The organism is Nosocomiicoccus sp. HMSC09A07 (assembly GCF_001808485.1).
Taxonomy (GTDB): Bacteria; Bacillota; Bacilli; order Staphylococcales; family Salinicoccaceae; genus Nosocomiicoccus; species Nosocomiicoccus ampullae_A.
Map to the genome: position 1 here is coordinate 1 of NZ_KV793632.1, position 113,126 is coordinate 113,126.

Genomic DNA, 113,126 nt, shown 5'->3' on the forward strand with positions numbered 1-113,126 from the left:
GACATATTGTCATTCAGTTTTCAATGTTCATTTGGCGCACTTTTGAAAAGCGCAATATCTACTATAGCACGTTCAAAAAATTAAAGCAAGTTATTTTTTGATATTATAAAATTTATTTTTCGTGTGTCTGTCGTTTCTTGATTTTGACGACTTTTATATAATACCAAGTAAACAAAAGATGGTCAAGCGTAAAAATATATCTTTTTTTAAAAAACTTTAGAGCGCTGGTGTAGCGCTCTAAAGTTATAGACTTTTATTTGTCTTTGTTAACGATACCGCGTGCGATTTTATCTTCTTTAGATGCTTCAATATATTTTGGCAATCTAAGTAATTGGTACGCATTTAATATGAGTACAGTAAATATCGAACGGTATATCCAAGTCGTATCTTCTACTGATATAAATGGTAGTAGTGTTAACGACGTCATAAATATCATAAAGAATAACGACGGTATAAAGATATTCTTTTCGACTTGTTTATTTTTAACATATGCGACTACGAATCCAACAATTACGACAATAATTGGTATCCATATAAACTCAAGCGTTGAGCCGTGGTCTTTTCCAACCTTGAAAAATCTTAAGTAGAAAAGATCGAATATCGCATACATAATAAGAAGTATTTGTACGTATGGCCAAATGCCTCTAAATATCCCGAGCCCAAGTGGGTTAATGAATAAGTAAATATAGAAAACGACTTGTGCGACAGTCGCGATAATAAGTCCGTATCCTATAATCCATATTAAACCGATGAAAAACTCAGAGAAGTCCCCTTTAAACAAATGACTCGTGACATTTTCATATTCTGTAAACAGACTGATAAATGTAGACGCAATCACACCGATAATTAACGTCGTAAAGTAAAACTTAACAACATATTTTGAACTCATTCTTCTTCCTCGATAATGCGTTTTGCGATTTTCTCATAATGATCGCTAATTTCACCTTCAAGGTAAACGGACGGTGCAAAGTCTTCTTTGTCAAAGTTTGGTTGGCCAAGTGGAATCTGCCCGAGTAACGGCACGTTTAACTCTTCCGCGAGTTTTTGTCCGCCACCTTTACCGAATATATATTCCTTATTGCCTGTTTCTTTACTTTCAAAATAAGACATATTCTCTACAACACCTAAAATTTCGTGTTCCGTATGAATCGCCATCGCTCCTGCACGCGCAGCAACGAATGCCGCTGTTGGATGTGGTGTCGTTACGATAATTTCTTTACTTTCCGGTAACATTTGATGCACGTCGAGCGCCACATCTCCTGTTCCAGGTGGTAAATCGAGTAGAAGATAGTCTAGGTCGCCCCATTCTACTTCTTTAAAGAAGCTCGTTAACATTTTACCGAGCATCGGCCCTCTCCAAATGACAGGCGTATTCTCTTCAACAAAGAATCCCATAGAAATAACTTGAACCCCGAAGCGTTCAACCGGAATAATTTTTTTATCTTTAATTTCGGGTTGCTCTGAAATCCCCATCATATCTGGCACACTAAACCCGTATATATCTGCGTCGATGATTCCAACTTTTTTACCAAGCTTTTGTAATTTAACCGCAAGGTTTACCGTAACCGTTGATTTACCAACGCCACCTTTACCAGATGCTACAGAGATGAACTTCGTTTTCTCCATATCAAACTGACTTTCGTATTGGTTACCCATCGTCGCTTTATGTTTATTAATTTCTTCTTCTGGTAATTCGTCAAAACGAAGACCGACACTGTTAGCGCCCGCTTCTTTTAATAAATTAACGATTTTAATTTGTAAGTCTAACTGTTCTTGTCCCCCTAAACGTCCAATTAAAATCTTTAAGCTGACGTGTCCTTTATCTTCTATTATTTTGACTGATTCGATACCATTCGTTTCAGAAATCGGTACGTTTAAAATCGGATCGTTTACACTCTCCACTATTTGACGTACTTCTGACTCTGTTATCATTTAAAATCCCCTCTCGATAATCGCTATTTGAACTTATATTATCATAATAAGCGATTGCTTCATGCAATAAAATGCGTATGAAGTCTGATTTTATGTTAAATCATGTAGAACACGATACCGATATAATGAGCGACACTCGCGATAATTATAAAGAAGTGCCATATCATATGGAAGTATCGCTTATCTTTTTGCGCATAGAACCATGCGCCAATTGTATATAATACGCCACCTATAAAAAGCATGACTAAAAACATAATATTTGTACCAAATAATACGGCAGGTAAAAACGGTACGATCATCCATCCCATCACAAGATAAAATGCTAAGCTAATTTTTGGACTGACTTTTGGGCTTAACGTCTTATATAGTACACCTAAAATGGCTGCACTCCACTGGAGTATGAGAATCGTATATCCAGAAAATCCACCGATAACGCTAAGCGCGACTGGTGTATACGTACCGGCAATCGCAATGTATATACAACTATGGTCAATTAAACGCATGACATACTTGTGATGTGTGCCTGGTGCCATAATATGGTAAATCGTCGACGATAAAAACATCGTAATGATTGAAATGACATACACGCTACCGCCAAACGCATGCATCGTCCCACCTTCTACATACATATATATCGCAGTAAAAGGGAGTAAAAATATAAATAGAAATGTCGCGACACCGTGACTGACGCTATTTCCTACTTCTTCACCAAACGATAAAGGAATAATGTGTTTTAAAGTTTTTTCAACTGAGATATTATTTTCTTTCATCTATATCAGTTCGTATCTCTCAAGATCACGACGCGCTGTTTCCACACTATCTTGACCCTCTTTGTTTTTAAGTGGTGAAAATTCTCCTGCACGGTCCACTTGAAGCGTTTTATGTTTATTTGCAACGATAAATGCGTCGAAATAGAACTTTTCAAATTTTAACGCTTCTTCTTTTACTAGCTTTAAATCATCATCTAAAAATTCCAAGTTTTTAAGCGCGAGGTGATATGGCATATCCGCTTCTGCCGCTTTTTCAATAAACGGAATACTAAATACGTGAATCCCGATGTTTCCATTTGTAAATGACGCGTCTTCTCCGTCAGGAATTTCAGTGTATTCAACGACTGTTTTCTTACCGTCAAGTAACGCGAGTCGACCGACACTTTCATTTAGTTTAGGCGTGATCGATTTTGACGTCACTTCATTTTCTTCATCTAAATGAAGACCGACAAGTACTTCGTCGAGTACTTTTACGACGACATTGTCAACGTTATTCATAAACACCGCTTCAACGCCACGCGATTTCATATCTTCTAGCATACCGCTCGCTTTAAGCGCACTAAATATTCCACCGTTTCCGTTCGGTGTAATCATTATTTCTTCTTCTTTAGTTAATAGTAACTCTCCAGATTTTGATAGAGACGGAAAATGCTCTTGCTTAAAGAAGTGAACATTTTCTTTTGGTAATCCGAAGTAGTTTTTTTCTTCGAAAAATTGAACTGTTTCATCGTGATTAATGTCGCTCGTCATAATGTACCAATGAACGTTTAACACGTCTTCTTTTTTATATTTTAAGATTTGACGCGCTTGAAGTTCAAAAAGCGATACGTCGTCAAACGTAAAGGTACCTTTCGGACCGTCGTACCCGAGGCGTGTCCCTTGTCCACCAGCCATTAAAAGTACCGCGACTTTTCCGTTTTCAATCGATGTATGTGCTAAACGTTCTAATGCTTCTACGTCTAACTCTTCTTTTGTCACGTACGGGACTTCTTCAACGTTTGACGTATCAAACGTCGTCTGATTTACATATACGTCTTCATAGACAGATTTAACTCTTTCTAAATCTAGCTCGTTTAACTGTGCATCTACTTTTTCTTTTGATGTTTCTCTAAGCTTGTCATATTGCGGAATCCATCGTTTCAATATATACACCTCTATTCTGTAATCACTTTTTTAATGAGTGTTGGATGAACTTCTTCTTCACCAAACGTATAACAATCTTTAACGCGTGAAATGACGTCATCCACATTTTCTTTGTTAGAGTGAATCACTGCTAGTGTGTCTCCAACTTCTACTTTATCTCCAACTTTTTTCTCTAGAACGATACCGACCGCTAAGTCAATCTCACTTTCTTTCGTTTCACGTCCAGCACCTAAAATCGATGCTGCTACTCCCATATTTTCAGACTCAATTTGCGTGACGTATCCTGCTTTGTCTGATTTTACTTCAATCGTATATTCAGCAGTAGGTAATAGACTGTAGTCATCAATCACGTCACCGTTACCACCTTGACTAACGATAAGTTGTCTAAATTTTTCAAGTGCCGAACCATCTTCGATTGCTTTCTCTAATAGTCCACGTGCTTCTTCTAAACTGTTTGCACCGCCACCAAGAACAACCATTTGACTACCGAGGACAAGCGATAATTCCGTAAGATCTTCTGGACCTTTCCCTTTTAACGTTTCAATTGCTTCAATCACTTCTAGCGCGTTACCAATCGCATAACCGAGTGGCTCTTCCATGCTTGAAATAACTGCCATCGTATTTCGTCCGACATTATTACCAATTTGTACCATCGTATGTGCGAGTGCCTCTGCGTCTTTTTCGTTTTTCATAAATGCGCCGTCACCAACTTTTACATCGAGAACGATACCATCTGCACCTGCTGCGATTTTTTTAGACATAATCGAACTTGCGATTAGTGGGATCGAGTTTACTGTTCCTGTAACGTCACGTAAAGCGTAAATCAGCTTATCTGCCGGAGTTAAGTTACCTGATTGTCCGACTAGTGCAAGTTTTTGTTTGTTTACGAGATCGATAAATTCTTCTTGAGATAATTCAACATGGAATCCTTCCATCGCTTCAAGCTTATCAACCGTTCCACCTGTATGCCCTAGCCCTCTTCCACTCATTTTAGGCACTGGAACGCCAACTGCTGCAACGAGTGGTGCTAATACTAACGTCGTAGTATCACCAACTCCACCTGTCGAGTGTTTATCTACTTTAAACCCTTCGATTCCAGATAAGTCGATTTGGTCTCCAGACTCAACCATTTCCATCGTTAACGTTGCAACTTCATCTTCTGTCATACCGTTTAAAAAGATTGCCATCAGTAGACTCGATGCTTGATAATCTGGGATATCTCCATTTGTATATCCTTGAACAAACGATTTAATCTCTTCTTTTGATAATTCGATATTGTCCCGTTTTTTTGTAATGATGTCTATCATTCTTGTCATATTCATACACTTCCTTAACTTTTTTCGAACATATTTTTCTATTCTTACATTATAACGTATCCTATTTAAATGATAAAATAAACGAATGTTGCACGAGATTCATATTCATTGCATAATTAAGTTACATAACGAAGGGTGGTTTATACATGAGTCCGACGAGAGAAGATTACTTAAAAATCATATATGAACTCGGTGGCGAGTTTTCTAGAGTATCTAATAAATCGATATCTCAAAAACTCAATATTTCACCACCAACTGTTACTGAGATGATGAACAGCCTAGTTAAAATCGGCTGGATCGATTTAAAGCCGTATCACGGAAGTATGCTTACCGCTGAAGGCGCAGAAGAAGCAAAACGACTCGTCCATAAACATCGTCTATGGGAAGTGTTTCTCGTTGAAAAACTTGGTTTTTCTATCGATGAGGTTCACGACGAAGCTGAACTATTAGAGCACTCGACTTCAGATAAACTCGCTGAAAGAATATACGAATATCTAGGACGTCCAAAATATTGTCCACATGGCGGAGCAATTTTACCTGAAGATATGGAAATCGCAGATCGCCACGCGAAGATCTTACCGGACATAAACATCGACGACTCTGTCGTCATCCAGCGTTTCGTAAACGAAGACCGACTCGTACATTACTTTAAAAACCAAAACTTAAATATAAACGACGTCGTCACGGTAAAAAACTTCGATGATATGCTTGACTCATACGAACTATACAATGAAACAAACGGAGAAATCGTATATATATCCTCAACAATCGCACAATTTATATTCGTTCGACCATTATAAAAGCCGCGTCCGTTTATACGGACACGGCTTGTTTTATTTAAATGAGTTTATAATGTTTTAACGCATGATATAATCCGTCGTCATCGACGTGACTCGTGACATATTCGGCGACTGATTTCGTTTCATCGACACCGTTACCCATCGCAACAGAGTGCTTAACGAGCTTTAACATGTCATAATCGTTCGGTCCGTCTCCAAATGCATAGACGTCATCTTCATTAAATCCGAGCTTTTCGATCACTTTTTTAACTGTTTCTGCTTTAGATCCGCCTTTTGGCATTACGTCTAACGACACTCGATGCCATCTTAAAAAGTCTAACTCACTATATCTTTCTTTATAATAGTCTTCTTCATCTTCTGTACAAAAGAGTAATCCTTGGTACACTTCGTTTTCAAGATGAAAGTTTTCGTTATGTCCAGGTGATTCATCGAACTTTAAAGAGCCTAGCCCTTCGTCGATTCGGCTATGACTTTTTATATTTGACACCATATGTGTATCGTTTAAATAGACGACTGGATGGTTATGTTTTTTAGCGTCCTTAGATATTTCTTCTAACAAGTCACTCGGAATCGGATTTTTGTAAATCACTTCTCCATCAACGACTGCGTATTGTCCGTTTAATGCGATATATGAGTCGATTCCTAACTCTTCTCTTAAGTTTTTAAATAAAAACGGTGCGCGACCTGTCGCAATGACTAACGTATGTCCATCTTTTTTAAGAGACTCAATCGCACGTTTTGTAGATTCTGGTATTTTGACCGATGTATTATAAAGTGTTCCGTCAATGTCAAAAAACAATAATTTTTTCACCATTTAGTCCTCCATAATCGATTGTTTTGCAAGATCATCTGCGCGCTCGTTATAAAAATCTCCAGTGTGTGCTTTTACTTTTATAAAGTCGACTTTGATTTGTTGCATCAGTTGCTCCATTTGCTTCTGATATTCTTTTGTTGTCGGTTTATTGGCGCGCCACTCTTTCGTTGCCCATTTTTCTAAACCTGCATAGTCATAATGGACGTGAATTTTATCGTACTGATGTGAAATCGCGTAGTTAACTGCATATAGCACACCACCAATTTCAGCGCTGACGTTCCATAAATTGTCGTCTTTATTAATGGCGATTTCTTTTGACGCTTCGTGTATTACTTTACCATCTTCAATTAGAATTGCACCAAATCCTGCGCGTTCTGATCGCTTATCGTAACTCCCGTCAACGTACGCGATAAGCCCATCTAACTTTATATCTTCTTTTTTGTTTAAATTCATAAACTTAAGTGCTTCATCTTCAGTTTTAAATGATTTATATTCTGCACCGCTAAAACCCATCACTTCGCGCTTTGCAGTGTCCCAATCTCTATAAATACCAGGGCTTCTCCCTTTACGTACTGCATAATATTTACTCATATGTCTCCTCCACGGTTCATTGTACCAAAAAAGGCAGACCGGAGTCTGCCTTCGTGATATTACATTTCATCAGATTTATCTTCTTTTTCCCCTGGGGGAATGCCGATTTCTTCATCCGCTTCAATATGCGTGACAAATGGCGCTTCTTTTAAACTTTCGTATTGTGACTCATCGAGATCGATCGTTTTCATGTTCATGTTGTCCATCTCATTAATCACATCTGATTCTTCTACACCATATTCTTTTAAGTCTTCTAATGTAACGTCACGATTAAACGAGACGATGTAACGTGTTTTTGTCATATCTTTATCTACATCTTTCTCTTCAATATTTTCTTTTGGTTCTTCGACGTTTTCGGACGGCTCTTTTGTATCTGTATTCGTTGAACATGCAACTAAAAGTAGCGACATTGACATCAACATAATATAGCGTTTCATCATCATCAGCTCCGATCCATTATTTTGCGCGTTTTTTATCAGTAAATATGCTGATGAAAAACACAAAAAAGATACTTAAAATGAGTTTAATAATATGTTTCATACGTATATTATAACTCATTGCTTGCTGGTTTCGCTTGTTCTGAACCGTAAATATCTTCTAAGAACTCTTCTTTTTCGCTGTCAGTAATATATTTAACCCCAATACCTGTCGCAGCTAAAATGAGTGCAATAATTGGTACAGAGAAGTTTAAAATCGCGTATGGGCCGTAATCCCAAGCGTACACTCCTAACGTTCCATATATAAATACCCCACACGTATTCCACGGGATGAATACTGACGTTAACGTACCACCATCTTCTAAGCTTCGTGATAAGTTTTTCGGATGTAGTTTATTGTCTATATATGATTTTAAGTACATTCTTGACGGTACAACGATTGAAATATATTGTTCAGAACACGTTGCGTTTGTGAAAAACGCTGAAGCAAGCGTAGCTGAAATTAAACCAAATGTACCTTTTGCGATTTTTAAAATTTGGTTCATAATCGATTGAAGCATGCCTGAGTACTCCATAATCCCTGCGAAAGTCATCGCAACGATTGTCATCGAAACAGTATACATCATGTCGAGTAATCCACCGCGGTTAAACAGTGTATCTACACTTTCGTTACCACTTTCTAAAGCGTATCCGTTTGTTAAGACGTCAATTGACGTGCTGAGTGATCCACCTTGAACAAATACTTGAGCAAGTACCCCGAGCATCGCACCGATGAATAGTGCAGGTGCAGCACTCATTTTTAATACGATTAAAACGATAACAATTACTGGCACTAAAAATAGCCACGGTGAAATGACAAAGTTATCTTGCATCGCATTGAGCATGCTATTCACCTCTTCATCATTTAACGTTTCGTTACCAATTACTTTAAGTCCAATAATTAAAAATACGATTAATGAAATAATAAGCCCTGGAATCGTCGTGTAAAACATATGTTTAATGTGATCGAATAACGGTACGTGTGTTAAACCAGCAGCTAAGTTTGTCGTGTCTGATAGCGGTGACATTTTATCTCCAAAATAAGCTCCAGATATAACAGCTCCGGCAATCATCGCAGGTTCAATCCCCATCGACATACCGATACCCATACCAGCAACACCAATCGTTGCCATCGTTGACCATGAGCTTCCAATCGCAAGTGCAACTAATGCACAGATAAGCATGATCGTGACTAAGAAATATTTAGGATTTAATAAAATTAAACCGTAGTAAATCATCGTCGCAACAATACCTCCACCGATCCAAGAACCGATGACGAGACCAACTAAAATAATAATAACGACAGCCGGTAGTGCGAGTTTGATTCCTTTATACATAAATTCTTCAAGTGAATCCCACTTATAACCACAAATAAGAGCGACAATCGCAGCAGTTGCCGTACCGAGAATTAACGGCACGTGCGGATCAATTTCAAATTTAACCACCGCAACATACATCGAAAAGATCATAACAATGAACGGTATAATTGCTAAAAAGACGTTAATCTGTCTTGGTGATTCTAGTTTACTTTCCTTCATTGAAAATCCCCCTAATAATAATCTCTTTTTAATTATAGCGATTAAAACAAAAAATGGTAGCGATTTCTTAAATATTTTCAAAAAATCGCTGACATTTTCATCAACAATTTGACTGATTTTAATCGTCATATATTACAATACACCAAGAAAATGATACGATATAATTGATAATTTTATAGGAGAGAACGTAATGAATATACTAGTATTAGTTGGAGCGAATGTCGGTTCAAAAACGGCAACTGCTTTACAATACGTCACAGATTATTTTGAAACACATTATAATACTCATAATATCGAGATGATCGATTTAAAAGATAAAACACTCAACTTAGCAGATGGTCGTCATTATGAAGACTGGTCGGGTGACACAAAAGAAGTTATTTCTAAAATGTTAGCCGCTGACGTCATCGTTATCGGATTCCCAGTGTTCCAAGCATCAATCCCTGCAGTTCTAAAAAACTTATTCGACCTATTACCAATCAATGGCTTAAAAGGAAAAACAGTATCCATCGTCTCAACAGCAGGATCCAATAGACATTTCTTAGTTGCAGAAATGATGCTGAAGCCAATATTAAACTACATGAAAGCACACGTACTATCATCATATGTATTCATCACACCAGAAGCATACGAAGGAAAGCGACTCACAGACGTTAACATCTTGCACCGACTCGATAATTTAGCAGATGAAACAATCGACATCGCCGAGGCACATCAATCATTTAGTAAACGTAAGAACAAATAAAATAACGCCGAGTACAACTGTACTCGGCGTTTATTCATAATGAGACCAGCATGAGTAAATATAGACGATTTTCTCATCTTCATTTACTGTATAAACCACTCTGTGTTGATGGTTAATTCTTCTAGAATATCTTCCCTCACTTTTTGGTACGAGCTTTTTAAATGATTGTGTCGATTTAAAGGGATCATTTTTTAATGTCTCTATAATCTTCATAAAGTTATACTTTAAGTTTGATTGCTTAATCTTTTTCAAATCGGTCTTTGCACTATTTTTAATAATAACTTTATACTGTGTTACGCTCATAGCTCATCCCAATTGATATCGTCAATATCTGTCCAACCACTATTATCTTCCATTCGTTCTCTAACTACATTTAATACACCGTTATTTTCTAAATATAGCGTTTCATTAATACTATCCCAATCTTCTTTACTAATAAGGACTGCTTCAGAGTTTGATTTGCTACCACTAATAACTATTGGACTATGACTTTCATTAACTTCTTTTAAAATATTATAAAAATTTTCCCTAGCCTTTGTGGGTGTAATAATTTCCATATCCTTCACTCCAAACGTACGTTTATATGTACGTTTATTATAAGCTATTATTCATCAAGAATACAAATGTTTAATCTCTATACGCTAATAATCTTAAACCATTTAATATAACTAGAATTGTTGATCCTTCGTGGCCAATGACTCCTAGTGGTAAGTTTATTGCTTGGAAAAGGTTCGCAATGATGAGTAACGCGATGACCGCAATTGCAAATAAAACGTTCGCAATGACGATTCGTTTCATCTTTTTAGATAATCCTATAGAGTACGGTATCATCGTTAAGTCGTCTTTAATAAGTACGACGTCTGCTGTTTCCATTGCGATATCTGTTCCTGAACCCATCGCAAATCCAACTGAAGATTTCGCTAACGCCGGTGCATCGTTTACACCATCTCCAACCATTCCGATGTTACCATATTTTTCTTTTAATTCATCTAATATAGAAGATTTTTCATCTGGCATTTTATTTGCATGAACTTCTTTAATACCAACTTGTTTTGCGATATGCTTTCCGGTATTTTCATTATCACCCGTAACCATAATCGTTTGAATACCCATGTTATTAAGTTTTTCAATCGCAATTTTCGCATTTTCTTTCACGACGTCTTCTAGCGCATAAAACGCTTGTAACTCGTTATCACGACTCACGAAAATTACCGTGTTTCCTGTCGATTCTTTTTCAATTACGACACGCTTCACTTCTTCAGATAGCTGAATATTAGATTCATCTAACACATAACTATGCTTTCCGACTTTCCATTCGCTACCTTTGTTTTGAATTAAGAATCCTTTACCTGTAATATCCTCAACGTGATCGAGTTCAATGAGTGGCGTGTCTTCTAAGTAATCTAAAATCGCTACTGCAATTGGATGCATAGATCCTGATTCCGCACTTTTAATAACCTCATCGACATGTGCGTGGTCGACACCATCTACGTAATAAACATCTGTAACAGCAGGCTCACCGACTGTTAACGTACCTGTTTTGTCAAATATAATCGCATTTAACGCATTCGTGTTGTCAATCGTTTGACCGCCTTTAAACACCATTCCGTTACGTGCAGCGTTTGAAATTGCTGAAAGTGTTGCAGGTGTTGCACTTGCGACTAATGCACATGGTGACGCAACTGTTAAAAGTACCATCCCACGGTAAAACGACTCTGTCCAACCCCAGTCGAGTACAAAGTACGCTAAAGCGATAAATAACGGAACCCCGACTAATACAACTTTTACATAAGTATCTTCAATTGACTCAATAAAACTCGCTGTTTTACTTGGTGAAGACTGCGCTTCATCGACAAGTCGAATAATTTTAGCAAATAACGTGTTACTGTCTTCAACTGTGACTTCCATATCGATTCTGTTACCTTCGTTAATCGTCCCCCCGACGACCTCGTCTCCTGTTACTTTTTCAACAGGAACGGATTCACCTGTAACAGATGCTTCGTTAACAACCGTGTCAGTTGAAAGTAGTTTTCCGTCAATTGGAATTGTTTCACCGCGTGGCACTTGAACTTGATCTCCAACTTTTAGCTCAGCAGTTGGAACGACTTCAATTTCGCCGTTTTCATTGTAACGACGTGCTTCGTCTGGCGTTAAGTTCATTAACTCAGAAATCGCGTTTCGGCTTTTTTCGTTTGCCATCGATTCCATTGCTTCAGCAAGACTGAAAATGAAAATTAACAGTGCACCTTCCATCCAATAACCGATGATCGATGCACCAACGGCAGCTAAAATCATCAGTACGTCTACGTTTAAATGTTTGTCGTGAATCAGTTCTTCGATTCCGTTTTTTGCGCTATAATATCCCCCGATTAAAAAAGCAGCAATAAATACTGGAATCGCAACATTTTCAAGGCCTTGGTACTGAAGTACAATCCCTATAATAATAAGGAATGCACAAATAACCGTATTTCGAAAGCCTTTATTTTGTAGCCATTTTTTCAAAGTTGTTCACCTACTAATTTAGAAAATTATCATTTAATTTAATGCTCTATCTACACTTAATTATAATAATTTTAAATAAGAAATACAATAGATTAGACTAGATATTATTACTTTATTTTCAAATACCCTTTTATTATGAGTATCAATATGTTAGTCTATATACTTGTGTATAAAAAAGGAGTGTTAAAATGACCGAGAAAAGTAAGCAAAAAATATCACCAGTGTTTAAATACGCGTCAATTTTAGTACTAATTCTTGTTTTATTTGGTATGTTTATGCCAGCAAGATTCGGTGAAATGACTGGAGCATTAAGTAACTATATTACAGTTACTTTTGGTTGGTATTACATGATACTTGTTACGGTAATTATTTTATTTTCAGTATTTTTAATATTTAGTCCGATTGGAAAATTAAAACTTGGTAAACCGAATGACGAACCTGAATTCAGGACAATTTCTTGGTTAGCGATGTTATTCAGTGCCGGTATGGGGATCGGCCTTGTGTTCTACGGGGCATCAGAACCTATTTCCCATTATCTAGCACCACCATCAACTGACAGAGAAACTAAAGAAGCATTCATGGAGTCAATGCGTTCAACGATATTCCACTACGGATTCCATCCGTGGGCGGTATATGGAATCGTTGCGTTATCTCTCGCATACTTCCAGTTTAGAAAGAACGAAGATGGTTTACTGTCTAAAACGTTAAGACCTATTTTTGGAGATCGAGTAGATGGTCCATTAGGTACAGTCGTCGACGTACTTGCGGTATTCGCAACTGTTATTGGGGTTGCGGTATCTTTAGGTGTAGGTACGTTACAAATTAACGCAGGTCTGAATTATTTATTTAATGTGCCTCAAAATATTTTAGTACAGTTTATAATTATTTTTGTTGTTACAATTCTATTCTTAGCGAGTGCTTGGAGTGGATTATCTAAAGGGATTCAATATTTAAGTAACATTAATATGTCACTTGCAGTACTATTATTAGTTGCTCTATTTTTCATAGGGCCAACGATCCTTATTTTAAATATGATGACAACAACTGCAGGATCTTACCTCGGAACATTTTTACAAAACAGTTTCGACGTAGCCCCTCTCTATGAGCAAAAATCTGAATGGCTGAAAAGCTGGACCATTTACTACTGGGGTTGGTGGATCAGTTGGAGTCCTTTCGTTGGTATATTTATTGCACGTGTATCAAAAGGACGTTCAATTAGACAGTTTGTTATTGCAGTATTACTCGTTCCAACAATCGTAAGCTTAATTTGGTTTAGTGTATTTGGAACGACAGGAATTACTGTCGCTCAAAATTCAGACAGCATATTAGCGTTACCACCAGAAACACAGTTATTTGCGATATTTAATGAATTACCACTAAGTGTCGTACTTTCAACAATCGCAATACTATTAGTATCGATATTCTTTATTACATCAGCGGACTCAGCGACATTCGTTTTAGGTATGCAAACGTCATACGGAACGTTACAACCACCTAAAGGAATTAAAGTCATTTGGGGAGTATTACTGTCACTCATCGCATTTGTACTATTGCTCACGGGCGGTGACGAAGGTCTAGGCGCGTTACAATCAGCAGCGATTATATCTGCTTTCCCATTTAGTATCGTAATTATCCTAATGACAATCAGTTTCTATAAAGACGCAGATTTAGAAAGACGAAACTTAGGACTTACTATAACGCCAGACCAAGATAAGTTAGAAGAGTATCATGAACATGTAGAAGAACATCCAAATACAGATATGGAAAGAGAAAATCCAGACAACGTATTCTAAAATAATCCTTACCGATTTTTATATCGGTAAGGTTTTTTATTTTTATTTAATAATCAAAATTTTATTCAACCTTTCAAAATACATATTGTTTATTCACCATATAAGGGATATGATTATGAAAAATACATATTACGGAGTGATTCTTTCGTATGAAAATGTCTAAAAAGGATTTCTTTTTTAATATATTAAATGGGATGGCGATTGGTATCGTCGTTGCATTAATTTCTAGTGCATTACTCGGAGAAGTACTAAAGTTTTTTGGACGTTATTCTGATATCTTTATAACGATCGGTAATGCAGTCAGTTCGTTTCAGTTAATTACGTCAGTGATTATTGGTGTATTAGCGGGGATGAACTTAAAGTTTGACGGAATTCGTAGCGTTATTTTAGGTGGAGCAGCGTTAATTGGTTCTGGAGCGTTAGTGTTTGAAGAAACGGGTGTCCGTTTACAAGGAATGGGAGATCTAATTAACGTTTTAATTACGCTCATTATTGCAGCGGCTATTATCGTATTCATTGGCGATAAACTCGGATCTCTGAACATCGTATTTTTACCGTTTCTCGGTGGTGTCGTTCCCGGTTTAATCGGATTAATGATCTTACCGTACTCAAAACTTGTGACGACAAGTTTAGGTGAATTAATTGCGCACTTTACAGATTTAAATCCGCTTCTCATGACGATTTTAATTTGTGTATTTTACTCTGCATTTCTCGCAACACCAATTTCACTCGTTGCGATTGCGACTGTTGTAAGTCTTTCTGGACTTGCGAGTGGTGCAGCAAACTTAGGAATTTTAACAGCATGTATGACGTTTTTATTCGGTTCAATTGGAATTAACAACAAAGGTACGATTATCGCTCTCATCATCGGTACAGGTAAAATGATGATGCCTGTGTACTTCAAAAACCCAATTATCGCAGTGCCGTTAGTCATTAACGGAATTATCGTCGGTGCGACAGGATACTTTATGAACGTTCAAGGTACACCGATGTCAGCAGGTTTTGGTCACACAGGATTAGTTGGTCCAATTAACTCGTTAGCGTTAATGGACGGTAGTACGAGTATGAATATCGCTAAACTTACAGTGGCGTATCTCATCGTTCCTGTCATCGCTGCATTTATCGTCGACAAACTATGCTTAAAGTTTCTACCAAAATATACGAGAGAAATGTTCTTATTTAAACCATAAAAAGGGACTGGGACATAAGTCTATCCTAAATTAAAAAGCGCACACTACTCCTTGGGGGAGTAGTGTGCGCTTTTTTATGTTGAATTCAACACATTATTAGTACAAAAAAATAAGACCCTCAGATACAATGTAAGTAACTACACAAACACGAAAAGAGGAATCTTATGTATAAGAATTATAACATGAATCAAATCACACTGCCAATGGATTTAGAAGTACTTATCCCCGAAAATGACATCTCAATAACGATACATAACTTGGTAGAAAGTATCCCAAATACTGTGTTTGAAAACTTTCGTACGAATCAAGGGGCTTCTTCTTATCATCCCAAAATGATGTTAAAAATCTTACTCTGTGCATATAGTCAGTCTATATTTTCTGGACGAAAAATCGAAGCCCTGCTCCACGATAGTATTCGAATGAAATGGTTAGCACAAGATCACACACCTTCTTACCGAACAATCAATCGTTTTCGTGTACATCCTCAAATGGCTGCATTACTTCAATCTGCTTTTATTCAGTTTAGAGTTCAACTTGAGTCAAATGGTCTCATTGATTCAGACGCAATATTTATAGATGGAACAAAGATTGAAGCCAATGCAAACAAGTATACATTTGTGTTTAGAAAAAATATTGATCGTTATGAATCGCAACTCCTCGAAAAATCAAAAAAGAAATATCATGAACTCGTAGATACAAATATTATTCCTGAAATTGAACGAGAGTCAGACACTCCGCTTACTGCAGAAGAAATCGCAGTTATCCATGCCGAACTGACAGAAGTTGAAACATCCCATACGCAAGACATAAAACGAACAACGGATGTTGTAGCACGAAGAGAAATTCGAAAAAAACGTTCAGAAATTCGACGTTCTAAAAAAGCATTTAAAGATTATCTCGAACGACGATTAGTTTATCAGAAACAGCGCACATTGATCGGTGAACGGAATAGTTATTCGAAGACAGATACAGATGCGACGTTTATGCGTATGAAAGAGGATCACATGCAGAATGGACAACTCAAGGCAGGGTACAATTTACAGATCGCAACAAATCAGCAGTATGTCCTAGGTTACGATATTTTTTGGAACCCAACAGATACGCGAACACTTGATCCGTTTCTTTATACAATGGCACATACATTTGAACATTTACCCCAATACATTGTCGCAGATGCGGGATATGGGAGTGAATCAAACTATGAATGCATCGCTGATAAATATGAGAGACAGGCTTTGATTCCGTACAATACATATCACAGAGAACAAAAACGGAAGTTTAAATCAGATGAGATGCATCCAAATCATTGGCCATACGATGAACTTGATGATTATTATATATGTCCAAATAATCGTCGCTTATATTTAAATCATCATACAACTCAAACAGATAAATATGGTCACCAGAGAGTCTATAAAATTTATGAATCTGAATCATGTGAAGACTGTCCATTAATGACACTGTGTAAAAGTTCTACATCTTCTCGTCCAAAGCAGATTCGAAAAAATATGAACCTAGAGTATTTCAAAGCTCAGGCAAACAAGTTGCTTTCAAGTCCGGAAGGTCGTCGTCGATATGCGCAACGCAAAATCGATGTCGAGACAACTTTTGGAAACTTGAAGGCTAATTTAGGTTTCACACGGATGTCTGTCCGTGGCAAAGACGCTGTGAGAAATGAGTTAGGTATCGCCTTAATGGCGGTAAACTTAAGAAAGCTTACCTGTCAGTCGGCAAATTTTAAAATCAAAACTAAAAAAACAGCCTAGAAATCTTAAACAGAAGATTTCTAGGCTGTTTTACCTAAGGAGTGGAATCATTTGTCCCAGCCCCTTTTTTAATTAAACGGATATGGTAACGGCCCACGCTGAGTACTCATCCATTTTAAATCTGTAAAATCTTCTAACACATATGGATTCCCGTAACGTCCCATACCACTATTTTTAACGCCACCAAACGGTATATTCGGAAAATCAAGAACCGTTTGTTCATTGACGTGTACCATACCACTTTCTATTTGTTCCGCATACATTTGACCTTTTTCAACATCTTCAGTAAATATCGCAGCCGATAATCCGTAATCTGTATCGTTTGCAAAACGAATCGCCTCATCGTTAGAACGTGCTTTTATAATTAACGCTATCGGACTAAATAATTCAGTTTGTGCGATCTCACTGTCATTTTTAATATCTTTAAAGATAAATGGTGTGACAAAATTACCACTCACTTCACCTTCTAACACCATTTCTCCAGACTCTTTTGCCATTTCGATAAATTTCTTAGTTTTTTCAAGCTGTGTTTTATTAATAATCGGACCGATGATTCCAACTTTATTGTGTTCGACACTCATTTTTAAATTTTCAGTTGCCGCTTTAAATTTATCGATAAACTCTTCATATACTGATTCATGAACGATGATTCGATTTACACTCATACATATTTGACCGGAATGTAAAAATTTCCCAGGAATTAACGCACGTACTGCATGATCTAAATTCGCATCATCCATAACGATAAAAGGACTATTCCCGCCAAGTTCTAGCGCTGTCGATATAAATCTATCGTTTGTTACTTTACGAATGTGTTTACCAACTGCAGTCGATCCTGTAAAACTAATCGCATTAATTTTCTCATGCGTAAAAAATACCTCACCAACAAGTTTCGGTTCAGTTAACACCATCTGAAAAACGTTACTCGGTACTCCCGCTTCTCTTAATAATACTGCCGGTATCGACCCACTCACGATTCCTGTTTGAACGTCTGGTTTATGGACGACCGCATTGCCTAACGCTAGTGCTGGCGCAATTGTACGCATCGATAAATGTAACGGGAAGTTAAATGGCGCAACGGACGACACTACTCCTTTTGGTGAGCGGTAAATTAAATTTTTCTTACCTGGTATAAGAGATGAACGATTTCCAACGTGTCCAATCTTTTCTACTAATTTTAAAGACTCTCTTAAAATATTAATCGTCGCAACGTATTCAGCATTCGCTTTAACAAACGTACTTCCACTCTCTTTAATTAAGACGTCTACGATATTTTTTCTATGCTGTATAAATAGTTTGATAAGGTTTTTAAGTACTTTCTTACGTTGTTTCGGATTGTGTTTCCATTCACTGTTATCCGCAACTTCAAATGCCTTGTTCGTTTGCTCTAAACTCGCGAGCGGAATTTCTGCAACCAACGAGTCGTCAAACGGGTTTAACGACTGAAATACTTCTCCACTGTCGCCTTCAACAAATTTTCCATCTATATAACTTTTATTTAAAGTTAAAAATATATTCATATCATCACTCCATTTTTATACTATACCCAAAAAATATTTTATTAATTCAAAACATATCTATTTACTAGGAATTAAAAATGTCCTATAATCGATTTATCAAAATTTTAAGAAGGATGTTATTCATGGACGCTACATTTATTATTATAAATCTAGTTGTATTTTTTGCGCTCCTTGTTGGAGTTTTTTTCATGCAAAAAAAGCATATTAAATTTTCATACCGCGTATTAATCGCACTCGGTATTGGTTTAGTATTCGGAGGAATTCTTCAGCTTCTATATGGTGCTGATTCATACGTTACGACTCAAACGACAGGTTGGATGGGCCTCATCGGAAATGGCTTCATTCGATTACTACGTATGATCGTTATTCCACTGATCTTCGTATCAATCTTAAGTGCATTTGCGAAATTAGAAGTTAGAGAGAAATTTTTAAAGTCTGCAGTTAAGGCGATTTCGATTTTACTCATTACCGTTGCAATTTCTGCGGTAATTGGTATTACGACAGCTATCGCATTTAACTTAGACGCTTCAAGTATTAATTTAGGGGAAGCTGAAAACGCACGTAGTTTAGATATTGAATCTACAGCTTCAGAAATTGAAGGGTTAACGTTACCAGAACAAATTACGCAACTGATCCCAGCAAATCCATTTTTAGACTTTACAGGTCAGCGTGGTGCTTCGACAATTGCGGTCGTAATTTTCACAGCATTACTCGGATATAGTTTATTAAAGTTTAAAAAACACGATGAAGTACGTGCAAACAAATTATCAGAGGGGATTTTAATCCTCAACGATTTCGTCATGGAACTCGTTAAAATCATTTTACGCTTAACGCCATACGGAATTTTAGCAATTATGGCAAATACTGTTGCAACAAGTGACTTTAGAGCTTTAGTGGATTTAAGCTTATTCGTCGTCGCGTCTTACGTTGCACTCATTGCGATGTTTATCGTTCATTTAATTATTATTGCATTAACGGGGTTAAACCCATTCACTTACGTTAAAAAGACGGCTGAAGTGTTACTATTCGCATTTACGTCACGTTCAAGTGCAGGTGCGTTACCGTTAAATATTCAAACTCAAACGACACGTCTCGGTGTTCCGTCAAGTGTTGCAAACTTCTCTGCAAGTTTCGGATTATCGATTGGACAAAATGGATGTGCAGGAATTTACCCATCAATGCTTGCGATAATGGTTGCACCAGTTGCTGGAGTGAATGTTGACTTACAGTTTATACTCACGTTAATCGTCGTTATCGTAGTTACAAGCCTTGGTATCGCTGGTGTAGGAGGCGGTGCGACGTTTGCTGCCATTATCGTTTTAAGTACGATGAACTTACCAGTCGCACTCGCTGCAGTATTAATTTCTGTTGAGCCGTTAATCGATATGGGACGTACAGCATTAAACGTTAGTGACTCTATGGTCGCAGGTACTGTAACAGCAAAAACTGACGGTACATTAGATAAAGACACTTACGATAATATGTCTTACGATGAACTTACAACTTCAAATATCTAACTTTTTTACGGTTCGATGTTTTAAAACATATAGACCGGGTATATATCTAGTACTTCAAAAATGAAAGGTATGATATGAATGAGTAAATTTGAAGGTAAAGTAGATCAATTAAAAGGTAAAGCAAAAGAAACAGCTGGTAAAGCGTTAAACGATAAGAGTAAAGAATTCGAAGGTAAAGCAGATCAAGCTGCTGGTAAAGCGAAAGATGCAGTAGACAATGCATCTAAAAAAACAAAAGACCAAATCGGTAAATTAGGCGAATAATCGCACGACAAAAGGAGTTCCATTCGGAACTCCCTTTTTTATTTTTCGATAATTTCAATACTATTTTTCACCTCTGCCCAGTGGTTAACGGGACCATGTCCGTGACCAACTTCGATACCTTCTTCAATCGCGCTTTGGATAAAACTCTTCGCCGTAATAATTGACGTTTTTAGATCATTTCCTTTAGCAAGTTCAGATGCGATACACGCTGCGAACGTATCCCCTGTACCGTGTGTACGATTTGTATCGATACGTGTGCCGCGCATCCAAAACTCTTTATCTTTTAAACTGACGAAGTCTTCAGCATATGAATCATCACGGTGTCCGCCTTTAATAATGACGTTTTCTGCCCCTAGTGCTTTTAAGTAATTCGCCGCTTCAACCATATCTTCTCCAGATTGAATCGTTAAGCCTGTTAACACTTCCGCTTCTGGAATGTTCGGTGTAATGACCGTTGCAAGTGGTACTAATTCTGACTTTATTGAGTCGATTGCGCCGTCTTCGAGTAATTTATGACCACCTTTTGCTATCATCACGGGATCTAATATGTACGGTCCAAAATCGACTCTTTTTAAGTTTTCTACAACACATTTTACATGTGCCTCACTTGCGAGCATACCTGTTTTACACGCACCGATTTTAAAATCATCTGCGAGAGAATCAAATTGTGCATCAATAAACTCTGTCGGTACATAATACGCGTCTTGTACGCCTTTTGTGTTTTGTGCAGTGAGTGCGACGACAATGCTCATTCCAAATACGTTACGCGCTTGAAATGTTTTTAAATCTGCTTGAATACCTGCGCCACCTCCAGAGTCTGAACCTGCGATTGTAACTGCTTGTGGTGTTGAGTTAATCATCTAATTGTCCTCCAAAATATAATCTATTTTTTGTTTTAAACAACTTACTTTTTCTGCAACGTTTTCTGCTAACATAATTTCAGATACAATAGCTGCACCTTTTACTCCTGTGTCTTTTAATACGTCTATGTTTTCTTCTTTAAGACCACCGATCCCAACAGATGGCACGTTCGTATGTTGAATGACCTCGACTAACGCTTCTTTCGACTGAACAATCGTTTCTTTTGTGTTTGTATCAAAGAATGCCCCTACGCCGAAATAATCTGCGCCACCTCTCTCTGCTTCTATCGCTCGAGTAGTTGTTTTTACAGTGACACCGAGTATTTTATCGTCACCTATAATTTGTCGAGTAATATGTACAGGTAGCTCGTCATCCCCGATATGAACCCCCGCAGCGTCAACTGCTAAAGCAATATCTACACGGTCATTAATAATAAGTGGCACGTTATATTTGTCCGTCACTTCTTTTACTTTAACGGCGAGATTATAAAACGCGTTTGTCGTTAACTCTTTTTCTCGTAGTTGTACGATTGTGACCCTATTTTTGCACGCTTCTTCAATGATCGATAAAAACTCATCATCGCTATAATCATAGCGCCCTGTCACTAAATATAAACTTAAATCGAATGTCATATGTATTCTCCTTTAACTTCTTTCGTCCAATCTGTATCTTTTAATAGAGATAACTCGTTTAATAAATGAAATCTAAATTCGTTAAGACCACGACTTTTCTCTGCTGCGACTTCACCGCAAATGTTAAAATAACTGACTCCGTTAATACATGCGTCTACAGGATGAAGACCACTACCTAAATTCGCAGCTATAAGCGCACCGACCGTGTCTCCAGTTCCAGTAAATTGACCGTTATATTCAACGCCATTCGATAGTTTCACTACATGATTTTTACTGACGATAATATCGACTGGACCTGTCGCTAAGAAGACCGTGTTTTCGTACGTACGTGTTTTATCCTTTAACGCATCAATTAACTCTTCTAAACGATCAGATTTCATATCCTCTTCGCCAGCGTCTACTCCTCGGCCGTGACTTTTCAGGTTACAAAAAGCACGCATTTCAGACATATTACCTTTTACTACTGTCAGATCAAGGTCAACAAGTGCGTCACCAATACTATTTCTAAACTGACTGACGCCATATCCGACTAAATCAACAACGACTGGCTTTTTATGAGAATTCGCACGCTTCGCTGCATGTACTAAATGTGTCGCTTCATTGTGTGGTAAACGCGCTAAGTTAATAAATAATGCGTCTACGGCTTGAATTACTTCATCTTGTTCTTCGATATGAGCGGCCATAATCGGTTTTGCACCGACATAGAGTAAACTGTTTGCAATCATTTCGATAGAAATCTGATTCGTAATACAGTTCACGAGCGGGCTCGATTGAAGCGGAAACCCCGGTTTAAAATCAAACAAAAAAAGCACTCCTTAATTATTTGCATAATTTCGGAGTGCTCAAAGAAGCCCTAAACATTTGTTACCTACGCCAGCATTATCTGTACAGGTTCAATGGGTATAATCTCAGCCACAAAAGTAGCACCCCGAAATGTCTATATTATTTTCTTAAGTATAACACATCAGTCGTCATTCATTGGATAATTTTGTCAATCGAATGCGGTATTTTCTTTAATATTAAGTTCACACCAGAGTTATTGATGTGTGTTGTAGATACTAAGTTCCCATATAATTTCATAGTATCTAACACACCAGCTTTAGAGATTACCGAAAACTCGGGGTATGTAATCTTTATACCGCCAAGCTCGTCGACTTGTAGAATTCCCTTTTCAATAAGCGTCTTCACTAAAGGTGAAGCGTTGTTTTCATCGGCTAAATTTTCGCCACTTAAGTTTGGACCGACCGCACTCACCATAACGTCTGCTGAATAACTACCATCTTCAGAGTTGATAACAAACTCGTCATCATAACTAATATCTTTTACTCCCGATACGTAAGTTAATTGTCCTGCTTCAATTAGTTCTACGATTTTTTCAGCGGTCATTTTTGGGAATGGTCCTGTTAATTGACCGTGTATGCCTTTTAGATGCTTCATATAATATTTTTTATCTTCTAACGATAAGTCATTCCACACTTCTCGAAGTACTTCTGACATTGCTTCAGCGATTTGTTGAACTACACCGAGCGTATCTAAATGTTCGAGTTGATATGTGAGAGAATCGAGGACTGGCATGTCATTGAGCTCTGTTAAAAGATGAAAATCTATACCTTGCTTCTTCGTTTCTTCTTTAAATATATCGACGATTGTTTGAATCGTGATGTCTCTATTTTGTTTTAGCGCTTCTACGTCGATATCGACTTCCGCTTCATTTCCTCTAATGAAGGGCACTGTGCCACTTCGTGACGTCACTAATATATCGTTTTTATAGTTATTGTGATGTAAATACATAATAATATCGAGTGACGTTAAGTTTGTCCCAATCACCCCGACAGATTTCGCGTTTAATAACACGTCACTATTGCGTTCTATCGGAAACGGTGTACTAATATATTTTTCAATTTCTTTTAAATCATAAATATCCGTTTGAGGTAACTGACCGATACATAAGTGTACGATATCGACTTCGTATGTTTCATCTGCATGGATGATAAAACTCTTTTCTTTCACATCGATATCATCGACGACTGACGGTACAAACGTCACTCGGTTATCTTTTATGTAATCTAAAAATACGTCTTTAGAATACTCACCAAATTCTGGTCGAGTAATAAATTCATGCTGTAATAAGTCCGGATCATGTTTCTTTAAATATTTGACGTATTCTTTTTTATCGTCCCACGGTGCGAGTGTCATCTTTTTTAGTCGCTGATTGAGTAGCAGTGCGTCATCATCTGGACCGAATGGATATCCAGTCCCTGCGGTATTTAAATCATCGAACATATAAATTTCCATATCTGGATTATCGATATGGTCAATATAGTAGCGAAGTGTTCCGATGCCGGCCATGCCTGCACCGACAATTGCGATTTTCATATAGAACCTCTTTTCTAACTGTTTCATTACTCATACCCGTTTCGCATAATAAAAACTCCTGTCTAGAATGATGTGCTACCCAAAAGTTGGACAATAAACTCCAACTTTAGGGGTGTTTTTGTATGAAGTATAAAAAGCATAGCTTTGAATTTAAGGTAAAAGTAGTTAATGAACTACAAAAACCCACCTGAAATTCGTTGGTATAAGTCGCATGGCGAGCAGTATCATGCAAAATTTATGCTTCATAACAATAATGGTGAGGAATCCACATTAATTCTAGGCTCATCTAACTTTACAAGACGTAACTTGAAAGACTTAAACTTAGAAACAGACCTTATTGTGAAGTCAAATTCGGACAGCGAAGAAATGATTGCTATGAACGAATACTACAATAGACTTTGGAACAACGAAGATGGTATTTACACGCTCGATTATGAAGAAGAAAGAGAAGATAGTGTTATGAAAACAATTCTCTACAGAATTCAAGAAGGGCTAGGTCTTTCCACATTTTAGGGATAGTTATCTTACATAGTTCTTTTTATTAATATGCTCATGCTAAATAGATATAGAATCACTAGACGATCTAAGTTCATTAAAAATAACACTTGTAAATACAGATACACGTAGTAATCACGAGAGTATACTAAAAACAAACACGTATATCGCAAAATAGGAATAAACTTCCTATGTTTATCCCTATTTTTATTTGGCAATATTAATAGTTTTCGATATAATTACACTGAATCAATTAGATTAAGGAGAAAATGCTAATGAGATTTCTATTGATGTTATGTTTACTAACATTAACTCTTTCTGCTTGTAGCCAATCACAAGAAAATCCTGAAGAGATTGTCGTTGAGCGAAAGAATAGTTCAGAACAAGACAAACAAGTAATAGACAAAAAGAAAGATAAAGATAATGAGAGCAATAAAAAAGCAGATATGAAAAAAGATACTAAGGATAAGTCAAAAGAGAAACAGTCTTATGAAAATCTAACTGTTAATGACATCGTTGCAATGGCGCTTAAAGAAGATTCAATCAGCGACATTAGTATAACTGCTGATGATTTGTTATCTGGCTCTTTTGAACATAGCGCACCTAGTTTTACTTCAGTTGAACAAATAGACCGTTTACTATTAAGTCCCATGGATTATCATATTTCCCCTGGCTTGACTAAAAATCAAAAAATTTATTCAGTATCTCCACCAAAAACAAACGCACAATCTATAATAATTATAGATGAAGAAACAAATGAAATTGTCATAACAGGAACTCAACAAACTTTGTCTTATGCAGAATTCAGAGAAATAGGATATGTGTTTAATATTAAAGATCTTTTTGAAAAATACTACGATGATGATTTAGAAAAGATATCACAAAAAATTGTTTTAACTAATGAAATGACTTACGAAGATTACTCAAAAGAAGATATCATCGCTCTAGCGTGGCTGACATATTTTTACAATGATGAAACAATAGATTCGATTCCAGTAGATCCGACAACGCCTTACCTCACATATAGTGATATGAGTAATGAGCCACTAAATCCCTATAATATAGATAGTACTGTGCCTCTACCGGAAGGAACGACACATATTCATGCTGAAGTGCTCGCTGATGGACAAGTGACTTTTATCGATAACAAAGATGGTACATTTACGTATTATTTCGTGCCTTCACATTTTCAAGATCGAAGATGGCTAGATGATGATAATTACTCACTCAACGAATCTAAGAGAATTATTAATGAGGCAAAAGTTTTACCTATCCTTGAAGTTCCTTACGATATCTTGAAATCCTACAGCATTATCGTACAACCATCAGAGTATTGATTTTTACATTTTCTATAATTATGTAAATAAAAAAATACGGTAAATGATTCAAGAATCATTTACCGTATTTTTGTTTTATTCGTCCTCTGTTATGAGTAAAATATCTCTCCTTATAAGAATCCGATTTGGATAATGAATAATACCGCAAACACATATATTAAAGGATGAACTTCTTTACCTCTACCTGCAACGAGTTTGAGTAACGGATATGTGATAAATCCGAGCGCGATTCCCGTTGCGATACTTGCCGTAAATGGCATCGTTAAAACGATAATAAACGTTGGGAATGCGTCATCAAAACGCGACCAATTGACTTTCGCTAATCCCGTCATCATAAAGCTACCAACGATTATAAGTGCTGGTGCTGTAATTGCAGATAACGCTGAAATAGATTCAATAATCGGTGAAAAGAATAACGTTAACATAAATAGTACCGCTACGACTAACGTCGTAAGCCCAGTACGTCCACCGACTTGAACACCTGATGATGATTCAATATACGCACTTGACGGTGTCGAACCAAACGTCGCACCAACTGTCGTTGCGACCGCATCTGCCATTAACGCCTTTTTAGCACCTGGTAGTTCGCCGTTTTTCATCAGCCCTGCTTGTTCAGCAACACCGATCATCGTACCTGTCGTGTCGAATAGTGTTACAAGTAAAAATGCGAATACGACTGAGTATAGCGATTGACTAAATACTCCGCCTAAGTCGATATCAAAAAATACTGGTGACGGAGGCGTAGATACGACACCATTATCGATGTGAAGAAGTCCAGTCACGTAACCGATAATTGCCGTCACGAGCATCCCGATAAATAATGCCCCTTTAACGTTACGCGCAACAAGAATTAACGTCAGCAATAAACCAACGACTGTTAGTATCGTTACCGGTGACTTAATATCACCAAACGCAACGAGCGTTCCTTCATCTGCCACGACAATACCTGACATTTTTAAACCGAGTGACGCGATAAATAAACCAATACCACTTGCGACTCCAACTTTTAACGGTGCCGGAATCGAGCGGATCAGTGTTTCACGAAGTGACGTAAATGTTAGCAGTAAAAATATTACCCCTGCAAAAAACACTGTTCCGAATACTGCTTGATACGTCACACCTTCGGTGAATACGACCGACACAAAATATGCGTTCATACCCATACCAGGCGCAATTGCGATTGGATAATTCGCCCATAACGCCATAATGAGCGTACCGATAACTGCAGAAATCACCGTCGCAATAAATACTTGGTTAAACGGTACCCCAGCCGCAGATAAAATCGCTGGGTTTACGATGACGATATACGCCATCGTAAGAAACGTTGTCAGACCCGCAATTAACTCCGTACGGACGTCTGTCCCACGTTCATGTAACTTAAAGAATTCATTCATAATTATATTCTCCCTAATGATTAAACTAACATACTAATTTTACGCTTCATTCGCTTAGTCGTCTAGAGGTTCTCACTACTTCACGATCACAACTGGTATTTTTGATTTCTTCGTGACTTGATGACTCACGCTTCCGAGCATCATCTCTTGGAATGCGTTTAACCCTCTTGAACCGATAACGACAACGTCATAAGTACCTTCGTTTGCGATTGCTACTACTTTTCGGATCGGATTCCCCGATTCTAAACGGAGTTGATAATTTACATTGTTTGAATCATATAATTCAGTAATTGGCTGAAGCACTTTAATATGTTTCTCTTTTATATCTTTCTCGCCAGGTTCGTCTTGTAAAAAGTCGTATTTCACCGCTTCAGTTTCTAATACACTTAACACTGTTATGACGCTTTCTTCACTTCTAAAATTTAACGCTTCTTTTGCAGCGCGGAAACTATAATCCGAGCCGTCTGAAGCGAGTAGTATTGATTTATACATCATCGTGCACTCCTTTTTGTATGAGATGAGACTCTTCTATCGTAGTTCGTGTTATAAACTTATCATAACTGTTTTTAGATAAATGTGTCACGTACACTTGATTGTGTGTTTTTAGTTGATGAACAATCTGTTCAATCGCCTCTAATCCAGCGTCATCGTATATTCTTGAGTCGTCGAAATTTAAGTATATTGTCTGGCCTTTATCGTTTAAATCGATATGGTCTATCATCGATTCAATCGACGCGTAAAATATATTACCCGCCACTTTATACGTAACGACGTCACTTACTTCTTTTGTCACTGATACGTTCGATATTTTTCTTAAGAAAAATAACGCACTTAAAAGCACTCCGAGAATCACCCCGACCGCTAAGTTGTTCGTTAAAACGACTGCTACAACTGTAATGAGCATGACGAAAATATCGCTCTTTTCAGCGTACTTCACGTATTTAAACGTGCCCCAGTCAAATGTCTTTAACGCGACCATTACCATAATCGCTGCGAGTACAGACATCGGAATCTGAACCATAATATCGCCTAAAACGAGTATCATAAACATTAAAAAGGCACCTGCAGTAAACGTCGAAAGACGTGTTGTACCACCGTACTCAACACTTACGACTGATTGTCCGATCATCGCACAACCACCCATTCCACCGAAGAAACCTGTAATAATATTTGAAATCCCTTGTCCGCGAGATTCCTTATTTTTGTTACTCATCGTACCTGTCGCATCATCGACGATTTTAGCTGTCAATAAACTCTCAACGAGTCCGACAATCGCCATAGAAATCGAGTAAGGTAAAACGATCAGTAGTGTTTCTAACGTATACGGTACATTCGGAATAATTAATTCTGGTAATGTACGTTTAATTTCCCCTAGGTCACCGACTGTTTTAATATCTGCACCAAAGATAATATATACACTCGTTAAAATGACAATCGCAAATAGTGGTGCTGGAATCGTCTTAACAAAACGCGGTGTAATATACACGATCAGTAACGTGACAGTGACATATATGTATGTCGCAAATGATATATTAAAAATATGCTCAAGTTGTGCCATAAAGATTAAAATCCCTAGAGCATTCACAAAACCAATCATGACGGAATTCGGTATAAACTTCAGTAAAGAACCGACTTTTAGCAACCCAAAAATGACTTGGATAATCCCCATCACAATCGTTGCGAAGATTAAATAATCAACACCATACTCCTTAACAAGTGGGCTCACTAAAAGCGCAATCGCACCGGCAGCTGCAGAAATCATCGCTGGTCGACCACCTAAAAACGAAATAGAAATCGCCATAACAACCGACGCATATAGCCCAACCATCGGTTCGACACCTGCAATAAAAGAAAAAGCAATCACTTCTGGAATTAACGCAAGTGAGACGACAATCCCTGCCAATATATTTTGAAGCGGCTGATTTAGCCACTCGGCTTTTATTTTTTCTACCATAGTAACCTCCAGTTTACAAACATCTATTATAATGGAAATAACAGTATAGTTGCATGTAAAATCTACTATATTATAATTTAAGAAGAAAAAACACAACGTATAATGTGAGGTGGTAATTTTTGAAAAAAGTATTATACACATTCGCTTCACTTTCACTCATACTCGCTGCGTGTAGTAAAAAAGACGTGGTAGACACTGAGAAGCCTGAAAACGAAGTCGAACGTTCGCATCAAGAAGCGAAATCTGATACAGAAAAAGACAAAGAAGAAACTGAAACAAAAGAAGACACACCCCTAATCGCATTTGAAGACTTAACGACAGAACATCTATTAGCAATGACGATTTACGAACAACAAGTAATCGACGAATTTAACGAATACGTATTACCAACAGCAGACGAGATATTCGCTGGGGAGTATTCGCGTCCTCTTTACCCTGGTGGTGAAAGCGCTGACGTAACAAATAAAATACCAGAAGTCAGTATAATAAGTGTAGACGTCACTGACGTACTCGTAGATACACCACAAGATCCACTCACATTCTACGTCGTCAACCCACCAAGCATGGGTGGAATGTCCGTATTTGCAGTCGGAGAAACATACACGTTACTTTATTCATCACTCGGCGAACTTACATATCAAGAAGCTTTAAACTATGGCCATCAATATAACATTAAGGAATTATACGAAAAACATAAAAACAACGAAAACATATTAAACCTCATGGAACGAATGAACAGCTATGAAAATATGGAAGCGTATTACGAAAAAATAGATTCTATGTATGGAGAATAAAAAATACATTTTAAAATTACTACATTCTAACTGAAGGAGTTTCAATCATGCGTTCAAACGTTAACTTTAACACGAAGATTATTCATAACTGTCAGACAGAAAAAGAAGCGGGCGCAATCGTTCAACCGATTGTTCCAGCTGTTGCATACTCATTTGACTGTACGACTGATGCTCAGCATGCGACAAAATGTGCATCTGAAATTCATTACGGTCGTTACGGTAATGATACGACTAAGCAATTAGAACAAAAAATCGCGAGTCTAGAAGAAGCAGACGATGCACTTGCAGTAAGTAGCGGTATGGCAGCAATTAGTATCGCACTACTCTCACAACTAAAATCCGGTGATCACGTACTCGTTACAAAAGACTTATACGGCGGTACGTACAGTTTCTTAACAAAAATCGCAAGCCGATATAACATCGAATACGACTATATCGACTGCACTAATACAAATACGATAGAACAACATATTAAAGACAATACAAAAGTGATTTTTATCGAAACACCATCCAACCCGACGTTAACAATATTAGACATAGAAGCAATATCACACGTCGCAAAGAAACATCACTTACAAGTCATTATCGATAACACGTTTATGTCACCATACTTACAGCGCCCACTCACACTCGGCGCAGATATCGTCGTACATAGTGCAACAAAATACTTAAACGGTCACGGCGACGTCGTTGCAGGTCTCATTTGTGGATCAAACAAAGACATCGCATTTATGCGTCAAAACATCATGGGAGAACTCGGACAAAACTTAAACGCGTGGGATGCGTTCTTAATCCTCCGTGGGATTAAAACATTATCCGTACGAATGGATAGACACTGTGAAAATGCAAAAGCAGTATTTCACTACCTAAACACACATCCATTCGTCAAAAACGTCTATTTCCCGGGTGATGAAAACCATCCACAAAAAGAAATTATAGAGAAACAAATGGCAGACAGTGGCGCAGTCGTATCATTTGAAATCGATGGAGATTCAACGATGGCAGAAGCACTATTAAACCATTTAAAACTCATCATCATATCATTCAGTTTAGGTGACCCAGAAACACTCATCCAACACCCAGCATCCATGACACACTCAGCAATACCAGTGGACGAGTTACATAAATTCAATCTAACAGAAAGCCTCATACGTCTGTCCGTTGGACTTGAAGCGGCAGAAGACATTATCAACGACTTAGATCAAGCGTTTGATAAGGTAAAAGAAGAGTTTCAGAAGTAAATAACATTAAAAAACTCCGTTAAAATTGGATTTAAATTCCATTTAACGGAGTTTTATATTATAAGTATTATAGTAATACTGTTTTAATTCTATGCTTGATGTAATTTGGTACATTATCTTCATTAATTAACCCCGTAAGCACTTAATTTTTTCTCTGTCAGTACAAATATCAGTATAAATCCAACAACAATATTTGCACTTTGGAAAATTATAGACCATGTAAATATGGAGTCACTTAATAGACATATTAACGATAGAATATCGATTATGATAAAAGGTACAAATATAGTTGAAACTATAAAGAATATTTTATACATCAATTCAAAAGCTGTCTTTTGTGCGAGATTCCAGTTATGATCATTAGTCAAAGCCTTCTTAGTTCTATAACCTACAAAGTTATTTGCTTTTTTAATAGGTTCATCTTTTAAAAATTTACCGATTAGACATAAAATAATAGTTGCATTAATTAACATAATATCTTTCCCTTTCTTCAATAACTTGCGACATCAGGATTACGATTGCAAATTATCAAGTTGATAGTTGTTTACCTGATAAGCAATTATCGAGAGTACAAAAATATATAACACTTTATGCAACAAATATATCATTTAACAAAATTATTTATACACACCAATACACCAAACACGTTGAAAATTTAAATATCTTTTTCTAATCTCGACAACGCATATTTTTCTATATACTCATCTACTTGTTCCCTAGAAACAAAACCATCTGATTCATCTTCTACAATCGCAAATTCACGATATTTTTCTTTAACTAGTTCGGGATACTCGATTTCTGTTACTTTTGATTTTGTAGCTAATTTTTTTAATTTTTCGATCTCATTTGACATTGATATATCACCTTTTTATATAATAATTATTTTTAATCTACTTTAAAACCTAATGTATTAATTGTAATTTGTCAAAAATTTAATTTATTTAATTAAATAATTACTCCTGTACGACCCTATTGTACCTAGTTCTTTTTTGACGTGTACTTTTTCTCACTTGTTTTTTAACTTCTTCATTAACTTGCGATGTAAGGTTTCCTATCGGAAAGCACCACGTAATCATTTTCTATTGATAAGCAATTATCGAGAGTGAAAAAATTCATAACAATAATTTGAGGTTAAGAGTTACACTTGCAATACCAATATCCAATCCAATACTGTACATAACATCACCTCAGATAGTTTAATATTACTCATAATTATACCAATTAAATACAAAGAAACCAGTATTCAAAATAGAATACTGGTTCCTATTTCCACCTATTCCCCAAACAAATCTCCAAAGTTTTCACCACCGAGACTTTCTACAACTTTAGATAGCTCGTTTAACTTTTCTCTGAATGCTTCTGATGATTTCAGCTGTTCAGGCAGTTCGTTTACACGTACAAATTTTAGCTCGTCCGCAGCTTTTTTATACACTTCGATTTCTAGTTTACTTGACGGATATTCAGCCTCTACTTCTAGCTTATAGTGCACATTTTCATCCGTTAGTGAAATGACGATTTCTAGCTCGTCTTCTCCTCCTGAAACTCCATCGTTAAAGAGTTTCGACTCTAACTCGCTTTCTATGATTAGAAAGTTGTTATTGTCCGCTTCCTTTACAGAAATATCAAAAAGAATGTCTTCTAACTCTCGTAATAACTCTCTGACTTTGCGTCTATTCGTTAATTGTTCACTCATAATGATGCCTCCTTTTTATATTCCCCTCTCTTATTATTATATCAAATTTTACACATTGATTATATTTTTTAATGTATAGTTTATTCACTCTGATATAATATATTTAAAACCATTTAGAGGTGCATTATGAAGAAAATAATCTATGTAATGATGTTATTTTCACTTGTTTTAGTCGCATGTAGCAAAACTCCTGTTCCCACTCAAGACAACATGGTTGAACGAAAGGATAATTCGAATGTTGAAGAATTCGATGAATCGACTAAAGATGACTCAAACAAAGATGATTCTGTAGAGGATTCTAAACAAGAAGAAAAGAAAGACGAACCGTTAATTAAAAGAGAAGAACTTACTAGAAACCAGATTCTCGCAATGACTTGGTTTGACCAAATCCCTATTGAAGATGACAATTATATATTGCCCGATGCAAATGATGTAATTCAAAATAAATATATATATAAGCTGTATATGCCAGATAGAAGTATTGAATATAAAGAATTAACAGGGGTTAAAAAGATTGGACTCATTCCATATGTTAATTGTGGATTTGATTTAGCCTATCCTTATGAGGTCGATATATATTTAGTTCTTCCTAAGTCAAATTCGCATGGTGATGCTTACTTTTCCATTGGAGAAGAATATGTAGTATTAGTAACAGCTCAGGAAGCTCCTAGATATGAATATACGAAACCTAATGAACATGGTCTTACTCTAGCTTCAGAATATCGTATCGATGATTTATATGAAAAGTATAAAGATGATGAACGAATCTTACAGCTTGCAAATATGTTTGAAGAGTATCATGATCATGATGAGTATTTCAAAAATAACCCTGAAGCTAACCCACATAATAAGAATTAAAACAAGCCCTACACCTAAAATATAGGTGTAGGACTTAATTTTATGCAATCTGCCATGGATATGGATCTTCTAATGTGTTCCAGTCTTGTTCCATTTCTTTTGTGTTGATTAAGCATTCATCTAATTGTTTTGTGATTGCTTCTTTGTCTAAGTCGATTCCAATGAATACGAGTTCGTTTCTTCTGTCTCCGTATTCTGGATCCCACGTTTGTGCCATTTCTCTATTTTCTGCTAATATTTGACGGCGTGTTTCTGTAGGCATCGCTGCTACCCAGTAGCTCACTGGTTCGATTCCAACACTTCTTCCTGCTTGTGATACCATGATTGCAAAGTCATTTCTTGACGCGAGCCATGCGAGTCCTTTTGCACGGACGATGTTTTCTGGCATTTCTTGTAAGAAGTCATCAAAGCGTTTTGCGTTGAATGGTAATGTGCGTTTATATACGAAACTTGAAATACCGTATTCTTCTGTTTCTGGTGTATGGTTTTCATGTCCCATTTCGAGCTCTCTTAACCATCCTGCAGATGATGCAGCTTTTTCGTAGTCAAAACGTCCTGTGTTTAACACTTTTTCGAGTGGTAATTCTGCGTTCACTGTTTCAATAATTTCCGCTTCAGGTTGTAACGTACGAATTGTACGTTTTAATTGTGATAACTCATCTTCAGATACTAAGTCTGTTTTATTTAATACGATGACGTCACAAAACTCGATTTGGTCGATGAGTAAGTCACTCACTTCACGCTCGTCGACTTCGCTCATTCCTTCTTGGCGATCGAGTAGTGTTTCACCTGAGTTATAGTCATTCCAGAATCGATATGCGTCTACTACTGTGACCATCGTATCGATGTAAGTCGTTTTTGTTAAGTCGATACCGAGTGATTCATCGACATATGAAAACGTCTGTGCAACTGGGACTGGCTCACTGATACCTGTTGATTCGATTAAAATGTAGTCGATATCTTGTTTAGATAACTTTTCAATTTCTACGAGTAAGTCCTCGCGTAATGTACAGCAAATACATCCGTTAGAAAGTTCTACAAACTTTTCATCTGTACGACTTAAGCTACTTCCATTCGCAATTAAGTCTGCGTCGATATTAATTTCACTCATATCGTTTACAAGTACTGCTACTTTTAAGCCTTCTGTATTGTTTAAAATGTGGTTCATTAGCGTCGTTTTACCCGCTCCGAGGTAACCGCTAAGTATAGTTACTGGTATTCTTTTCATTTATAAATCTCCTAAATCGTAATTGTTACGTTCTATATAATAACATGTTTGAAATTTTTAAGTCAATGATTCGCTCATAATAAAAGAGCCTTACACTACTTCGTAGTATAAGACTCTATCTCTTTTAATTATGCGTTTGTTTTAAGTAATTGTTCATGAGTTCGACTAACTCCGTTGCATCGTAACCGACTGCGATATTTGCGTTTACGTTAATGCCCGGTAATCCCATGTTTTCGTTTGCTTTCGCCATCTTTTTAGCAAAGTCTGACAGATTGCGTAGCGTCTCATCTGGATTCTTTAATTGAACATTCACAAATTGCTGTCCGCTCATTTCAGCATGTTGAATTTGACTGACTTCACTCCATTCAATTAACTGATCATTTGTCGCCATGAGTGATGAATAATCGTAAAATCCTTTGTCGTTAATAACGAGTAACGTATCTCCTGAACGGTACATTTTAATCGTAGCAATTAGACCCGCGAGAGAAAAACCGATCCCTGCTCCACCTATGATTGATAGTAATAAGCTTTCTTTATTTAAACCATAGAGCAGTATAAATACGCTTAGACCGATAAAGGCAATCGAGAATAAGATTAGCATCGTTACTTTCTTTTTGCTCTTTTTAATGACAATTTCTCCCATAAGATTCACTCCTTTTAGCTGATAAAAAATATTTACCCAAAGAGTGTTGAAAAATAACATTAATAAAAAAGACTGTAGATTAAATCTACAGTCTAATAACTTACTATTTAAAAGTTTTTATTTGATTTATCTATCAAATCTATCTTGGTCTTTTTCTACATTAACATTACCATCCGTTTGAACGTCTAGTTCTTCACGTCTAACGTTGTCTTCAAAGTGTTCAGTATCTGTAACACGACGTTTACCTACTTCTACTTCTTCAGTGACTACTGATTTTTTATCAACGTCTACTTGTTCTTCTGTTAATGGAATAGAGTAATCTTCGTCATGGAAGTCTCCATCTTTAGCTTCTCTACCGTCTTCAACTTTATGGCGTTCAATTACAACTTCGTCATGTTCAACTGGAACGTCAATTGACTCTCTGTCTTCAACTACGTTTTTAGAAACGTTTACTTGACCACTTTCAACTTCACGTTTATTAACGTCAAGTTGCTCTTCTTTTAATTCTACATTTTGTGTGTCAGCGTCTGCTACGCGGCTACGGTCATTCACGTCTCTATCTTCATAAGCACCACCAACTGGTGCTGCGCCATCTACTGCGTTAGCCTCTGAAACATTTCCACGTTCACCGTCTACTACAACGAGCACCTTACCTGCATCAATATCTGAACGGTAATCTGCTAACACATCGCCGTCTTGTCCAACACGATGTTCATAGTCATCTTCAACTGTAAATGCATTTACAATTTTGTCCCAGAATGACTCGTCTTCATGGTTTACACCATTTGCTCCTTCTGCTGAAGTAACGTCTACACCTGAATTATTTACAAATGTATCACGTGTTGATTCGTTTGCTACTAATCTAATTTGGTCTTCTCTGTAACCTTCTGCTTTTAACCCTTTAACTGCTTCTAATGCTTCTTCTGATGAATTATAACTTCCTTGTACAAAACTCATTATAATCTTCCTCCTATGTTTACCTTGATGGTAATCATTATTTTAATTGTTAAGATTATATGCCTATCGTATGTTGTTAATTAAAGTATGCCCGTTTAAATTTTTCTTAAACATCTTTTTTAATTTTTCAAATTATTCTCCCTCAACAAGTAGTTCTTCTGCTAGCTCTACAATGTAACGAAGTTTGTTCCACTGTTCTTCTTCAGTGAGTAAATTACCATGGTGCGTTGAAGCGAAACCGCATTGCGGTGATAAGCAAATTTGTGATTTCGGTATAAATTGACTCGCTTCTTCGATTCTTTCTTTTATTGTTTCTTTGTCTTCAAGTTCACCGTGTTTAGAGGTAAATAATCCAAGCACTACTTTTGGACCGTTGTTTGGAATATAATCTAGTGGTTTAAAGTCTCCGGATCTGTCATCATCATACTCTAAGAAGAATCCATCGACTTTCTCTTTTTTAAATAATGTCGGTGCGATTTTTGCATAACTGCCTTCGAATGCGTGTTTTGAACGGTAGTTACCACGGCATAGATGCGTTGTGATGACGAGATCATCTGGTTTTACTTCTAAAATAGAGTTCACGACATATAGCGCTAGATCAATTGCTTCTTGTCGACTTAATTCAGTATCTCCCCATAAGTAATCTTCTGCATTAAGTCCTGCGATGTACACATCGTCAAATTGTAAGTAACGACAACCCGCTTCATAAAATGCCTCGACTGCATCTTGATATGTTTTTATAATATCGTCTGCATAGTCTTTAATATTTGGATAGATAGACTTATCGCGAATACCTTCGTTAAATAGTTGGTTCGGGCTTGGGATCGTTTGTTTTGCGACTGCACGTCCGTTTACTATTTTCTTAAACAATTTAAACTCTTCGACGTGAGGGTGGTTTTTGTTAAACGAAATTTTACCGTTATTTCGAATGTTCCACGCTTCTGTAACTTCACCGACGAACGTGTATCCTTGTTCTGGCTCGTACCCTTCAACACCATTTAATTGTTCTAAAAAGTCTGTGTGCCAAAATCGTCTTCTGAATTCTCCATCTGTGACTGCTTTTAACCCTACTTCGATTTGTTTATCGACAACTTTTTCAATTTCTTCTGTTTCTATTTTAAATAATTCTTCTTTAGAAATATTGCCTGCTTTAAAATCTTTTCGTGCGTTATGAATACGTTCTGGTCTAAGTAAACTTCCTACGTGATCTGCTTTGAATGGTCCTTTTGTCATATTAAACATCTCCTAATTTTTAATTTAATTTTTCTTCAACTCGTTTTTCATCATGTCACTTTCGATTTTAATCGCCCCATTTTAAATAGCTGCCAATAAAAAAACGCCCTTTGAATTATACAATTCAAAGGACGCTATATACGTGTTACCACCTTACTTTATGCATTTCTTGCGAAATACACCTCACAGGTACGGCGTAAATATACGCTTATACCCTGGCTTTGTAACGGAAGCAACCGATTAACTCTTACTTTAAAGAAAGTTCGAATCAATGCTTTAGAGGCCATTTTCAAAATAATTCCAACCGTCTTTTCTCACCAACCAAAGACTCTCTGTAACGTCTTCGTTACTTTTACTTTCCTCATCAACAGCTTTAATTTATTGTTGTGAATAACTATAGCACATACTAGAAATTAAAATCAATACAATTTTTAAAATTATCTGAAAAATTAAATACTGTTCAATATTAGAGCGCGTACTAGTTCATCGTCAGTCCACCATCTACTGTAATGTTTTGCCCTGTCACACTTTTCGCTTCATCTGAAGAAAGGAATGCGACCATATTTGCAACATCATTTGGTGTTGTCACTTGTCTAAGTGGTGTATTATTCGCTATTAAATCAAACACCTCATCTGTCGTAACACTCGAAGCATCCGTTGTTTTTAATAACCCACCAGACACCATGTTTGCACGAATTCCATGTTGACCGAGTTCACTTGCGATATTTCTAGTCATACCGAGTAAACCAGCTTTTGCGCTCGTGTATTCATGATATGGTACGACCGGGTTTTGGAAGAGGTTCGTACCGATATTAACAATCGAACCGCTTTTTTGTTCAATGAAATGTTCAATCACACTTTGACTTACGTTAAATGCTGCTTTCATCGTACCTTCTAATTGCTGTTCGTAATCTTCCCAATCTAAATCTTTAAATGCTTTTTGTGCGACTGGATCGAACTTAAATCCAATTAAAGCATTATTAACAATGCCGTCGATACGACCAAATTTTTCAATCGCCGCTTCAACCATTTGGTCAACTTCTTCACGGTTTCTAACATCTGCTTTATATGCGATTGCTTTGTCCTCTCCTAATTCTTGTACCTTTTTCTCTGCTAATTCCTTACTCTCGTTATAATTAATAACGACGTTGTAACCTTTAGCGCTTAACGCATCAACAATTGCTGCACCTAATCCACGTGCGCCACCTGTGACTAAAATTGTCTTCATACCAATACTCCTTTAATATTTTTCATATAAAAAATACACCTTCCAATTAGGAAGGTGCACAAAGAAGAATTGCACGCAGCAATCCGTTATGTATATGCACACTTTCCTACGCTAGTTTAAACTAGATCAGGTTCAAAGGGTCTGAGTAAACTCATCTCAATTTATTTCTAAATTCCCCTAGTGTATCTCTTATATTAACTTTAATATACAAAACGCTTTCAACTACGTCAATTGTTTATAACATTTCTAAATCATCATTCTGTCACGGCATACGTCGGCTTGTAATGTGATATATCTTCTTCTAACGGTATCTCGTCTCTACGCGCGCGTTTTGCTGCAATAAAGAACGCTGCTGTTAATACAACTGTTACAACAGTCGCACCGATATACGACACGTTCATTGGTAAGTTAAATCCGATTTTGGCGTTTAAAATATAAGTCGTCGTCGCCATTAACATAAATATACCTGGAATGAGTGCAATCCAGTAGTTTTTCTTACTGACAAATAAGTACATCGCTCCAACAAATAGTGCGATGACTGCTGTCGATTGGTTCGCCCATGAGAAGTAGCGCCATAATATATTAAAGTCCATTTGTGTTAAAGCGATTGAAATGACGAACATCGGTAAAGCAATCATTAGACGTTTACTAATTTTAGATTGCCCAATGTTAAAGTAGTCTGCAATGATCATACGTGCACCACGGAATGCAGTGTCTCCTGACGTGATTGGTAAAATGATTACCCCTAAAATTGCGAGTGTTCCACCAACTGCCCCTAACATCGTCGTTGCGATTTCACTTACGACAACTGCCGGTCCACCTGAAGCGAGTAATTCGTTTAAGTTTTCACCTGAGAATAAGCTCATACCTGCTGCTGCCCAGATCATTGCGATAATTCCTTCTGCGATCATCATACCATAGAAAATTTTACGACCTTGGCCTTCTTTTTCAGTCGTACGCGAAATAATTGGTGACTGAGTTGCGTGGAATCCAGATAACGCACCACATGAAATCGTTAAGAATAATAACGGGAAAATCGGAAGGTTTTCCGGATGTAAATTTTGTAGTGTGATTTCTGGGATCGGGGCACCTTTTATAATTAATCCGCCACCAATACCAATCGCACTGATGAGAAGTAATAGACCGAAAATCGGATAAAATCGACCGATGATTTTATCGATTGGTAACAGTGTCGCTAAAATATAGTACGCAAATATCAGTACTAAAATAACTGTTAACGCAATCTTTCCATTCATTAAATTGTATAGTAAGTCTGCAGGTGCGGATACAAACACTGTTCCAACGAGCACTAATAGCAATAACGAGAACGCGTTTACGACGTGCTTCATCACTTTTCCTAAAAATTTACCTGCAAGCTCTGGTAAATGTGCACCACGGTTACGAATAGAGATCATCCCTGTTAAGTAGTCGTGTACACCACCAGCAAAGATAGCACCGATGACGATCCAAAGGAATGCAACCGGCCCGTAAAGCGCGCCCATAATCGGACCAAAAATAGGTCCGACTCCTGCGATATTTAATAACTGTATAAGAGAGTTTTTTCTCGTATTCATCGGCACATAGTCAACACCGTCACTATGCGTATACGCAGGTGTCGGACGTTCTTTTGGCATAAACACGCGTTCAACGTATTTACCATAAGTAAAGTAACCGATAATTAATAAAACTATACTAACTAAAAATGTAATCATATTTTGTCTCCCTTTCTGAAGTTTTATAAATCTAGTATATCGAATATACAATAATAAAGATAGCGTTTTCAAGAAAACGTTTTTATAGATTCATATTAAAAATCACCTCTATTTTCATAGAGGTGATTCCATATTATTATCCGTTAATTTTGATTTTAAAAATAAATGCTTTGTCTGTCGTTTCAACTTTATATTGCTTATTGTAATTATCTAATAAACTACTCACGATATATAACCCGAGCCCATTACTCGTCTTCTTGTTGATATCAAATTTCACATCAAATATCCCGTCAGTATTTAGCGCTTTAACATTTTTATACGTATTTTCGATAAAGAACCATTCATTACCGACACCGATATTAATCTCACCGTGATCGTCGGTATATTTGACTGCGTTACTCACTAAGTTTGACATAATCATTGTTAACGCCTGATGGTTAATATATATCGTCTCGTCTTCTACTCGATTACTAATTGTAATATTTTTTTGCTTTGAAATAACACGATATTTATCTAAAACGTTTTGTAAGACGTCGTTAATTAGAATTTCCGCTTCATCTTCCTTTAAATGATCGACAGATGACAACGATAAAATTTGCGTGATGTTTTGTGAAAGTTCATCTGTAATTTCAATACAATTTGCGATATATTTATCTCTATCTTTGTATTTCCCGATGTTATACTGCATGTTCTCGAGTATAATTTTTAGACTTGCAAGTGGTGTTTTTAACTCATGAGATGCGCCTCTATAAAAGTCATACTTTAACGCTTCTAATTTTAAAATTTCTTTGTTTTTAACTTCTAAATCGTCAATCGACTGTAATAATGTAAAATACAATTCGTTAATTTGTCTTTTTAAATCTCCGATTTCATCGTTTGACGTAACTGCTAACGATGCACTTTTATCGAGCAACATCATATCGTCTGTGACAGATTTTATTTCTTCGATATTATTTTTAATAAACTTTGCATAAACGAGCGCAACGATAATAGATACGATTAATGATAACAATAGTGAATACGGCAGAAACTTAAAGCTTAAATCTCTCGCATCCTTTTGCATATCTGCTGTTGATATAAACTGAACGTCTAGATTTTCACCACTATTTAAAGTAATTGTACGCTCTTCGATGATAAGTGAGTTATTACTACTCGTCGGATCGATGCCAACGTCTTTGTTAATCTCTACAGCATTATTATTGTGGTTGCCTTTTATAATGACTTTAATTTCACTATTCTCCGAATAGAAATTTAATGATTCTTGGACATAGTAGAGTGACTGGCCATTTAAATTCTCTGATATTTCGTCTGCTTTACGATAAATTTCATCTTTTCTACTTTCTAAATACGGCTTTGGGAAAACTAAAAATACAAATAGATGAATGAGTAGCGTAACGACTAATAGAACTGAAAAGATTTGTATAAACATTTTAGGAAATATTTTCATAAAGTTATTGTCTCTCCAGTCTATAGCCGACATTACGTATCGTTTTAATACAGTCGAGCTGTAGTTTCTTTCGCAACTCTTTAATGTACACATCAATCACGCGGTCATAGGGGGCGTCGTCGGTATCTTTCCATACGTTATCTAATATTTGCGACCGCGTTAATGCATTACCTTCATTGATGAGTAAACACTTTAATATCTCTAATTCTTTCGGATTCACGTCAACTGGCTCACCGTTCACTGTCGCTGTGTAACTTGTGAAGTTCACTTCTGTATCACGATACTCAAAACTTTCTACGTTACTATAATATTTTTTAATGAGCGCATCGACTCTTACTTTTAATACAGGTAAGGAGAATGGTTTTTCGATATAGCCATCTGCAAAGTGTGTAAACGCATCGATTTTATACGCTTCATCGTTAAAAGCTGTTAACATCAAGACCGGAAGCGTGCTCTTTTTTCTAATTTCTTTTAATACGTCTAAACCGTTCATGACTGGAAGTTGTATGTCTAGTATAACGAGCTTTATATCACGGTTAAATAATTGTAGAGCTACTCCACCATCTTCAGCTTCTATCACAGTGTAGCCAAATTCAGATAAATACTCCGCGATGCCTTCTCTTATTATTTTGTCATCTTCAACAATGAGTACTTTCATATGATCTCCTTACCTAATACTTGTATTCTCTTATTTCGTATCTATAAGCAACTCTTTCGGATTCTTTTTAAGAATATTTATAGAAGCAATGATGACTGATACGAGTAAAACGATAGACATAAAGATTACGACGTAAACGATTGATTCAGTTAATATATTAACATCTAAATGCGTTAAAGTTCTATTAAATCCATCTACTTCCGCACCGCCACCTAACTGACTAGATGATGATTGTGACTCGATTTGTTTTTGGATATCGCCAGATACTTTTCTTAAGATTTTTTCACCGAATATTTGAGCTGTGTATTTTGCGATAATCGTTGAGGCAATAAATGCAGGGATTGATATAAATATCACTTCAAAAATAAGTTGCATTAGTATTTGACCTTTAGAAATTCCTAACGATAATAATATCGCAACTTCTTTTCTTCTGGCGTTCATCCATAAGAATAATAGTAATGACACGATGACACCAGCAAATATAAGTGAACCGATAAACAACGTGTTCGCAATGCTGCTAATATTTGAGATTGACTCTTCTAACGCTGGGAAGTTTGACGTACTCTTAACTAAACTATACATACTCCAGTTGATGTCGAGTTTTTCAAGGTCTTTAACGACCGTTTCTAAACTCGTATCTCCTTTAACGAAGAATGTCGCATCTTGATATACTGCAGTGTCTTCAGTATTTCCATACACTTTAGCTGCTGTATTTAAATCTGTCATTATCGTATTTTGATATAATTCTTGGGGTGCTGTTACTGGTCCATTGTTCTCTCCATCAAACAATCCGATGATTTCCGCTTCTACAGTTTCATCAGCGCCTTTTTCGTTATCCGCATCATACACGTTAGATTTAATTTTAATTGTATCTCCGACTTTTAGATTATTCTTTTCAGCGAGTTCTTTATGGAGAATGACTTTACTCACGTCTCCGTCTTTTAAATGTTCACCTTCAACGAGTTTATAACTTTCAGATACAAATTTAGTTTCTTTAGATGAATCATTGACCCCTGTTAACATAACAGTACGCTTAAAATATTTTGCACGGTCACTTGACGGATTGACTTTTGTTTCAGGCGTTTCGATAATATCATGGTCTACTAAGTCTGCGACACTATTAATTCTTTTAACGTAGTGATCGATACTTTTCACTTCAGATATCTTCTTAATATCTTCACCTTTAATATTACCCCCACCTCTAGGTGTACCCGGGTTCACTTGTCGATTTATTTCCATAATGAAACTATTCATGACGTTTCCAAATGTTTCTTCTGATGCTTTTTCAGTAGAATCTTTAATAGATAAACCAATTAAAGATAGTGTCGTCATTATTAAAATGACACTCATGATAATTAAACTTTTTAATTTCTTTCTCGTCACATAGTGAAAGGCGTTTTTTATCATTTTCTTACCTCCCTATCGACACGTTGAAGTGTTTTTTGTTTCAGTTCTAATACGACGTCTGCTGCTTTTGCGACCTCTCTACTATGTGTAACAACGATGACACACTTATCTCTTTTGATTGCGAGTTCTTTTAGTACTTCGATAATATCTAACGCTGTATTGTCATCTAAGTTCCCAGTTGGTTCATCTGCTAATATAACCGGAGCTTTTGATACTAGCGCACGTGCAATCGCTACACGTTGTTGCTGACCACCTGAAAGTTTCAATACGTTTCTTTTTACTTCATTTGGACTAAGTCCTAGTTCTAATAATATGTCTGATGACGCTTCTTTGTTCACTAAACGAATGTTTTCAAGTGGGGATAAATAATCGATTAAATTATAATTTTGAAACACTAACGATATATGGTCTTTTCTATGCTTTGTGTACCCGGCATTTTTAATATCTTCACCGTCAAATAATATTTGTCCACTCGTCGGTTCATCGAGCCCAGCAAGTAACGACAGTAACGTCGACTTACCTGATCCAGATTTACCGACAATTGCGTAAAATTTACCTTTTTCAAATGTCTCACTAACATTCGATAATACTTTTCCTTTACCGCTTTTATATTGATACGATACGTTTTTTATCTCTAATATGCTCATAATAATCTCCTAACTAATTTTTGATAATAGCTCTTTTGGCGTTTTAACGAGAATCATTAACGATGCGATAACTATAGATATCACGATAATGACAACGAGTAATCCATAACTCATTACAAATGTAGATAACTGATACGTCATTTCTATTTGTAGTTCACTCTGTACTAACTGATTCTCAATAATTTTCCCTACAACAAAATAGCTAAAGATAAACGACAACACGAGTGCCGGTATAGATATAATAAAAAGTTCTGCTAAAAACTGCATAATAACTTTAAACTTACTCACACCAATCGAAAGTAAAATCGCAATTTCGTATATGCGTTCTCTGATAAAGAATGTGAGTACGAGTGATAACACTAAAACTCCACCGACTAATATCGAATACGCCATAAGCTTAATCATGTCATTTATACTTCCGTAAGATTCAATCACATCTTTAAATGGATCGTTTTTTTCTTCAAAGTAAAACTCTGCACTAAGCACACTCGACTTTTCTAACGTTTCTTTTAACTTTGCTGGTTCTTTTGTGAACATCTCTAATTCGTTCACTATATGATCATCCTCTTGGCCAAGTGCACGCTGACTTGTTTTGTAATTCATAAACACTGTGTTTTCACTAAAATCAGATGTTAAACCTGTATATTGTTCTTGTTTTTTACCAGAGAAAATCCCTTTAATTTTGAACGTATATGGTTCATGTGCTTTCTCACTGTTCGTTTCAAACATTTCTAACTGAATCTCATCATTCACTTTTAAGTTGTTTTCTTTCGCAAGAGCTTCGTGGATTAAAATACCATTCTCATCGTTCTCTTTTAAATTTTCACCCGCTTCAATAGTAAACGCACCACTTTGGAATAACTCATGACGTTTCACATCCTGAACCGCTTCAAAAGCGAGCACCTTTCTAAACTCACTCGGTAAATCCTCTCGCATCACCGTCTGAGCCCCTTCAATCACTTTTAAACCTTTAGGTTTCGCAAGCCCTTTATATTTAGAAACAATCTTTTGATCACCCTCAACAGAGTCAAACTCCGAACGTAAAAAGTCACCGCCGTCTTTTTTCATCACCACTAGAGAAGAGCGAGATGACTTCTCAAGAGATGACTTCAATTGATTTGTCGTATATAAAAAGTTCAAACAAGAATATAAACAAGATAGAACGACCGCTAAAATTAAAAGCAAAATCACCGTCCGTCTCATCTTTCTCGTAACATACACCCATGCATTCCTTAACATCACAAACCTCCTTCAAACTTTTACAAGTTTATAATACAACCCATTTATAAAACGTATATGAAATGAAGAAATAAAATTGAGAAATAAAAAAAGCACTCTCCTAAAATGGAAAGTGCTTGATTAAGCTTTATAAATGTATATCTTTGTGTATTTAATTTCTTATATTTATCGACAATATTATTTATAAAATTTTTTGTTTTAGCATTAATCAATGTTCCCTTTATACGAATTATTCATGAAGAAACAGAAGATTATATGAAAGGTAGAGTTTTCTCAGGATTAGGAGTAATAAGTAGTGCGATTATTCCAATTGCATTCATATTATACGGATTTATATATGATTTGGGATTCTACTTTTTACCAAATATAATTAGCGCAGTCATTATAATACTTCTCTCTATAATTTATTTTAATCCAAAAAAATCATCTAAATTAATAACTATCTTACTTTTAAATGGTCAAGTCCATATACAAGTCATAGCCAACACGCTCTACTCTAGCTTTTACCATTTCCACATTTTGATTAACTCTTGATTTTAAGTGCATTTGAATTCCTTCTTTCTCTTTTTTCTACTACACTCACTGTAATGAAGCAGTAGATATTTTGTTTTGTGACACGTATTTAAGCTATTTTAAGTGTGATGCAAGGGCTAGTTATCCTTATGAGTGTGCGAGTTAGGATCAACTGCATGTTTACCCTTGCATTGCTAACGCAAAATAGATTAGTGTCAGAATCAAAACAAATAACTACTTAGCGAAATGGAGTGTGAGAAAACGAAACGCTTTGCGTTTCACTCGACTGAATCTGATCTTGTTCAATGCTGCTTTGTAGTCATTGATGTCAGATGATGGAGCATAATAAAAGCACTCCTAACGGAGTGCTACCATCGATGTATTAAGTTAAAGAACTATAATTTTTTGACATAGGTTATTTAACTTTTAAAATTATTAATAATTTCCTTATTTATCTTATTGAATCTTTTACAGGATTCTCTAAAAAATTAGAATTTTCTATATTCTTGGTATAGATACTGAGTTCTTTTTGCATTTTTATAATAAGTAATAATCGTAGAATGGTGAATTCCCAGTGAATCTTTGCATTCTCTCGTTTGAATAGTTACATACGTATTTTGCGACTTAGGAATTTTAATAAATGCACTCTGTATACTAGAAAACCCTATTGCTCTAGCTAGAGATGTTGTAATTTTATAAACACCACCAACAAATCCAGCATTTACTATCTGAGTTATAATTTTCTGCTCCCAGTTATTGTAAGTCACATTATCAGCATAAGAAGTTTTAATAATTTTACATAAATTTGTACCTCCAGGTACACTAAAAACGTTATTGTCAAAATTTTCTTCGCTTTGCACATTATAATTCGTATAATTAATTTGTGATGCGCTAGAAACCATAGGGTTAAAAACTGTCACTATTAATACAGTTGTTAAAAATACACTAATAATTTTCTTCATATTATTCATCTCCTTTTTTTATGTTTATGTTCTATTAAACCAACTATAGTAACGACAATAATTGAAGTAATAATACCCCAAAATTTATTAAAATCCATTATTAGAGTGATTATAGACATTAATAAGAATAATAAAGCATAAACTCTTATTTTTTTCATAATATTCCTCCTAGTAAAATACTTATACCGTTTAAATATACAGATATTTAAATATTATATTAATAATATTGTAATCGCTAACAATAAGAAAGTAAAGAAAATTTAATTTTTAATTATCTTATGAGTGGTGATTATTATGTAGTAATAAGTTTATTTTTTTATTTAAATAAAGAGTTTATTAAACGACTTTTCTTACCTAGAAAAAGATTATACAATTAGAGCTTTAGAATTACAGTTATCAAGATGAGTAAAATGAAAAAAAATAGAGATTAGAAATGTAGTATTAAAACAGACTTTAAATACTATATTATAAATTCTTAATATTTGAATTACAAAAATTTTCAATAGTTGTGACTATATAAAATAATGATTGTTAATCGATAAAGTTTTATGTACATAAAACGACCATTATATGTACTGTTTTGGAGTTGATTATAATCCCTTTTTATTTACATAATAAGTAAATTTACTCATTGCATTTATCTAAGTGCATATATTAAAAATAATATGAGTTTATTTACTTTTCAATGATGATTTAAAGGCCTTTTTAAATAAATGGATGGAGTTCCCTCTATTTATCATCTCGGAACTCTTTACAACTTAGTACATAAGGATACGGAAACAGCGGTAAAATATTATAATATCGCAATTAATAAAGGCGTAAAACATCAATCACCATACCCAACTGCAAGAGCAATGATAGATTTAGGAAATATCAATTCTAATGAGGACTTAAAAACTAAAGGTAATACAATATTGTCTGTATTCCATCCTGAAATGCTAGATATGTTATAACATAAAAACAAGCACTCCTCGATTTCTCGAGAAGTGCTTGTAATTTTTATATGAACACAAATTGCTGACGCAATTTGCCTACTGGACTTGTAAGCAAACAAGTTTGCAACAATTCAAGCATATTAACGTTTAGAGAATTGTGGTGCTTTACGAGCTTTCTTAAGACCTGGTTTCATACGCTCTTTCATACGTGGGTCACGTGTTAAGAGACCAGCACGTTTTAATTCAGCGCGGTGTTCAGGGTTTGCTTCTAATAATGCACGCGCAATTCCGTGACGGATTGCTTGAGCTTGTCCTGTGAATCCACCACCGTGTACGTTTACTAATACATCGTAGTTACCTTCTGTTTCAGTAACAGCGAATGGTTGGTTTAAGTCTAAGATTAAGCTTTCAAATGGAAGGTATTCTCTCATGTCACGATTGTTGATCGTTACGTTACCTTCACCTGGTACAAGACGTACACGTGCGATTGACTTTTTACGACGTCCAGTTCCTCTATATTCTACTTTAGCCAATGTGTTTACCTCCTAATCCTTAACCACGTAACTCGTAGTTTTCAGGTTGTTGTGCCGCATGTGGATGCGTGTCTGCTTCATATACGAATAATTTGCTAAGTTGTTTGTCGCCTAAAGAGTTTTTAGGTAGCATACCTTTTACAGATTTTTCGATTAAACGAACTGGGTAAGTTTCTCTTAACTCTCCAGCTGTTACTTCTTTAATTCCACCTGGGTGACCAGTGTGTCTGTAGTATACTTTTTGACTTAATTTGTTTCCTGTTAATTCAACTTTACCAGCGTTGATGATGATCACGTAGTCACCAGTGTCAACGTGTGGCGTGTATGTTGGTTTATGTTTACCACGTAAGATTGATGCAACTTCTGTTGAAAGACGACCTAATGTTTGTCCTTCAGCATCAATTACGTACCATTTACGCTCAATGTTTGACTCGTTAGCCATAAATGTTTGACGCATTGTTTTGCCCTCCAAAATAAAAAAAGTTTCTAATTTTCTAATTTAATTGTTCATGTTATATCTTACAAAAGATAAGTTCCGGGGCTTATCAGTGTGTGATATAAATTTATACCGTTAGTAATTATAACGCACCTTTACGTTAAAAGTCAACGGTATCACGTGTTTTCTTTTAAATAATCGCCTTGTTCTTCTTCTGTTAAAAATATACGCTCTAAATATAACCCACCTGCTGGTGCAACTTTTGGATTTTGCGTTCGGTCTTTGTTTTCAATGTTTTCTTTTGTAGATTCCGGATTTCTATTACCTTTACCAACTTCAAGTAAATAAGATACGATAATTCGCACCATGTTATATAAAAAACCTGACCCCATAATGACGATTTCTAACCCATTTGTTGTCTCGATTATATCGAGTTTGTATATATGTCTCACTTTGTTTTCAATGACAGTTTTTGCACTCGAGAAACTTGTAAAGTCATGTGTGCCGATAAAGGACTCGGCCGCTTCACGCATTCTGTCGATGTTTAATTCATCTTTCACATGTGTTTCTAACCCGTATTTAAAAGGAGATGGTTCTCCGAAGTACATTTTGTACCGGTATACTTTTCCTTTCGAATGATACCTTACGTGATACTCCGGGTCGATCTCTTTTGACTCTATAATACGGATGTCTCCTGAAAGTTTGTTGTTTAATATAAACGACCACTTCTCAGGATCGATATCGAGTGTCGTGTCAAAGTGTGCGTATTGTTCAAGTGCATGAACGTGCTTATCTGTACGTGACGCTGGGTGAATTCTTATAAATTCACGGTGTACAGATTTTAATGCACGTTCAATTTCACCTTGAACAGTACGACGGTTTTGCTGATACTGCCACCCATCAAACTCTTTACCGTTATACGTTATTTTTAATAATATACGTGTCATGTTCTTAACACCCACAGTAGTACTCCAAATAGTACTAATATAATAAGCGCAATCGTGTCTCTTTTATGCCATATAAGGAGCCGGTAGTGCGTACGTCCTTCGTCTCCCTTATAGCCTCTTACTTCCATTGCAACTGCCATATCTTCTGCTCTTTGAAACGCAGATATAAATAGCGGTATGACGATAGGAATGAGTGCTTTTATACGGTCTTTTACTGGACCTGTCATAAATGTCGATCCTCTAGATGATTGTGCTTTTATTATTTTATCTGTCTCATCCATTAACGTCGGTATAAATCTTAAACTAATCGACGTCATCATCGCGATTTCATGGACAGGTACTTTAAACATTTTTAACGGTGATGCGAGTTTTTCTAAGCCGTCCGTTAACGAAATCGGACTTGTCGTCAGTGTCATAATCGTCGTTACGATGACGAGCATAATGAGACGCGTCGATATATATAAACCTCTTATGAGACCTTCTAACTCAATCGTAAATATTTTAGCATCGAGGAGTACCGGACCACCTTTTGTTAAGAATAGGTGCATTAAAAACGTAAATATGAGTAGTACGAGTATAATCTTAAGTCCGTTTAATACGAACATAATACCGAGTTTTGCGAGCTTTAAAACGATGAGTACAAAGGCAATTAAAAGTAAGTACGTCACTAAGTTATTCGCAAAAAAAACGATAATCATAAATAGTGCCGTCGCGATTAATTTCGCGCGTGCATCGAGTTTATGAATGACACTATCTCCAGGAATATAACGACCAAGTAGCATCGAATCAAACATCGAATACCCCCTTATACATACGTATGAATGACTGTATGTTTTGAGGCATTTCATCTAACGTATATCCTTTTTTACGTAAATCATGAACGAGGCGTACGACGTTTGGAACTTCTAGTTGATACTCTTTTAAGAGTGCTTCATCTTGTAAGAGTTTATGCGTATTCCCTTCAGCGACGAGATGTCCTTTAGAGAGTACTTTCACCTCATCAGTATAGTTAAACACGTCGTTCATATCGTGCGTGACGAGTATGACTGTATTCCCGAGCGTTTCGTGTAACGATTTAAATAACTCCATCGTTTTAATATGGCTGAGTGGGTCTAGTCCTGCCGTTGGTTCGTCTAATATAAGTACGTCTGGTTCCATCGATAGTATACCTGCGAGCGCAATTTTACGCATTTGCCCACCAGATAAATCAAACGGTGACTGATCAAATAATGATTCATCAACGTTTAGCAGTTCTAAATATTTTTTAGATATCGCTTCTGCTTCTTCTTTAGACTTTCCCATATTCATCGGTCCAAATGAGACGTCTTTAAGGACGGTTTCATCGAACAGCTGGTGTTCAGGGAACTGAAAGACGATCCCCACACGTTTTTTAACGTCGTGAATGATTTTATATTTCGCTTTTCTAGTTAATACATGGTCACCGACATTGACTTCTCCTTCTGTTGGTAAAATAAGTCCGTTTAACATTTGTACGAGCGTTGACTTCCCACTACCTGTATGTCCGATGACACCGTAAAATTTACCTTGTTCAAATTGTGTCGTGATGTTATTTAACGCTTTAAATTCAAATGGTGTTTTCCTTTGGTAGACTAATGTCACGTTCTCTAGACTTATATTCATAGACGTTCCACCAACTCTTCGTATGACATATATTCTCCGTTCATTAACGCTTCGGACAACTCAATATTAAATGGAAGCACTAAATTACTCTCTTTTAACACATCCGTGTCTTGATAGATTTCATACACTTGACCTTCGCTACGAATTTTACCATCACGCATCACATATGCGTAATCACTGTCTTCAATTTCAGTTAAGTCATGCGTAATGTAAATGATCGTCGTCTCTCTCGTTTTATGTATGTTTTTAAGTAAAGATAAAATATCCCTTCTACCAGTCGGGTCTAACATCGACGTCGATTCATCCATAATTAACACGTCTGGGTCCGTCACAAGCGCTCCAGCAATCGCAACACGTTGCTTTTGACCACCAGAAAGACGATGGGGTTCATGTGTTCTAAACTCCCACATACCGACTTCCCTTAAAGCAGATTCAACTTTATCTTTCATTGTTTCATGTGGAACACCACGATTTTCTAACCCAAACGCAACATCATCTTCGACTGTTGCTCCGACAAACTGGTTATCCGGATTTTGAAACACAATCGCAAATTTTTCGCGAATGTCTTGGAAGTTGTCTTCTGTCACTTTTTCTCCATCGATATACACATCCCCTTCAGTTGGAGTGAGTATACCCATTATGATTTTTACTAACGTACTTTTACCAGAACCGTTATGTCCGATAATCGACACAAATTCTGATTTTTTAAAGTCGATAGAAATATGATTTAATGCGTATCGACTGCTGTGGCTATATTTGTATGAAACATTTTTAAGTGAAATCATATTTCCACCTTCTTTAAAATAGTTAAATAAAAAAGCGCGTACCCTGCAAAAGAGTCGCGCAATTCATAGTTTTGCAGGATACTTAAGAGCTAGACAGAAGTAAATCTATCGTAACACTCATACTGCTTTAATAAGAGGTTTAAGCACCCTCAACAAATTCAATAATCACTTGTTCTGCACCGTCTCCACGACGCTCACCAAGTTTTTTAATGCTTGTGTATCCACCTTGACGTTCTTCAAAACGAGGTGCGATATCATCAAATAATTTTTGTAATGCAGTTGTTGTTGAACCATCTTCGTTTACTAACGTAACGTTTTGTACCGTTTCAGCAGCACGACGTCTAGATGCTACGTCTCCACGCTTACCTAAAGTTACAAGACGATCTACAACTTTACGTAGCTCTTTAGCACGCTTTTCTGTTGTAACAATGCGTTCTTCAACGATTAATGATGTCGCAAGGTTTCTAAGCATAGATTTTCTGTGTGCTGAGTCGCGACCGAGTCTTCTGTAAGCCATTCTTATACCTCCTCTTTAATTAATCTTCTTGGCGTAATTCTAATCCAAGGTCATCTAATTTATTTTTAACTTCGTCTAAAGACTTACGTCCTAGATTACGTACTTTCATCATGTCTGCTTCTGTTTTCTCTGTTAACTCTTGAACTGAGTTAATGCCTGCACGTTTTAAGCAGTTGTAAGAACGTACAGATAAGTCGAGTTCTTCGATAGACATTTCAAGTACTTTTTCTTTTTGGTCTTCTTCTTTTTCCACCATAATTTCAGCATTTTGCGCTTCGTCTGTTAAGTCGACAAAGATGTTTAAATGTTCAGTTAAGATTTTTGCACCAAGTGAAATAGATTCAAGCGGTGTAATTGATCCGTCTGTCCATACATCTAATGTTAACTTATCGAAGTTCGCATTTTGACCGACACGTGTGCTTTCTACTGTGTAGTTGACACGTTTTACTGGTGTGTAAATAGAGTCTACTGGAATTACTCCGATTGGTAGGTCGCTTTTGTTGTTCGCTTCAGATAAAGCATAACCTCGTCCGCGTCCAGCAATCATGCGTACTCTTAGGACTCCACCTTTTGCTACGGTTGCGATTTTTAACTCTGGGTTTAAAATCTCAACGTCACTGTCGTGGATAATATCTCCTGCAGTTACAACACCTTCGTCTGTAACATCAATTTCTAACGTTTTATCTTCTTCTGAATAGATTTTTAACGCTAAACTTTTAATGTTTGTGATGATCGTTGTAACATCTTCGATGACGTTCTCAATTGTTGAGAATTCATGTAGTACGTTTTCGAATTCGACTGTCTTTACTGCCGCACCAGGTAAAGATGATAAAAGAATGCGACGTAAGGAGTTCCCAAGCGTTGTTCCATATCCTCTTTCTAGAGGCTCTACAACAAACTTACCAAACTTAGAATCTTCCGTTAGTTCTACTGTTTCAATTCTAGGTTTTTCGATTTCAATCATTGTTTACTTTTTCCTCCCTATTACCGCCGTTTAATTGCGCAATGTGTTTTATCATCGTTAATTATACACGACGACGTTTTGGTGGACGACAACCGTTGTGTGGAACTGGAGTTACGTCTTTAATAGATGTAATCTCTAATCCAGCTGATTGTAATGCACGAATTGCAGATTCACGTCCTGCACCAGGTCCTTTTACTGTTACTTCTACAGTTTTAAGACCGTGTTCCATTGCCGCTTTAGAAGCAGTTTCAGAAGCCATTTGTGCTGCGAATGGAGTAGATTTCTTAGAACCTTTAAATCCTAATGCACCAGCAGATGACCATGATAGTGCGTTTCCGAAATCATCCGTGATCGTTACAATTGTATTGTTGAATGTTGAACGAATGTGTGCAATTCCTGATTCAACATTTTTCTTCACTCTACGTTTACGTGATGTACGTGATTGATTACGAGCCATTTATAATACTCCTCCCTTACTTGTTAATTACTTCTTCTTGTTCGCGATTGTTTTCTTAGGACCTTTACGCGTTCTCGCGTTGTTCTTAGTCTTTTGACCACGAACTGGTAAGCCACGACGGTGACGGATACCTCTGTATGATGCGATTTCTAAAAGACGTTTAACGTCTAAGTTTTCATCACGGCGTAAGTCACCTTCAAGTTTGTAGTTGTCTACAACTTCACGAATTTTGTTTAACTCATCTTCTGTTAAGTCTTGTACACGCGTGTCTTCGTTAACGCCTGCTTCTTTAAGAATTTCAGAAGATCTCGATTTACCGATACCGTAAATATAAGTTAATGAGATTACTACACGTTTATTACGTGGAATGTCAACTCCTGCTATACGAGCCATTATTTACACCTCCGTTATTTATTATCCTTGTCTTTGTTTATGCTTAGGATTCTCACAAATTACCATTACTTTTCCTTTACGACGAATGACTTTACATTTTTCGCAAATTGGTTTTACTGATGGTCTAACTTTCATTTTGTTACCTCCTTAATAATTGGAGTCCTTATTTAAAACGATAAGTGATTCTTCCTTTAGTTAAGTCATACGGTGACATTTCAACTGTTACTTTATCTCCAGGAAGGATTCGAATATAGTTCATACGAATTTTACCAGACACATGAGCTGTAATCTCATGGCCGTTTTCAAGTTCTACTTTGAACTGTGCGTTTGGTAATGTCTCTTTGACAAGACCTTCTAATTCAATAACGCCCTCTTTACTCACTTTATATTCCTCCTTTACAGTTTAAACTCTTTGTTTTGCTTGTCTTCAGGTGAAACCACTTATATTTAAGGACTGATGAGATATTCACCTAAAGACTCAAGGTGAATATTAAAGTGTTTCGAGTATCTTTTCGACATCAGCAAACACTTCATCGATATCTCTCGCACCATCTACTTTAGATAAAACACCTTGTTTTTCATAGAAATCAAGTAGTGGTTTCGTTTGCTTGATGTTTACACTTAATCTTTTTTGAACCGTTTCTGGGTTGTCATCTTCACGTTGGTATAATTTACCACCTTCATGATCACATACACCGTCTTTTTTCGGCGGGTTAAACACTAAGTGATATACTGTACCGCATACCTCACAGATACGACGTCCTGTTAGGCGGTTCATGAGTTCCTCTTCAGGAACATCGATATATAATGTGCTATCAATCTGAGTACCAAGTTCAGCCATAATTTCATTTAAAGCTTCTGCTTGTGAGACAGTTCTTGGGAAACCATCTAATAAGAAGCCTTCTTTAGCGTCACTTTCAGATAATCTTTCTCTGACAATTCCAATCGTTACTTCATCGGGAACGAGTTCTCCACGATCCATGTAAGATTTTGCCTCTTTACCGAGTTCAGTTTCGTTTTTAATTGCTAAACGGAACATATCACCAGTAGAAATATGTGGAATTGGGTATTTTTTAATGATTTCAGTAGCCTGTGTACCTTTACCTGCTCCAGGCAATCCCATAATTACGATATTCATGAATATCCTCCTACTAATCTATACGTGTTTACCTATTGCGTCTAAACCCTCTGTACTCTCTTTGTCCTGCTTGAGCTTCGAGTTGTTTCATAGTTTCTAGCGCAACCCCGATAACGATGAGTAGGCTTGTACCACCGATCTGAATCGTTTGTGGTAAATCCATTAATCGAGTTAGCAGTATTGGTAACACTGCAATAAACGCTAAGAATATTGAACCTACAAATACGAGTCTATATAAAACATTTGTAATGTAAGTCTGCGTGTTTTTCCCTGGACGAATACCAGGAATGTAACTGCCTTGGTTTTTTAAGTTATCTGCCATCTTCTCAGGGTTTACTTGTACAAACGCATAGAAGTACGCAAACAAGATGATGAGAATGATGTAAATCACTAATCCGATATTAGACGCTGGATTCGCAGCTTCAGCGAATTTAATTGCCCAATCTTTATCTTGGAAAAATAGTGATATAGATTGCGGTAACATTAAGAATGCCATCGCAAAGATAACTGGGATAACTCCTGCAGGGTTAACTTTTAGCGGTAAGAAAGTCGCTTGTGGTGCAAGCATTGCTTGACGACCTTTACCTCTTGCATATTGAATCGGAATTTTACGAATCGCTTGTAAAACATAAACCGCAAATGCAGTAAGAAGTAATAAACCAACAACCATACCAACTACTGTTAACACAGCCATCGTATTGTCTTGTGCGCCAACAAATTGTTGTTCATAAAATTGAATTAATGCACTTGGTAATGATCCTAAAATACCAGCGAAGATAATGATAGAAATACCGTTACCTACACCTTTTTCAGTGATTTGTTCACCAAGCCATAATAGAAACGCAGTACCTGTTGTAAGTACGATAGCGATAATTAGGTATGAACCAACTGAGTTATCACTAATTAACGTACCACCAAACATTTGGTTGAATGCAAATGACATACCAATTGACTGAATAAATGCTAAAACGATTGTAAAGTAACGCGTAAACTGAGCGATTTTACGTCGCCCGACTTCACCTTGTCGCGCCCATTCAGCAAACTTTGGTACAACGTCCATTTGCAGTAACTGCGTAACGATTGACGCAGTGATGTAAGGCATAATCCCCATTGCAAAAATAGAGAAGTTTTTAAGTGCCCCACCACCGAATGTGTTCATGACGTCTAGTACGCCACCTTGAGCTTGTGTGTCAAACACACTCGGATCTACGCCAGGAACTGGTATATACGTACCAATTTTAAATATTACAAGCATTGCAAGTGTAAATACAATCTTCTGCCTGATTTCTTTGATCTTAAAGAAATTGACAACGTTGCTGATCATTAGATCACCTCTACAGTGCCGCCTTGAGCCTCAATCGCTTCTTTAGCCGTAGCAGAAAACTTGTGTGCTTGAACAGTTAACTTAACATTGAGTTCTCCGTTACCAAGAATTTTAATTGCTACATTCTTTTTAACTAATCCTGACTCAACGAGTAATTCAGGTGTAACTACAGTTCCAGCATCAAATTTATTTAAATCGCTAATGTTAACGACTGAATAACTTTTACGGTTAATATTTGTGAAACCACGTTTAGGAATCGCACGGAATAGTGGTAATTGACCACCTTCGAATACTAATCCTACGCCACCACCTGTACGAGCGTTTTGTCCTTTATGTCCACGGCCAGAAGTTTTACCATGACCTGATGACATACCACGTCCAACACGTTTACGTGATTTACGTGCGCCCTCAACTGGTTTAAGTTCGTGTAATTTCATTGTTGCACCTCCTATTTTATATTACTTATTAAATATTCTCTACTTTAACTAAGTGTTTAACTTTTTCTACTTGTCCTCTTAATTGAGCAGTATCTTCAAGCTCGATTGAAGAATTAATTTTCTTTAGACCGAGTGAAGCGACTGTCTTCTTTTGTGTTTCCGGTCTACCGATAACACTTCTTACGAGGGTAACTTTAACTTTAGCCATCTTGAATACTCCCCCTTAATTTAAGATTTCTTCTACAGTTTTTCCACGCAGTCTAGCTACGTCTTCAACGTTTTTAAGTTCTTCTAAACCTGTCATCGTCGCACGTACTACGTTTACTGGAGTACTTGTTCCGATCGATTTACTTAATACGTCTGTAACACCTGCTAACTCTAACACCGCACGTACCGGTCCACCTGCGATAACCCCAGTACCTGGAGCAGCTGGTTTCATGAATACGTGACCAGAGCTGAAGCGTCCGTTGATTTCGTGTGGAATAGTTCCGTCTACGATTGGTACTTCAACAAGGTTTTTCTTAGCAGCTTCAATTGCTTTTTTGATTGCTTCTGGCACCTCTTGTGCTTTACCTTGACCGAATCCTACGCGACCTTTTCTGTCCCCTACTACTACTAAAGCAGAGAAACGGAAACGTCTACCACCTTTAACTACTTTCGCGATACGGTTGATCGTTACTACGCGTTCTTCAAATTCTTGTTTTTCTTCTCTACGATTACGAGCCATTTTATTGTTTCGCCTCCTTCAATTAAAACTTAAGTCCGTTTTCACGTGCAGATTCTGCTAATGCAGCTACACGTCCGTGATATAAATAACCTCCGCGGTCGAATACAACTGTTTCGACGCCCGCTGCTTTACCACGTTCAGCAATTAATTTACCAACTTCTGCAGCTGCTTCTTTGTTAGAACCATTTTTACCGCTGAAGTCTTTATCTTGTGTTGAAGCACTTGCTAATGTTTTATAGTTCACATCATCGATAAGTTGTGCATAGATGTTTTTATTAGAACGGTATACGTTTAGACGTGGTCTTTCAGGAGTTCCTGAAATGTTTTTACGTACACGTAAATGTCTTTTACGACGTACCGCATTTTTATCGATTTTAGAAATCATTTATGTTCCTCCTCACTTGTTTAATTATTTACCAGTTTTACCTTCTTTACGACGTACGTACTCATCTTTGTAACGAATACCTTTACCTTTGTATGGCTCAGGTGGACGTACCTTACGAATGTTTGAAGCTAATGCTCCAACTTCTTCTTTGTCGATACCTTCAATTTTAAGTTTAGTGTTTCCATCAACTGAAATTGTAAGTGTATCTGTTGATTCGAATTCAACTGGGTGAGAAAGTCCAACGTTTAATACAAGTTTCTTACCTTGCATTTGTGCACGGTAACCAACACCGATTAATTCTAATTCTTTAACAAAACCTTGTGATACACCTTCGACCATGTTGTTTAGTAAAGAACGTGTTGTTCCGTGAATCGAACGCATCGCGATTGAATCGTTTGGACGCTCAACGACGATTGTGTTGTCTTCCATTTTATAATTTAAGTCATCATTTAAAGTTCTTTTAAGTTCACCTTTCGGTCCTTTAACTGTAAATGTAGATCCATCAACGTCTACTGTAACGCCAGATGGAATTTCAATAATACGGTTACCAATTCGGCTCATTTTTGCACCTCCTAATTGTTATTACCAAACGTAAGCGAGTACTTCTCCACCAACGTTTTTGTTACGAGCTTCTTTATCTGTAATTACACCTTCAGATGTTGAAATTAAAGCAACACCTAAACCGTTAAGTACTTTTGGTAGTTCATCTTTTTTAGCGTATACGCGAAGACCTGGTTTAGAAATTCTCTTAAGACCAGTGATTACTCTTTCGCCATTTTCACTATATTTTAAGAACACACGGATGATATTTTGTTTGTCATCCTCCACATATTCTACGTTTTTGATGAAACCTTCATTTTTAAGGATTTCAGCGATATCTCTTTTGATGTTTGACGCTGGAATCTCTAATGATTCATGTTTAACAATGTTCGCATTTCTAATGCGTGTTAGCATATCTGCAATTGGATCTGATATAGTCATCTAAAATATGCCTCCCTTCAATTTATATAGAATTACCAGCTCGCCTTTTTGACGCCTGGAAGTTGACCTTTATATGCGAGTTCACGGAAACAGATACGGCAAAGTTTAAATTTGCGAAGTACTGAGTGTGGACGTCCACATCTTTCACAACGTGTATATTCTCTTACTTTGAATTTTTGCGGTTTTTGTTGTTTCGCAATCATTGATTTTTTAGCCATGAATATGCCTCCTTTTTACTTTTTGAATGGCATACCAAATTGTGTTAACAGTTCACGAGCCTCTTCGTCTGTGTTAGCTGTTGTAACAATAACGATATCCATACCTCTTACTTTTGTTACTTTATCGTAATCGATCTCTGGGAAGATGATTTGTTCTTTAACACCTAAAGTGTAGTTCCCACGACCATCGAATGCTTTTTTAGATACACCTCTGAAGTCTCTTACACGTGGTAATGATACTGAGATAAGTTTATCTAAGAAATCGTACATTCTGTCACCACGTAAAGTTACTTTTGCACCGATTGGCATACCTTCACGTAAACGGAATGTAGCTACTGATTTTTTAGCTTTTGTAATTTGTGGTTTTTGACCAGCAATTGCTGTTAATTCTTCTACAGCAGTGTCTAATACTTTAGCGTTTTGTACAGCTTCACCAACACCCATGTTGATTACGATTTTATCGATTTTAGGTGCTTGCATTACAGAGCTGTATTCAAACTTTTTAACGAGTTCATCTTTGATTGTCTCGTTGTATTTATCTTTTAAACGAATCACGAAATGTGTCCTCCTTCCGAGTTACCTTATTTAATTTCTTTACCTGATTTAACTGCTACTCTAATTTTCTTTCCGTCTTTTTCTTCATAACGGATTCTAGTGCGTTCACCTGAATCAGGATCAACGTGCATAACGTTAGAAACGTGAATTGCTGCTTCTGTTTCTAAAATCCCTCCGTCTGGATTTAATTGAGAAGGTTTTTGGTGTTTCTTAACCATATTTACTCCTTCAACTACCACACGTTCTTCTCTAGGGATAGCTTTTAAAACAGTTCCCTGTTTACCTTTATCTTTACCGCTAATGACAATAACTTTGTCGCCTGTTTTTACGTGCATCGTCTTATCGCACCTCCTTAGTTAATATTAAAATTATAATACTTCTGGTGCCAATGAGATAATTCTCATAAAGTTGCCGTCACGTAATTCACGTGCTACTGGACCAAATATACGAGTTCCTCTTGGACTTTTATCGTCACGAATAATGACACATGCGTTTTCATCAAATTTAATATATGAACCATCTTCACGACGGATACCTGTTTTAGTACGAACGATGACTGCTTTAACTACGTCACCTTTCTTGACAACACCACCCGGTGTTGCATGTTTTACTGTTGCAACAACAACATCACCAATGTTCGCTGTTTTACGTCCAGTACCACCTAGTACTTTGATCGTTAAAACTTCACGAGCTCCAGAGTTGTCGGCAACTTTCATACGAGATTCTTGTTGAATCATGCGTGGTTACCTCCCTTTATATATCTACACTATTAGATAATTACTGATTCCTCTACGATTTCCACTAAGCGGAAACGTTTAGTAGCTGATAATGGGCGAGTTGCTTCAATTTTTACGATATCGCCTAATTTAGCTTGGTTGTGCTCGTCATGAGCTTTGTACTTTTTAGAGTATTTTACGCGTTTACCAATAATTGGGTGTCTTTTGTGTGTTTCAATAAGAACAGTAATTGTTTTGTCCATCTTATCAGAAACGACACGGCCTTGATAAACTTTACGTTCATTTTTCTCTGCCATTATATAAACCTCCTATAAATTATTGATTCGCTTTTGCTTCTTCAATTTCTCTTTCACGGATTGTCGTTTTCATACGCGCAATCGTTTTTCTAACTTCCTTGATACGAGCAGTGTTTTCTAGCTGACCAGTAGCTAGTTGAAAGCGTAGGTTGAAGAGTTCTTCTTTAAGTTCTTTAATGTTATTTACGATTTCTTCGTTTGTAAGTTCACGGATTTCCTTAGCCTTCATTCGTATCACCACCTAATTCTTCTCTCACAACGAATTTTGTTTTTACTGGAAGTTTGTGACTTGCAAGACGTAGTGCTTCACGAGCTACCTCTTCATCTACACCTGCAACTTCAAACATAATGCGTCCTGGTTTAACGTTTGCGATCCAGTGCTCTACTGCACCTTTACCAGAACCCATTCGAACTTCTAATGGCTTTTTAGTAATTGGCGTGTGCGGGAAAATGTTGATCCATACTTTACCGCCACGTTTCATGTAACGTGTCATAGCGATACGTGCTGCTTCGATTTGACGTGCAGTAATCCATGCAGACGTCGTAGCTTGTAAGCCGTAATCGCCGAAGTTTACTTCATTACCGCCTTTTGAACGCCCTTTAGAATTTGGACGGTGTTGACGACGGTATTTTACTCTCTTTGGTAATAACATTCTTCTTGTACTCCTCTCTTAGTTATTCTCGTTCTTTACTGCTGGTAAAACTTCACCGCGGTAAATCCACACTTTAACACCTAACTTACCGTAAGTAGTGTCTGCCTCTTCGTGTGCGTAGTCAATGTCTGCACGAAGTGTGTGTAGTGGTACTGTTCCTTCACTGTATCCTTCTGCACGTGCGATGTCCGCTCCGCCTAAACGACCTGCAACAGAAGTTTTAATACCTTTAGCTCCTGCTCTCATCGTTCTTTGAATCGCTTGTTTTTGAGCTCTACGGAATGATACACGGTTTTCAAGTTGACGTGCGATGTTTTCTGCTACTAATTTAGCATCTAAATCGATATTTTTAACTTCGATAACGTTAATGTGCACACGTTTACCTGTTAATTTCACAAGTGCTTCACGTAGTTTTTCGATTTCACTACCGCCTTTACCGATAACCATACCTGGTTTACCAGTGTGTAGTGCAATGTTTACTCTATTTGCAGCACGTTCAATGATAACTTGTGATACTGCTGCATCTTTAAGGTTTTCATCAATGTATTTACGGATTTTTAAGTCTTCGTGTAATAAGTCAGCAAAGTCGTTCTCTGCGTACCATTTTGCTTCCCAATCTTTGATTACACCAATACGTAATCCCGTTGGATTAATCTTTTGACCCAAAGTAATTCCCTCCTCTTATTAGTTCGCTTCTTCAGCCTGTTCTTCTACTGCTTCTTCTTTTTCAGTAAGTACAACAGTGATGTGGCTCGTACGTTTGTTGATTCCAGTTGCACGTCCTTGTGCACGTGGGCGGAAACGTTTAAGCGTTGGACCTTCGTTTGCATAAATTTCAGAAACGATTAGGTTATCAACATCCATGTCGTAGTTATGTTCAGCGTTTGCCGCTGCTGATAAAATGAGCTTCTCTACTACTTCAGCAGCTCTTTTATTAGTAAGCTTTAATAGTGCGACTGCTTCGCCAACTTCTTTACCTCTTACGAGATCAACCACTAAACGTACTTTACGTGGAGCGATACGCACTGTTCTAGCTGTTGCTTTCGCTTGCATGTATATTTCCTCCTTTAGGTGTTATCGAGTTACAGCGTCTTTACCGCCGTGTCCTTTGAAAGTTCTTGTTGGAGCAAACTCTCCGAGTTTGTGACCAACCATATCTTCAGTAATATAAACTGGTACGTGTTTACGGCCGTCATATACAGCAATCGTGTGCCCGATGAATTGTGGGAAGATTGTTGAACGACGTGACCAAGTTTTAATTACAGTCTTTTTATTTGATTCGTTAAGGTTTTCTACCTTTTTCATTAAATGATCATCTACAAAAGGTCCTTTTTTAATACTACGTGCCATTTTGGCGCCTCCCTTCAAGAAATCAGTGCGGTGAGAACCGCACACGATTTAATGATGTTGATTATTTTTTACGTTTTCTAATGATTAACTTAGTAGACTTTTTCTTGTTTCTACGAGTTTTCTTACCAAGAGTCTTTTTACCCCATGGAGAAAGTGGAGACGGCATACCGATTCCAGTTCTACCTTCACCACCACCGTGTGGGTGATCGTTAGGGTTCATCGCAGAACCACGTACTGTAGGTCTCTTACCAGCCCATCTAGAACGACCAGCTTTACCTACGTTTACAAGTTCGTGTTGTTCGTTTCCTACAGAACCGACTGTTGCACGGCATGTAAGTAAGATCATGCGCATTTCGCCTGAGCTTAAACGAACGATTGCGTATTTACCTTCTTTACCAAGTAATTGTGCTGATGTACCAGCAGAACGAGCGATTTGCCCACCTTTACCTGGTTTAAGTTCAATATTGTGGATTGTAGTACCAACAGGCATGTCGCCTAATTCTAATGCGTTACCTAATTTGATATCCGCATCTTTACCACTCATGATTTCTTGTCCAACTTCAATTCCTTTAGGTGCAAGGATATATCTCTTTTCACCATCTAAGTATTGAACAAGTGCAATGTTTGCTGAACGGTTTGGATCGTATTCGATTGTTTTGATACGTCCTGGTACTCCATCTTTGTTACGTTTAAAGTCAATGACTCTGTATTGACGTTTATGTCCGCCACCTTTATGACGTACAGTAATTTTTCCTTGTGCGTTACGGCCAGCTTTTTTCGGAAGTGGCTCTAATAATGAACGTTCTGGTTTAGTTTTAGTTAAATCTTTATAATCCAGACTCGTCATATTACGACGACCATTTGTTGTTGGTTTATAATGTTTAATCGCCATTTAACTGTTTACCTCCTTATTGGTAACTTTCGAATATTTTTAGAAGAATTCAATAGAACCTTCACTTAATTTTACAATCGCTTTTCTTCTTCTGTTCGTATAGCCTTGATAACGTCCCATACGCTTTTTCTTAGGCTTTACGTTCATAATGTTAACTTTCTCAACTTTTACATCAAAGATTTCTTCAACAGCACGTTTAACTTGTGTTTTAGTTGCTCTAACATCTACGTCAAACGTGTATTTGTTCTCTGACATTAAATCTGCTGAACGCTCAGTGATTACTGGGCGTTTAATAACGTCTCTAGCTTCCATTACAGAAGTACCTCCCCTGCTTTAGTAATTGCATCTTCCGTGAAAATTACACGATCTGCAGAAAGGATATCTAATACGTTTAGGCCTGAAGCAGTGATAACTGTAACTCCAGGGACGTTACGTCCTGATTTTAGAACGTTGTCATCTTGTTCACCTAATACGATGAGTGTCTTTCTACCTGCATCTAAGTTATCTAAAGCTTTAACTAATTCTTTTGTTTTAGGTGCATCGAATGTGAATGCATCTACAACTGTTAATGCTTCTTCGTTTACTTTTACTGATAATGCAGAACGTAACGCTAAGCGTCTAACTTTTCTTGGCATTTTGAATCCGTGATTTCTAGGAGTTGGACCGAATACTACGCCCCCGCCTCTCATGTGTGGTTCACGAATCGAACCTTGACGTGCGTTACCTGTTCCTTTTTGTCTGAATGGTTTTCTACCACCACCGCGAACTTCTCCACGATTTTTAACTTTGTGATTACCTTGTCTTAATGATGCACGTTGAAGCGTTACTGCTTCGAATAATGCATGTTGGTTTGGTTCAATTCCGAAAACTTCTTCGTTTAATTCGATTGTTTTTACTTTTGAACCATCAATAGATAATACATCTACGTTTGCCATTGTATATCCTCCTTTCTATATTAGTTGTCACCTTTAATTGCTGATGAAATTTGTACGTAACCTTTTTTAGGTCCAGGTACGTTACCTTTTACTAAAATTACGCCGCGCTCGTTGTCAACCATAACTACTTCTAAGTTTTGAAGCGTTACTCTTTCGCCACCCATTTGTCCTGGTAAGTTTTTACCTTTAAGAACGTGAGATGGGTCAACCATACCCATTGAACCTGGGCGTCTGTGGTAACGCGAACCGTGACTTGATGGTCCTTTAGCTTGGTTGTGTCGTTTAATGTTACCTTGGAAACCTTTACCTTTAGAAGTTCCTGTAACATCTACGATGTCTCCAGCTTCAAATGTATCTACGTTGACTTCTTGACCTACGTCGAATTCATCTACGTTTAGGTTGCGGAATTCGCGTACGAAGCGCTTAGGGTTTGCACCTGAAGCTTTAACGTGGCCCATTTCAGGCTTAGTTGCGTATTTGTTAGTACGTCTAGTTGGTTTATAGTCTTGCTTGTCATCAAAACCAATTTGTACTGCATTATATCCGTCTACTTCTTCTGTTTTCTTTTGAAGGACAACGTTACCTGCCGCTTCAATAACTGTTACTGGAATTAGCTCTCCGTTCTCTCCGAAGATTTGAGTCATTCCTACTTTTTTACCTAAGATTCCTTTGGTCATCGAAAGTCGCACCTCCTGATATTAATTTATAGTTTAATTTCGATGTCCACACCAGATGGTAAGTTTAAGCTCATTAAAGCATCTACCGTTTTTGGTGTAGGGTTTAAAATGTCGATAAGACGTTTGTGCGTACGTTGTTCAAACTGCTCACGTGAATCTTTGTACTTATGAACCGCACGTAAGATTGTGTAAACAGTTTTCTCTGTTGGAAGTGGGATTGGCCCAGAAACTTCCGCGCCAGAGCGTTTTGCTGCTTCAACGATTTTCTCCGCTGATTGATCAAGCACTCTGTGCTCATACGCTTTTAAACGAATACGAATTTTTTGTTTTGCCATTATTTTAACCTCCTCGGTCGTCATCATTATTGATAGACTTCTCCACGAAAATTTTCTCACGCACCCGCCATGACAATGGGGCCGGGTGTGTCAGTAACCTCTCGCTTCATCGATTTAACAAGAAAACCCTTATTTATCAAGGGTTTCGCAATGTTCTTGACAGTTTTTCTGTCACTTTTTGAGTCCAACGCTATATATAATACATTAAAAGAGTGAAGAAATCAAGGGTTATCCGAGATTTTTTCACTCTTTTTATCAAGCATATCTTATCTTAATATAAATATAAAATAGAGAATAAATATAACTGCTAATACATACATGATCGGGTGGATATCTTTCTTTCTTCCAGCAACTAACATTGTAATAGGATAAAAGATAAAACCAATCGCGATTCCTGTTGCGACACTATAAGTGAGTGGCATCATTATTACTGTTAGAAACGCTGGTACTGCCACTTCGAAACGCGTCCACTCTACTTTGCTTAAGTTCGATGCCATTAATGCGCCTACTATTATAAGTGCAGGTGCAGTCACTTCAGATGTGAACACGACAATTAATGGACTAAAGAATATCGCGAGTAAAAATAGTAGTGACGATACGATACTTGCAAATCCAGTTCTCGCACCAGCTGCAACTCCTGCTGTCGATTCGACATAAGACGTCGTCGTTGACGTACCTAGAATCGCTCCTGAAATTGTTGCGAATGAGTCTGCAGCAAGTGCACGACTTGCACGTGGTATTTTATTATCTTTAATTAAATTCGCTTGTGACGCGATTCCAACTAATGTACCCGCCGTGTCAAAGAAATCAACAAATAAAAATGTTAATACGACGACTAAAAACTGTACATTAAAAAGCTCAGACGGATTTAAAAATCCTTCAAATGCTGCACCGAACGTTGGTGCAATGCTCGGCACTTTACTCACGACCGCTTCAGGCATCGGTAATAAGTTAAAGACAAGTCCGACGATCGCGGTAATAATCATTCCTATAAAAATCGCACCTGGGACTTTACGCGCCATTAATATGACTGAAAGCACTAATCCAAATATTGTAAGGATAACGTGTGCATCATGAATGTTACCAATATGTACGAGCGTGTTTTCATCTGCAACGATGAACCCGGCACCTTTAAATCCAACGAACGCGATGAAAAAACCAATTCCGGCACTAACGGCCATCTTCATTTCCATCGGTATCGCATTGATCACATACTCTCTAACACCAGATGCTGTCAGTATTAAAAATAGTACACCGGATACGAGTACACCAGATAATGCTGTTTGCCATGGAATTCCCATTCCAAGTACGACAGAGAACGCGAAAAATGCGTTTAACCCCATCCCAGGAGCTAAAGCGATTGGATACCTCGCCCAAACACCCATAATAAACGTTCCGATAAATGCCGCGAGACACGTCGCAACAAATACTGCGTTAATATCCATACGCATATCATCTGGAATACCCTCAACTCCTGCAAGACTAAGCATTGCAGGGTTAACTGCTAAAACATATGCCATCGAAAGAAATGTTGTGATTCCTCCAATAGCTTCACGACGATAATTTGTACCTAACTCATCAAATTGAAAATATCGTTTCATCTTATACTCTCTCTATTCTATTTATAGTAGAAATTAATTTATCTATAAATTTTATCGTTAAAAGGCACACATTGCAATAAGTTTAAAACGAATTATGTTTATATGTTCAATACTGTGGCAATAGTTAGTCATAGGAGGAATGCCTAATGAACACTAAATTTAAAATCACATCATTATTAATCGCAGCGTCACTAACACTTGCAGCATGTGGCAACGATAATAATGAAGAAACAACTAACCAAAGCGAATCAAAACAAACTGAAACAACAGAGTCAACAAGCGATAACAAATCTGAAAACGACAACTCATCAAATGAAAATTCAAATAATGCTTCATCAAACGAAGGCGATGAACTTGATATGGCGAGCTTTAGTAAGTCCATTGAAGATGCGATCGATGAAGCAAAATCTCGTTTTGACGGACAATTAACTGATATCGGCGTATCGAAAGAAAATAACCAATATGTATATAAAATCGAACTAGAGAGTGACACTGAAGAGTATGAAGTCAGCTTAGACGTCAATGATTTATCAGTAGTAAAAGAAGAAACTGAAGCAGAAGATGATGACGACGACAATAAGTATTTTAATTATAGCGACTTAGTGAAAGTTGAAGATGCGATTCAAACTGCAAAAGATAATGTGAACGGTAAAGTAAAAGAATGGTCTACCGACTTTGACGACGGTAATTTATATTATGAAATCGAAATCGTTCAAGACAACGGTAATGACGTCGATGTTAAAGTCGATGCTTATACAGGAGATTTCGTAGAAAGTGATGACTAATTTATAAACATTTCGTTGCAGGGAGTGATTCCCTGCTTTTTTACATAGAGCTGTAAAGCGCTTTTGTGCTATCATTAGCTATAACTACATATTATTTAGAGGTGAGATCATGGATTTAAAACAACATTTAGAAACTTTAAAATATGATTACATCCGAATCCAAGGCGATTTAGAAAAAATCGAATCTACTGGACAAGCTCCAGATAAAATGCTGAAACAGTTAGAGTCTCTTGAACGTGAGATCAAAGAGACGAAAGATAAAATTAAAAAAGGCAGTTGATGTTAACGATGACAGAGAATTTAAAAGAGAAGATTTTATTTATTATGCTCATCCAGTTTTTAATTTATTTTGGGTTTAGTATGATTATTCCTGTTATGCCGGAGTTAGTCGTCGTATTTGGTGTGAGCACTCTGCACTTAGGTTTCATTATCGCAATTTATTCGATTGCAAGTTTTATATCTGCACCATTTTTTGGAACGTTATCTGACCGTATCGGTAGAAAACCGTTATTAATCGGCGGACTATTTGTATTTATGTTAAGTTTTTTAGTATTTGCAATTTTCTCAAATAGTCTTGCGGTTCTTTACATCAGCCGTTTCATTGCAGGTATGGCGTCAGGTGCACTATATGTCGCGACAACTTCAATGGTCGCAGATATTACATCTATTGAAACACGTACTAAATACATGGGTCTTATCGGTATGGCAATGGGTATCGGATTCGTATTCGGTCCAGGTATCGGTGGTCTACTCGCGTCTGTATCTGTCTCAGCACCATTTTTTATGACGGCAATCATCATTTTCGTTGCGCTTATCTTTTCTGTGTTGAAAATACAAGAAACATATCGTTCGAATACAGAGATTGAACGTGGAATCACTGTCCAAAAGGAATATTTTATTCAACCTGTTGGTATACTTCTCGTTACGACGTTTGTCGTCATGTTTATGATGAGTGGTATGGAGAGTACATTCCAACTACTCGGTAAAGAAAAAATTGATATCACACCAGGAGAGATGGGTGTCCTGTTCTTTATCGGTGGAATTTTTAACGCGATCATTCAAGGTGGCGTGATTCGTAAGTTAAAAGATGGCCAAGAATATGGTGCGATGATCATCGGTCAAGCGATGGCATTAATTGCATTTATTATGTTGCCGTTTATGACGGGGTTATTTTACGCGGGAATTTGTATCGTCTTATTAATGTCAGGTAATGCACTCGTTCGTACGTTAATGACATCTCAAATTACGAAAGAAGCAAGACATCATGAAGTTGGTAAAATGACAGCTACAACGTATTCTCTCGATAGTCTCGGGCGTATTGTCGGACCGATATTTTTCAACATACTATTCTTAATTCACTACGGTGTACCGTTTGTGTTTGGTGCACTTCTCGTGTTATTATCGACGTTCTTCATTTACCAGTATTATAGAAAAAGAGGTCAAGTTGCATGACATTTTTAACAATAATGATGTTAATTAGTTATTTACTCGTGGCGTTTGTCACAATATATGGATTACGTGCGAAATTTTTAATTGTCATAAGACTGTTGTCTGGACTCGGATTTTTAAGTATGTTGGTTTCTAACATATTACCTGTCCAAGGCATTGATGATTATATGATGTTATTACTCGCAATCTCTATTATTTTTTCTGTAGAAATTACAGCATTTAAAGTGAGACATGATAACCGACACTTATATTTAATACACGCCTTTACAGTAGCGATGGCGATCGCTTTAGTCGTGTATTTATTCGTAGTTTAAGAGGACCTCTATTATGACTCGAGTTATATTGATGTTACTTACTATGATTCAAGCGATATTTTTTGTGAACATCATTTTAAATGAAGGTGTTATTTTCTTCACTATATATTCTTGGTCTATAGTCGCGTTACTTTCTCTCTATATAAGCGTAAAAGCATTTAATACGAGTTCAAGTAATTCTGACGACGAGTTAAATAACTATTTCTCTCTAACGTTAATGACAATTTCTCTCGTCTCTATTGGATTTATAGCATATTTAGCAATATTTAAGCCGTTCTACCTATAAAGTAGAACGGCTTATTTTTATGCTTCAATATATTCAATTTCATCGTCTAAGTTTAATCTTGCGCGGTTTTCTTTATAAAACGTGACATAACTTCCGTAAATGAGATAAGTACCAAGCAAGCCGATAACGATCGAAACTATGATGATAATCGGTACTATAAAGAACATCGCGATATCATTATTTAGTGCCATGCCAATTGCCACACCACTAATGATTATTACACCGATGACAATCGTTAGTAGCAGGCCGATTAAGAAAACTGAAAACACTAGTTTTAAAAACTGCTTAAAGTTTTTAAATACGACGTTAATTCCAGTCGCAACTTTATCGCCAAGCGTTGACATCGGTGCTTCTAAATGTCTAAACCACATGCTGAGTGTTATACCTTCAATGAGAAATGACACAAGCATCGAGATAATGTCTCCGATGATAGCGAAAACGATGATTGCTGGTGTAAAGTTTATTGAATAATCTCCATTAGTTAAAGTGTTCGGATCGACCATTAAATTTAATGGCGCACCAACAAAAATAAGTGCAAAGTTCGCTGCAAAAGCAATAATCGAAATGATGATGACAAGTCCTAATGACTTTAAGTAACGTCCTTTTTTAAAAGCGAATAATCCATGATTAAATTTCGAATCTTTTTCTTCATATGCTAAGAAGAAGTAATTGTAATATCCGTATCCGAGTAGTAATAAGACAAATACTATAAATGCAATTATATATAGTACCGCTAATAGGATTCCTATAATACCGAGTGCTCCTGGCCCACTTTGTGCACTTGTCCAGCTAAATATAGTACCCCCGATTACAGCGAATCCTAATCCAATTCCAATTATTGAAACGATACTTGAGAAAATGACGTAAAGTACGATGTTTAACACGACTTTAAGGTGTTCGCCGCGTAAATGATTCCAATATAAACGTTGATATTCAAACACAGTTGATCCCCCTTTAAGAATACTTGTATTTAATATACCCTTATTTTCTAATTTTATTTAAAAACATTTTAGATTTTTGATACAGCGGTACGGCTGTATTGAGTAAGTGATACAATGGTCGGTTTAATACGTAATCAAATTCACCGATCTTATTAGATACTTCTGTCCCCCACTGACTTTTAAATTGCCATAGCCCAAAATACTCTGAGTCTTCTGGCGGTGAAACACTCGTCCCTCCAAAGTCATAACTTTTTGCGCCGTGTGCTCTTGCATATTGCATCATATGAAACTGCATATGATGGTTCGGTAAAAAGTCACGGTAATCGTTAGATGACGCGCCGTATAAGTAATATGATTTTTCACCACATTGCGCGTATAATGCACCAGATAATACTTCTGTCGATTTAATCTCTTTTATTTCTTCAAGTTGCGTATTTAATTTGCTTAAACGGTTGTTTAAATTATCTAACTGGTTTTGTTTTTTCGTCTCGTCGGCGATTTTATCCGCTTTTTTAATATCTTTATTAACTTTTAAAATGTCTTTTTCAATATTTTCTTTTACGTTTTTAGGATTTAGTTCGACTAAAAACAGTTCCATATGCCCGTTGTCGTGGAGTGCATCGTACATCGATTCAAAATACGTAATGTCGCGTGTTAAAAAGCCGTCTCGTTCGCCGGTGATTTTCATCAGTTCGTGAAACGTTTTTAAATCTTCACGAGATGCACGTTTTACCACTGTCCCCATGCGTAACGCACGTCGGACTCTCGTACGGTTATTTCTATCGAAACTTTGAAGTAGTGCTTTGTCGTCGACCGAAACGTCTGTCACCATCGTTTGACGTGGTTGAATCGCGTCTTTACTCATACCATCTAAAAATCCGTGGTGTCTAAATCCGAGGGACTTTAAGAGTTTTAATGTATCCTTTTCATCTTCAGGAATGTCTGGATCGATTTTAATGACGTAACTATTTTCTTTTAATGCGACGTCTATCGTTTCGGATAATAACGTCTTTACAGCCGCTTCATCGGTATAATCGACGACAAATCCCCTCGATATGTAGCAGAGCGTAAACTTTGTTTTTGGAATTTTTTTAAATTGTAACGTCGCTGCACCTACAATTTTTTCATCGTTTCCAATAGCGATACGCTTATAGTACCAACCTGTTAACTTTTTAGATTCCGCCCAATCGGTTAACTGAAGTAAGTCGCCATTTTTATGTGTCTCAATAAACGTGTTATAGTCGTTTTCGTTCACATTTAATTTTTTATACATAATATGTGCTCCAATCATTCGTTTAAAAATTTTGCTATAATTTCTAATGAAGGTGATGAAATTATGAAACAATTACTACTTTTAATTTTTATATTATTTAATGCATGGAGTGCATTCGATATATACGCAAACTACTCAGCTGATGAATTAATCGACTGGTTAAGTATCCGAATTATTTTACTCGTCGTTTCCGGCGCGTTAAGTGTTATTTATATACTCCTCGGCAGTAAAAAACTGACGAATATACTTGCTGTAATTAACATTGTACTCGCACTGACTCACTTTTATCGAATTCTTTTAATTTACTTTACTTAAATAGTGTCTGAGTTGTTTTTTATCGACATATAGTAGCTGATAAATAACCCAAGTACAAACGCTATAAGTGAAATTACCCACTCTGTTGGACGACTCGGGAGACCATTAAATATCGGGAAGACTGAGCCAGCTAACAATCCGATTATAAGTGCGTACATTAAATACGGATAAACGCGTAGTAAATAATGTAGCACTCGGCTCGTTAGTAATACTCCCGCGATAATACCGAGCCCAACAGCTACTAATACCGGTGTTACTGTAAAGTTAAATGATAAAAATTCAGATATCGAATACATGAGTATCGGATACGCACCGAGCATAAGTAGTATCACTGACCCAGATAACCCAGGTAATATTAAAGCACTCGCTCCTAAAAAACCACATATAAACAGCCACATTAACATCGTCGTGCTCATTTCAACTGACGTTACATCTGACTTTTCTAATACAAAATAATCCATTAAAAATAGTAATGCTGTCACTACTACGATAATAGAATAATGTACTGTTTTAAACTCCACTTTATAATTACCTAATTTAAACATCATTGGTATGACACCAATTACTAGTCCTAAAAAGAAAAAGTGGGTAATTATAGGGTGCGTATTTAACATGTAGTTTATCAGTGATGACATCGTCACGATCGCAATTCCCATCCCAATGAAAAGTGGGATTAAAAACATTAATGACTTCTTATATCGTTTTGTAAATAATTCGTTTATTGCTACGAGTGTTTGATCATATATTCCGAGTAATAACATTAACGTACCACTACTAATACCTGGCAACATTTCTGTAATACCCATAAAGAACCCTCGAATAACGTTACTCCATCTCATAATTTAACCTCTTGCTTTTTATTGATAATATATTTTACCATATGTTCATAAAATTTTATTATTTTACAATGAAAAATGGTATTATAATACTTATATACATAATTTAAGGGCTATAAATCTTAATGACTTATCGGAGGATTAATTATGGATGCTACTCCAATGCAAATTATCTTCTCGTTCCTCGGGGGACTCGGGATATTTTTATATGGGATAAAATCAATGGGAGACGGTTTACAAGCAGCTGCTGGTGACCGTTTACGTGAAATATTAAACCGTATGACAGCAACACCAATACGTGGAATTTTAGCAGGGATGCTCGTTACGATACTCATACAGAGTAGTTCGGGGACGACTGTAATTACAATCGGTCTCGTATCTGCAGGCTTTATGACATTAAAACAAGCAATTGGTGTCATAATGGGTGCAAACATCGGTACGACCGTCACAGCGTTTATTATCGGTTTAGATATTGGTGAGTACGCACTACCAGTACTTGCTGTCGGAAGCTTTCTACTATTTTTCTTTAACAAAACATCAATTAATAATCTTGGACGTATATTATTTGGTTTCGGTGCGTTATTCTTCGGACTTGAACTCATGGGAGAGGGTGTGAAACCTCTCGCAGACTTAGAGGCATTTCGTAACTTAATGTTAGAAATGAGTGATAACAGCTTCTTAGGTCTAGGTGTAGGGGTTATATTAACAGTCATCGTACAAAGTTCGAGTGCGACGATCGCGATTTTACAAAACTTTTATTTAAATGACCTCGTTGACTTAAATGCTGCTCTACCAATATTACTAGGAGATAATATTGGTACGACAATTACAGCAATACTTGCAGCACTTGTTGGATCTCTCGCAGCTAAACGTGCGGCTGCCGTACACGTTATCTTTAACGTTATCGGTGCGATTATCTTTATGATATTAATGCCTTTATTCGTCATGTATGTAGATTTCTTACAGTCTGCATTAAACTTAAATAAGCCAATGACAATCGCATTTGCACACGGTTCATACAACGTAATTAACACGTTAATTCAATTACCATTCATCGGTGTACTTGCTTGGATTGTAACTAAAATTGTACCTGGTAAAGATCTCGTAGAAGATTATAAACCAAATTTCTTAGACCCTATTTTACTTAGACAATCACCTCAACTTGCAACACAAAGTGCACAGAGTGAAGTGAAAAACCTAGGGTTAATTATTTCTGATACGTTTAAAGATTTGTTTAAATACGTTGAAAACCCGACCGATAAACGATATCGAAAAATTATCGAAAAAGTTCAACTCGTAGATAATGTACAAGAGAGTATCCGAAAGTACTTAATGGATATACTTGAACTTCAAAACCAGCGTAATATCGATAGTGAAAATATCGCTGCACTACTTGAAGTTACACGTATTTACACGAATACAGCTAAATTCATCGAAGACTTTGCTAACGAGTATAAAATAAAAGAAGAAGATCGCATCAAAATCTCAGATGCTGCTTTCGAAGGTCTTGAGACAATGATGAAACACGTCAAACGTTCACTTGATATGACGGTGGATTCTATAGATATTTACAATCCTTCAGGACTTGAAAGAATCATTCAACTAAGTAATCAATCGAATAAAATCGAACATAAATTACGTCAAGACCACGTGTCACGCCTTAACGATGGTACGTGCTCACCTGAATCTGGTGCTGTCTATGCTGAACTGATCGCATTACTTGAGCGTATCGGTTATAACTCTAGAAACATCTCAGAAACAATCCTTTACTCAACAAGACATGAGTTACCAGAAGAATTTACAATTTATGACTAATTAAAATCCGAAGTACAGATCGTACTTCGGATTATTTTTTATCGTATATCTTTTAAAACTTTTCCTTCTTTCGCAACGACGAGTATGTTGTCATTGTCTTTTAGACTTCCGATATTTTCTAGTGGGTTCTCTTTTAATAATACGAAGTCTGCTAAAAATCCAGGTGCAATTTGACCGACGTTATCGAGTTCTAAGCATTCTGCAGCTGTCTTTGTAGACGCGATAATTGCTTCCATCGGTGTCATTCCATGCTCGACCATTAGTTCTAACTCTCTTAAGTTCGTCCCGTGTTTAAACACACCTGCATCTGTACCCATTGCGATTTTCACACCACTTTTATGCGCCTTCTTAAAACTCTCAACATGTGCATCTAACACTTCTTTTGATTTCTTTAATCCGACTTCGCTCACCCCAAGTTCTTCAGCAAATTCAATCACAGACACTGGTGCGAGTAATGTTGGTACTAAAAATGTCCCTTGCTCTTTCATTTGATCAATAATTTTATCCGTTAAATAAATCCCGTGCTCAATTGAGTGGATACCCGCATCTAAACATTGCTGAATACCTTCTTCACCTTGAGCATGTGCCATGACTTTAACGCCATTTCTATAGCGTGCTTCTTCGACGATGACATTCAGTTCTTCTTGAGAATATTGTGTAAATCTCGGATGATCTGTCGGCGTAGAAACACCACCTGTAGCCATAACTTTAATAACGTCTGCGCCTGCACGTAATATTTCACGTGTTTTTTTACGTACTTCTTCAACGCCATCTGCGATATTCGATGGTAGTCCTGGATGTGGTGTAATAAGTGGTACATCAATACCAGAATAGTTCGTTGAATCACCGTGACCGCCAGTAATAGATAATGCAGATACCGAAATTACCATTCTCGGACCGACGACGAGTTCGTCTTCAACCGCTTTTTTAAATCCTAAATCTGCACCATACGCATCACGTACTGTTGTAATCCCTGCGTTAATTGTATTTCGCGCGTATTCAATCGATTTAAAAAAGTTATAAGAAAATGGTTGTGCAAGTTTTTCAGCAAGTGGCTGAAATTCTGTCACGAGATGGACGTGTGAATCAATAAAGCCTGGTACTAAATATCTTCCTTCACCATCTAGTACTTCGACAGAATCATCGACTGATTTTGGATTCACTTCTACAAACTTACCATCTTCAACTAGGACACTTGTATTTTCTAATACGTCTTCGTCCGAGCCATTGATAAGATTTACATTTTTAACTAATAATTTACTCATTCTAATCCCCCTAAATTAATCCCATCACAAAGCTTGCGATTACTGCTGATGCGATAGTTACTGTCACAAATCCACCGATTAACATCGGCGATACGAGTTCATCGAATAATGCTTCTTCATCTCTGTCATTACTCGCTTCACTTCTCGATACTTCTTCACAAAGAATGTAGTCCGCTGGGAAACCAAGTAATGCTGTTAAAGCGACTGGTATCCCTTTCGTATGATGCCATCCGACGAGTTTTGAACCGATGAATCCACCGAATAAGAGGCCGATGACACCGACTGCTAAAATAACGACGACTGCCGGGAAGTGATTGACGACGTCTTTTGGTGTAATACCTCCCATCGTATTAATAATGACGATCATTAACGCTGCCATTAAAAATGAGAATGAGTTCGCTTTTTCTAATGCTGCTTTTGGTAAAATACGAAGATTCACTAAAATAATACCGAATAGTAACGAATATAACGTATAGTGAATCGGAGTATATTTAGCCAGCACTGTTGCCACTGCACCAAATCCGAAAATGATTGTGAGTAAAACAAGATTATTTTTTAAAATATTAAACCTTGCATGCTCATAACGTTCCTTATTTTCTAAATCTTGTTGCTTTTCCGCATCTGTTTTATGTTTTAAGAAGTAACGACTGTACTTTCTCATAAAATAAGTCGTGATTGGCATACCAACTGGTGTTTGGAATGCAGCAATCATGACAGGAACGACGATTAAGCTCGTTAACCCAAGTTCTTGTAGACGCTCTGTCGTAATGAGTAGTGCAATTACTCCTCCAGAAATAGGACCGATACCACTCGCTGCTACTGAAAAATCAAACGCAAGTGTTCCGATAGTAAGTACGAGCACTACAGCACCTACTAATCCAAATAATGCAATGACGACTGCACGCCATTGTTTCTTTAAAATATCATAACTCATTAGTGTTCCCATATGTACGATAAGTGCCGGTATTAATACCATACCGAGTGATGGTATTAACGTTTGCTCTGTCATATTTTCTGGGAACAATCCTGACCATATGAGTAGTAAATATAAAATCATCGCTGTCATCAGCATTGGCACTCTCGCATGAGTCACAATCGAAATCAATTCGCCAATGGTGAGAATTAAAAGAATTAAAACTGTTGCTACAATTGGATCAAAAGTCATTTTACTCACCTCAAAATTAATTAATGATTTGATTATGGACCATCCAAACTTAAAAGTAAATGAATTTTCTGAATATTCAATATATAAAAATATACCTGAGGTGTAAAACCTCAGGTATTTGTAAATTAGTTCGGATTATCTTCTAAATCCGGTACTGGTTTTTCTAAATATTGTCTGTCTTTATTTGCATTGAAGAAGTCTGCTTTTTCTACTTTAACGTTTGCGTTATAATCCGGCATTTCAACGAAGCTCTCGTATACACCGATTTGTGCTAAGAAGTTTCCTTCTGGGAATAACGTACCTACGTTACCTTCACGGATATCTGCATATCTCGCATGTCCTTGGAATACTCCATTTTCATTGTAAAGTACGATTGCTTCTCCGTCTTCAATCGCTTGACGCTTAGCGTCTTGTGGGTTAATCAGTACATCGTGACGACCCATGTGGTTAAAGTTATCTAAGTCACCGTAAACCATTGAGTTAAACTGTGCACCACGGCGCATTAAGAGTTTATACTCTCCAGCTTTTTCATTACTCTTTGGAATCTCCATCGTAATTAAGTTCGCACGGCCGTCTGGAGTTGGACATATGCCACCTTCACATAACCAAGCACCACCATATTGGTAAACGTCTCCTGCTTTAGTTAAGTACTGTACTCCGTCATATGCAGGGTTACCTTTTGCGATTTCGTTACGAATCTCTTGTCCTGATTTAAAGTCGATTAAATGACTATCTTCAGGTTTCACACGTTTAGCGAGATCGACATAGATCTGCCACTCACTACGTGCTTCTTCGATTCTATTACGGTTTCCTTCAATTTCAGGGGAGAAGTAAACCATACGCTCTGTAGATGTCGATAAACCACCGCCGTCTTGCTCGTAACGAGTTTTCGCTGGTAATACGATGACTGCTTCTTTTGCATCGACGAGTGTAGACGTATTTAAAATAATATCTTGGTGCACACGAATATCTAAGTTAGCTAAAGCTTGTTCTACAAAGTCAGGGTTTGGCATCGTCTCTAAGAAGTTACCACCTGACATATAGTATAGTTTTAGTTTTCTTTCGTTGTCTTCGTCTAACATTGCGTTTTCAATCGTTACACCGACTGTATCTCCAGGCCAGTTTGGTAAGTCAAAGCCCCATAACTTCTCGATTCTTTCGACGTTTTTATCGTCAAATCCTCCACCAGGAAGTGAGAATGGATCTGCACCCATTTCTCCTGAACCTTGTACACTTGAGTGTCCACGTAGTGGCATTAATCCGCAATGTTTTTTACCTAACCATCCACGTAATAACGCGATGTTCGCAACTTGTGAGATGTTATCTGTTGCGTGTGAGTGCATCGTTAAACCGAGCGCCCAGACCATAACACCTGTTTTTGCGTGCGCAAGTGTTTCAGAAAGTTCGATAATATCGCTCTTAGAAACACCTGAAGACTTAACAATTTCATCCCAGTCTTGAGATTTCACGTTTTCTACTAAGTCTTCGTAGTTATTTACATGGTCTTTAATAAATTCATGGTTAATTGCAGCACCTTCACGTGCTTCCTCCATATCAAACCAATGCTTCATGATACCGTGCATTAAAGCAATATCTCCACCGATATTTACTTCGTAGAATTCATCTGCAATTTTCGTTCCGAATAATGCAGATTCAGCAACTGATGGTACCCAGTAGTTTTCGAGTGCTGGTTCACGGTACGGGTTAATTACGATAATTTTCGTACCACGTTTTTTTGCTTCCATCATGTACTTCGTTGATACTGGTGATGCGTTAGATGCAACAGATCCCCAGAATACTAGTACATCTGTACCTAGCCAGTCTTGATAGTTACAAGTTGAGGCACCAACACCAATTGAGCGCATTAGCGCTGATTTAGATGGTGAGTGACAAATACGTGAGGCGTTGTCGATATGGTTTGTACCTAAGAAACGCGCTATTTTAGCTGCTACATAGTACGATTCGTTTGTAATCCCACGACTCGTTAAGTAAAACGCGTATTGTTTCGGATCTAATTCACGCATTTTATCTGAAATTTGTTCCATTGCCTCATCCCAAGAAATACGTGTAAAACGACGCTCGCCTTTACGGCGGATCATCGGATAAGGAATTCTTCCTTTTTCACGGAGCTCACGACTTGAGTATTTGCGTAACTCATCGATATCTTGGTGTAAAAACTCTGGGTCAATTGGTGGTGCAGTATTTAAACGTAATACGTTAAAACGTGTCGTACACATATGTGGACCGTTTAACGTTTGGTCTTGAAGACCAGACACACCTAATGCACACCCGTCACATACACCTTTTAAAATGATGTTTTTGGCGTAGTTTAAGTTATCTCTATTTTTCCATACGATTTTTGCTGTATCTCTCATATGATGTGGTTTAACTTTAGTTAATCCAAATGGAATTGGACTTACCCATAATTTGGGGTCCCAGCGTTTTGTCTTATTAATTGGACCTGGATGTAATGTTTTGCCCATTATATTTCCCCCTCAAAATATTTCTACCCTATATTATACACAATATAGGGTAGGAATGATGAATGATTTAATTCGTCTAAACTGATTCGCTTGTTTAGTTGTTTAACTCTGATTCTCTTTTAATTTTAGCAATATCTGAGCGGATGAGAATCGAAATGATTAACGCAACGACAAACATCGCAACGAAAATGTATAATGTCATGTCGTAACTTTGTGTTGCTTCGTAAACTTTTGCAACGATAAACGGTCCAACTAAACCTGCAAGTGCCCACGCTGTTAAAATATATCCGTGGATTGCACCGAGTTGTTTAGTACCGAATAAGTCAGCAATATACGCTGGAATTGCTGAGAATCCTCCACCGTAACAAGAAATCATGATGAATAACATAATCATGAATAGTACGCCGTTTGTTGTAAACGGTAGTAACGCAAATACGACGATTTGAATGATGAAGTATACAGTATACACATTTGGTCGACCGATATAGTCTGAGATACTTGCCCAAACTAAGCGTCCTGCACCGTTAAATACTCCCATAATTCCTACCATCAGTGCCGCACTCTTTACAGATAAACCTGCAACTTCTTGTCCCATTGAACTTGCAACTGCTAATATCGCGATTCCACACGTAATATTTATGAATAACATTAACCATAAGAAATAGAATCGACGTGTTTTAATCGCTTCGTTCGCAACAAGTTGAACATAGTCTTTCTTTTGCTCTGGTTGTTCTTCTAATGGAACACCTGATGGGTGGTAACCTTCAGGGGGTCTTTCGATATAGAGACTCGCTGAAAGCATAATTACGAAGTATGTCGCACCCATTATGTAAAACGTGTTTGCGATTCCAACTGAATCGATTAAGTACCCCATTACTGGACTTGCGATCATCGCTGCAAATCCGAATCCCATAATTGCAAGACCTGTCGCCATTCCACGGCGATCTGGGAACCATTTAACTAAAGTTGAAACTGGTGTAATGTACCCGATACCGAGTCCAATACCACCGAGGACACCGTAACCAAGATATAGTAACCAAAGACTTTCAATCTGTACGGCAAACCCAGAAACGATTAAACCAGATGCGAAGAATATCGTTGAGATTAAACCTGATGCTCTTGGTCCTCTCGCTTCAACAAAGTGACCCATAAATGCTGCAGATGTTCCTAAGAAAAATATCGCGATACTAAAAATTAGCGATACTTCACTTAACGTCCAACCAATTTTGTCTTATAATGGTTGAGTAAATACACTCCACGCATAAACAGACCCGATAGAAATATGTAAAGCTACACCGGCCAGTGCTATGAGCCAGCGATTTTTCGTTGTTGACATTGTGTTTCCCCCTTACTTCCTTTTCACAAAGTTGTCAATCAAGTATAATTAGAATTATATAACTGTAAGTAAGGGTTTACAATATATTTTTTAGGGGTTAATTAAATTGAATATCATTTCAAATGAAACGATTATAAAATATAAAAATAATGCATTCGAAACGTTAACTGACAAGGTCGCTACAGAGTTTCCATTAACGATTTACATCAATGACACAGAGTTTGCAACACTCGTTTGTACACCAGACCATCTCGAAGAATTAGTCATCGGTTTTTTAGCTTCTGAAGGAGTAATTCGTTCATTTAACGATATTAAAACGATGAACATCGATGACCGTGGTGGTTTTTGTCACATTGAAACAACTCGAGAAATTCCGATTGATGTGTTCAGCTTTACAAAACGCGTCCTCGGGTCATGTTGTGGTAAAAGTCGACAGTTTTATTTCCAAAGTGATATGGAGATGTCAAAAGTATCGATGTCTAAAACGAAAGTGACACCAGAGCAGATTGTTGACCTTATGGAGACGATGCAAAATACGTCTGACGTCTTTAAAGAAACTGGCGGTATTCATAACGCGAGTATTGCTTCACCTGACGGAATCATCGTACAACGTGGAGATATCGGTCGACATAACGCACTCGATAAACTATATGGCTATTGTTTAAAAAACGGTATTACCGTTCACGACAAAGTGATTATTTTTAGTGGAAGAATGTCTTCTGAAGTATTAACGAAAGTGTCTAAAATTGGGGTCGGTATCGTATTATCTAAATCTGCACCAACAGACTTGGCACTTCGCCTTGCTGAAGATTTAAATATAACGGCAGTCGGTTTTATTAGACGTGGTGGATTCAATATTTATAGCCATTCGAATAGAGTTATCGGAGCAAAAGAGGAGTAACGCATAGCGTTACTCCTCTTTATATATGTCTTTCTCTATAAAATCCGGCTTTAATTGTACTGCTTCGTAATGTGATTCTAACACTCTAGCAATAGAATCTGGCCATTTTATATCCGTCGCATATAAATGCGTTCCTGGCGAGTTTGGATTCCATCTCATATCGTAGAGCGTTACTTGATTATTATCAAAATAATGCTCTTTAATAAATTTCGCACCACCGAGAATTGCGTTCTCTTTTGAATCCCAATTTGCTTTTTTGGCATAACTGCTTCCTGTTTTTATCGCCCCGATATCAAATGCTCCGATTCCAAAGTAATTATAGTACGTCGTTCCATCAACTTTAATTCCTTTTGCGAGCTCTGACTTTCCGTTACCAGTTTCTATTTTTGCATGTGCTATTAAATATAATGCATTCACATTATATTCTTTTTCTGCCTGAACAAAAAATTCACCAGTATCTTTTAAAACACCTGAGTCTTTTAACAATTCATTAGCATCTTCAACAGAGATTTTTGACTGATTATCTAGTTGTACAAACTGAAATACGCCTTGGTGTTTAGGGTCCATAGCATTTTTAATATCTTCATCTGTCGCAGGTACAAGGTAGCCCGAATCAAATTTTAAATCTTCTGTTCCATTATTTAATTGTAGTTGTAACGCTTCTTCAAATGTATACAAAGGCTCGTCCTCCGATTCCACTAAGTAACTCATCGAAACGATAAATGCGATTATAAATGTCACGATAACGATTAACATCATAATGACCATCGCGTGGCTTTGAATGGATTTATTCATAACTCTCCTTTAATTAAAATATGACTATAGCACTTATAGGCTTATAATGTCTTGCCTTCCATTTGGAGCAATAATTGTATCGTCGACATTAAATCACTAAACTCTTCAGGTGTTAACGATTGTTGACCATCACTCCATGCTTTTTCAGGATTTTGGTGCACTTCGATTTGAAGTCCATTAGCCCCTGCCATTACCGCTGCTTTTGCCATTGACGGAATGACGTAACGAATACCTGCTGCATGAGATGGATCGACGACGATTGGTAAATGTGACTCTTTTTGTACAACAGGTACTGCTTGAATATCTAGCGTATTACGAGTTGCATCTTCAAACGTACGGATACCGCGCTCACAGAAAATAACGTTTTTATTGCCACCTGCTAATATATATTCTGCACTCATTAACCATTCTTCAATTTTTGCTGACATACCGCGCTTTAAAAGAATTGGTTTATCTGTTTGGCCGATTGCTTTTAATAGATCAAAGTTCTGCATATTACGTGCACCGATTTGAATGACGTCAACCATGTCAACAAATGTATCTAAATGTTCTGTTCCCATAAGTTCTGAAACGATTGGAAGTCCGGTTTCCTTTTTTGCTTCATTTAAAATTTTTAACCCTTCCACGCCAAGGCCTTGGAAACTATATGGTGATGTTCTTGGTTTAAATGCTCCGCCTCTTAACGCGTTCGCACCAGATGCCTTTAGCTGTTTAGCGAGTTCTATTGTATCCGTCTCGTTCTCGACAGAACAAGGCCCAGCACACATTAAAAAGTGTGGCCCTCCAATTTTAACACCGCCGATATCGATAATACTGTCTTTTTCATGGAATTGACGGTTTGCTTTTTTATAAGGCGCGGTAATACGATATACACCTTCTACGATATGATATTTTTTCAGCGTGTTCACATCTACCTTAGATACGTCTCCTGTTAAGCCTAAAATAATTCTATTTGAACCGTTGGAACGATGTGCATTTAAGCCCATCGACTCAACGAACTGTGTAATTTCATCGATTTGGTTTTCACATGCGTTTTGTGAAATGTGAATAATCACAAACAATCCTCCTATCTAACTGCAAAAAAACTGCCACTAAAAGTGGCAGTCATAATATTACGTCCACACAATAATCTCTTAAGTATTGTAACACGTTTCATGTGAAACAAATAATACTTAACCTCCGAATAATCGTGCGAGAAACCCTTTTTTCTTTTTCTCTGGAGTAAATGTCACTTGAGAGGATTCCTCATCCTCTTCTTTGTCCGTCTCTTTTGGTTGATAATCATTCATATCGTAACTATCTCGATTATCTTCGCTTTCAGTTTTTGGTTCTGCTTGAATTTCTTCTTTTATCTCTTCAGACTCATCTTTAACTTCTTCAGTTTCTTCTACGTCTGATGGCTCTTCTGTTGTTTCTTCTTTTGGAATCGATGCTTCAATTTCTTCTAGCTCTTTATTATCAGATTCTACTTTTTCTGCAGAATGTTGAAGATCCTCTTTAATAGATGATACTTCTGATACGAGGAGTTTTTGTTGCTCTTTCGTATCGAGTAGATTTTCGTCATAACGGTCGAGTCGTGATACGAGCGTTTTAATATTTTGATGAAGTTCTACGTTTTCCTGACGCATTTCTTCTAGCTTATCGACGACGAGTCGTAGTGCTTTTAGTACCTCTTCATTCGACGCAACGTCATTTTTCTCTTCTTTATTTTTTTCTATAATATCATCTGCTTGTTTTAATACTTCATCTGCAGCGAGCTCTAACGTATACCCAGGTTCTTTAGAGATTTTGATCATCTCTTGTAATATAAGCACGTCATTTTGAGAAAATAGACGTCGTTGGTATTCGTCACGTGTCACTTCATATCCACGTTCTTCTAGCATACGGAAGTATTTACGTACGTTTTGATCAGACAATTCGACCATATCTGTCACTTGTGCCGTTGAATAATACACTGGTGTTTGCATTGTCGTCTCTCCTATCGTTATTTCTATCGTTATTATATTATAACCGATAGCGTTATAACTTTCTAGAGAATCCAGTAAAAAAGCCTAGCGACTTAGTATCGCTAGGCGTTATTTTAGTTAATTTTTAGTACTTCACGTACTTCTTTGTCTATGACGTTATATAAGTCTCTTTCGTCTGAAAGTTTTTTACCATAAGACGGAATCATCTTTTTAAGTTCCGCTTCCCACTTTTCAAACGAATCTTTAAATGAGTGTTTTAATACGTTGATCATCGCATCAGTTGATGTTGAAGCACCTGGTGATGCTCCGAGTAACGCTGCGACAGTTCCGTCTTCAGAAACGATTGTTTCTGTTCCGAACATTAATGTTCCTTTTCCTTTGTCTGTATCTTTAATGACTTGAACACGTTGTCCTGCTATGATTGTATCCCAATCTTCTTTTTTCGCTGTTGGAACGAATTCTCTTAACTCTTCAATTCTATCGTTGTCTGATAGTAATAATTGGCTAATTAAATATTTTGTTAATGGAATTTCTTTCGCTCCTGAAGCAAGCATTGTAAACACGTTGTTTGGTTTTACAGAACCAATTAAATCGAAGTATGACCCTGTTTTTAAGAACTTCGGAGAAAATCCTGCGAACGGTCCGAACAGTAATGATTTCTTACCATCGATATAACGTGTGTCTAAGTGTGGTACTGACATTGGTGGGGCACCAACTTTTGCTTTACCGTATACTTTTCCTTCATGTTGGTTAACGATCTCTTCATCTTGACAGACGAGGAAAAGTCCACTCACTGGGAAACCACCGATGTTTTTAGACTCTGGTAATTTTGTCTTTTGTAACAGTGGTAAACTTCCGCCACCTGCACCGATAAATACGAAGTCCGCAATATGGAATTCTGATCTACCAGTCGTTAAATCTTTCACTTGAACTTCCCATTTACTGTCGTCAATTCTCTTTAAATCTACGACTTCATGTTTATATTGTAATGAGGCGCCTTGTTCTTCTAGATTGTCGAATAATTGCTTCGTTAACTCTCCAAAGTTAACGTCTGTACCTTTATCGATATACGTTGCAGCGATGTCATCGAATGACTCGCGTCCTCCCATCATAAGCGGCATCCACTGTTCTAACGTTTCTTTATCACTGCTAAATTCCATACCTTCAAATAATGGATGGTCTTTTAATAGTTCTTGACGTTTCTTTAAAAATGCCACGTTTTCTTTACCTTCGACGTAGCTTAAGTGCGGTACTTTTTTAATAAATTTTTCTGGGGCTTTTAACTGACCTGAATTTACTAAATGTGCCCAATATTGTAATGACGTTTGCCATTTTTCATTGACGTTTACCGCTTTAGTAATGTCAACGTTGCCGTTAGCGTCTTCTGGTGTGTAGTTTAACTCACATAGTGCTGAGTGCCCTGTACCTGCGTTGTTCCATGGACTTGAACTTTCTAGAGCAGGAGCTTCTAGCGTTTCAAACATCTTAATATTCCAGCTTGGTTCTAACTCTTTAATGAGCGCACCTAGCGTTGCACTCATAATGCCGCCCCCAATAAGGACTACATTTTTCTTCTCCTCATTTGCCATATTGAATCGATCTCCCTATTTCATATTCAATTATTATTATATATGTCTCAATATCGTTATAAAAGCCTAGAACTTATCTTTTTTAAGTTAACCTAACTTCTTTTTAACATATTCAACAAATGTCTCTTCTTTGCCTGTTTTCGTCTCTACGAGTGCGATTTTCCCCATACCTTCAGGGAATTCAATAAATAGCCCGTGCTCATTCTGATATACGTCTTTTATATCTTTATAATCAAATACTCTGCGGTATGCTTCACCATTCATATTGACATTCATTATAAGACGTTCATTCGTTGTAATGAATGCACCTTCCCACTCTGCTTGTCCTTGTACATTATAAATTAACGTACCTTCGACCGCTGGTCCGAATGACTCTGTCGGATATAGTTCTGATTCATTGATGTTTATTAATGACATAATTATCATCCTTTAATTTAAAATTTCCCATCCATTTTTATTTGCGATGATTTTAAGGTTCGTATCTGGTTTCACTACGACTGGATGCCCTACGAGCTTTAACATGCTTAAATCCGTCGCACTATCGCTATATGCATGGCTTTTATCCCAGTCGATATTTTTATGTTTTAAATGGTTACGAATTAAATCGATTTTCCTCGCACCAAATACTCGTACAAATGGTATTTTAGTCGATAGGACGCCCTTCTTATTGTAATTCACTTCTGAACCGATAATGTGGCTAAATTCATCTTTAAACATCGCCTTTAACATCGGTTGAAATGCACCTGAAATTAAAATCGTATAGTAGTCGTTATCACGTAACCATTGTAGCCTTTCGACCACCGTTTGGTTTAACTGTTCTCTCATCGCTTCTCCGACTTCACTGAAAAATGTCTCCACTTCATCTTTAGAAGCACCTTTAAATGCATAAATATAGGATTCTAATGCTTTATTTTGAAATTGGAGTTCTGGAACGAGTTTTAATTTGTGCCCAAAATACGTCGGTGCAAAGCGACGAACAAAGTGTTTATAGTACTTTTTATATTTTGGATTGTCACGCATATGGTATCGAAGTGTTTGGAACGTTTCATATGGATAAAGTGTTCCGTCAAAATCAAATAGTGCGACTTTCATATAGATGTCTCCTTTATGAGTGTTAACAGTTCTAGTTTATCATATTAAAGCTACGTTATAACACATTTAACATGTTGACCAAGTATAGATATTATTAGATTATAATATTAAGTATAGGAGGGGGAACCTATGAAAAATAAAAAGTTATTTACATATGGCATTTTATTTACAATACTAATTGCTTCAATCAGTTATATACTCGCTCAACTACCGTTACTTTCGAGTATTGGTGCACTTGCAATTGCGATTATTATCTCTATGATTTACAGAAATACTCTAGGTTACCCAGAACTATTATCCGACGGCATTACGTTCGTATCTAAAAAGTTACTACGTGTCGCGATTATTTTATACGGACTAAAACTTAACTTATATACAATCGCAACTGATGGTCTATGGCTACTCGTCGGTGGTGTTTTCGTAATTCTTTTTAGTGTGTTCCTATTAATGTTCATCAATAAGCTACTTAAAGGTAATGAAGACATCGCGTTATTACTTGGATTTGGTACAGGCATATGCGGTGCCGCTGCGATCGGTGCGGTATCGTCGATTATTAAAAGTGATGAAGAAGACACAGCGATTAGCATCGGTTTAATATCGCTCGTCGGGACGTTTTTCGCACTCATTTATACGTTCTTATATCCAGTCGTTTCAATGACAGACACAGTGTACGGTATGTGGGCTGGAATCAGCTTACATGAAATTGCACAAGTCGTATTAGCAGGTGGAGTAAGTGACGATAGTCTCGCGTATGCGTTACTCGCAAAATTGTCTCGTGTATTTTTACTCGTACCGGTGAGCTTTGCATTAATGTACATATGGTCAAAGCGAAATAACAGCACGAATGATAGACAAAAAGTGAATTTCCCATATTTTTTAATCGGCTTTTTATTACTTGCTGTCGTCAATACGTTTATAGATATTCCGAGCAATGTGTCGAGTATCGTTGACGAAATAGCGAAGTTCTTTATGATTATGGCAATGGTTGGCCTCGGTTTAAACGTTTCGTTTAAAACTCTCTTTAACAAAGCAAAAGCACCGATGGTATCTCTCTTAGTCACATCGAGTTTACTATCGATTATTACATATTTTGTATTAATTTTGTTTTAGAGCGTTTAACATACGTATGAATTGGATACATTGTATAATAGACAATTAGAAGGAGTGGACAATTATGTTTAGACATATTATTAACTGGTACGTTGCATCAAACATCTACCAGTCAGGTGTAAATAAAGTAAGAGCGAACGGTGAACTTGGAGAAGACTTTGAGAAAAAATTCAATGTAAACTCTAGAGAAATGTTAATTGCTGGCTACTTAGAAAGTGTCGGCGCAGTGTTAATGAGCTTATCACTAGTTAGTAAAACATTCGGACGCCTCGGTGCATTAATGGCATCGATCGTTATGAGTGCGGCAGCTGTAAAGCACTACTTAGCTGGAGATAGCTTTGATGAGTCAAAATCATCACTTAAACTTGCATCACTTTCAATTTTAAGTTTCTTAGCATCATTAAGAAAATAATAACAAAGGCACGTTCCCTAAGTTTAGGAAACGTGCCTTTTATATTATTTTTCGTATTGATTTGGAATAAATGCCATACCAATTGCGCCATTACCACCATGTACTCCAAGTACTGATCCTAAGTAATAAACGTGGTATTTAATATCCGGAAACTTTTCTTTAAAGTTTTCCACAATTTTTAATGCGTCTTGTTCCACGTCACCGTGAACAACTACGACATCTAAATTCCCCTTAAAGTGTTCATACTTTTCAACTAATATTTCCACCCATTTTGCCATGACACGACGATCTGTTCGTACTTTTTCATATAACTTAACGCCTTCATCGTTATCAAACTTCATAATTGGACGAATGCGTAATAACGAGCCGAGAACTGCCGATGCAGAACCGAGACGACCACCTTTTACAAGGTTGTGTAAATCTTTAACGAGTAAATATACCTCTGATTCACTTGCCACCCACTTTAAGTGCTCGATAATCTTGTCAATTTCAACACCTGATTCATCAAGTTCCATCGCTTGTTCGACCATACTACCGATGACGTAAGATGTGTTTTCAGAGTTGATTGGATACACTTGAATCTTGTCTTTATATTCTTCCATAATCATCTGCATCGTTTGGAACGTTCCACTAAGTTTTGCAGATAAAGTAATACCAATCACTGCGTCATAGCCTTTTTCGACGATTTTATCTAATACGTCCATAAACGCTTGAGGCGATGGCTGTGATGACTTTGGTGGCGTCTTTTCTTTTTTTAACCTTCTGTAAAATTCTTGAATTTTAGTTTCATCTTTAGAGTCCTCAATCACGTCGCCATTTTCATATGTCACGTGAAGACTCACTCGATAAATATCTGGGTGATTTTCATAAGCTGGATCGAGATCCGCTGTACTATCGATAATGTATGCTATCTTCATAATAATCTCCTTAAATTTAAATTCTTTTATGCACTTCAAAATAACTATTGCAAACGAAATATTATATCAATTTCCATTATACAGATTAATATCGATCGATTCTATTATTAAACGTATGAAGGAAAAATAAAGTCTTTATGATGTGAGTAAAACTCCATAATGCGATACGGTGTTTTTACGAATGCATTGCATAAATCCAAATTGTTTAAATAAGGGACTATTATAATGCGCTTTTAAAACAACTCTTTTAGCTGCCACACGTTTTGCCTCTTCAATTACTTCTTCTGTTAAATTTGCATAGTTTGCATGTTGCTTTAATGAGTCTATACCTTCAGATTGTACCGCTTCATCGTACATCGGGTCGAAATAGACGACGTCATAACTATTTTCTGGTTGTTCTTTTAAGTATGAATATGCGTCTACATTATATGTTGTTAAACGCTTTGAAGCCTTCTCTAATTGTTGTAACGTATAGCGATATTTTATTAACCCTATAGACACAGTCAAATATATGCTACGAACGGACTCGAGAGATGTAACACTATCCGTTACATGGGCTGCGATTAAGCTGTCTGATGCGAGTCCCATTGTGCAGTCCAATATTTTATCGTTCTTTCTTAGATTTGTGGCTTCTAAAAATGGATCGTCTTCACCTTTTAGTAAGCGTCGTAATCGGACTTGAGCAAAATTCGGATGATACGTGAATGTACCTTCTTCTGATATATACTGTACTTTTTCTTTTCCGATAATGAGTATATCGTTACTTCTAGACCTTAGTTGTTTCACGCTTTGTTTATAACGCTCAACAAATTCTATATTGTACTTTTTTCCTAACTCAATAGTCTCATCGCGCAGTGCTGCATCGTACTTTAATGGCGTCGTAATAATCATCGTTTCACCTCTAAAAAAGAGTACTGAAAGATCAGTACTCTTTAAGATTATTCTGTGCGTTTACGTTCTAAGTCTATCTCAGACAGCTTGACCATTTTACTACCTGTTATTAACTTATGAATAACAATTGCTGCTCCAAATAATATAAACGGTAAGAAATGTCCAAAGACATTTTTAAAGTTTAAGTTTAATAAGTGTGGAATAGCCCCACCTGCGAATAGTAAGAGTAGCACTCCAATCACAACTATTTTACCAATCACATACCCTTTACCGACAAATGGTAAGACGTCTTCTACATTTTTTCCTTGTACTTTGATTGCTTTACGTAATCGAATTTGCGCCCAAACATTAGAGCCCCAAATCACAATGATCAGCGATCCAACGAGTTCTAATAAGAAGAAAATCGCATTTTCTTTGAAATTAGAAAATACAATAATTAAAAACACGGCAACGATTACTGTAATGACCGCTGAAAGTGGAGAACGTGTGCGTTCGTTAACTTTTCCTAAAAATGCTGGTGCTTGTTTATTATTTGCGAGTGAATATAGCATTCTACTTGCTGTGTATAACATCGAGTTCGATGCTGAAAGTAATGCTGTTAAAACAACTGCGTTTATAACTGACGCAGCAAATGCAATACCAATTCTATCGAACACAATTGTAAATGGACTTTGGTTTACTGATCCGGTTTCGTTTAATAACATCGGATCTGTGTATGGTAAAATCGCTGAAATGACTGCAATTGAACCGATATAGAATATAAGTATTCTCCAAAACACTTGCTTTACTGCTTTAGGCATCGATTTTTCTGGTTCGTCAGATTCTCCAGCAGTGACTGCAACAACTTCAGTACCTCCGACAGAGAAACCAGCTATAAGTAGTACACTAAAGAATCCAGCAAAGCCACCAACGAACGGAGCTTCTCCAATTGTGTAATTTTTAAAGCCGTACGTTTCACCACCAAGGATTCCAAAAATCATTAACACACCGAATACGATAAATACAAAAATCGTAGTAACTTTTATAAGAGAAAGCCAATATTCCGCTTCACCATAAAGTTTTACTGTAAATATATTTAGTAATACGATGATAATGAAAAATACGATACTCCAGCCAAATGGTGAAAGAAACTGCATCGCTTCCCAAAACGTAATTACGTTTGCAGCAACGATTATGTCAACCGCAGATACTAATACGCCGATAATTAAATATAACCAACCGATTGCAAACCCAACCGATGGATCGATAAAACGCGTCGAGAACGCACTAAATGCACCTGACACTGGATAAAACGTCGCAAGCTCCCCGATAGTACTCATTAAAAAGTAAAGCATGACACCGATAATTAAATATGCAAGTAAAGCCCCTCCGGGTCCAGCTTGAGATATTACACCACCTGTCGCGACAAACAACCCTGTTCCAATCGCACCACCAATCGCAATCATAGAGACGTGACGTGCTTTTAGACCACGGTCCATTTCATTGTTGGACATATTGACTCCTCCTTTTCTTATTTTTGACATTCATTTTTATAAAATTGATATGAGTCATTTAAGTATCGTATACCTTTTTCTCTCCGTTTACAATACCTTTTCATGAAATAGTTAAAAGATTTTAATTTTTTTGAATAATTAAAATGTATATAAAAAAGAGCACCTTCTAGGCACTCCTTTATATAACTAATTCTTCATTTACTAAAAGTGATTTAAAAATTCCGTTCACTGTAATTTTCTCTACGATATTAGCCATCTCTTTTGGCGATTCTTTACAACCACCTTCTAACCAACGATGTATAATACCGATATGTGCATTGGACATATACGTAATAAGATAATTTCTAAAATTATCTTGAGCGATTGTAATACCATACTCTTTTTGTTTCGCCTCATAAAATTTATACGTATATTTTGAGAACTCCTCTATAAATTGTAATCGACCGACTGCAATTGCCGTTGCGAATATTTTATCTTTATGGTCTTCGATATATACAAATAACCCTTCAAGTATCTTTTTCATTTCTTCTTCTTTTTGAGTTACTTCCTTACTTCTATATAGCACATCCTCCACACCAATCATTAACTCTTTTTGATATGAGTCAATGAGATCGTATTTATCTTTATAATGGCTATAAAATGTTCCACGGTTAATCATCGCATGTTCGCAAATGTCTTTTACCGTGATATCTTCAAAACTTTTCTCACGAAGTAGCTCGACGATTGATTCATCGATACGTTTTAACGTCTTGATCACTCGCAAATCCATTTTTTTCATTTCTATCGCTCCTGTTTTATTCTTTGTATAATATTATACACTATGTTGATTAAAATTCTTGTAATTCGACTCACTGCGTATTATAATGTTTTATTGTACTCATCATTTTGACGGAAATTAAAAAGTAAAGGTGATTAAATGTTAAGAGATTTTAAGTTTATACGGAAAACGCCTGTGTTATTAATTTCTCTTCTAGTCGTTTCAACACTTCCATTTATATATGCTGTTATCTTTTTAGGTGCAATGTGGAATCCATATGAAAATACTGAAGAGATGAAATTTCACATCGTAAACGAAGACAAAGGTCACGAGGAAATCCATGTCGGTGATTCTTTAATAGAAGAATTAAAAGAGGAAGATCGTTTAGATTGGCAGTTTACTGATTTAGATACTGCGAAAAAAGCGTTACAAAAAGGAGATACGTACGGATATATCGTGATTCCTGAAGACACGTCTAAAAAAGCGACGTCCTTCTTAACGGATAATCCTGAGCAAGTTGAAATGTCTCTGAACTTAAACCCTGGACATAACTTCATCGGTTCTCTCATGTCAGAGCAAGTAGGACATTTCATTATCGAAGAAGTACGTAAAGAAATTACTGATAATTATATTACAGCGATTGTCGATCAACTAAACTCTGTAGAGTCAGACAGTAAAGACGCGCAAGATGCAATTCAGCAACTGACAGATGGAGCAGATGAATTAAATGCTGGTCTTATTGAAGCACATAACGCTTCAGGACAACTATCTCAAGGAGCAAATGAATTAAACAATGGTATCGGACAACTCAATGATGGTGCAAATCAGTTAAGTGGAGGAGCTGGTCAGCTCTACCAAGGTGAGCAACAAATGACTGCACAACTAGAGCAAATTGCACCAAACTTAGGTCCTGCAGGACAACAGCTCGTCCAGGCACAAGGTCAATTAGAGCAAGGTGCTAGCGAAATAAGTGGTGGAGCAAATCGACTTGCTCAAGGAGCAAGCGAAGCAGCAACTGGCGCGAACGAATTAGCTAATGGAATGGGACAATTAAATAACAGTTTAGGTGAGTTACAACAAGGTTCACAACAGCTTTCAGACTCATTAAACGAAATTAATACGCAATTTAAAAAAGTACTCGATAAAATCGAGGAAGAAAACCTAGCGTTTACTGAAGCGGGTGCAAAAGATATCGCACAACCCGTTCATTTAGAAACGAATAACGTAGTTAAGACTCAAAACTACGGACAAAGCTTTGCACCGTTAATCGTTGCAATTAGCTTATTCATTGGATCAATTACGTTTAACGTCGTCTATCCAAACAACAAAATATTTGATGAACATACTGGTGTATTTAAAGCATGGGTCAGCCGTATGCTCCTATATATGGTACATGCATTAATCATCTCATCACTCATTACAATTGTCGTTGACTTCATTATGCAAGTCGATATCGGTAGTAACTGGAGATTCTTCCTACTCAACTATGTATGGGCGTTATTATCTATTACGATGATTGGTGCGTTAGTTACATTATTCGGTAACTTCGGTAAATTCTTAAGTATCATCTTACTCATCGTTCAATTATCAGCGAGTGGGGGAACATTCCCAATCGAAACGACAAACGCGATTTACCAAAAACTATATGAATTCTTACCAATGTCTTATACAGTCATCGGTTACAGAACAGCAATATTCAACCAGGCATTCGATCACGAATTCAGTACAGTCATATACGTATTACTCGCAATGCTTGTGAGTGCGATGTTATTTATCTTATTACTATTCTGGATAAAAGAAAAATCACCAAAATACAAAGCTCTTACAAGTCGACTCAGTCGATTAGAGTCATAGAACCAATTAAGTGGCACCTTTCAGGCGCCACTTTTTTATGCCCATAAATTACTACCTTGTTCAACCTCATAAATGTGATAAAAATAAATCGGGAGTAGAGAATTATCTTTATTCACCATAATCATGTTCGTTTCTTTGATAATACTTTCTACCGTACATTCAATCATCATCTCATACCCATTCGCCCAATACCGAATAATGGCTCTTTTACCGAGCAATGATTGCAGCATGCGCTCATTATGTTGAAGTGCGTCATCTGTTAACTTTGGATACTCTTTTTTTAATTGATTTTGAATCATTTGATTTACATTTTCGTATTGTTCAGGCATCGTTGCAAACGGCATCCACTTAATCATCCCTCGGCCAATAGGGATGTTTGAATCGAGTTGTTCGTATGGAATATTTCTATAATCGAGGATCATCTTTACCATCTCCTTGATTTTATTATACGAACGTATGTTCTGTTTTTCAACAAAAATAAAACGAGAAGGGTTTCCCTCTCGTTATTTTAATTTTTCTGCTCTTTTCACTTTTATATCTTCTAAAACCTCATCTACATTAATTGAAGGGTCATGAGGTAGATCAAAGTTTAAATTATCTTTGTCATCTCTTGGGATAAAGTGAAAGTGTACTTGTGAATCCGTTTGGCCAGCAGATTCACCGTTATGGCACACGATCGTATAATCTTTATCCATATCTTTCGTCGCGACTTTATGCATGAGTGCCATTAGATCTCCGCGTACGACTTTATTATCGATATCGCCAAATGTTTCAATCGGCATCTTCGGCATGACTAAAATATGGCCTTTTGTCGCAGGTCTTTTATCTAGTATCGCGATACTATAAATACTTTCTCTAATTAAATGATAATCCTTATTTTTAATAGATTCGTATAGTTCATTATTCATATAATCACTCCTATGTACCAATATACTAAATTTTGTCATTCCAATTATTAAATTTGCTTATAAATCACTCTTCAGGCTCAACTAATACATCAACTATATAGTTTTCTGATAGTAACGGCATGCGATACACACGATAGATAGAATCATGGTTATCGTCTTTCTCTCGTTCAATACACATTTCTGATGTAACATCATTATTTTCTTGACTAAGTTCGACAATGTTAGAAGTGATATGGTTCTCTTCACTCGACATTGAAGACGTTACGAATACACGATTATTTTCATCTTCAAAGTATACGTTACCTCCGTTGTTATAAAACGGCTCACGATACGAGTCAATTTCCTCAATTCTATCTTCTAATTGGTATATACGATATTGAACTACTCTACTATATTGATCTATATCGCTCTCGTAATTATCAAATACTAATACATCTATTGTAGATACATTATTATCTTGATCCGGTAAAACTTCGACACTATATGGATACATTGGTAAGTCGACACCTTCAGTACTTAAAATCTTTTCACCTAACCCATCGTCTTCTTTCGGCCAATTATCGTCTCGTGTGATTATCCATTCTATTTTATTTTCTGGATAACTCATTTTTGCAATGATATTTTGATTTAAGAAAGAAATGATTAATGAATCGTCCGATACGTCGACATTATTTACGTGTAACCAATCATCACCGACGTGATACTTATATAACGCTTCAGGGAATACTTCTTTAAAATTAACATTATTCACAATCTCACCGTTTTCCCAGTCAACTTCTATCATAGCATCATAATTATGCTCATCAACATTATTATGAGTAAGTAGCAATACATTGCCATTTTCAAGCGTTATAACGTCGTCATGAAGCGGTCGATCTCCATCATAATTTGACTGCGAGTACGTATACGCACGATATATTTTTCCAACCGGATCAATCTCAATCAGCTCGTTGAATATCGTATTTGTATCGTCATGCGTTACATTTAATATAAAGTGCCCCGTTTCTTCAATGACTTCAAATAGTTCTGTCGAAATATTTGAAAGTACGAAACGAATATCCCCTGCATGATCTACTCCGAACAATTCTCCAGTTGTTGCTTTTACATACGTCAGTTCATCTGTTCTTTTTATTTGTTTTTCTTTAACAGTATCAACAGTGTAGAAATCCTCATCTAACTCATCTGTTTCAATTTCTATTTGGTGCTCAAGTTCTTCGCTATTTTCATTTGTTACAGTAATTAAAACATCATTCACCGTTCCTGCATACAAACCAACAATCGGTATTTGATGACGTACTTCGTAGTTTGATGACTCATAAGTAAAAGACGTGTCTTCTGTTTTCCCTGTAACGGTATACGTTACTTTCGTCGGTTCATCTGTATTAAACATTACATATGCGGATAACGGACTATTACCGTACGGATCAACTCGTATAAAAGGGTTATCGTACGTATAATTATCGCTATAATATGATTCGTTAATTTCTTTGTCGATCTCTTTTATAGATTTAAGCGTATCTTTGTTTTTCTCTAATTGATAAAAATCTTCTTCAAGATCAATAATTTCTTCAACAATTGATTCATTTTTTTCTTCAGGTGTTTCTTTTGGTTTCTCGTCCGGTTGTGCTGAACAACCAGCGATGAGTATTAAACACATTGATAATAGAATTTTTCTCATCGTTTTCTCCCGAATTTTTAATATAAAAATACTCCCCGTAAAGCAATACAGCATACTGCATGTTTTATGGGGAGTATCTTCTAACTTTAGTTAGACAGATTATTTATTTTTCTTCTTATTGTAACTATTTTCCTCAAGCACGAGTGCGACTAGGAAAAAGAGCATGAATACCGGAATTGCAATAAAGAATCCCATAACAAGCCAATCTGTTACTGCACCTAAAACGAACAATTTCATTACTCCTTTACAATATATTAATTATAAAACATACAGTCTTATTTCTATTCTAGCATTTTTTAGCGTATCTTCCTATAGTTTTTAGTAAAAACAGAATGATTACAACTATTATACATCTTATTATTAATAGATTTAACAAATCATAGTCAGTTATAATCAACTTATGACTACGAAAGGGTGAATGTAATGACATTTAATGAAACGAACCTTGATCTAGAAACGATAATTCGAGATGAGGTCAACAAATACTTAAATCGAGATGTCAGTCAGTTACCAGCGACTGTACAAGCACCAAAAGAATTAACTCAAAAGTATGAAAAGATGGAGGTTCCAAAAGTTGGAAGGGATATTTATGAAGTACTTTCGGAGTTAAACAACGAAGTATTGACTTATTTATATCGTCCAAATCATAAACGTGCGTTTTCGTTTATCCCTGGTCCAGCATCACGATTATCATGGTTAGGTGATATTTTAACAACTGCAAATAATATCCATGCTTCGAACTTTAAAAACGCGACGTTACCAATAAGTATCGAGCGTAATTTAATTAACTATCTTGCAGAAAAAGTTGGATATGAAGTGAAGCCAAGTGGAGGAGTGTTTGTATCTGGTGGGTCAATGGCGAATCTAACGGCTGTCGTTACAGCACGTGATGCAAAAGTAACGCTAGACAAACTCACTCAAACTACCGTTTACTTAACGTCTCAAACGCATCACTCAGGTCGTAAGGCGTTACATGTCGCAGGTTTTCCAACTGATAACATACGTATCATTGACCATAACGAAGACTTTACAATGAACGTTACTCATTTAAAAGAAACAATCGAGGAAGACGTGAAAAATGAATTTATACCGGCACTCGTTATTTCAACTGCCGGTACAACGAACACAGGTGCAGTAGATGATTTCGATGCGATTGCTGATATTTGTGAAGATCATAATATTTGGCAGCACGTCGATGGGGCATACGGTGCATCACACTTACTATCTACTAAAGGTAAGGCGTTATTTAAAGGGATCGAGCGTTCTGATAGCGTTACCTGGGATGCACATAAACTTCTCTTCCAAACGTATAGTTGTGCAATGATTATCGTAAAAGATAAAGACAACCTCATTAACAGTTATGGTGAAAAAGCAGAGTATCTTGACGACATCACATCAGACGATGACGTTATCGATCCAGAGATGCTCGGTATCGAACTGACACGCCCAGCACGCGCTGTAAAATTATGGCTAACGTTACAAGTTGTTGGTGAAGATGAGTTTAGAAGACGTATTGACTATGGTCAAGAACTTGCAGAATACACAAAAGATTACGTAGAATCACTCGAAAACTTTGAAATTATCTCACAGCCGAGTCTATCTATTTTAAGTTTCAGATATTATAACGACTCATTTACTGATGAAGAAAATGACCACTTAAATAATATCGCCGCTAAAAAACTTGCAGACTCAGGATACGCAGTCGCATACACAACGACTCTAAACAATAAAAAAGTGTTTCGTCTCTGTACGATTCATCCGGAAACGACAGAAGATGATATTAAAGAAACAATCGATCGACTCAGACTTTATATTTTAGAAGAGGTAGAGAATTTATAACGCTATGCGTTACAACGTTGACGTCGTCAACTAAATAACGCCCACCGTTATTATTAAAAACGATGGGCGTTATTTTACTTGTTTGTAAATGAGCCGTAGCCACCCTTTAAGTTAACTGTCTTATAACCTTTAGCAGCTAGTTCTTCACATGCTCTTTGACTTCTCATACCACTTGCACAATATACGTAATACGTCTTATCTTTAGGTCCATCAAAGTTAGAAACCTTCATAAGTGGTACATGTATTGCACCCTTAACTTTCCCGAAAAAACGTTCTAACGTAGAACGCACATCAATAACTTGACCATTCATAGCTAACTCTTCCAACTCAGCCTTAGTAAAATCATTAATACCTTTAGACTTAACTTTCATAGTGATCCTCTCCCGTTATGAATTACATATATCGTACTTAAAAGAAGAACACATCACTATTAATATGCTTATAAGAGTTTACTGGTAAAGCGATAAAATTCGTCGCCATTCTTTTTGAGCTTCTTCATCTTTTGAAACTTCAAACTCTAGGTGATATGGGCTATGACTCGGCGGCAAACCGTCATCTGTATACTCTGAGAATCCCGTCGTGTGATTCATTTCATTCGATACTAGTTCATATACAATTCCGTTATCTACTAAAATATATTTATGGATAGGTGTACCTGGTTCGTTTTCTTCGTTATATCCAGCAGCAAGTGAAGTATATTCTTCATACAATCCTGCTCCGTTGAGTGGAGAAGTGAAAAACACTACGCCACCTATGATGTGTAAATCAAATGCATCAAACCCTGGTAAATCTAAATTTTGAACTTGAGCGTGTCCATCTATTGTATAGGCAAACCAATCACCACGTCCAGCGTTCCCGTGGTTGAAGAAATATTTAGATACCCCCATATTGCCAATCTCAGCTCTCTCAATTGCCCAATTTAAGAACATTTCTTGCATTTCTTCTTTTTGTTCATCAGAAAATCTTTTAGCTTGAAAAATTTCTTCCGGTTCCTCTTTTGTTACTTCTTCAGTGTCTTTTTCTATTTCTTCTTCTTTTTCTGTATCATTATTTGTTTCAACTTTTCCAGCCTGCTGTTTTCGTTCAACGACATTGGACGATAAACCTTCTTCTTCACTTTTACTAGTACATGCAGATAACAACGTAACGCATAGCGTTATTAATAATAATTTCTTCATTTTCTCTACCTCCGAATATAGAGAAAACAGAGGCTTTTAATCTTCTGTTTTCTTTGTAACGCCTAGCGTTACTTATTAGTTATACCATGCATCATGCTCTAAATTCTTAATGAGTCGAACCTTTAGTATTCCGTCCTTTGATTCGATTTCTTGGATGAGGTCTTTTACTTTTTCTTCATCCGCTTCAGTGATATCCACTAACGTATATGCGTAATCTCCACGTGATTTGTTTATGATACGATCAATATTGAGTCCTTCTTCAGACAATAGTTTTGTAAGTGATGCAATGATGTTTTTGATGTTCCTATTACATACCGCAATTCGTAACGGTGACGATAGTGTCATTGAGACTCTTGGATAGTTTACTGAGTTTACGATATTTCCATTTTCTAAATAGTCTTTTAACTCATTTGCTACCATTACTGCTGAGTTTTTCTCAGATTCTCCTGTTGAAGCACCGAGATGAGGGAGTAGTGTTACTTTATCTTGCCCGAGTACTGTTTCATTAGGGAAATCGCTAATGTAGTGACCGAGTCTGTTGTGGTTTAATGCTTTTACAAGTGCATCTTCGTCTACAATTTCAGCACGTGAGAAGTTTAATAATACTGCTGTTGCTTTCATTTGACGAATCGCTGTTGAGTCGATCATATGCTTTGTACTCTCTAAAAACGGTACGTGAATCGTAATGTAGTCCGCTTTTTGTAACACTTCATCGATTGATGATGCTTTTGTAACTGAGCGGTTAATGTTCCATGCAGCATCGACACTAATGTAAGGGTCGTATCCGATAACGTCCATGCCAAGGTTTTCTGCATCGTTCGCAACGAGTAAACCTACTTGACCAAGACCAATAACACCTAGCGTTTTACCTTTAATTTCATGACCTTTAAATTTCTTTTTACCATCTTCGACTTGTGTAGCAATATCATCACCCGTAAGCTCAGTTGCCCATTGCGATGCTTCAAGTGTATTTCTTGCATGTGAGATCAGTGATGTTAATACGAGTTCTTTAACGGAGTTGGCATTTGCACCTGGTGCGTTAAATGCAATAACGCCCGCTTCAGATAATTTATCTACTGGAATATTGTTAAACCCTGCTCCTGCGCGACCTACTGCTAGTAAACTATCGTTAATTGGTTCATCATGTAAATTATAACTACGTAAAATAATTGCTTCTGGATCGTCTGTTTCGTTGATTGTGTACTTGTCTTTTGTAAAACGTTGTAAACCTTCAATTGCGATACTGTTAAATGTTTTTATGTCAAATTGTGACATTGCTTAATTCTCCTCTTCGAATTTCTTCATTAGTTGTACGAGTGCTTCTACACCTTCAATAGGGAATGCGTTATAAATAGATGCACGCATACCACCGACTGAACGATGTCCTTTAATATTTTCAAAACCATTTTCTTTCGTATATGCTACAAATTCTTTATCTAACTCGTCGTTTCCTGTAGAAAACGTGACGTTCATCAGTGAACGCGCGTCTTTATTTGCAGTAGGTACGAATAATGTTGATTCGTCTAAGTAATCATATAAAATACGTGCTTTTTCTTTATTTCTCTTATAAATCTCTTCTAGACCACCAATTTCTAACAACCAATCTGTCACGAGTTTATGAATATAAATAGGGTAAGTCGATGGTGTATTATACATCGAGTTTTTATCGTTAAAGACTTTGTAGTCAAACATTTTAGGGATATCATTTAGTCCGAGTAAGTCTTCTCGAATAATAACGAGCGCTAGTCCTGCAATACCGAGGTTCTTTTGAGCACCTGCATAAATCATTCCAAAATCGTTGATATTAAATGGACGTGAAAGTATATCCGAACTCATATCACAGACTAAAGGAATGCCCTTATAAATCGGGAACTCTTTAAACTGTGTTCCTTCGATCGTGTTATTTGAGCAAATATGCAAGTAATCATAACCTTCTAACGTATCTGGATAGTTTGGTAATGACTTATAACCATCTTCTTTGGATGATGCAACGACGTCGATTTCAAGTCCATAGTCGTCTTTTAATTCTTCAGCAGCTTCTAATGCTTTTTTAGCAAAGTTACCGCTATCGATGTATGCAACTTTACCAGATTGTTTTAAGTTCATAACTAACGTATAGAATGCTTGGCTCGCTCCGCCTTGTAAAAAGAGAATTTTATAATTATCGTCAATATTCAGTAATTCTCTTAAGTTTTTTTCAGCATCTTGGATAATGTCATCAAAGTAACTACTTCTATGACTCATCTCCATTACAGACATGCCTGTCCCGTCATAATCTAACATCTCTTTTTGTGCGCGTTCTAAAACAGATGTCGGTAACATTGCTGGGCCTGCTGATAAGTTAAATGTGCGTTTCACGTGAAACACTCCTTTTATTTATAATTTTGGTTCAGTTTCTCCAAATGAAATCGATGATTGACTCGGTATAAGAACACCTGTATTTTCATCGCGTCCTTGTAATACAAAGCGTGCATCTTTTTGATTATATTGTTCAATTGCGAGATCGATTAACTGTTTAAAGTCATCTGTCATATGACGGTTAAAAATAACGCATAGTGGTGTTTCGGTAAACGTTTGCATCATATCGTAATCACCGATACTGTCACCAAACATCGCAACTGGTTGTTTACCATTATGCTTCGGCATAATCAGCTTTTGTATTGCCTCTGTTTTACCAGGACCTTTTGTGATTGGTGAGTCGGCTTTCATAACGGGCGTTATAACGCCGTTATCTTCTTCAAATTCCATGGCGACAATATTGTCTACCTTTACTGAATGCCCAAGCATTTCAGCTGCGACTTCAACATATACTCTCGGACTTGCACTTACGATATAAGTCGTAATTCCATTATTTGTAAACGCGCGATATAAGTTTAACAATTCTTCAGGCACTGATAATCCCGATTTAAAAGTAGAAATGACTACACCTGATTTTCCAGGTATATTTTCTGAGCTTTCGTACGTCACTTTTTCAAACGGTTTTTCTAGTGATTCTTTAATACAACTTCGGCATAACTCTTTAAATGAATCAATTGTATGACCAGCAAATAAATAAGTCATCCAACCATTAGACGGTCGCCTTGATAATTTACTATTTACATGAGTATGGAATAGCCTTAACTTGGCTCTAAACGTTTTGTAGTGGTTTGTCTCTTTAATCTCTTTTAAAAGATCTTCCGAACGATTTTCTAGACTAATGTAATTATCGTATAACCACTGATATTCCTTATAAATATCTTCAGCTAAATTAAAACCTGTCGCATTTTTAAACCGACAATCAAACGTTTGAGATAGCTCCTCAGTATAATGCGCATTCGTCAAAATTTCATATAACACTTCAGGCGTGAGCCGATATGCTAAATGTTCCATCAAATAAACATTTAAATTGTCTTCAATATCCATAATAATACTTGTATTATCATAGTCGAAAACAACGTAACTATCAGTGTCATTTTTGTAAGTATCAATAACCTCATTCAATCGCTTGTACACAAACGATTCAAAGTTTCCTTGCTTAAAATAGTTGTCCATTTTTTCACCTACAAATATCATATATATCTTCATATTAAGTGTATCATAAAATAAATATCTCCTATCATAATGCTTTAGTTTTTAGAAAATTTAAAAATATGATAAAATAACTCATACATAAATGAAAGCGTTTTAAGGAGGTAAGTAAATGTCAAAAGTGGAGTTTTTATTTTTATCCGAAGAAGATTTAGTTGAAGCAGGTGTGTTAGATGCAAAAAAATGCGTCGACACAATCGAAGAAGTGTTCCGTTTACTTGGTGAAAAAGATTACATTATGGGAGGACCGAGAGAAAACAGTCACGGCAGTCAACTATGGTTTCCAAAAGAAAAGCGTACTGAGAATATGCCAGTCGCAGGGCCAGACCGTCGATTTATGTCAATGAACGCATATTTAGGTGGGAAATATAATATTACGGGACAAAAATGGTACGGATCAAACGTAGCAAACAAAGAAAAAGGATTACCACGTTCCGTTTTAATGATCACGTTAAACGATGCAGACACTGGTGCACCTTTTGCATATATGAGTGCAAATTTAATCAGTGCGACACGTACAGGTGCAGTCCCAGCAGTTGCTACAAAGTATCTTGCTTCAAAAGAAGCACATACTCTCGCAATTATCGGAGCAGGGGTCATCAGTTGGTCAAGTACACTTGCAATTTTAGAAGCAAATAAAAATATCAAACAAGTCAACATCTTCGACATTAACGAACAACAAGCAGAAAAATTCTCAAATAACCTTAAAAAAGAACACGACGTAGAAACAGTGATATCAAGCTCCTTAGAAGATGCAGTCAAAGAAGCAGACGTCATAAACGTCGCAGCATCAGGTGCTGTTCGTCCAGAAATTAAAGAAGAGTACTTAAAAGACGGATCTCTTCTTTTACTTTCCGGAGAAGCAAACCTCAGTGATGACTTCATACTAAATAACACAGTCGTTATGGATAACTGGGAAATGCACAAAGAAACAGGTGAAGAATGGGAAGAGTGGGAATACCTACAAAGCGGTACAAAAGGAGTTTCTAAAGACTTAAACTACGGTATCGGCGGACAGGTATTTAGACTCGTAAAAGAAGAAAAACTCGACGAAAAAAGCATCACAGATCTTGGTGACGTTGTCAGTGGTAAAAAAGAAGGGCGTAAAGACGACAAAGAAAAAATCGTCTTCCTCGCAGGAGGAATGGCTGTAGAAGACATATCATGGGGATATGAACTCTATAAATCAGCACAAGAGAAAAACTTAGGACAATCATTAAAAGTATGGGATCAACCTTTCTGGTCTTAAGTTAGAAAGAAGGTATGGATATGACTAAAGTTCTCGTTAAATTAAACAAAATCGCACTCGACTTTGGCAGTTACTTATTATTCGACACTGATGAGTTAGAAATTAAAGAGAGTAGTCGAATTGGTTTAATTGGTGAAAACGGTGCAGGTAAATCATCTTTAGCACGATTAATTTTAGAGGAAATTAAACCGACACAAGGTCATATCCAGTTAAACACCAATAACATAGGCTACTTAGAACAAGTATCTGATAATATTCCATATGACTTCAATTTTGATGGAAGATTACTTAGTGAATTAAACATACCTTATGGTACATCAGAGTTTAGCGGCGGAGAACTATCAAAACTACGTATATTAGAAGTATTCTCTTCGCACTATGATTTACTTATACTTGATGAACCGACATCTCATTTAGACAAAGAGGGTATCGAATTTTTAATACGTACAATTAAAAATTATGACGGTGCAACTTTAATAATTTCACACGATAGACGTCTATTAAATGAATGTGTAAATGAAGTATGGTCAATTGAAGAACAGTCAATACATGTATTTAGCGGAAATTATGATGATTATAAAAGAGAAATCGAAAAAGAGCGTGAATCACTCTATCATCAAAAAGAAATACAAGATAAAGAAATCAAAAGATTGGAAGCATCAATAAGTGACGCAAAAATACATGCTGAAAAAATATTAATCGGTAGAAAGGGAGCAAATCATCGTTCTCTATCCTCACGAATGACAAAAGAAAAAGGGACGGTACAAAAAGGAATTATGCAATCTGCGAAAAACATGCAGAACCGTGGAAGAAATAAAATTACCTGAAGAAAAAGTACTACCGATATTTGAAGAAGCTGACATCAAGACAGATCATAACCGTTTTCCAATTATATTTAACTATATTGATATTACAGCAGGAAACAAATTACTTATAGAATCTCTAAACTTACAAATCAGTCGTGGAAAAATTACGGCATTAAAAGGGAACAATGGTACCGGTAAAACGACTATTATTGAATATGTAAAAGGAGCTTTTAATAATAAACTTGATATCATCACATTTTCTAAAAATGCAGAGCTTGGCTTCTATAATCAATTAAGTTATCTAGAATTTAAGCACCGCACAGAGCCATTATTAGAATACGTATCAAAACATACGTCTGTTTCAAAGTACCTACTAAAAGAAATGCTCAATGATTTAAAATTCACAGACAACGATTTTGAAAGAAGTATTTCAACATTAAGTGGAGGAGAAGCGGTACGCGTATCGTTATTTCTAACATTAATATCTGGAGATAACGTGCTAATACTAGATGAACCAACAAATTATCTAGATATTGATACAATAAATGTTCTAGAAACATATTTAAACACATATCCAGGCACAGTACTTCTAACATCACATGATGAAGAATTTTTAGAAAATGTCGCAGACGAAGTATATAAGATAGAAAACAAAAAACTTAAAAAGATAAAATAAGAAGTAACGTATGGCGTTACTTCTTATTTTCATCCTTTAGATAATATCCTAATGCTTCAACATTATTTTACGTAACGGTAAGCATCACCTTTTTAGTTTTACTTCTAAAACACATATAATATGCTATATATTTTTAATTAATAGAATGGTTCTCTTATTAAGAGTGAGTGGAGGGATTTGGCCTTGTGAAACTCCGGCAACAGCTTTTAGCGATGTGCCATTTCAACAGTTTATACTGAATGCAAAGAGACCGTGATAAAAATTATCACGGCCTCTTATATATTAATATTCTATATTTGGCGTTTCATTGACCTTGTCTTGATATAACTTAAACGCTACGAGTAACGCTGAAATAACGCTGAAAATAATCACTGTTTTTTTCATTAATACAACCTCTTTTTAAAATTAATTATAATAATTTAAATTTAAGTTTTCAGATGTTTCTCTACGAGTTTCTCTCATAAGTTTTTCGTCATTAATGAGTGATTTACCGTATGACGGTACTAATTTTTTAACTGCAGGTTCCCAGAGTTCACGATCCTCTTTAAAGTTTTTCTCTAATGCTTCAAGAACAACAGAGAATGATATTGAAGCACCTGGTGATTCTCCTAATACCGCAATGACAGAATTATCATCAGAATTCACGACTTCTGTTCCGAATGCGACGTAGCCTTTCCCGTATTCATCATCGTCTTTAATCACTTGAACACGTTTACCAGCAGTATATAATTCCCAATCTTCATCTTTTGCATCAGGTATGAATGTTCTTAAGTAGTTCATATAACCTTTTTTAGTCATAACCATTTGGTCAATTGAATATTTAATAAGTGGTATATTTTTAGCCGCTGATGATAATAATGTCGTAATGTTATAAGGTTTTACTGAGCCAAATAAGTCAAAGAAAGATCCATATTTTAAGAATTTAGGGTCAATATTCGCATATGGGCCGAATAGTAACGTACTTTCACCATTGATATAACGTGTATCGAGGTGCGGTACAGTCATTGGTGGCTTACCTAGAGGCTCTTTACTGTATACTTTCGCGTGATGTTGTTTAATAATGTCTTTATTTTTACACGCTAAAAATTGACCAGTAATCGGGAAACCTCCGACATTTTGTCTTTGAGCAATGCCACTCTTTTGAAGTAGTGGAATAGAGTAACCCCCAGCACCGATAAACACTTTATCAGCTACTTTTACGAACTTCTCTTTCGTCGCTCTATTTCTTACGAGAACTTCCCATTTGCCGTCTTCTCTTTGAGTTAAGTCGATTACTTCATGGTTATATTTTAAAGAGACATTTGATTGCTTTTCTAAATATGCCGCTAATTTACGTGTTAAAGCACCATAGTTTACGTCAGTTCCTTCATCGATCTTACTCGCTGCCATTAACTGACCTGGTTTACGATTTCGCATCATCAATGGCATCCATTCTCTCATCGTTTCAATATCTTCTGTGTACTCGATATTATCAAACATAGGAATCGTTTTAAGTTTTTCATAACGTTTACGTAAAAACTCAACATTCGTTGGGCCCATTACAAAACTGATATGCGGTAGTGGCTGAATAAATTCTTCAGGGTTAGAAATATCCCCATTTTTCACTAAACTGCCCCAGAACTGCTTAGACAGTTCAAATTGCTCATTGATCACTTCTGCTTTAGAAGCATCGATAGAGCCGTCCTTTTGTTCCACAGTATAGTTTAGCTCACAGAGTGCAGCGTGACCTGTACCTGCATTGTTCTTTTCGTTCGAACTCTCGATTCCCGCTTCATCTAATCTTTCATACATATCGATATTCCAGTCCGGGCTCACTTTTGAAAGCATCGTCGCTACCGAAGTACCTATAATACCCGCACCAATCACAATAATATCTTTATGCTGATTGTCTGCCTCAGTCATAATTAAAAATCCTTTCTTCTATCATAACTATCTAATTATTCTATAACATATGTCTCTATATATTATTTTAACATCTTATGTAATATATTTATGTGTAAAAAAATGGAAGCGATTTATATCACTTCTCATCTATTTCCTGTATGATAAATGTAACTACATTTTACTTTGAAAGGAAGGAATTTGATGAATTACAAAGATAATTGGGATATGGAAAGTGTGTTTCCTGGTGGAAGTGAATCTTCTGCTTTCCAAAATCGTTTAGTAGAAGTGAGTAACAGTATTAGAGAGTTCTCTGAAAAACTAGGGGAGTGGAATTCTGACGAAAGTTCTAATGATTTTACACCGCTAAAGAGTTTATTAGAGCAATACGAAAAAATTTCAAACGCGCTTGGCGAGATGGGAAGTTTCTCTAACGGATTAGCATCTGCAAATATTACGGATCAAAAGGCATTAAAAAATACAAATGCTGTAGCTAATTTACGTAAAGATTTCTCATCTGAGATTATTATTTTAAATAAAAAAATCAGTGCACTTACTGAAGATCAATTTAACACGTTATTAGAAGATGACTTCTTTAACGCAATGCGTTTTCCTTTAAAAGAAATTCGTAAAAACGAAGCGGATTTACTATCGACAGAAGAAGAAACAATTATCAATAGCTTATCACTCGATGGCTTACACGGTTGGGGCAATATGTACAACCAACTCGTTGCATCAATTCAAATCCCAGTCACTGAAGACGGTGAGACTAAGTATTACTCAGCAGGGCAATTTGAAAACAAAATGGGATCAGAAGAGAATCCAGAAAAACGTGAAGAACTGTTAAAAATTTGGGAAGAAGAGTGGAATAAAAAAGCAGATTTATTTGCTACAACGTTAAACCATCTATCAGGCTTCCGTTTAAATAACTATGAACTTCATGACTATAAAGATTATATGAAAGTACCGTTAGACTACAACCGTATGGAAGAAGAAACACTCGATACAATGTGGAATACGATTGCGAAAAATAAATCACCATTAAAGAAATACTTCGAAAGAAAAGCACAGCTTCTTGGTGTCGAGCAATTAGGGTGGCTCGACGTGCACGCAAGTGTAGATGTCGGAGACTATAAGAACAAAAAATATACGTACGATGAAGCGGCAGAGTTTATTATCGATAACTTTAAATCATTTAGTCCAAAGATGGCAGAGATGTCTCGTCGTGCATTTGAAGAGCAGTGGATTGAAGCGGAAGATCGTCCAGGAAAACGTCCAGGTGGATACTGTTCAAACCTTCCGGAATCAAAACAGTCACGTATTTTTATGACGTTTGCAGGTAGCACGGGTAACGTCTCAACACTCGCACACGAACTCGGACATGCGTTCCATAGTTATGTAATGCGTGATTTACCGTTACTTAACCAGCGCTATGCTATGAACGTTGCTGAAACAGCATCTACATTCGCTGAACTCGTTGTTTCAAACGCAACGATTGAAAACGCGGCGTCAGAAGCAGAGAAAATCAATTTAATCGATGAAAAAATTTCTAGAAGCGTGGCATTTATGATGAATATCCACGCACGCTATATCTTTGAACGTAATTTATATGATGAACGTCAAAAAGGAACGTTAGACAGCAATAGACTAAAAGAACTGATGAAAGACGCACAAGAAGAAGCATACGAAGATGCGCTGAAATCTTATCATCCGATGTTCTGGGCAACAAAATTACATTTCCATATTACGGGTGTACCGTTCTATAACTTCCCGTACACATTTGGATACTTCTTCAGCTTAGGTATATACAACCGCTTCTTAGAAGATGAAAACGTAACTGAAGATGATTACATCGCACTTCTACGTGATACTGCGAGTATGACAACAGAAGATCTAGCTGAAAAACATTTAAACGTTGATTTACGTAAACCAGACTTCTGGCAAGAAGCATTAGAATCAGTGCATAAAGATATTGAAGAATTCTTAGAACTGACAGAATCATATATTTAAGTTATAAAACCTATATAAATATAAGTGACTTTTTTAGCTTCTGAAGTGAGTTAAATATATAATAATATTATGAACAATATTAATTTAGAGGAAGGATGTTTTACAATGGGAAAATTACAAGATAAAGTCGTCGTTATTACTGGTGGTGCACAAGGTATGGGAGAACTTCATGCCAAAAAAGCGATAACTGAAGGCGCCAAAGTCGTGATAACTGATATTAATGATGAATTAGGTCAAAAAACAGCTAATTCTCTTGGA

129 protein-coding genes, 1 pseudogene, 3 riboswitches and 1 other annotated feature (1 of these 134 running past the window's edge) are annotated in these 113,126 nt (G+C 36.7%); of the genes and pseudogenes, 30 read left to right on the top strand and 100 right to left on the bottom strand.

The window, feature by feature from the left end:
• Positions 1-253: 253 nt before the first annotated feature.
• The 5 genes from HMPREF3177_RS03125 to HMPREF3177_RS03145 form a co-directional block, all read right to left on the bottom strand.
• A complete protein-coding gene (locus HMPREF3177_RS03125) occupies positions 254-889 on the bottom strand; it encodes a KinB-signaling pathway activation protein (protein ID WP_070457075.1) in 636 nt (211 codons plus the stop codon).
• The gene (locus tag HMPREF3177_RS03130) at positions 886-1,932 is read right to left on the bottom strand and encodes an Mrp/NBP35 family ATP-binding protein (RefSeq protein WP_070457076.1); all 1,047 of its coding nucleotides are present in this window, start codon (positions 1,930-1,932) and stop codon (positions 886-888) included. Before HMPREF3177_RS03130 ends, HMPREF3177_RS03125 begins: the two co-directional genes overlap by 4 nt.
• Positions 1,933-2,027: 95 nt before the next feature.
• Complete coding sequence (locus tag HMPREF3177_RS03135) at positions 2,028-2,702, bottom strand: PAQR family membrane homeostasis protein TrhA (protein WP_070457077.1); 675 nt, start codon at positions 2,700-2,702, stop codon at positions 2,028-2,030.
• Positions 2,703-3,848, bottom strand: coding sequence for a UTP--glucose-1-phosphate uridylyltransferase (locus HMPREF3177_RS03140; protein WP_083286861.1), 1,146 nt, complete (start codon positions 3,846-3,848; stop codon positions 2,703-2,705). It abuts the gene before it with no gap.
• Positions 3,849-3,856: 8 nt separating this feature from the next.
• On the bottom strand, positions 3,857-5,161 hold the full coding sequence (locus tag HMPREF3177_RS03145; protein ID WP_070457079.1) for a pyrimidine-nucleoside phosphorylase: 1,305 nt from the start codon (positions 5,159-5,161) through the stop codon (positions 3,857-3,859).
• A gap of 146 nt (positions 5,162-5,307) precedes the next feature.
• Between HMPREF3177_RS03145 and HMPREF3177_RS03150 the strand changes: the two genes are divergently transcribed.
• Positions 5,308-5,961: a metal-dependent transcriptional regulator gene (locus HMPREF3177_RS03150; RefSeq protein WP_070457080.1), complete on the top strand. Its 654-nt coding sequence runs from the start codon at positions 5,308-5,310 to the stop codon at positions 5,959-5,961.
• Positions 5,962-5,998: 37 nt separating this feature from the next.
• On the opposite strand, the gene HMPREF3177_RS03155 is transcribed toward HMPREF3177_RS03150, so the two are convergent.
• The 4 genes from HMPREF3177_RS03155 to nhaC form a co-directional block, all read right to left on the bottom strand.
• Positions 5,999-6,775, bottom strand: coding sequence for a Cof-type HAD-IIB family hydrolase (locus HMPREF3177_RS03155; protein ID WP_070457081.1), 777 nt, complete (start codon positions 6,773-6,775; stop codon positions 5,999-6,001).
• Complete coding sequence (locus HMPREF3177_RS03160) at positions 6,776-7,366, bottom strand: ribonuclease H1 domain-containing protein (RefSeq protein WP_070457082.1); 591 nt, start codon at positions 7,364-7,366, stop codon at positions 6,776-6,778. It lies immediately after the preceding gene.
• Between the two features lie 59 nt (positions 7,367-7,425).
• Positions 7,426-7,803: a hypothetical protein gene (locus HMPREF3177_RS03165; RefSeq protein WP_070457083.1), complete on the bottom strand. Its 378-nt coding sequence runs from the start codon at positions 7,801-7,803 to the stop codon at positions 7,426-7,428.
• A 110-nt stretch (positions 7,804-7,913) separates the two neighbouring features.
• Complete coding sequence (gene nhaC, locus HMPREF3177_RS03170) at positions 7,914-9,380, bottom strand: Na+/H+ antiporter NhaC (protein ID WP_070457084.1); 1,467 nt, start codon at positions 9,378-9,380, stop codon at positions 7,914-7,916.
• A gap of 190 nt (positions 9,381-9,570) precedes the next feature.
• On the opposite strand from nhaC, the gene HMPREF3177_RS03175 reads away from it, so the two are divergent.
• A complete protein-coding gene (locus HMPREF3177_RS03175; RefSeq protein WP_070457085.1) occupies positions 9,571-10,125 on the top strand; it encodes an NADPH-dependent FMN reductase in 555 nt (184 codons plus the stop codon).
• A gap of 30 nt (positions 10,126-10,155) precedes the next feature.
• Here HMPREF3177_RS03175 and HMPREF3177_RS03180 read toward each other — a convergent pair whose 3' ends face one another.
• The 3 genes from HMPREF3177_RS03180 to HMPREF3177_RS03190 all read right to left on the bottom strand — a co-directional run bounded on the left by HMPREF3177_RS03180 (position 10,156) and on the right by HMPREF3177_RS03190 (position 12,627).
• Positions 10,156-10,428, bottom strand: coding sequence for a Txe/YoeB family addiction module toxin (locus HMPREF3177_RS03180; RefSeq protein ID WP_068129529.1), 273 nt, complete (start codon positions 10,426-10,428; stop codon positions 10,156-10,158).
• Positions 10,425-10,682, bottom strand: coding sequence for a type II toxin-antitoxin system Phd/YefM family antitoxin (locus HMPREF3177_RS03185; protein WP_068129527.1), 258 nt, complete (start codon positions 10,680-10,682; stop codon positions 10,425-10,427). The genes HMPREF3177_RS03180 and HMPREF3177_RS03185 overlap by 4 nt, the downstream gene beginning before the upstream one ends.
• 70 nt (positions 10,683-10,752) lie before the next feature.
• Positions 10,753-12,627, bottom strand: coding sequence for a heavy metal translocating P-type ATPase (locus HMPREF3177_RS03190; protein ID WP_068129526.1), 1,875 nt, complete (start codon positions 12,625-12,627; stop codon positions 10,753-10,755).
• A gap of 188 nt (positions 12,628-12,815) precedes the next feature.
• On the opposite strand from HMPREF3177_RS03190, the gene HMPREF3177_RS03195 reads away from it, so the two are divergent.
• The 3 genes from HMPREF3177_RS03195 (at position 12,816) to HMPREF3177_RS03205 (ending at position 17,376) form a co-directional block, all read left to right on the top strand.
• A complete protein-coding gene (locus HMPREF3177_RS03195) occupies positions 12,816-14,420 on the top strand; it encodes a BCCT family transporter (protein WP_070457086.1) in 1,605 nt (534 codons plus the stop codon).
• 149 nt (positions 14,421-14,569) lie between these two features.
• Positions 14,570-15,610, top strand: a complete 1,041-nt coding sequence (locus tag HMPREF3177_RS03200) for a PTS sugar transporter subunit IIC (RefSeq protein ID WP_070457087.1) — start codon at positions 14,570-14,572, stop codon at positions 15,608-15,610.
• 164 nt (positions 15,611-15,774) lie between these two features.
• Positions 15,775-17,376 carry an IS1182 family transposase gene (locus HMPREF3177_RS03205; protein WP_148128597.1) on the top strand — a complete coding sequence of 534 codons (1,602 nt, stop codon included), beginning with the start codon at positions 15,775-15,777 and terminating at the stop codon, positions 17,374-17,376.
• Between the two features lie 68 nt (positions 17,377-17,444).
• On the opposite strand, the gene HMPREF3177_RS03210 is transcribed toward HMPREF3177_RS03205, so the two are convergent.
• A complete protein-coding gene (locus HMPREF3177_RS03210) occupies positions 17,445-18,896 on the bottom strand; it encodes an aldehyde dehydrogenase family protein (protein WP_070457088.1) in 1,452 nt (483 codons plus the stop codon).
• Between the two features lie 122 nt (positions 18,897-19,018).
• On the opposite strand from HMPREF3177_RS03210, the gene HMPREF3177_RS03215 reads away from it, so the two are divergent.
• Both HMPREF3177_RS03215 and HMPREF3177_RS03220 read left to right on the top strand, forming a co-directional pair.
• Positions 19,019-20,413 carry an L-cystine transporter gene (locus HMPREF3177_RS03215; RefSeq protein WP_070457089.1) on the top strand — a complete coding sequence of 465 codons (1,395 nt, stop codon included), beginning with the start codon at positions 19,019-19,021 and terminating at the stop codon, positions 20,411-20,413.
• Between the two features lie 78 nt (positions 20,414-20,491).
• Complete coding sequence (locus HMPREF3177_RS03220) at positions 20,492-20,677, top strand: CsbD family protein (RefSeq protein WP_040928447.1); 186 nt, start codon at positions 20,492-20,494, stop codon at positions 20,675-20,677.
• Positions 20,678-20,715: 38 nt separating this feature from the next.
• Here HMPREF3177_RS03220 and thiD read toward each other — a convergent pair whose 3' ends face one another.
• The 4 genes from thiD to HMPREF3177_RS03240 form a co-directional block, all read right to left on the bottom strand.
• Positions 20,716-21,537, bottom strand: coding sequence for a bifunctional hydroxymethylpyrimidine kinase/phosphomethylpyrimidine kinase (thiD, locus tag HMPREF3177_RS03225; protein WP_070457090.1), 822 nt, complete (start codon positions 21,535-21,537; stop codon positions 20,716-20,718).
• The gene (thiE, locus tag HMPREF3177_RS03230; protein ID WP_070457091.1) at positions 21,538-22,170 is read right to left on the bottom strand and encodes a thiamine phosphate synthase; all 633 of its coding nucleotides are present in this window, start codon (positions 22,168-22,170) and stop codon (positions 21,538-21,540) included. It lies immediately after the preceding gene.
• Positions 22,167-22,973, bottom strand: a complete 807-nt coding sequence (locus tag HMPREF3177_RS03235) for a hydroxyethylthiazole kinase (protein WP_083286843.1) — start codon at positions 22,971-22,973, stop codon at positions 22,167-22,169. The genes thiE and HMPREF3177_RS03235 overlap by 4 nt, the downstream gene beginning before the upstream one ends.
• A 43-nt stretch (positions 22,974-23,016) precedes the next feature.
• Positions 23,017-23,111, bottom strand: a riboswitch (TPP riboswitch).
• A gap of 34 nt (positions 23,112-23,145) precedes the next feature.
• Entirely contained in the window at positions 23,146-24,546 is a 1,401-nt protein-coding gene (locus tag HMPREF3177_RS03240) for an FAD/NAD(P)-binding protein (protein WP_070457093.1), read from the bottom strand.
• Positions 24,547-24,714: 168 nt separating this feature from the next.
• Between HMPREF3177_RS03240 and HMPREF3177_RS03245 the strand changes: the two genes are divergently transcribed.
• Positions 24,715-25,059 carry a phospholipase D-like domain-containing protein gene (locus HMPREF3177_RS03245; protein WP_070457094.1) on the top strand — a complete coding sequence of 115 codons (345 nt, stop codon included), beginning with the start codon at positions 24,715-24,717 and terminating at the stop codon, positions 25,057-25,059.
• Between the two features lie 257 nt (positions 25,060-25,316).
• A complete protein-coding gene (locus HMPREF3177_RS03250; RefSeq protein WP_070457095.1) occupies positions 25,317-26,378 on the top strand; it encodes a hypothetical protein in 1,062 nt (353 codons plus the stop codon).
• 110 nt (positions 26,379-26,488) lie between these two features.
• On the opposite strand, the gene HMPREF3177_RS03255 is transcribed toward HMPREF3177_RS03250, so the two are convergent.
• From HMPREF3177_RS03255 to HMPREF3177_RS03265, 3 genes are all read right to left on the bottom strand, one after another.
• Entirely contained in the window at positions 26,489-27,772 is a 1,284-nt protein-coding gene (locus HMPREF3177_RS03255) for an NCS2 family permease (RefSeq protein WP_210388784.1), read from the bottom strand.
• Between the two features lie 75 nt (positions 27,773-27,847).
• Complete coding sequence (locus HMPREF3177_RS03260; protein ID WP_070457097.1) at positions 27,848-28,264, bottom strand: universal stress protein; 417 nt, start codon at positions 28,262-28,264, stop codon at positions 27,848-27,850.
• Positions 28,257-29,726 carry a SulP family inorganic anion transporter gene (locus tag HMPREF3177_RS03265; RefSeq protein WP_070457098.1) on the bottom strand — a complete coding sequence of 490 codons (1,470 nt, stop codon included), beginning with the start codon at positions 29,724-29,726 and terminating at the stop codon, positions 28,257-28,259. Before HMPREF3177_RS03265 ends, HMPREF3177_RS03260 begins: the two co-directional genes overlap by 8 nt.
• Before the next feature lie 119 nt (positions 29,727-29,845).
• On the opposite strand from HMPREF3177_RS03265, the gene HMPREF3177_RS03270 reads away from it, so the two are divergent.
• Together HMPREF3177_RS03270 and HMPREF3177_RS03275 are read left to right on the top strand one after the other, a co-directional pair.
• Positions 29,846-30,520 carry a hypothetical protein gene (locus tag HMPREF3177_RS03270; RefSeq protein ID WP_070457099.1) on the top strand — a complete coding sequence of 225 codons (675 nt, stop codon included), beginning with the start codon at positions 29,846-29,848 and terminating at the stop codon, positions 30,518-30,520.
• A 47-nt stretch (positions 30,521-30,567) separates the two neighbouring features.
• The gene (locus HMPREF3177_RS03275) at positions 30,568-31,761 is read left to right on the top strand and encodes a trans-sulfuration enzyme family protein (RefSeq protein WP_070457100.1); all 1,194 of its coding nucleotides are present in this window, start codon (positions 30,568-30,570) and stop codon (positions 31,759-31,761) included.
• A gap of 122 nt (positions 31,762-31,883) precedes the next feature.
• Here the strand turns inward: HMPREF3177_RS03275 and HMPREF3177_RS03280 are convergent, their stop codons facing one another.
• The 3 genes from HMPREF3177_RS03280 to HMPREF3177_RS03290 form a co-directional block, all read right to left on the bottom strand.
• Positions 31,884-32,234: an SdpI family protein gene (locus tag HMPREF3177_RS03280; protein WP_070457101.1), complete on the bottom strand. Its 351-nt coding sequence runs from the start codon at positions 32,232-32,234 to the stop codon at positions 31,884-31,886.
• Between the two features lie 182 nt (positions 32,235-32,416).
• Positions 32,417-32,614 carry a hypothetical protein gene (locus HMPREF3177_RS03285; RefSeq protein WP_070457102.1) on the bottom strand — a complete coding sequence of 66 codons (198 nt, stop codon included), beginning with the start codon at positions 32,612-32,614 and terminating at the stop codon, positions 32,417-32,419.
• A gap of 420 nt (positions 32,615-33,034) precedes the next feature.
• Positions 33,035-33,454, bottom strand: coding sequence for a hypothetical protein (locus HMPREF3177_RS03290; protein WP_070457103.1), 420 nt, complete (start codon positions 33,452-33,454; stop codon positions 33,035-33,037).
• A 126-nt stretch (positions 33,455-33,580) separates the two neighbouring features.
• Here HMPREF3177_RS03290 and HMPREF3177_RS03295 point away from each other — a divergent pair, with 126 nt between their 5' ends.
• A complete protein-coding gene (locus HMPREF3177_RS03295) occupies positions 33,581-34,312 on the top strand; it encodes a hypothetical protein (RefSeq protein WP_070457104.1) in 732 nt (243 codons plus the stop codon).
• Positions 34,313-34,352: 40 nt separating this feature from the next.
• Here the strand turns inward: HMPREF3177_RS03295 and HMPREF3177_RS03300 are convergent, their stop codons facing one another.
• From HMPREF3177_RS03300 to HMPREF3177_RS08485, 13 genes are all read right to left on the bottom strand, one after another.
• The gene (locus tag HMPREF3177_RS03300) at positions 34,353-35,540 is read right to left on the bottom strand and encodes a GTP-binding protein (RefSeq protein WP_070457105.1); all 1,188 of its coding nucleotides are present in this window, start codon (positions 35,538-35,540) and stop codon (positions 34,353-34,355) included.
• Positions 35,541-35,664: 124 nt separating this feature from the next.
• Entirely contained in the window at positions 35,665-36,183 is a 519-nt protein-coding gene (locus HMPREF3177_RS03305; protein WP_070457106.1) for an STM3941 family protein, read from the bottom strand.
• A 126-nt stretch (positions 36,184-36,309) separates the two neighbouring features.
• Positions 36,310-37,140: a DUF2382 domain-containing protein gene (locus tag HMPREF3177_RS03310; RefSeq protein ID WP_070457107.1), complete on the bottom strand. Its 831-nt coding sequence runs from the start codon at positions 37,138-37,140 to the stop codon at positions 36,310-36,312.
• Positions 37,141-37,272: 132 nt separating this feature from the next.
• Positions 37,273-38,382, bottom strand: a complete 1,110-nt coding sequence (locus HMPREF3177_RS03315; RefSeq protein ID WP_371440531.1) for a 5-methyltetrahydropteroyltriglutamate--homocysteine S-methyltransferase — start codon at positions 38,380-38,382, stop codon at positions 37,273-37,275.
• A gap of 115 nt (positions 38,383-38,497) precedes the next feature.
• Positions 38,498-38,750, bottom strand: a binding site (T-box leader).
• A 101-nt stretch (positions 38,751-38,851) separates the two neighbouring features.
• On the bottom strand, positions 38,852-39,601 hold the full coding sequence (locus HMPREF3177_RS03320) for a 3-oxoacyl-ACP reductase (RefSeq protein ID WP_040928465.1): 750 nt from the start codon (positions 39,599-39,601) through the stop codon (positions 38,852-38,854).
• An 86-nt stretch (positions 39,602-39,687) separates the two neighbouring features.
• A riboswitch (TPP riboswitch) is annotated at positions 39,688-39,790 on the bottom strand.
• A gap of 65 nt (positions 39,791-39,855) precedes the next feature.
• Positions 39,856-41,313 carry a carbon starvation CstA family protein gene (locus HMPREF3177_RS03325; protein WP_070457109.1) on the bottom strand — a complete coding sequence of 486 codons (1,458 nt, stop codon included), beginning with the start codon at positions 41,311-41,313 and terminating at the stop codon, positions 39,856-39,858.
• Positions 41,314-41,449: 136 nt separating this feature from the next.
• Entirely contained in the window at positions 41,450-42,760 is a 1,311-nt protein-coding gene (locus HMPREF3177_RS03330; RefSeq protein WP_070457110.1) for a sensor histidine kinase, read from the bottom strand.
• 4 nt (positions 42,761-42,764) lie between these two features.
• Positions 42,765-43,418, bottom strand: a complete 654-nt coding sequence (locus tag HMPREF3177_RS03335; protein ID WP_070457111.1) for a response regulator transcription factor — start codon at positions 43,416-43,418, stop codon at positions 42,765-42,767.
• A gap of 30 nt (positions 43,419-43,448) precedes the next feature.
• The gene (locus HMPREF3177_RS03340) at positions 43,449-44,825 is read right to left on the bottom strand and encodes an ABC transporter permease (protein WP_070457112.1); all 1,377 of its coding nucleotides are present in this window, start codon (positions 44,823-44,825) and stop codon (positions 43,449-43,451) included.
• Positions 44,822-45,472, bottom strand: a complete 651-nt coding sequence (locus tag HMPREF3177_RS03345) for an ABC transporter ATP-binding protein (protein ID WP_070457113.1) — start codon at positions 45,470-45,472, stop codon at positions 44,822-44,824. The genes HMPREF3177_RS03340 and HMPREF3177_RS03345 overlap by 4 nt, the downstream gene beginning before the upstream one ends.
• Positions 45,473-45,481: 9 nt before the next feature.
• Positions 45,482-46,711, bottom strand: coding sequence for an ABC transporter permease (locus HMPREF3177_RS03350; protein WP_070457114.1), 1,230 nt, complete (start codon positions 46,709-46,711; stop codon positions 45,482-45,484).
• A 1,001-nt stretch (positions 46,712-47,712) separates the two neighbouring features.
• A complete protein-coding gene (locus HMPREF3177_RS03355; RefSeq protein ID WP_070457115.1) occupies positions 47,713-48,186 on the bottom strand; it encodes a hypothetical protein in 474 nt (157 codons plus the stop codon).
• Between the two features lie 5 nt (positions 48,187-48,191).
• Entirely contained in the window at positions 48,192-48,344 is a 153-nt protein-coding gene (locus HMPREF3177_RS08485; RefSeq protein ID WP_168161306.1) for a hypothetical protein, read from the bottom strand.
• A gap of 555 nt (positions 48,345-48,899) precedes the next feature.
• Between HMPREF3177_RS08485 and HMPREF3177_RS03360 the strand changes: the two genes are divergently transcribed.
• A complete protein-coding gene (locus HMPREF3177_RS03360; protein ID WP_070457116.1) occupies positions 48,900-49,139 on the top strand; it encodes a hypothetical protein in 240 nt (79 codons plus the stop codon).
• A gap of 122 nt (positions 49,140-49,261) precedes the next feature.
• On the opposite strand, the gene rpsI is transcribed toward HMPREF3177_RS03360, so the two are convergent.
• The 36 genes from rpsI to HMPREF3177_RS03540 all read right to left on the bottom strand — a co-directional run bounded on the left by rpsI (position 49,262) and on the right by HMPREF3177_RS03540 (position 69,035).
• The gene (gene rpsI, locus HMPREF3177_RS03365; protein WP_040929559.1) at positions 49,262-49,654 is read right to left on the bottom strand and encodes a 30S ribosomal protein S9; all 393 of its coding nucleotides are present in this window, start codon (positions 49,652-49,654) and stop codon (positions 49,262-49,264) included.
• Positions 49,655-49,673: 19 nt separating this feature from the next.
• On the bottom strand, positions 49,674-50,111 hold the full coding sequence (gene rplM, locus HMPREF3177_RS03370) for a 50S ribosomal protein L13 (RefSeq protein ID WP_040929560.1): 438 nt from the start codon (positions 50,109-50,111) through the stop codon (positions 49,674-49,676).
• A gap of 155 nt (positions 50,112-50,266) precedes the next feature.
• A complete protein-coding gene (truA, locus tag HMPREF3177_RS03375) occupies positions 50,267-51,037 on the bottom strand; it encodes a tRNA pseudouridine(38-40) synthase TruA (RefSeq protein ID WP_070457117.1) in 771 nt (256 codons plus the stop codon).
• Positions 51,034-51,831 carry an energy-coupling factor transporter transmembrane component T family protein gene (locus HMPREF3177_RS03380; protein ID WP_070457118.1) on the bottom strand — a complete coding sequence of 266 codons (798 nt, stop codon included), beginning with the start codon at positions 51,829-51,831 and terminating at the stop codon, positions 51,034-51,036. The genes truA and HMPREF3177_RS03380 overlap by 4 nt, the downstream gene beginning before the upstream one ends.
• Positions 51,824-52,678 carry an energy-coupling factor transporter ATPase gene (locus tag HMPREF3177_RS03385; RefSeq protein WP_070457119.1) on the bottom strand — a complete coding sequence of 285 codons (855 nt, stop codon included), beginning with the start codon at positions 52,676-52,678 and terminating at the stop codon, positions 51,824-51,826. Before HMPREF3177_RS03385 ends, HMPREF3177_RS03380 begins: the two co-directional genes overlap by 8 nt.
• Entirely contained in the window at positions 52,675-53,463 is a 789-nt protein-coding gene (locus HMPREF3177_RS03390) for an energy-coupling factor transporter ATPase (protein ID WP_070457120.1), read from the bottom strand. Before HMPREF3177_RS03390 ends, HMPREF3177_RS03385 begins: the two co-directional genes overlap by 4 nt.
• Positions 53,464-53,602: 139 nt before the next feature.
• Positions 53,603-53,980 (bottom strand): 50S ribosomal protein L17, encoded by a 378-nt coding sequence (rplQ, locus tag HMPREF3177_RS03395; RefSeq protein WP_070457121.1) that lies wholly within the window; start codon positions 53,978-53,980, stop codon positions 53,603-53,605.
• Between the two features lie 19 nt (positions 53,981-53,999).
• Positions 54,000-54,944 carry a DNA-directed RNA polymerase subunit alpha gene (locus HMPREF3177_RS03400; RefSeq protein WP_068129220.1) on the bottom strand — a complete coding sequence of 315 codons (945 nt, stop codon included), beginning with the start codon at positions 54,942-54,944 and terminating at the stop codon, positions 54,000-54,002.
• A 61-nt stretch (positions 54,945-55,005) separates the two neighbouring features.
• A complete protein-coding gene (gene rpsK / locus HMPREF3177_RS03405) occupies positions 55,006-55,401 on the bottom strand; it encodes a 30S ribosomal protein S11 (RefSeq protein ID WP_068129219.1) in 396 nt (131 codons plus the stop codon).
• Between the two features lie 27 nt (positions 55,402-55,428).
• A complete protein-coding gene (rpsM, locus tag HMPREF3177_RS03410) occupies positions 55,429-55,794 on the bottom strand; it encodes a 30S ribosomal protein S13 (protein WP_040929568.1) in 366 nt (121 codons plus the stop codon).
• Between the two features lie 21 nt (positions 55,795-55,815).
• Positions 55,816-55,929, bottom strand: a complete 114-nt coding sequence (gene rpmJ / locus HMPREF3177_RS03415; protein WP_029091518.1) for a 50S ribosomal protein L36 — start codon at positions 55,927-55,929, stop codon at positions 55,816-55,818.
• Between the two features lie 28 nt (positions 55,930-55,957).
• On the bottom strand, positions 55,958-56,176 hold the full coding sequence (gene infA, locus HMPREF3177_RS03420) for a translation initiation factor IF-1 (RefSeq protein ID WP_040929569.1): 219 nt from the start codon (positions 56,174-56,176) through the stop codon (positions 55,958-55,960).
• A gap of 108 nt (positions 56,177-56,284) precedes the next feature.
• A complete protein-coding gene (locus HMPREF3177_RS03425; protein WP_070457122.1) occupies positions 56,285-56,932 on the bottom strand; it encodes an adenylate kinase in 648 nt (215 codons plus the stop codon).
• A 28-nt stretch (positions 56,933-56,960) separates the two neighbouring features.
• On the bottom strand, positions 56,961-58,256 hold the full coding sequence (gene secY, locus HMPREF3177_RS03430) for a preprotein translocase subunit SecY (RefSeq protein WP_070457123.1): 1,296 nt from the start codon (positions 58,254-58,256) through the stop codon (positions 56,961-56,963).
• Complete coding sequence (rplO, locus tag HMPREF3177_RS03435; protein WP_068129213.1) at positions 58,256-58,693, bottom strand: 50S ribosomal protein L15; 438 nt, start codon at positions 58,691-58,693, stop codon at positions 58,256-58,258. Before rplO ends, secY begins: the two co-directional genes overlap by 1 nt.
• Before the next feature lie 28 nt (positions 58,694-58,721).
• Complete coding sequence (rpmD, locus tag HMPREF3177_RS03440) at positions 58,722-58,901, bottom strand: 50S ribosomal protein L30 (RefSeq protein ID WP_040929573.1); 180 nt, start codon at positions 58,899-58,901, stop codon at positions 58,722-58,724.
• Between the two features lie 15 nt (positions 58,902-58,916).
• Positions 58,917-59,420: a 30S ribosomal protein S5 gene (rpsE, locus tag HMPREF3177_RS03445; RefSeq protein ID WP_040929574.1), complete on the bottom strand. Its 504-nt coding sequence runs from the start codon at positions 59,418-59,420 to the stop codon at positions 58,917-58,919.
• A gap of 22 nt (positions 59,421-59,442) precedes the next feature.
• Positions 59,443-59,805 (bottom strand): 50S ribosomal protein L18, encoded by a 363-nt coding sequence (gene rplR / locus HMPREF3177_RS03450; RefSeq protein WP_040929575.1) that lies wholly within the window; start codon positions 59,803-59,805, stop codon positions 59,443-59,445.
• 24 nt (positions 59,806-59,829) lie between these two features.
• On the bottom strand, positions 59,830-60,366 hold the full coding sequence (rplF, locus tag HMPREF3177_RS03455; RefSeq protein ID WP_070457124.1) for a 50S ribosomal protein L6: 537 nt from the start codon (positions 60,364-60,366) through the stop codon (positions 59,830-59,832).
• Between the two features lie 21 nt (positions 60,367-60,387).
• Positions 60,388-60,786 carry a 30S ribosomal protein S8 gene (gene rpsH / locus HMPREF3177_RS03460; protein ID WP_040929577.1) on the bottom strand — a complete coding sequence of 133 codons (399 nt, stop codon included), beginning with the start codon at positions 60,784-60,786 and terminating at the stop codon, positions 60,388-60,390.
• A 32-nt stretch (positions 60,787-60,818) separates the two neighbouring features.
• On the bottom strand, positions 60,819-61,004 hold the full coding sequence (locus HMPREF3177_RS03465) for a type Z 30S ribosomal protein S14 (protein ID WP_040929578.1): 186 nt from the start codon (positions 61,002-61,004) through the stop codon (positions 60,819-60,821).
• 15 nt (positions 61,005-61,019) lie between these two features.
• Positions 61,020-61,559 carry a 50S ribosomal protein L5 gene (gene rplE, locus HMPREF3177_RS03470; protein ID WP_040929579.1) on the bottom strand — a complete coding sequence of 180 codons (540 nt, stop codon included), beginning with the start codon at positions 61,557-61,559 and terminating at the stop codon, positions 61,020-61,022.
• Positions 61,560-61,585: 26 nt separating this feature from the next.
• Positions 61,586-61,894, bottom strand: a complete 309-nt coding sequence (gene rplX / locus HMPREF3177_RS03475; protein WP_068129209.1) for a 50S ribosomal protein L24 — start codon at positions 61,892-61,894, stop codon at positions 61,586-61,588.
• Between the two features lie 33 nt (positions 61,895-61,927).
• The gene (gene rplN, locus HMPREF3177_RS03480; protein WP_040929581.1) at positions 61,928-62,296 is read right to left on the bottom strand and encodes a 50S ribosomal protein L14; all 369 of its coding nucleotides are present in this window, start codon (positions 62,294-62,296) and stop codon (positions 61,928-61,930) included.
• Positions 62,297-62,328: 32 nt separating this feature from the next.
• A complete protein-coding gene (rpsQ, locus tag HMPREF3177_RS03485) occupies positions 62,329-62,592 on the bottom strand; it encodes a 30S ribosomal protein S17 (protein ID WP_070457125.1) in 264 nt (87 codons plus the stop codon).
• A gap of 19 nt (positions 62,593-62,611) precedes the next feature.
• On the bottom strand, positions 62,612-62,821 hold the full coding sequence (gene rpmC / locus HMPREF3177_RS03490) for a 50S ribosomal protein L29 (RefSeq protein WP_040929583.1): 210 nt from the start codon (positions 62,819-62,821) through the stop codon (positions 62,612-62,614).
• Complete coding sequence (rplP, locus tag HMPREF3177_RS03495; RefSeq protein ID WP_040929584.1) at positions 62,811-63,245, bottom strand: 50S ribosomal protein L16; 435 nt, start codon at positions 63,243-63,245, stop codon at positions 62,811-62,813. Before rplP ends, rpmC begins: the two co-directional genes overlap by 11 nt.
• Positions 63,246-63,263: 18 nt before the next feature.
• Entirely contained in the window at positions 63,264-63,911 is a 648-nt protein-coding gene (gene rpsC, locus HMPREF3177_RS03500; RefSeq protein WP_040929585.1) for a 30S ribosomal protein S3, read from the bottom strand.
• 18 nt (positions 63,912-63,929) lie between these two features.
• Positions 63,930-64,298 (bottom strand): 50S ribosomal protein L22, encoded by a 369-nt coding sequence (gene rplV, locus HMPREF3177_RS03505; RefSeq protein ID WP_070457126.1) that lies wholly within the window; start codon positions 64,296-64,298, stop codon positions 63,930-63,932.
• 21 nt (positions 64,299-64,319) lie between these two features.
• The gene (gene rpsS, locus HMPREF3177_RS03510) at positions 64,320-64,595 is read right to left on the bottom strand and encodes a 30S ribosomal protein S19 (RefSeq protein ID WP_040929587.1); all 276 of its coding nucleotides are present in this window, start codon (positions 64,593-64,595) and stop codon (positions 64,320-64,322) included.
• Between the two features lie 61 nt (positions 64,596-64,656).
• A complete protein-coding gene (gene rplB / locus HMPREF3177_RS03515; protein WP_068129206.1) occupies positions 64,657-65,487 on the bottom strand; it encodes a 50S ribosomal protein L2 in 831 nt (276 codons plus the stop codon).
• Positions 65,488-65,526: 39 nt separating this feature from the next.
• Positions 65,527-65,799 (bottom strand): 50S ribosomal protein L23, encoded by a 273-nt coding sequence (rplW, locus tag HMPREF3177_RS03520; protein WP_040929589.1) that lies wholly within the window; start codon positions 65,797-65,799, stop codon positions 65,527-65,529.
• The gene (gene rplD, locus HMPREF3177_RS03525; RefSeq protein ID WP_068129204.1) at positions 65,799-66,422 is read right to left on the bottom strand and encodes a 50S ribosomal protein L4; all 624 of its coding nucleotides are present in this window, start codon (positions 66,420-66,422) and stop codon (positions 65,799-65,801) included. The genes rplW and rplD overlap by 1 nt, the downstream gene beginning before the upstream one ends.
• Positions 66,423-66,442: 20 nt before the next feature.
• Positions 66,443-67,099: a 50S ribosomal protein L3 gene (rplC, locus tag HMPREF3177_RS03530; RefSeq protein ID WP_068129202.1), complete on the bottom strand. Its 657-nt coding sequence runs from the start codon at positions 67,097-67,099 to the stop codon at positions 66,443-66,445.
• Between the two features lie 26 nt (positions 67,100-67,125).
• A complete protein-coding gene (gene rpsJ, locus HMPREF3177_RS03535; protein WP_040929592.1) occupies positions 67,126-67,434 on the bottom strand; it encodes a 30S ribosomal protein S10 in 309 nt (102 codons plus the stop codon).
• A 266-nt stretch (positions 67,435-67,700) separates the two neighbouring features.
• Positions 67,701-69,035 (bottom strand): NCS2 family permease, encoded by a 1,335-nt coding sequence (locus tag HMPREF3177_RS03540; protein ID WP_070457127.1) that lies wholly within the window; start codon positions 69,033-69,035, stop codon positions 67,701-67,703.
• A gap of 146 nt (positions 69,036-69,181) precedes the next feature.
• Here HMPREF3177_RS03540 and HMPREF3177_RS03545 point away from each other — a divergent pair, with 146 nt between their 5' ends.
• The 5 genes from HMPREF3177_RS03545 (at position 69,182) to HMPREF3177_RS03560 (ending at position 71,869) form a co-directional block, all read left to right on the top strand.
• Positions 69,182-69,820: a PepSY domain-containing protein gene (locus tag HMPREF3177_RS03545; protein ID WP_070457128.1), complete on the top strand. Its 639-nt coding sequence runs from the start codon at positions 69,182-69,184 to the stop codon at positions 69,818-69,820.
• Between the two features lie 109 nt (positions 69,821-69,929).
• Positions 69,930-70,100, top strand: a complete 171-nt coding sequence (locus HMPREF3177_RS08490; RefSeq protein WP_168161307.1) for an SE1832 family protein — start codon at positions 69,930-69,932, stop codon at positions 70,098-70,100.
• An 8-nt stretch (positions 70,101-70,108) separates the two neighbouring features.
• Positions 70,109-71,272 carry an MFS transporter gene (locus HMPREF3177_RS03550; protein WP_070457221.1) on the top strand — a complete coding sequence of 388 codons (1,164 nt, stop codon included), beginning with the start codon at positions 70,109-70,111 and terminating at the stop codon, positions 71,270-71,272.
• Positions 71,269-71,583: a hypothetical protein gene (locus HMPREF3177_RS03555; protein WP_070457129.1), complete on the top strand. Its 315-nt coding sequence runs from the start codon at positions 71,269-71,271 to the stop codon at positions 71,581-71,583. Before HMPREF3177_RS03550 ends, HMPREF3177_RS03555 begins: the two co-directional genes overlap by 4 nt.
• A 13-nt stretch (positions 71,584-71,596) precedes the next feature.
• Positions 71,597-71,869, top strand: coding sequence for a hypothetical protein (locus HMPREF3177_RS03560; RefSeq protein ID WP_068129194.1), 273 nt, complete (start codon positions 71,597-71,599; stop codon positions 71,867-71,869).
• A 17-nt stretch (positions 71,870-71,886) separates the two neighbouring features.
• Here HMPREF3177_RS03560 and HMPREF3177_RS03565 read toward each other — a convergent pair whose 3' ends face one another.
• Both HMPREF3177_RS03565 and HMPREF3177_RS03570 read right to left on the bottom strand, forming a co-directional pair.
• The gene (locus HMPREF3177_RS03565) at positions 71,887-72,810 is read right to left on the bottom strand and encodes a hypothetical protein (protein WP_070457130.1); all 924 of its coding nucleotides are present in this window, start codon (positions 72,808-72,810) and stop codon (positions 71,887-71,889) included.
• 40 nt (positions 72,811-72,850) lie between these two features.
• The gene (locus tag HMPREF3177_RS03570; protein WP_070457131.1) at positions 72,851-74,083 is read right to left on the bottom strand and encodes a lipid II:glycine glycyltransferase FemX; all 1,233 of its coding nucleotides are present in this window, start codon (positions 74,081-74,083) and stop codon (positions 72,851-72,853) included.
• 63 nt (positions 74,084-74,146) lie between these two features.
• Here HMPREF3177_RS03570 and HMPREF3177_RS03575 point away from each other — a divergent pair, with 63 nt between their 5' ends.
• Positions 74,147-74,398, top strand: coding sequence for a hypothetical protein (locus HMPREF3177_RS03575; protein ID WP_040929601.1), 252 nt, complete (start codon positions 74,147-74,149; stop codon positions 74,396-74,398).
• Here the strand turns inward: HMPREF3177_RS03575 and HMPREF3177_RS03580 are convergent.
• On the bottom strand, positions 74,395-75,237 hold the full coding sequence (locus HMPREF3177_RS03580; protein ID WP_068129185.1) for a DUF368 domain-containing protein: 843 nt from the start codon (positions 75,235-75,237) through the stop codon (positions 74,395-74,397). The two genes, HMPREF3177_RS03575 and HMPREF3177_RS03580, sit on opposite strands and share 4 nt — an antisense overlap.
• Positions 75,238-75,381: 144 nt before the next feature.
• Between HMPREF3177_RS03580 and HMPREF3177_RS03585 the strand changes: the two genes are divergently transcribed.
• Positions 75,382-77,049: a Na/Pi cotransporter family protein gene (locus HMPREF3177_RS03585; protein WP_070457132.1), complete on the top strand. Its 1,668-nt coding sequence runs from the start codon at positions 75,382-75,384 to the stop codon at positions 77,047-77,049.
• A 38-nt stretch (positions 77,050-77,087) separates the two neighbouring features.
• On the opposite strand, the gene HMPREF3177_RS03590 is transcribed toward HMPREF3177_RS03585, so the two are convergent.
• From HMPREF3177_RS03590 to HMPREF3177_RS03605, 4 genes and pseudogenes are all read right to left on the bottom strand, one after another.
• On the bottom strand, positions 77,088-78,314 hold the full coding sequence (locus HMPREF3177_RS03590; RefSeq protein ID WP_070457133.1) for a metal-dependent hydrolase family protein: 1,227 nt from the start codon (positions 78,312-78,314) through the stop codon (positions 77,088-77,090).
• A 10-nt stretch (positions 78,315-78,324) separates the two neighbouring features.
• On the bottom strand, positions 78,325-79,479 hold the full coding sequence (locus HMPREF3177_RS03595) for a hypothetical protein (protein WP_070457134.1): 1,155 nt from the start codon (positions 79,477-79,479) through the stop codon (positions 78,325-78,327).
• Between the two features lie 125 nt (positions 79,480-79,604).
• On the bottom strand, positions 79,605-81,962 hold the full coding sequence (locus tag HMPREF3177_RS03600; RefSeq protein ID WP_070457135.1) for an FdhF/YdeP family oxidoreductase: 2,358 nt from the start codon (positions 81,960-81,962) through the stop codon (positions 79,605-79,607).
• Positions 81,963-82,056: 94 nt separating this feature from the next.
• Positions 82,057-83,298 (bottom strand): annotated as a pseudogene (locus tag HMPREF3177_RS03605) (OFA family MFS transporter).
• A 100-nt stretch (positions 83,299-83,398) separates the two neighbouring features.
• Here HMPREF3177_RS03605 and fdhD point away from each other — a divergent pair.
• Positions 83,399-84,199: a formate dehydrogenase accessory sulfurtransferase FdhD gene (gene fdhD / locus HMPREF3177_RS03610; RefSeq protein WP_070457136.1), complete on the top strand. Its 801-nt coding sequence runs from the start codon at positions 83,399-83,401 to the stop codon at positions 84,197-84,199.
• Positions 84,200-84,208: 9 nt separating this feature from the next.
• Here fdhD and HMPREF3177_RS03615 read toward each other — a convergent pair whose 3' ends face one another.
• The 6 genes from HMPREF3177_RS03615 to HMPREF3177_RS03640 all read right to left on the bottom strand — a co-directional run bounded on the left by HMPREF3177_RS03615 (position 84,209) and on the right by HMPREF3177_RS03640 (position 89,642).
• Positions 84,209-84,994, bottom strand: coding sequence for an N-acetylglucosaminidase (locus tag HMPREF3177_RS03615; protein ID WP_070457137.1), 786 nt, complete (start codon positions 84,992-84,994; stop codon positions 84,209-84,211).
• A gap of 41 nt (positions 84,995-85,035) precedes the next feature.
• Positions 85,036-86,049, bottom strand: a complete 1,014-nt coding sequence (gene aroF, locus HMPREF3177_RS03620; RefSeq protein ID WP_068129167.1) for a 3-deoxy-7-phosphoheptulonate synthase — start codon at positions 86,047-86,049, stop codon at positions 85,036-85,038.
• Positions 86,050-86,166: 117 nt separating this feature from the next.
• Positions 86,167-86,961 carry a hypothetical protein gene (locus HMPREF3177_RS03625; protein ID WP_070457138.1) on the bottom strand — a complete coding sequence of 265 codons (795 nt, stop codon included), beginning with the start codon at positions 86,959-86,961 and terminating at the stop codon, positions 86,167-86,169.
• Positions 86,962-87,074: 113 nt separating this feature from the next.
• A complete protein-coding gene (gene mqo, locus HMPREF3177_RS03630) occupies positions 87,075-88,550 on the bottom strand; it encodes a malate dehydrogenase (quinone) (protein ID WP_070457139.1) in 1,476 nt (491 codons plus the stop codon).
• Between the two features lie 87 nt (positions 88,551-88,637).
• Positions 88,638-88,967 carry a hypothetical protein gene (locus tag HMPREF3177_RS03635; RefSeq protein WP_068129161.1) on the bottom strand — a complete coding sequence of 110 codons (330 nt, stop codon included), beginning with the start codon at positions 88,965-88,967 and terminating at the stop codon, positions 88,638-88,640.
• Positions 88,968-88,979: 12 nt separating this feature from the next.
• Entirely contained in the window at positions 88,980-89,642 is a 663-nt protein-coding gene (locus HMPREF3177_RS03640; protein WP_068129159.1) for an HAD family hydrolase, read from the bottom strand.
• 129 nt (positions 89,643-89,771) lie between these two features.
• Here HMPREF3177_RS03640 and HMPREF3177_RS03645 point away from each other — a divergent pair, with 129 nt between their 5' ends.
• Positions 89,772-90,752: a YeiH family protein gene (locus tag HMPREF3177_RS03645; protein WP_070457140.1), complete on the top strand. Its 981-nt coding sequence runs from the start codon at positions 89,772-89,774 to the stop codon at positions 90,750-90,752.
• 64 nt (positions 90,753-90,816) lie between these two features.
• Positions 90,817-91,164 carry a DoxX family protein gene (locus HMPREF3177_RS03650; protein WP_070457141.1) on the top strand — a complete coding sequence of 116 codons (348 nt, stop codon included), beginning with the start codon at positions 90,817-90,819 and terminating at the stop codon, positions 91,162-91,164.
• A 44-nt stretch (positions 91,165-91,208) separates the two neighbouring features.
• Here HMPREF3177_RS03650 and HMPREF3177_RS03655 read toward each other — a convergent pair whose 3' ends face one another.
• The 4 genes from HMPREF3177_RS03655 to HMPREF3177_RS03670 form a co-directional block, all read right to left on the bottom strand.
• Positions 91,209-92,081: a DegV family protein gene (locus HMPREF3177_RS03655; protein WP_070457142.1), complete on the bottom strand. Its 873-nt coding sequence runs from the start codon at positions 92,079-92,081 to the stop codon at positions 91,209-91,211.
• A gap of 135 nt (positions 92,082-92,216) precedes the next feature.
• Entirely contained in the window at positions 92,217-92,972 is a 756-nt protein-coding gene (locus HMPREF3177_RS03660) for a class I SAM-dependent methyltransferase (protein ID WP_068129150.1), read from the bottom strand.
• A gap of 47 nt (positions 92,973-93,019) precedes the next feature.
• Positions 93,020-94,465: an amino acid permease gene (locus HMPREF3177_RS03665; protein WP_070457143.1), complete on the bottom strand. Its 1,446-nt coding sequence runs from the start codon at positions 94,463-94,465 to the stop codon at positions 93,020-93,022.
• Between the two features lie 178 nt (positions 94,466-94,643).
• Positions 94,644-95,243: a TetR/AcrR family transcriptional regulator gene (locus HMPREF3177_RS03670; RefSeq protein ID WP_068129145.1), complete on the bottom strand. Its 600-nt coding sequence runs from the start codon at positions 95,241-95,243 to the stop codon at positions 94,644-94,646.
• 138 nt (positions 95,244-95,381) lie between these two features.
• Between HMPREF3177_RS03670 and HMPREF3177_RS03675 the strand changes: the two genes are divergently transcribed.
• Positions 95,382-97,076 (top strand): YhgE/Pip domain-containing protein, encoded by a 1,695-nt coding sequence (locus HMPREF3177_RS03675; RefSeq protein ID WP_070457144.1) that lies wholly within the window; start codon positions 95,382-95,384, stop codon positions 97,074-97,076.
• 35 nt (positions 97,077-97,111) lie between these two features.
• Here the strand turns inward: HMPREF3177_RS03675 and HMPREF3177_RS03680 are convergent, their stop codons facing one another.
• The 4 genes from HMPREF3177_RS03680 to HMPREF3177_RS08495 form a co-directional block, all read right to left on the bottom strand.
• On the bottom strand, positions 97,112-97,498 hold the full coding sequence (locus HMPREF3177_RS03680; protein ID WP_068129141.1) for a YolD-like family protein: 387 nt from the start codon (positions 97,496-97,498) through the stop codon (positions 97,112-97,114).
• An 81-nt stretch (positions 97,499-97,579) separates the two neighbouring features.
• Positions 97,580-97,984 carry an HIT family protein gene (locus HMPREF3177_RS03685; protein ID WP_070457145.1) on the bottom strand — a complete coding sequence of 135 codons (405 nt, stop codon included), beginning with the start codon at positions 97,982-97,984 and terminating at the stop codon, positions 97,580-97,582.
• A 64-nt stretch (positions 97,985-98,048) separates the two neighbouring features.
• The gene (locus HMPREF3177_RS03690; protein ID WP_070457146.1) at positions 98,049-99,662 is read right to left on the bottom strand and encodes an aryl-sulfate sulfotransferase; all 1,614 of its coding nucleotides are present in this window, start codon (positions 99,660-99,662) and stop codon (positions 98,049-98,051) included.
• Between the two features lie 99 nt (positions 99,663-99,761).
• On the bottom strand, positions 99,762-99,899 hold the full coding sequence (locus HMPREF3177_RS08495; RefSeq protein ID WP_155974679.1) for a hypothetical protein: 138 nt from the start codon (positions 99,897-99,899) through the stop codon (positions 99,762-99,764).
• A gap of 186 nt (positions 99,900-100,085) precedes the next feature.
• Between HMPREF3177_RS08495 and HMPREF3177_RS03695 the strand changes: the two genes are divergently transcribed.
• Positions 100,086-101,501, top strand: coding sequence for a pyridoxal phosphate-dependent decarboxylase family protein (locus HMPREF3177_RS03695; protein WP_070457147.1), 1,416 nt, complete (start codon positions 100,086-100,088; stop codon positions 101,499-101,501).
• Between the two features lie 74 nt (positions 101,502-101,575).
• Here HMPREF3177_RS03695 and HMPREF3177_RS03700 read toward each other — a convergent pair whose 3' ends face one another.
• From HMPREF3177_RS03700 to HMPREF3177_RS03720, 5 genes are all read right to left on the bottom strand, one after another.
• On the bottom strand, positions 101,576-101,872 hold the full coding sequence (locus HMPREF3177_RS03700) for a rhodanese-like domain-containing protein (RefSeq protein WP_070457148.1): 297 nt from the start codon (positions 101,870-101,872) through the stop codon (positions 101,576-101,578).
• Positions 101,873-101,950: 78 nt separating this feature from the next.
• Positions 101,951-102,679, bottom strand: a complete 729-nt coding sequence (locus tag HMPREF3177_RS03705) for a hypothetical protein (RefSeq protein WP_070457149.1) — start codon at positions 102,677-102,679, stop codon at positions 101,951-101,953.
• 75 nt (positions 102,680-102,754) lie between these two features.
• On the bottom strand, positions 102,755-103,954 hold the full coding sequence (locus HMPREF3177_RS03710) for a 3-phosphoglycerate dehydrogenase family protein (RefSeq protein WP_068129130.1): 1,200 nt from the start codon (positions 103,952-103,954) through the stop codon (positions 102,755-102,757).
• 3 nt (positions 103,955-103,957) lie between these two features.
• Positions 103,958-105,037, bottom strand: coding sequence for a 3-phosphoserine/phosphohydroxythreonine transaminase (gene serC / locus HMPREF3177_RS03715; RefSeq protein WP_070457150.1), 1,080 nt, complete (start codon positions 105,035-105,037; stop codon positions 103,958-103,960).
• Positions 105,038-105,055: 18 nt separating this feature from the next.
• Entirely contained in the window at positions 105,056-106,210 is a 1,155-nt protein-coding gene (locus tag HMPREF3177_RS03720) for a haloacid dehalogenase-like hydrolase (protein ID WP_168161308.1), read from the bottom strand.
• Between the two features lie 148 nt (positions 106,211-106,358).
• Here HMPREF3177_RS03720 and HMPREF3177_RS03725 point away from each other — a divergent pair, with 148 nt between their 5' ends.
• Genes HMPREF3177_RS03725 through HMPREF3177_RS03735 form a run of 3 tightly spaced genes read left to right on the top strand, consistent with a single transcriptional unit; the run spans position 106,359 to position 108,977 of the window.
• On the top strand, positions 106,359-107,495 hold the full coding sequence (locus HMPREF3177_RS03725) for a tyramine oxidase subunit B (protein ID WP_068129124.1): 1,137 nt from the start codon (positions 106,359-106,361) through the stop codon (positions 107,493-107,495).
• Positions 107,496-107,515: 20 nt separating this feature from the next.
• Positions 107,516-108,322 carry an ATP-binding cassette domain-containing protein gene (locus HMPREF3177_RS03730; RefSeq protein ID WP_070457152.1) on the top strand — a complete coding sequence of 269 codons (807 nt, stop codon included), beginning with the start codon at positions 107,516-107,518 and terminating at the stop codon, positions 108,320-108,322.
• Positions 108,300-108,977 (top strand): ATP-binding cassette domain-containing protein, encoded by a 678-nt coding sequence (locus HMPREF3177_RS03735; RefSeq protein ID WP_070457153.1) that lies wholly within the window; start codon positions 108,300-108,302, stop codon positions 108,975-108,977. The genes HMPREF3177_RS03730 and HMPREF3177_RS03735 overlap by 23 nt, the downstream gene beginning before the upstream one ends.
• A 151-nt stretch (positions 108,978-109,128) precedes the next feature.
• A riboswitch (SAM riboswitch) is annotated at positions 109,129-109,226 on the top strand.
• 33 nt (positions 109,227-109,259) lie between these two features.
• On the opposite strand, the gene HMPREF3177_RS03740 is transcribed toward HMPREF3177_RS03735, so the two are convergent.
• Positions 109,260-109,361, bottom strand: a complete 102-nt coding sequence (locus HMPREF3177_RS03740) for an SE2200 family small protein (RefSeq protein ID WP_070457154.1) — start codon at positions 109,359-109,361, stop codon at positions 109,260-109,262.
• Between the two features lie 21 nt (positions 109,362-109,382).
• A complete protein-coding gene (gene lqo / locus HMPREF3177_RS03745) occupies positions 109,383-110,879 on the bottom strand; it encodes an L-lactate dehydrogenase (quinone) (protein ID WP_070457155.1) in 1,497 nt (498 codons plus the stop codon).
• A 183-nt stretch (positions 110,880-111,062) separates the two neighbouring features.
• Here lqo and HMPREF3177_RS03750 point away from each other — a divergent pair, with 183 nt between their 5' ends.
• On the top strand, positions 111,063-112,868 hold the full coding sequence (locus HMPREF3177_RS03750; RefSeq protein WP_068129114.1) for a M3 family oligoendopeptidase: 1,806 nt from the start codon (positions 111,063-111,065) through the stop codon (positions 112,866-112,868).
• A 105-nt stretch (positions 112,869-112,973) separates the two neighbouring features.
• On the top strand, positions 112,974-113,126 hold the beginning of the coding sequence (locus HMPREF3177_RS03755) for a glucose 1-dehydrogenase (RefSeq protein ID WP_068129112.1). It continues 582 nt past the right edge of the window; the window shows 153 of its 735 coding nt (coding positions 1-153); the start codon lies at positions 112,974-112,976; its stop codon lies off the right edge, out of view.

What these genes read in the sequence shown, in the direction of transcription:
- HMPREF3177_RS03350 (WP_070457114.1), bottom strand. Translation starts at nt 46,711, where the DNA reads ATGTTAAGGAATGCATGGGTGTATGTTACGAGAAAGATGAGACGGACG.
- HMPREF3177_RS03320 (WP_040928465.1), bottom strand. Translation starts at nt 39,601, where the DNA reads ATGAAGACAATTTTAGTCACAGGTGGCGCACGTGGATTAGGTGCAGCA.
- HMPREF3177_RS03360 (WP_070457116.1), top strand. Translation starts at nt 48,900, where the DNA reads ATGGATGGAGTTCCCTCTATTTATCATCTCGGAACTCTTTACAACTTA.
- rpsK (WP_068129219.1), bottom strand. Translation starts at nt 55,401, where the DNA reads ATGGCTCGTAATCAATCACGTACATCACGTAAACGTAGAGTGAAGAAA.
- HMPREF3177_RS03740 (WP_070457154.1), bottom strand. Translation starts at nt 109,361, where the DNA reads ATGAAAAAAACAGTGATTATTTTCAGCGTTATTTCAGCGTTACTCGTA.
- HMPREF3177_RS03315 (WP_371440531.1), bottom strand. Translation starts at nt 38,382, where the DNA reads ATGTTTAATATGACAAAAGGACCATTCAAAGCAGATCACGTAGGAAGT.
- HMPREF3177_RS03345 (WP_070457113.1), bottom strand. Translation starts at nt 45,472, where the DNA reads ATGAGCATATTAGAGATAAAAAACGTATCGTATCAATATAAAAGCGGT.
- HMPREF3177_RS03695 (WP_070457147.1), top strand. Translation starts at nt 100,086, where the DNA reads ATGACATTTAATGAAACGAACCTTGATCTAGAAACGATAATTCGAGAT.
- rplW (WP_040929589.1), bottom strand. Translation starts at nt 65,799, where the DNA reads ATGGAAGCTAGAGACGTTATTAAACGCCCAGTAATCACTGAGCGTTCA.
- HMPREF3177_RS03670 (WP_068129145.1), bottom strand. Translation starts at nt 95,243, where the DNA reads ATGAAAAAAATGGATTTGCGAGTGATCAAGACGTTAAAACGTATCGAT.
- HMPREF3177_RS03145 (WP_070457079.1), bottom strand. Translation starts at nt 5,161, where the DNA reads ATGACAAGAATGATAGACATCATTACAAAAAAACGGGACAATATCGAA.
- HMPREF3177_RS03650 (WP_070457141.1), top strand. Translation starts at nt 90,817, where the DNA reads ATGTTTAGACATATTATTAACTGGTACGTTGCATCAAACATCTACCAG.
- HMPREF3177_RS03705 (WP_070457149.1), bottom strand. Translation starts at nt 102,679, where the DNA reads ATGAAGAAATTATTATTAATAACGCTATGCGTTACGTTGTTATCTGCA.
- HMPREF3177_RS03570 (WP_070457131.1), bottom strand. Translation starts at nt 74,083, where the DNA reads ATGTATAAAAAATTAAATGTGAACGAAAACGACTATAACACGTTTATT.
- HMPREF3177_RS03600 (WP_070457135.1), bottom strand. Translation starts at nt 81,962, where the DNA reads ATGGGCAAAACATTACATCCAGGTCCAATTAATAAGACAAAACGCTGG.
- HMPREF3177_RS03340 (WP_070457112.1), bottom strand. Translation starts at nt 44,825, where the DNA reads ATGATAAAAAACGCCTTTCACTATGTGACGAGAAAGAAATTAAAAAGT.
- mqo (WP_070457139.1), bottom strand. Translation starts at nt 88,550, where the DNA reads ATGGCAAATGAGGAGAAGAAAAATGTAGTCCTTATTGGGGGCGGCATT.
- HMPREF3177_RS03380 (WP_070457118.1), bottom strand. Translation starts at nt 51,831, where the DNA reads ATGTTTGATTCGATGCTACTTGGTCGTTATATTCCTGGAGATAGTGTC.
- HMPREF3177_RS03285 (WP_070457102.1), bottom strand. Translation starts at nt 32,614, where the DNA reads ATGTCAAATGAGATCGAAAAATTAAAAAAATTAGCTACAAAATCAAAA.
- HMPREF3177_RS03200 (WP_070457087.1), top strand. Translation starts at nt 14,570, where the DNA reads ATGAAAATGTCTAAAAAGGATTTCTTTTTTAATATATTAAATGGGATG.
- rpsQ (WP_070457125.1), bottom strand. Translation starts at nt 62,592, where the DNA reads ATGGCAGAGAAAAATGAACGTAAAGTTTATCAAGGCCGTGTCGTTTCT.
- rpmD (WP_040929573.1), bottom strand. Translation starts at nt 58,901, where the DNA reads ATGGCTAAAGTTAAAGTTACCCTCGTAAGAAGTGTTATCGGTAGACCG.
- HMPREF3177_RS03685 (WP_070457145.1), bottom strand. Translation starts at nt 97,984, where the DNA reads ATGAATAATGAACTATACGAATCTATTAAAAATAAGGATTATCATTTA.
- HMPREF3177_RS03640 (WP_068129159.1), bottom strand. Translation starts at nt 89,642, where the DNA reads ATGAAAGTCGCACTATTTGATTTTGACGGAACACTTTATCCATATGAA.
- HMPREF3177_RS03390 (WP_070457120.1), bottom strand. Translation starts at nt 53,463, where the DNA reads ATGATTTCACTTAAAAATGTTTCATACAAATATAGCCACAGCAGTCGA.
- HMPREF3177_RS03160 (WP_070457082.1), bottom strand. Translation starts at nt 7,366, where the DNA reads ATGAGTAAATATTATGCAGTACGTAAAGGGAGAAGCCCTGGTATTTAT.
- HMPREF3177_RS03180 (WP_068129529.1), bottom strand. Translation starts at nt 10,428, where the DNA reads ATGAGCGTAACACAGTATAAAGTTATTATTAAAAATAGTGCAAAGACC.
- HMPREF3177_RS03555 (WP_070457129.1), top strand. Translation starts at nt 71,269, where the DNA reads ATGACATTTTTAACAATAATGATGTTAATTAGTTATTTACTCGTGGCG.
- HMPREF3177_RS03425 (WP_070457122.1), bottom strand. Translation starts at nt 56,932, where the DNA reads ATGAATATCGTAATTATGGGATTGCCTGGAGCAGGTAAAGGTACACAG.
- HMPREF3177_RS03680 (WP_068129141.1), bottom strand. Translation starts at nt 97,498, where the DNA reads ATGATCCTCGATTATAGAAATATTCCATACGAACAACTCGATTCAAAC.
- HMPREF3177_RS03710 (WP_068129130.1), bottom strand. Translation starts at nt 103,954, where the DNA reads ATGTCACAATTTGACATAAAAACATTTAACAGTATCGCAATTGAAGGT.
- HMPREF3177_RS03135 (WP_070457077.1), bottom strand. Translation starts at nt 2,702, where the DNA reads ATGAAAGAAAATAATATCTCAGTTGAAAAAACTTTAAAACACATTATT.
- HMPREF3177_RS03595 (WP_070457134.1), bottom strand. Translation starts at nt 79,479, where the DNA reads ATGACTTTTGATCCAATTGTAGCAACAGTTTTAATTCTTTTAATTCTC.
- truA (WP_070457117.1), bottom strand. Translation starts at nt 51,037, where the DNA reads ATGACACGTATATTATTAAAAATAACGTATAACGGTAAAGAGTTTGAT.
- rpsE (WP_040929574.1), bottom strand. Translation starts at nt 59,420, where the DNA reads ATGGCTCGTAATCGTAGAGAAGAAAAACAAGAATTTGAAGAACGCGTA.
- HMPREF3177_RS03655 (WP_070457142.1), bottom strand. Translation starts at nt 92,081, where the DNA reads ATGAAGATAGCATACATTATCGATAGTACAGCGGATCTCGATCCAGCT.
- rplD (WP_068129204.1), bottom strand. Translation starts at nt 66,422, where the DNA reads ATGGCAAACGTAGATGTATTATCTATTGATGGTTCAAAAGTAAAAACA.
- HMPREF3177_RS03240 (WP_070457093.1), bottom strand. Translation starts at nt 24,546, where the DNA reads ATGAAAATCGCAATTGTCGGTGCAGGCATGGCCGGCATCGGAACACTT.
- HMPREF3177_RS03215 (WP_070457089.1), top strand. Translation starts at nt 19,019, where the DNA reads ATGGACGCTACATTTATTATTATAAATCTAGTTGTATTTTTTGCGCTC.
- rpmC (WP_040929583.1), bottom strand. Translation starts at nt 62,821, where the DNA reads ATGAAGGCTAAGGAAATCCGTGAACTTACAAACGAAGAAATCGTAAAT.
- lqo (WP_070457155.1), bottom strand. Translation starts at nt 110,879, where the DNA reads ATGACTGAGGCAGACAATCAGCATAAAGATATTATTGTGATTGGTGCG.
- HMPREF3177_RS03130 (WP_070457076.1), bottom strand. Translation starts at nt 1,932, where the DNA reads ATGATAACAGAGTCAGAAGTACGTCAAATAGTGGAGAGTGTAAACGAT.
- HMPREF3177_RS08490 (WP_168161307.1), top strand. Translation starts at nt 69,930, where the DNA reads ATGGATTTAAAACAACATTTAGAAACTTTAAAATATGATTACATCCGA.
- rplR (WP_040929575.1), bottom strand. Translation starts at nt 59,805, where the DNA reads ATGATTTCTAAAATCGATAAAAATGCGGTACGTCGTAAAAGACATTTA.
- HMPREF3177_RS03275 (WP_070457100.1), top strand. Translation starts at nt 30,568, where the DNA reads ATGCGTTCAAACGTTAACTTTAACACGAAGATTATTCATAACTGTCAG.
- HMPREF3177_RS03195 (WP_070457086.1), top strand. Translation starts at nt 12,816, where the DNA reads ATGACCGAGAAAAGTAAGCAAAAAATATCACCAGTGTTTAAATACGCG.
- rplO (WP_068129213.1), bottom strand. Translation starts at nt 58,693, where the DNA reads ATGAAATTACACGAACTTAAACCAGTTGAGGGCGCACGTAAATCACGT.
- HMPREF3177_RS03220 (WP_040928447.1), top strand. Translation starts at nt 20,492, where the DNA reads ATGAGTAAATTTGAAGGTAAAGTAGATCAATTAAAAGGTAAAGCAAAA.
- HMPREF3177_RS03645 (WP_070457140.1), top strand. Translation starts at nt 89,772, where the DNA reads ATGAAAAATAAAAAGTTATTTACATATGGCATTTTATTTACAATACTA.
- rplM (WP_040929560.1), bottom strand. Translation starts at nt 50,111, where the DNA reads ATGCGTCAAACATTTATGGCTAACGAGTCAAACATTGAGCGTAAATGG.
- HMPREF3177_RS03400 (WP_068129220.1), bottom strand. Translation starts at nt 54,944, where the DNA reads ATGATTGAAATCGAAAAACCTAGAATTGAAACAGTAGAACTAACGGAA.
- HMPREF3177_RS03245 (WP_070457094.1), top strand. Translation starts at nt 24,715, where the DNA reads ATGAACTACAAAAACCCACCTGAAATTCGTTGGTATAAGTCGCATGGC.
- HMPREF3177_RS03265 (WP_070457098.1), bottom strand. Translation starts at nt 29,726, where the DNA reads ATGGTAGAAAAAATAAAAGCCGAGTGGCTAAATCAGCCGCTTCAAAAT.
- HMPREF3177_RS03700 (WP_070457148.1), bottom strand. Translation starts at nt 101,872, where the DNA reads ATGAAAGTTAAGTCTAAAGGTATTAATGATTTTACTAAGGCTGAGTTG.
- HMPREF3177_RS03325 (WP_070457109.1), bottom strand. Translation starts at nt 41,313, where the DNA reads ATGATTACATTTTTAGTTAGTATAGTTTTATTAATTATCGGTTACTTT.
- HMPREF3177_RS03300 (WP_070457105.1), bottom strand. Translation starts at nt 35,540, where the DNA reads ATGAAAAGAATACCAGTAACTATACTTAGCGGTTACCTCGGAGCGGGT.
- HMPREF3177_RS03280 (WP_070457101.1), bottom strand. Translation starts at nt 32,234, where the DNA reads ATGTTAATTAATGCAACTATTATTTTATGTCTAATCGGTAAATTTTTA.
- HMPREF3177_RS03150 (WP_070457080.1), top strand. Translation starts at nt 5,308, where the DNA reads ATGAGTCCGACGAGAGAAGATTACTTAAAAATCATATATGAACTCGGT.
- HMPREF3177_RS03585 (WP_070457132.1), top strand. Translation starts at nt 75,382, where the DNA reads ATGGATGCTACTCCAATGCAAATTATCTTCTCGTTCCTCGGGGGACTC.
- HMPREF3177_RS03730 (WP_070457152.1), top strand. Translation starts at nt 107,516, where the DNA reads ATGACTAAAGTTCTCGTTAAATTAAACAAAATCGCACTCGACTTTGGC.
- HMPREF3177_RS03560 (WP_068129194.1), top strand. Translation starts at nt 71,597, where the DNA reads ATGACTCGAGTTATATTGATGTTACTTACTATGATTCAAGCGATATTT.
- HMPREF3177_RS03665 (WP_070457143.1), bottom strand. Translation starts at nt 94,465, where the DNA reads ATGTCCAACAATGAAATGGACCGTGGTCTAAAAGCACGTCACGTCTCT.
- HMPREF3177_RS08485 (WP_168161306.1), bottom strand. Translation starts at nt 48,344, where the DNA reads ATGAAAAAAATAAGAGTTTATGCTTTATTATTCTTATTAATGTCTATA.
- rpsH (WP_040929577.1), bottom strand. Translation starts at nt 60,786, where the DNA reads ATGACTATATCAGATCCAATTGCAGATATGCTAACACGCATTAGAAAT.
- HMPREF3177_RS03615 (WP_070457137.1), bottom strand. Translation starts at nt 84,994, where the DNA reads ATGAATAAATCCATTCAAAGCCACGCGATGGTCATTATGATGTTAATC.
- rplB (WP_068129206.1), bottom strand. Translation starts at nt 65,487, where the DNA reads ATGGCGATTAAACATTATAAACCAACAACAAATGGTCGTCGTAATATG.
- HMPREF3177_RS03255 (WP_210388784.1), bottom strand. Translation starts at nt 27,772, where the DNA reads ATGAATGAATTCTTTAAGTTACATGAACGTGGGACAGACGTCCGTACG.
- nhaC (WP_070457084.1), bottom strand. Translation starts at nt 9,380, where the DNA reads ATGAAGGAAAGTAAACTAGAATCACCAAGACAGATTAACGTCTTTTTA.
- HMPREF3177_RS03720 (WP_168161308.1), bottom strand. Translation starts at nt 106,210, where the DNA reads ATGGACAACTATTTTAAGCAAGGAAACTTTGAATCGTTTGTGTACAAG.
- HMPREF3177_RS03175 (WP_070457085.1), top strand. Translation starts at nt 9,571, where the DNA reads ATGAATATACTAGTATTAGTTGGAGCGAATGTCGGTTCAAAAACGGCA.
- HMPREF3177_RS03330 (WP_070457110.1), bottom strand. Translation starts at nt 42,760, where the DNA reads ATGAAAATATTTCCTAAAATGTTTATACAAATCTTTTCAGTTCTATTA.
- HMPREF3177_RS03185 (WP_068129527.1), bottom strand. Translation starts at nt 10,682, where the DNA reads ATGGAAATTATTACACCCACAAAGGCTAGGGAAAATTTTTATAATATT.
- rplP (WP_040929584.1), bottom strand. Translation starts at nt 63,245, where the DNA reads ATGTTATTACCAAAGAGAGTAAAATACCGTCGTCAACACCGTCCAAAT.
- secY (WP_070457123.1), bottom strand. Translation starts at nt 58,256, where the DNA reads ATGATCAGCAACGTTGTCAATTTCTTTAAGATCAAAGAAATCAGGCAG.
- thiD (WP_070457090.1), bottom strand. Translation starts at nt 21,537, where the DNA reads ATGATTAACTCAACACCACAAGCAGTTACAATCGCAGGTTCAGACTCT.
- rplN (WP_040929581.1), bottom strand. Translation starts at nt 62,296, where the DNA reads ATGATTCAACAAGAATCTCGTATGAAAGTTGCCGACAACTCTGGAGCT.
- HMPREF3177_RS03625 (WP_070457138.1), bottom strand. Translation starts at nt 86,961, where the DNA reads ATGCAAACACCAGTGTATTATTCAACGGCACAAGTGACAGATATGGTC.
- HMPREF3177_RS03575 (WP_040929601.1), top strand. Translation starts at nt 74,147, where the DNA reads ATGAAACAATTACTACTTTTAATTTTTATATTATTTAATGCATGGAGT.
- HMPREF3177_RS03725 (WP_068129124.1), top strand. Translation starts at nt 106,359, where the DNA reads ATGTCAAAAGTGGAGTTTTTATTTTTATCCGAAGAAGATTTAGTTGAA.
- HMPREF3177_RS03635 (WP_068129161.1), bottom strand. Translation starts at nt 88,967, where the DNA reads ATGTCATTAATAAACATCAATGAATCAGAACTATATCCGACAGAGTCA.
- HMPREF3177_RS03290 (WP_070457103.1), bottom strand. Translation starts at nt 33,454, where the DNA reads ATGAGTGAACAATTAACGAATAGACGCAAAGTCAGAGAGTTATTACGA.
- HMPREF3177_RS03675 (WP_070457144.1), top strand. Translation starts at nt 95,382, where the DNA reads ATGTTAAGAGATTTTAAGTTTATACGGAAAACGCCTGTGTTATTAATT.
- rpsM (WP_040929568.1), bottom strand. Translation starts at nt 55,794, where the DNA reads ATGGCTCGTATAGCAGGAGTTGACATTCCACGTAATAAACGTGTAGTA.
- rplF (WP_070457124.1), bottom strand. Translation starts at nt 60,366, where the DNA reads ATGAGCCGAATTGGTAACCGTATTATTGAAATTCCATCTGGCGTTACA.
- HMPREF3177_RS03355 (WP_070457115.1), bottom strand. Translation starts at nt 48,186, where the DNA reads ATGAAGAAAATTATTAGTGTATTTTTAACAACTGTATTAATAGTGACA.
- HMPREF3177_RS03385 (WP_070457119.1), bottom strand. Translation starts at nt 52,678, where the DNA reads ATGAATATAAGTCTAGAGAACGTGACATTAGTCTACCAAAGGAAAACA.
- HMPREF3177_RS08495 (WP_155974679.1), bottom strand. Translation starts at nt 99,899, where the DNA reads ATGAAATTGTTCGTTTTAGGTGCAGTAACAGATTGGCTTGTTATGGGA.
- HMPREF3177_RS03305 (WP_070457106.1), bottom strand. Translation starts at nt 36,183, where the DNA reads ATGGGAGAAATTGTCATTAAAAAGAGCAAAAAGAAAGTAACGATGCTA.
- HMPREF3177_RS03310 (WP_070457107.1), bottom strand. Translation starts at nt 37,140, where the DNA reads ATGAGTTTTGTACAAGGAAGTTATAATTCATCAGAAGAAGCATTAGAA.
- HMPREF3177_RS03590 (WP_070457133.1), bottom strand. Translation starts at nt 78,314, where the DNA reads ATGAGTAAATTATTAGTTAAAAATGTAAATCTTATCAATGGCTCGGAC.
- HMPREF3177_RS03550 (WP_070457221.1), top strand. Translation starts at nt 70,109, where the DNA reads ATGACAGAGAATTTAAAAGAGAAGATTTTATTTATTATGCTCATCCAG.
- HMPREF3177_RS03295 (WP_070457104.1), top strand. Translation starts at nt 33,581, where the DNA reads ATGAAGAAAATAATCTATGTAATGATGTTATTTTCACTTGTTTTAGTC.
- HMPREF3177_RS03465 (WP_040929578.1), bottom strand. Translation starts at nt 61,004, where the DNA reads ATGGCTAAAAAATCAATGATTGCGAAACAACAAAAACCGCAAAAATTC.
- rpsJ (WP_040929592.1), bottom strand. Translation starts at nt 67,434, where the DNA reads ATGGCAAAACAAAAAATTCGTATTCGTTTAAAAGCGTATGAGCACAGA.
- rplV (WP_070457126.1), bottom strand. Translation starts at nt 64,298, where the DNA reads ATGCAAGCGAAAGCAACAGCTAGAACAGTGCGTATCGCTCCACGTAAA.
- HMPREF3177_RS03205 (WP_148128597.1), top strand. Translation starts at nt 15,775, where the DNA reads ATGTATAAGAATTATAACATGAATCAAATCACACTGCCAATGGATTTA.
- HMPREF3177_RS03260 (WP_070457097.1), bottom strand. Translation starts at nt 28,264, where the DNA reads ATGTATAAATCAATACTACTCGCTTCAGACGGCTCGGATTATAGTTTC.
- rplC (WP_068129202.1), bottom strand. Translation starts at nt 67,099, where the DNA reads ATGACCAAAGGAATCTTAGGTAAAAAAGTAGGAATGACTCAAATCTTC.
- HMPREF3177_RS03660 (WP_068129150.1), bottom strand. Translation starts at nt 92,972, where the DNA reads ATGATTATTACGACGCCATTAAAGTACGATGCAGCACTGCGCGATGAG.
- HMPREF3177_RS03690 (WP_070457146.1), bottom strand. Translation starts at nt 99,662, where the DNA reads ATGAGAAAAATTCTATTATCAATGTGTTTAATACTCATCGCTGGTTGT.
- HMPREF3177_RS03335 (WP_070457111.1), bottom strand. Translation starts at nt 43,418, where the DNA reads ATGAAAGTACTCATTGTTGAAGATGACAAAATAATAAGAGAAGGCATC.
- HMPREF3177_RS03155 (WP_070457081.1), bottom strand. Translation starts at nt 6,775, where the DNA reads ATGGTGAAAAAATTATTGTTTTTTGACATTGACGGAACACTTTATAAT.
- HMPREF3177_RS03250 (WP_070457095.1), top strand. Translation starts at nt 25,317, where the DNA reads ATGAGATTTCTATTGATGTTATGTTTACTAACATTAACTCTTTCTGCT.
- HMPREF3177_RS03580 (WP_068129185.1), bottom strand. Translation starts at nt 75,237, where the DNA reads ATGAGATGGAGTAACGTTATTCGAGGGTTCTTTATGGGTATTACAGAA.
- rpmJ (WP_029091518.1), bottom strand. Translation starts at nt 55,929, where the DNA reads ATGAAAGTTAGACCATCAGTAAAACCAATTTGCGAAAAATGTAAAGTC.
- HMPREF3177_RS03210 (WP_070457088.1), bottom strand. Translation starts at nt 18,896, where the DNA reads ATGAATATATTTTTAACTTTAAATAAAAGTTATATAGATGGAAAATTT.
- HMPREF3177_RS03165 (WP_070457083.1), bottom strand. Translation starts at nt 7,803, where the DNA reads ATGAAACGCTATATTATGTTGATGTCAATGTCGCTACTTTTAGTTGCA.
- HMPREF3177_RS03545 (WP_070457128.1), top strand. Translation starts at nt 69,182, where the DNA reads ATGAACACTAAATTTAAAATCACATCATTATTAATCGCAGCGTCACTA.
- thiE (WP_070457091.1), bottom strand. Translation starts at nt 22,170, where the DNA reads ATGACATTCGATTTAAGTTTATATTTAGTGACAGGGCGCTATGATTAT.
- rplQ (WP_070457121.1), bottom strand. Translation starts at nt 53,980, where the DNA reads ATGGCTTACAGAAGACTCGGTCGCGACTCAGCACACAGAAAATCTATG.
- HMPREF3177_RS03125 (WP_070457075.1), bottom strand. Translation starts at nt 889, where the DNA reads ATGAGTTCAAAATATGTTGTTAAGTTTTACTTTACGACGTTAATTATC.
- HMPREF3177_RS03750 (WP_068129114.1), top strand. Translation starts at nt 111,063, where the DNA reads ATGAATTACAAAGATAATTGGGATATGGAAAGTGTGTTTCCTGGTGGA.
- rpsS (WP_040929587.1), bottom strand. Translation starts at nt 64,595, where the DNA reads ATGGCACGTAGTATTAAAAAAGGACCTTTTGTAGATGATCATTTAATG.
- HMPREF3177_RS03540 (WP_070457127.1), bottom strand. Translation starts at nt 69,035, where the DNA reads ATGAAACGATATTTTCAATTTGATGAGTTAGGTACAAATTATCGTCGT.
- rplX (WP_068129209.1), bottom strand. Translation starts at nt 61,894, where the DNA reads ATGCACGTAAAAACAGGCGACAAAGTTATTGTCATTAGCGGTAAAGAT.